Genomic DNA, 113,785 nt, shown 5'->3' with positions numbered 1-113,785 from the left:
GAGGTGCGTGGGCAGCTGCTGCGTGGCGACCGCGGCCTCGGCGGCGGTCTGGATCGCCGGGACCAGCGGGGTCTGCACCGGCTCGCCGGGCACCGGCGCCACGGCGTCGACCTCGCGGCCCTCGTCGCCGGTGCTCTCGTCGGTGCTGACCACGGTCACGGTGAAGCCCGGCGTGCCGCTGAGCTGCTCCTGGTAGGCGCGCTGCAGCCCGGACAGGCCGAGCTGGTCACCGGCGGCGTACAGCGGCCGGCCGTCGTCGTCGGTGCTCTCCTCGAGCACCTCGGCGGTGGCCGCGCCGACCCGGCCGAGCAGCGCGACGGCGAACCGGGACGTCGGCGCGAGCAGCCGGGTCTCGGTCGGGAAGACCGCGCCGGGCAGGTCGAACACCTGCGCGCGGATCGCCTCGAAGTCCGGCCGGCGGAGGTCGATCACGGGCACGAACTGCCCGGCCGGGGCGGCCTGGACGTCGGCGACGATCTCCTCCGCGGCGACGCCGGTGGCGGCCGAGAGGGCGGCCGCCAGCGCGGGCAGGTCCGTCACCTGGCCGGGGTCGACGCCGACCCGGACGACCTCGGTGGGGGTGAACAGCGGCGCCCCCGCCGCGTCGGTGATCGCCGCGCGCTCGGGCAGCTGCCGGGTGAGCTCCAGGTGCTGGCCCTCGCCGAGCTCGGGGTGCACGAGCGTGGGCGCGGCGACGACCTGCCAGTCGTCGTCGGCCTGGCGCAGGTCGAGGGTGGCCTCGTAGCTCCAGTCCGGGGCGGCGGCGAGGTCCCAGGTCGCGGTCCAGGCGGCGGTGGCTGTGCCGTCGTCGCCGACCCGCACGTCGCCCAGGTCGGCGGTGAGGGTGGCCTCGGGGAGGTCGGTCGCCGTCTGCTCCAGCAGCGCGGTCGCGGCGTCGGGGTCGTCGGTGGCCGCGGCGGCGGCCTCGGGATCGCCGTCGGCCCAGTCGGCCAGGAACGCCTCGGCGGCGTCGCGCACCTCGTCGTCGTCCGAGCCGCCCGAGCAGGCGGCCAGCACCGGCACCGCCAGCAGGGTCAGGGCCGAGCCCAGGACCGTTCCCCGTCGCATACCCACGGGGCCCAGCCTGCCACTGGGGGCCCGGCGGACCGGGCAGCGGCGCTCAGAACAGGACGCTGGCGTATCGGCCCACCTCGCGGAAGCCGACGCGGGTGTAGGCGGCCCGGGCGGGGGCGTTGAAGTCGTTGACGTAGAGGCTGACCACCGGGGCGATCACCGACCGCGCGTACTCCACGACCGCGGCGGTGCCGGCGGTGCCGATGCCGCGGCCGCGCACCGCGGGCGACACCCACACGCCCTGCACCTGGCAGACGGCCCGGGACACCGCGCCGATCTCGGCCTTGAACAGCACCTGGCCGTCCTCGATCCAGGCCAGGGACTGCCCGGCGCGGACCAGGTCGGTGACCCTCGCGCGGTAGCCGGCGCCGCCGTCGCCGCGCAGCGGGCTGACGCCGACCTCCTCGGTGAACATCGCCACGGCCGCCGGGAAGAGCACCTCGACCTCCCCGGGCTGGACCGGGCGCACCCGGGGTTCCGGGGCGATCGCCGGCGGGCCCTCAATGGCCATCAGCGGCTGGCGCGGCCGGTGGTCGCGGGCCGGGCCCCAGTGCGGGGCGAGCAACTGCCACAGCGGGTCCACCGCGCCCGCAGGGCCGACGATGGTCGAGCAGCGCCGGCCGGCCCGGCGGGCCCGCTCGGCGAAGGCGGCCGCGGCGGCCCGCTCGACGCCGGGCAGCGCGAAGGGGATGAGGTTGGCCCCGGCCAGGCAGACGGCGTCCAGGTCGCGCCCCGCACCGAAGCCCCACAGCGGCGCGCCCAGCGCCCCGGCGGCGGTGCCGGAGCGCTCGACCCGGCCGGCGATGACGCAGGCGGCGACGGGGTCGGTGTCCAGCAGCCGCCGGACGGCGGACTCGTCGGCCTCGTCGAGGACGCGGGCCGTCGGGGAGCGCAGCACGGGCCGGCCGCGCCGTCAGCCGACGGTGACGACCGGCGCGCCGGAGGGCGCGCCGTCGTCGACCTGCTCACCGGCCAGCCGCAGCGCCTCCTCGATGAGGGTCTCGACGATCTGCGACTCGGGGACGGTCTTGACGACCTCGCCCCGGACGAAGATCTGCCCCTTGCCGTTGCCGGAGGCCACCCCGAGGTCGGCCTCGCGGGCCTCGCCGGGGCCGTTGACGACGCAGCCCATGACGGCGACGCGCAGCGGCACCTGCAGGCCGTCGAGCCCGGCGGTGACCTCGTCGGCGAGCTTGTAGACGTCGACCTGGGCGCGGCCGCACGACGGGCAGCTGACGATCTCCAGGCCGCGCTGGCGCAGGTTCAGCGACTCCAGGATCTGGGTGCCGACCTTGACCTCCTCGACCGGCGGGGCCGAGAGGGAGACCCGGATGGTGTCGCCGATGCCCTTGCTGAGCAGCGCGCCGAAGGCGACGGCCGACTTGATCGTGCCCTGGAACGCCGGCCCGGCCTCGGTGACGCCGAGGTGCAGCGGGTAGTCGCACTGCGCGGCCAGCAGCTCGTAGGCGCGGACCATCACGACCGGGTCGTTGTGCTTGACCGAGATCTTGATGTCGCGGAAGTCGTGCTCCTCGAACAGCGAGCACTCCCACAGCGCGGACTCGACCAGCGCCTCCGGGGTGGCCTTGCCGTACTTGGCCAGCAGCCGCTTGTCCAGGGAGCCGGCGTTGACGCCGATCCGGATCGGGATGCCGGCGTCCTTGGCCGCCTTCGCGATGTCGCCGACCCGGTCGTCGAACTTCTTGATGTTGCCCGGGTTCACGCGCACCGCGGCGCAGCCGGCATCGATGGCGGCGAACACGTAGCGCGGCTGGAAGTGGATGTCGGCGATCACCGGGATCTGCGACTTCGCGGCGATCGCGGGCAGCGCCTCCGCGTCGTCGGTGTCGGGCACGGCGACCCGCACGATCTGGCAGCCGGCCGCGGTCAGCTCGGCGATCTGCTGCAGCGTGGCGTTGACGTCGGCGGTCTTCGTCGTCGTCATCGACTGCACGCTGACCGGCGAGTCGCTGCCCACCCCGACACCGCCCACCGACAGCTGCCGGGTCTTCCGGCGGGGGGCGAGCACGGGCGGGGGCGCTGCGGGCATGCCGAGACCGACGGGGATCGCCATGGCTCCCAGTATCCCTCGCAGGGCAGCCGGTGCTCCGGAGACGGCTGTGACGTGCGTCGACCGGTGGACCGGCGCCGCTACTGCAGCGTGATGGGGTTGACGATGTCGGCCACGAGCAGCAGGCCGGACAGCGCGATGAACAGCCCCGCGACCACGTAGGCCACCGGCATCAGCCTCGCGATGTCGAACGGGCCGGGGTCGGGCCGGCCGCGCCAGCGGGCCACCGTGGACCGGGCCTTCTCGTACAGCGCGCCGGCGACGTGCCCGCCGTCCAGCGGGTACATCGGCAGCAGGTTGAACAGGAACAGCACCAGGTTGACGCTGGCCAGGAGGCTGAGGAAGAAGCTGATCTTCTCGGCGGTGCTGAAGTCCTGGATGGCGAAGACCTCACCGGAGATCCGGCCCACGCCGACCACGCCGATCGGGCCGTTCTCGTCGCGCTCCTCGCCGAGGAACGCGGCGCGGAACAGCTGCGGGATGCGCTCGGGGATCTCGACCAGCCGCTCGACCGAGGCGGCCACCACGGTGCCGAAGTAGGAGGGCAGCTCGGTCACCGACTGGCGGGCGAAGCCGGGGACGGGGCTGATGCCCAGGTAGCCGGCGGTCATCGTGCCGTCGCCGTCGTCGTTGACGACCGTGTTCTCGATCGGGGTGACGGTGAGGTCGCGCCGCTCGCCGTCCCGCTCGATGGTGAGGGTGAGCTCCTCGCCGGGCGAGGTGCGGATGGCCTGCTGGACCGTCGTCCAGCTGTCGTGGGCGGTCGGGTCGACGCTCTGCCCGTCGACGGCGACGATCGTGTCGCCCGGCTGCAGCCCGGCGCGGGCGGCGGGGCTGGCGACGGGCAGCGCGCAGTTCGGGGTGCCCTCCTCGCAGACCTCGCCGGCGTTCGCGCCGCTGGTCACGATCGGGATGTCGCAGACGTCGCTGTCGTCGGCCGCGGCCCGGTCGATGCTCTGCGCGTCCGCGGGGACGACGCAGGCCGGCACCGAGCGCACCTGGGTGGTGATGACGCTGGTGCCGACCGCGGTCAGCGTGATCGCGAAGAACAGCACCGCGAGCACCAGGTTGTGCAGCGGGCCGGCCGACATCACGACGACCCGCTGCCACCACGGCTTGGCGTAGAACACCCGGCCCTCGTCGCCGGGGCGGACGTCGTTGAGCGCCTGGCCGCGCACCTCGGCGATGAACGAGCGCATCCGGGTGGCGCGCTTGCTCTCGCCCTCCTCGGCCGGCGGGATCATGCCGACGATGCGGATGTAGCCGCCCATCGGGATCGCCTTGATGCCGTACTCGGTCTCCCCGCGCCGGCGGGACCAGACGGTCGGGCCGAAGCCCACCATGAACTGCGGCACCCGCATGCCGAACTTCCGGGCCCAGAAGAAGTGGCCGAACTCGTGGAAGCCGATGGAGAACAGCAACCCGATCGCGAACGCGACGATCCCGAGGACCGTCAGGAGGATCCCGGTCAGTGCAGGCCCCCTTCGTGGGCGGAGACGAAGGCGCGGGCGTGCTGCCGGGCCCACCGCTCGGCGGCCAGGACGTCGTCCACGCAGGTGGGGGCGCCGAGGTCCGGAGCGTCGTCGAGGGTACGCGCGACGAGGTCGACGATGCCCCGGAACGGCAGCCGACCCGCGAGGAACGCCGCCACGGCCTCCTCGTTGGCCGCGTTGAACATCGCCGGCACCACGCCGCCGGCCTCTCCCGCGGCGCGGGCGAGCCCCACGGCGGGGAACGCCTCGCCGTCCAGCGGCGCGAACTCCCAGGAGCTGGCGGTGGACCAGTCCAGCGCCGGCTGCACGTGCGGCAGCCGGTCGGGCCAGGCCAGGGCCAGCGCGATGGGCAGCCGCATGTCCGGCGGGCTGGCCTGGGCGATGGTCGCGCCGTCGGCGAACGTGACCATCGAGTGCACGATCGACTGGGGGTGGACCACCACGTCGATGTCGGCGTAGGGGACGCCGAACAGCAGGTGCGCCTCGATCAGCTCCAGCCCCTTGTTCACCAGCGTGGCCGAGTTGATCGTGACGACGGGGCCCATGTCCCAGGTGGGGTGGGCCAGCGCCTGCTCGACGGTGACGTCGGCGAGCTCGGCGGCGCTGCGGCCGCGGAACGGGCCCCCGCTGGCGGTGAGCACCAGCCGGGCCACCTCGCTCGCGTTCCCGCCGCGCAGGCACTGCGCCAGCGCGGAGTGCTCGGAGTCGACCGGCACGAGCTGGCCGGGGGCGGCCGCGGCAGTGACCAGGTCGCCGCCGGCGACCAGCGACTCCTTGTTGGCCAGGGCGACGGTGCGGCCCGCCGCGAGCGCGGACAGGGTCGGGCCGAGCCCGATCGACCCGGTGATGCCGTTGAGGACGACGTCGGCCGGCCGGGCCGCGAGCTCCTCGGCCGCGCGGGGCCCGGCGAGGATCTCCGGCAGCGCGAACTCGCCGGCCGACCAGCCGCGCGCGGACGCGGCCGCGTAGAACGCCAGCTGCAGGTCCTGCGCCGCGGTGGCCCGGGCGACGGCGACCGTGCGCACGCCGAGGGCCAGCGCCTGCTCGGCCAGCTCGGCGACGTTGCCGCCGCCGGCCGCCAGCCCGGTGATGCGCAGCCGGTCGGGGTTCTGCTCGGCGACGGCGATCGCCTGCCGGCCGATCGACCCGGTCGAGCCGAGCACGGTGACCTCACGCATGCCCGCCATCCTCCCCGACGACGCGCCCTCCCTCGTGCGGTCCCGCCGCGCGGGGGCTGGCAGGATGGGGACCGTGAGTGAGCAGACCCACCGGGACCGGATCACGACCGACCACCCCGACACCTCGCGGGTGAACCAGCCCGGTCGCGAGGAAGGGGTCGTCCGGCACGACGCCCACCCGGTCGAGCACGAGCGCCCGGAGGACTGGGGGTGGCACGGCGAGACCGGCCGCGCCGGCCGCGTCGGCGCGTGGATCTCGGTGCTGGTCGTGCTCGCCTACCTCTTCGGCAACCACGAGGGCCGCGTCGAGGACCTGTGGGTCGTCAGCGTCGCGCTGGTGATGGTGCTGGTCCTGCTGTTCGACATGCGGCGCCGGAAGAACGCCTGGCGCGCGAAGTGAGCTGAGCCCCGAACGCGACGAGGCCCGCCCCCGACCTGGGGCGGGCCTCGTCGCGTTCGGGGCCGGCGGCCGGATCAGGTGGCGGTGACGCCGATCGCGAGGCCGATGAGGTAGGTGGCGCCGCTGGCGAGGGCGCCGAACAGCAGCTGCCGGCCCCCGGCGAACCACCACGGCCGGGGCGTGAACCGCGACGACAGCGCGCCGGCGACGGCCAGGCCGACGCCGCCGCACAGCAGCGCCACCCACAGCAGCGAGGAGCCGAGCAGGTAGGGCACCAGGGGCACGACCGCGCCGACGCCGAAGGTGACGAACGACGACAGCGCCGCCGTCCGCGGGGAGGGCTCGTCGTCCACGGTGACGCCCAGCTCGGCCACCACGTGCAGCCGCAGCGCCGTCTCCGGGTCGCGGGAGAGCTGGGCGGCCACCTGCTGCGCCAGGTCCTCCTCCACGCCGCGGATACGCAGCTGGTGGACGAGCTCGGCCAGTTCCCCGCGGGGGTTGCGCTGCAGCTCCCGGCGCTCCTTGGCGACCTCGAGGTCGAGCTGCTCGTTCTGCGTCTTGACCGACGTGTACTCGCCCAGGGCCATCGAGATCGCGCCCGCGACCAGGCTGGCGATGCCGGCCAGCACGATCGCCCGCGGGGCCGCTCCCCCGCCGCCGACACCGGCGACCAGGGCGGTGTTGGTCACCAGGCCGTCCATCGCGCCGAACACGGCGGGGCGCAGCCACCCACCGGAGACGTCGGCGTGGGTGTGCCCGTGGGACTCCGGGGCCGGCGCCTCGGAGGTGCTCACTCGTCGCTCTCTGCGCCCAGCTCGACCGGGGGCTCCACCGGGGCGGCCGGCACGGTCGCCACGGCCGGGACGCCGCCGTCGGCGAGGTCGGCCGCGGCGAGCTGGCCGCACGCGCCGTCGATGTCCTGGCCGCGGGTGTCGCGCACCGTCGTCGGCACGCCGGCGGCACGCAGCCGGGCGACGAACTCCCGCTGCGCCGGCGGCGGGCTGGCGTCCCAGGGGCTGCCGGGCGTCGGGTTGAGCGGGATGAGGTTGACGTGCGCCCGCCGCCGGGCCAGCAGCCGGCCGAGCAGGTCGGCGCGCTCGGGCTGGTCGTTCACGTCGCGGATCAGCGCGTACTCGATCGAGTAGCGGCGGCCGGTGCGCTCGGCGTAGTCGTCGGCGGCGGCGACGACCTCGGCCACCTTCCAGCGGGTGTTGATCGGCACCAGGGTGTCGCGCAGCTCGTCGTCGGGGGCGTGCAGGCTCACCGCGAGGGTGACCTGCAGCCCCTCCTCGGTGAGTTTCCGGATCCCGGGGACGACGCCCACGGTGGAGACGGTGATCGAGCGCTGCGACAGGCCCAGCCCGTGCGGCGCCGGCGTGTGCAGCGCCTGCAGCGTGCGGCGCACCCGGGCGTAGTTGGCCAGCGGCTCGCCCATCCCCATGAAGACGACGTTGGACAGCCGGCCCGGACCGCCGGGCAGCTCGCCGTCGGCCATCGCCCGCGCGGCGGCCACCGCCTGGCCGATGATCTCCGCCGCCGACAGGTTGCGGGTGAGCCCGCCCTGGCCGGTGGCGCAGAACGGGCAGGCCATGCCGCAGCCGGCCTGGCTGGAGATGCAGACGGTCGCGCGGTCGGGGTAGCGCATGAGGACGCTCTCGACCAGCGCCCCGTCGTGCAGCCGCCACAGCGTCTTGCGGGTGCGCCCGCCGTCGGCGGCGAGGTGCCGGACCGGGGTCAGCAGGCCGGGCAGCAGGGCGTCGGCCAGCGCCCCGCGGGCGGCGGCGGGGACGTCGGTCATCTGCGCCGGGTCCGTGGTGCCCCGGAAGAAGTGCCGGGACAGCTGGTCGGCGCGGAAGGCCGGCTGGCCGAGCTCCGCCACGGCGGCGCGCGCCTCCTCGCGGGTCAGGTCGGCGAGGTGGCGCGGCGGCTTGCCCCGGCGGGGGGCGTCGAAGACCAGAGGCAGGGCAGTCATGTCGCCGTCCATGGTCCCACCCCCGCTCCCCCGGCGTGCCCGGCCGCGGGTGACCTCCCTCGCTCGGGGGCGCTAGCCGACGGGCGGCGTCGTCGTGCCCGGGATCGTCACCGGGACCGTGACCGTGACCGTGGGCGTGGCCGTCGCCTCCCCGTCGGCCGGCGGCGTCGCCGGGCCGTCGGTCGGCGCCGGGCCGTCGGTCGGCGCCGGGCCGTCGGTCGGCGTCGGGACCTCGGGAGGCGTGGGGTCCCCGGTCGGGGTGGGCGCGCCCGTGGGCTCCGGCACGTCGGGGGGCGGGGTGGTGGGCACCGGCTCGGACGCGGGGCCCTCCGTCGGCGCGACGGGGGTGGCCTCCGGGCTGCGGGGGTCCGTCGCCGGTGGGACGGGGCCCGGGGCGGCGTCCGGCGCCGGGGCCGCCGCCGGCGGCACGGGCGCGGCCGACCCGGCCGGCAGGGCGCCGGGGAGCACGGCGGTTCCCGGCGACGCGGCGGCCGCGGCGGCGGACCCGGCCGGGGGCGCCACCGCCGCCGGGACCGCGGCAGGCGGGTCCGGGACGGGGGTGGTCGGCGCGGTCACCGTGCGGCCCCCAGCGGCGGAGGGGCGGGCCACCGCACCCGCGCGGGGGTGCTCGGAGGTCTCCACCGCCGCGGACTGCCGGTCCGCGGCCGGGACCGTGCCCGACGACGTGGCCAGGAGGACGGCGCCCGCGATGCCCCCGGCGACCAGCAGGCCGGCGGCCCCGGCGAGGCCGGCGCGGCGCCGCGGGCGCACCCGGGGACGGACGACGACCAGCGGCGCCGGGGCGACCGCCGTGGGCAGGGGTGCGGGGGCCGGCTCGGCGGGGTCGTCCGCTTCGACGTCGTCCTCCACGGCCTGGTCCTCCGCGACCTCGTCCTCCGCGACCTCGCCCCCGGCGACCACGTCCACGGCGACCTCGCCCTCCGCGACCTCGCCCTCCGCGACCTCGCCCTCCGCGACCTCGCCCCCGGCGACCTCGCCCTCCGCGACCTCGCCCTCCGCGACCACGTCCCCGGCGACCACGTCCTCGGTGACCTCGGCGTCCGCCGTTCCCGCGTCGGACCGGGCCTCGGGGCCGGTCCCGGGGTCGCCCGTCCCGTCGGCCGGGGGCACGCCGTCCTCCGGCGCGCCCTCGTCGACGTCCTCGTCGACCTGCTCGCCGACGTCCTCGCCGACGTCCTCGACGTCGGTCACCCAGTCGGGCAGCCAGGCGTCGTCCCAGTCCTCCGGGGTCGGCGTCGCGCGGTCCTGCTCTGTCGTCTCCGGGCCCTCAGTCGACACTCGATGTGATCCCTCACTTACAGACTGCAGTCGAATCATGGTGCCGGACGCGGGCCGCCACGGGCCGGAGGCGCGACGGTCGGCCGTCGGCGAGACCCGCTAGCGTCGCTGCGGTGAGCGAGGCCGAGAGCGAACTCGCCCTGCCGGACGACGTCGGGGTGGGGCCCTGGGACGGCCCGTGGCCGGAGGACCCGCGGTACGACCCGGAGCTGCTCGCGCACGGCGACCGGCGCAACGTCGTCGACCGCTACCGCTACTGGACGGTCGAGGCGATCGTCGCGGACCTCGACCCCCGCCGGCACCCCTTCCACGTGGCGATCGAGAACTGGAAGCACGACCTCAACATCGGGACGGTGGTGCGCACGGCGAACGCGTTCCTCGCCGCCGGCGTGCACGTGGTGGGACGGCGGCGCTGGAACCGGCGCGGCGCCATGGTCACCGACCGCTACCTGCACGTGCGGCACTCCCCCGACGTCGCCGCGCTGGCCGCCTGGGCCCGCAGCGAGGGGCTGCCGCTGCTGGCCGTCGACAACCTGCCCGGGGCCCGCCCGCTGGAGACCGAACCCCTCCCCCGCGCCTGCGTGCTGCTGTTCGGGCAGGAGGGCACCGGCCTGAGCGACGCCGCCCGGGAGCTGGCCGACGGCGTCCTGTCGATCGCCCAGTACGGCTCGACGCGGTCGATCAACGCCGGCGTCGCGGCGGGGATCGCGATGCACGCCTGGATCCGGCAGCACGGGGCCGCGCCGCCGCCGGGATGACACGCGCGGGCGCAGCCGCGAGGCTGCCCGCATGAGCCGCCTCGCCGACGTCGACCTGTCGCTGCAGCTGTCCAAGAAGGAGGGCAAGGACCAGCTCAGGGCCGCCCAACGGCGCCTGGTGCACCTGCGGCTGCTGCTCGGCGGGCAGCTGGGCTCCGGCGAGCTCGGCCCGCCGCTGTGCGTGCTGTTCGAGGGCTGGGACGCCTCCGGCAAGGGCGGGGCCATCAAGCGACTGGTCGAGGAGCTGGACCCGCGGCACGTGCGGGTCGCCCAGTTCGCCGCCCCGACCCACGACGAGAAGCGGCACCACTTCCTCTGGCGGTTCTGGCCGGTGCTGCCGGGCTGGGGCGGGATGGCCGTGCTGGACCGCACCTGGTACGGCCGGGTGCTCGTCGAGCGGGTGGAGGGCTTCGCGCCGGAGGCGGCCTGGCAGCGGGCCTACCAGGAGATCTCGGACCTGGAGACGACCCTGGCCGCCGAGGGGATGATCATCGTCAAGTTCTGGGTGCACGTCTCCCCGGAGGAGCAGCTGCGCCGGTTCGAGTCCCGCCGCGACGACCCGCTGCGCGCCTGGAAGCTGACCGACGAGGACTGGCGCAACCGCGACAAGCGCGGCGCGTACGAGGCCGCGGTCGAGGAGATGCTGCACCGCACCGACACCCCCGTCGCGCCCTGGCACGTGGTCGCCGGCGACGACAAGCGGTGGGCCCGGGTCTGCGTCGTGCGGACGGTGTGCGAGGCCGTCGAGGCGGCGCTGCGCGCCCGCGGCGTGGACCCGGACGCGGCGTGACGGTGCTGCTGCACCTCATCGAGCCGGCGGCCTGGCGGGCGGCGCTGGACGGGGGCGCCGTCCGGCCGCCCTCCCTGGCCGAGGCGGGGTTCGTGCACCTGTCCACGCCCGAGCAGGTGCACCTGCCGGCCGAGCGGCTGTTCCCCGGCCGCCGGGACCTCGCGCTGCTCGTGGTCGACCCGGCCCGGCTGACCGACCCGGTCCGGTTCGAGCCGGGGGTGCACGGCGACCCGGCGGCGATGCGCTTCCCGCACCTGTACGGCCCGCTGCCGGCCTCCGCCGTGGTCGCCGTCGTCCCGTACCGCCCGCCCGGCCTGCCGGCCCTGCCCGCCCCGGACGACGCGCTCGGCCGGGCGCTGGCGCTGTTCTCGTCGGTGCGGGTGCGGCGGGTCGCCGAGGTGCGGGACGTGCCCGGGGGCGTCGCCGTCCTGGATCCCGCGTACCGCCACTCGCGGGACGACAACCGCCTGCTGCTGTCCGAGCCCGTCGACGCCGGGACGATCGAGCGCACCGCCACGGCGGTCGGCCGCGAGGCCGGCCTGGCGCACCGCGCCGCCGGCCTGTCCTGGCCTGGCGCCGGCACCGCGGCGCGGGAGCTGGCCGCCCGCGGGTGGGACGCCGACGAGCTGGTGGTGATGGCCCGCGCCCCGGAGCCGCCGCTGCCCGGGCCGCGGGCGCAGCGGGTCGCCGAGCAGGAGGTGCACGACCTGTGGCGGCGGTCCTGGGAGCGGGAGCTGCCCGACCGGCCCGACCGCGACGAGGTGGTCGACCAGCTCGTCGGCCGCGAGCACCGCAACGACCGGGCGGTGGCCGTGACCCACCTCGCCGTCCTGGAGGCCGGGCGGCCGGTCGCCACCGCGCAGCTGCGGGTGGACGGCGCCACCGCCGCGGTCGAGTCGGTGCTCACCGACGCCGCGGCGCGCGGCCGCGGGCACGGCGACGCGGTGCTGGCCGCGGCGATGGACGAGGCGGCGGCGGCCGGGTGCGACCTGGTGGTGCTCGAGGCCGACGCCGCCGACTGGCCGCGCGCCTGGTACGCCCGGCGCGGGTTCACCGAGGTGGGCTCGGTGTGGGAGGTGGGCTCGCGGCTGGACGGCTAGGCGGGCACGACCCAGGTCAGCAGCAGCCAGGCCACCGCCGCCGAGGGCAGCAGCGAGTCCATCCGGTCCATCAGCCCGCCGTGGCCGGGCAGCAGGTCGCCCATGTCCTTGATGCCCAGGTCCCGCTTGATCAGCGACTCCCCCAGGTCGCCCAGGGTGGCGCTGGCCGCGAGGGCCGCGCCGAACAGGACGCCGCCCCACCACGGCCCGTCGAGCGCCAGGGTGATGATCGGCGTGGCGACGGCGACGCAGGCCAGCACCGACCCGGCCATGCCCTCCCAGGACTTCTTCGGGCTGACCGTCGGGGCCATCGGGTGCCGGCCGAACAGGACGCCGGCGGCGTAGCCGCCGACGTCGTTGCCGACGACCGTGGCGATGAAGACCAGCACCCGGGCGACGCCGTCGTCCGGCACGAGCAGCAGCACGGCGAACCCGGCCAGCAGCGGCACGTACAGGGCCACCAGCACCCCGGCCGCCGCGTCCCGGAGGTAGCCCTCCGGTCCGTCGCCGAGCCGCCACAGCAGGACCGCGAGGACGGTGAGCAGGAAGGCGACGACCAGGCCGTCGGCCCCACGCGTCCAGGCCAGCGCGATCATCGCGACCGCGCCGACCAGCACCGGGACGACCGGCGGCTCGGCGCGCCCGGCCCGCAGGGCGCGGCTCAGCTCGACGACCGACACCAGCACCGCGGCGCCGAGGACCAGCAGGAAGGCGGGCCGGTAGACCAGCAGCGAGGCCAGGATGACCGCGCCCAGGCCCAGCCCGACGCCGATGGCGGCGACGAGGTTGCGGCCGGCGCGGCTCGCCTTCGGCGGCGGCGCGGCCACCGCCGTCTCCCGGGTGGCCGGCTCGGCGGCCGGCGCGGCGGCCGGCGCGGCGGGCGACCCGGCGGGCGACCCGGCGGGGACGCCGGCCGGGCCCGGCCCGGTCGCGGGCGCGTCGTCCCGCGGGGTCTCCGTCGGCAGCTCAGCCGGCGGCGGCACCGTCCGGGTGGCGGGCACGGTGAGCTCCGCCGTCGGCGGACCGGCCGGCGGGGGCTGCACCGGCGGCCCGGGCCGGCGGACCACCGGCAGCGGGCCGGTGTCGGACTCGCGTCTCATGGTCGCGGGAGGGAGGGAGCTCAGACCTCGAGGAGCTCGGTCTCCTTGTTCTTGACCGCCTCGTCGACGTGGTGCACGTGCTGGGCGGTGAGGTCGTCGAGCTCCTTCTCCGCGCGGCGCACGTCGTCCTCGCCCGCCTCGCCGTCCTTGGCGATGCGGTCGAGCTCCTCCTTGCTGCGCCGGCGGATGTTGCGGATGGCGACCTTGGCGTCCTCGCCCTTGGACCGGGCCATCTTCACCAGGTCGCGGCGGCGCTCCTCGGTCAGCTGAGGGAACACCACGCGGATGATCTGGCCGTCGTTGGTCGGGTTGACGCCCAGGTCGCTGTCGCGGATGGCCTTCTCGATGGCCCCGAGCTGGCCGTTGTCGTAGGGCTTGATGACCGCCATCCGCGCCTCGGGCACGGTGATGGAGGACATCTGCGGCACCGGGGTGGGCGCGCCGTAGTAGTCGACCAGGATCTTGTTGAACATGGACGGCGCGGCCCGGCCGGTGCGCACGGAGCCGAGGTCCTCACGAGCGACCGACAGGGCCTTGTCCATCCGCTCCTCGGCGTCGAGCAGGGTGTCGTCGATCACGGTCTGTCCCTCCTGCGGGCGGCGCCCGTCGGGGGCCGCCTCTCCTCTGTGCTCCGGTCTGCCGTCAGCGCGCGGTCACGCCGCGGTGCTGATCAGCGTGCCGATCCTCTCACCTGCGACCGCCCGCGCGATGTTCCCGTCCTGCAGCAGGTTGAACACGACGATCGGCATCCGGTTCTCCATGGACAGGCTGATCGCGGTGGCGTCGGCGACCTTGAGCTCGTCGGCGAGGACGGTGGCGTAGTCCAGGTCGGTGTACATCGTCGCGGCGGGGTTGAGCCGCGGGTCGTCGTCGTAGACGCCGTCAACGCCGTTCTTGGCCATGAGCAGCACCTGGCAGCCGATCTCCAGCGCCCGCTGGGCGGCCACGGTGTCGGTGGAGAAGTAGGGCATGCCCGCGCCGGCGCCGAAGATGACCAGCCGCCCCTTCTCCAGGTGCCGCACGGCCTTGCGCGGGATGTAGGGCTCGGCGACCTGGCCCATGGTGATCGCCGTCTGCACCCGGGTCTCCAGGCCGACCTGCTCGCAGAACGCCTGCAGCGCCAGGCAGTTCATCACCGTGCCGAGCATGCCCATGTAGTCGGCGTGCCGGCGGTCCATCCCGGCCTGGGAGAGCTCGGCGCCGCGGAAGAAGTTGCCCCCGCCGACGACGACGGCGACCTGCGTGCCGCCGTGCACGACCTCGGCGAGCTGCGCGGCGATGCTGGCCACGATGCCGGAGTCGACGCCGACCTTGCCGCCGCCGAAGGCCTCACCGGACAGCTTCAGCAGCACCCGCTGGTAGCCGCCGCCGTCGGCGGGTCGGAAGGCGCTCGGGGCGGACACGGTGTCGGTCAACAGCTCATCCCTCGCTCGACTGCGGTTCGGATCGATCCTGCCTCATGCGCCCGGCCCCGACAGCCGGGGCCGGACACGCCACCGGCCCCGCCCCCAACGGAGGGGACGGCGAAAGGACCCCGCCACCCCCCACGCCTCGCGAGCTCGGCGCGGGCCCCTGTGGCGGGGCCGATGGGGGTGACGGGGTCCTGGTGGGGCGCTGTTCTACGCCTGGCCGACCTCGAAGCGGGCGAAGCGCTCCACGGTCAGCCCGGCCTCGTCGAGGATCTGCTTGACGGTGCGCTTGGGCTCCGTGATCGACGGCTGCTCGAGCAGGACGAAGTCCTTGTAGTAGGCGTTCACGCGCCCCTCGACGATCTTGGTGATCGCCTGCTCGGGCTTGCCCTCCTCCTTCGCCGTCTGCTCGGCGACCCGGCGCTCGGTCTCGACGGCCTCGGCCGGGACCTCGTCGCGGGTGAGGTAGCGCGGACGGGCGGCCGCGATGTGCATCGCCAGGCTGCGCGCCGCCTCCTCGGAGCCGCCGCTGTACTGCACGGCGACACCGATGCCCGGGGGCAGGTCGGTGGCCCGCTTGTGCAGGTAGGTGGCGGTGGTGCCCTCGAACACGGCGAAGCGGGAGAGGACCAGCTTCTCGCCGATGCGCGCCGACTCGGCCTCGATCAGCGAGGCGACCGTCTGGCCGTCGACCTCGGTGGCCAGCAGGGCCTCGACGTCGGCCGGCTTCTCGGCCAGGACGATGTCGAGCAGGCGCTCGCCGAGCTTGACGAAGTCGGCGTTCTTGGCGACGAAGTCGGTCTCGCAGTCGATCTCGAGCAGGGCGCCGTCCTTGCTGACGACGATGCCGTTGGTCGTCGAGCGCTCGAGGCGCTTGCCGACGTCCTTGGCGCCCTTGATGCGCAGCAGCTCGACGGCCTTGTCGTAGTCGCCGTCGGCCTCGGTGAGCGCCTTCTTGCAGTCCATCATGCCGGCGCCGGTGGCGTCGCGGAGACGCTTGACGTCGGCTGCGGTGAAGTCAGCCATGTCTCTCTTCCTGAGGTCTCGATTGGGGAGGTGACGGGCGGCGCCGCCCCGGGGGGCCCGGGGCGGCGCCGGCCGGATCAGCCGTTCTGCGCGCCCTGGGTGCCGGTCTCGGTGTCACCGCTGGCCGGCACGCCCTCGACCGGGGCGACCTCGTCGGCCGTGACGGTCGGCGCGGCGGCCGGGGTCTCGGGCAGCTCCGTGGCGGTCGCCTCGCCGGTCTGGCCGGTCAGCAGCTCGCGCTCCCAGTCGGCCAGCGGCTCGTCGCCACCGATGACCGGCTCGGCGCCGTCCTCGCGGCCGGCGTTGGCCTGCGCGGCCGAGCGGGCCATGAGGCCCTCGGCGACGGCGTCGGCGATGACCCGGGTCAGCACGGTGATGCTGCGGATCGCGTCGTCGTTGCCCGGGATCTTGTAGTCGACCTCGTCGGGGTCGCAGTTGGTGTCGAGGATCGCGACGACCGGGATGTTGAGCTTGCGCGCCTCGCCGACGGCGATGTGCTCCTTCTTGGTGTCCACGATCCAGATGGCGCTGGGCACCTTCTGCATGTCGCGGATACCGCCGAGGCTGCGCTCGAGCTTGGCCTTCTCGCGGGTGAGGCCCAGCTGCTCCTTCTTGGACAGGCCGGCCATCACGCCGGTCTGCTCCATGTCCTCGAGCTCCTTGAGCCGCTGCAGCCGCTTGTGGACGGTCGAGAAGTTGGTGAGCATGCCGCCCAGCCAGCGCTGGTTGACGTAGGGCATGCCGACGCGCTGCGCCTGCTCGGCCACGACCTCCTGCGCCTGGCGCTTGGTGCCGACGAACAGGATCGAGCCGCCGTGCGCGACCGTCTGCTTGACGAACTCGTAGGCGTTGTCGATGTACCCGAGCGTCTGCTGCAGGTCGATGATGTAGATGCCGTTGCGCTCGGTGAAGATGAACCGCTTCATCTTCGGGTTCCAGCGGCGGGTCTGGTGCCCGAAGTGGACGCCGCTGTCGAGCAGCTGCTTCATGCTGACGACTGCCATCGCAGCCTCTCTCTGTGCGCGCGGCCGCCCGGCGGCCGCGCTGTCTCGGTTGCCGCGGGCACCGGGTGGTGCACCGCCCTGGCGTCCGGGCGCCACACCACCCCGCGGAGGACCGCGGGGACCGAGGTGGCGACCACCCCGCCGCGCAGCGGCGGGGTGCGAGGACGCGCGAAGTCGACCCACCGGGGCGGGCCGCACCGGACAGCATACGCCCCGCCCGCGGGGCGCCCTCCCGGGCCGTCCACCGGGCCGGCGGCGTCCACAGCCTGCGCTCCACGGGGCCGGGCGGCCCGGCGCCGGGGCACGGTCGGCCGCGTGCCGCCCCGCCTGCTGCCCGCGCTGCTGCTCGTCGCCGGTCTCGTCGCGGCCGTCCCGGCGGCTGCCGCTCCGGCCCCGCCGGCTCCGGCGGCCGGCGCTCCGGCGGCCGCGGCAGCTGCGGCGCCTCCGGCCGGAGGCGCCCTCTGGGCGTCGCCGCTGCCCGGGGCCGAGGTGACGCGCCGGTTCGAGGCGCCGGCGTCGCCCTACGGGCCCGGCCACCGCGGCGTGGACCTCGCCGCCGGCCCGGGCGCGGCGGTGCTCGCCGTCGGCGACGGCGTCGTCGCGTTCGCCGGGTCGGTGGCCGGCCGGCCCGTGGTCAGCATCGACCACCCGGGCGGACTGCGGACGACGTACGAGCCCGTCGACCCCACCGTGGGCGCCGGGCAGGCGGTGGCCCGCGGATCCCCGATCGGCGTCCTGGCGCCGGGCCACGCAGGGTGTCCGGCCGCGGCGTGCCTGCACTGGGGTCTGCGCCGCGGGGAGACCTACCTCGATCCGCTGCTGCTGCTCGCGCCGCCGCGGGTGCGGCTGCTCCCGCCGGCCTGAGCGGGAGCGCCCCGGCCGTGCGGCGGCGCAGGGCTGTGCGTCTCTGGTCTCGGTCCGGGCTCGAGCCCAGCATCGTCCCGTCGTGCCCGGCAGCGAGGGAGGAGTCCGCCATGTCGACGCTGGAGGCCACTGCGGGGACCCTGATCGAGGACCACGACGCCATCCGGGCCACCGTGCAGCTGTGCCTCGACGGCGAGGCCAGGGGTGACGTGGCCAAGCTGCGCGAGGCATTCCACCCGGACGCCCGGTTGTTCGGCGAGCTCGCCGGCGTGCGGTACGACGTGGCCCTCGAGGAGTTCCTCGCGATGTCGGCCGAGGCGCCCGCCGACACCGGCAACTACCGGAGCAGGATCCTCTCGGTCACCCAGCTCGGCGACGTGGCCACCGCGACCGTCGCCGAGGAGGGCTACTGGGGCACGGTGTCCTTCGTCGACTTCCTGTCCCTGTGCCGCATCGAGGGCAGCTGGCGCATCGTCAACAAGACCTTCGCGCACGTGGGCGGCGAGCCCCCGTTCTAGCCGTCCGGACCGCGGGGACGTCAGGCGATGTCGGCGAGCTTCGTGCGCAGGTGCAGCACGGCCTTGGTGTGCAGCTGGCAGATGCGGCTCTCGGTGACGCCGAGGACGCGGCCGATGTCGGCCAGGGTCAGGCCCTCGAAGTAGTAGAGGCTGACCACGACCTTCTCCCGCTCGGGCAGCTGCTCGACGGCGCGGGCCAGCAGCTGGCGGGCCTCGCCGTGCTCGGCCATCGCCTGCGGGTCGAGGGCGCTGGTGTCCTGCAGCGTGTCCACCAGACGGGGCGCGCCGCCGTCGTCGTCGGTGAGCAGCTCGTCGAGGGCCACCACGTTGACCAGGGAGAGCTGGCCGAGGAACTTGCGGACGTCCTCGACGTCCATGTCCATCGCGGCGGCCACCTCCTCGTCGGTGGGGCTGCGCTGCAGCTGGCTCTCCAGGGCCGCGACCGTCTTCTCGAACTGGCGGGCCTTGCTGCGGACCGAGCGCGGGATCCAGTCGGTGGTGCGCAGCTCGTCGATGATCGCGCCGCGGATGCGGGCCATCGCGTAGCTCTCGAACTTGACCTCGCGCGAGGGCTGGTAGCGGGTGATCGCGTCGATCAGCCCGAACGTGCCGTAGGAGGCCAGGTCGGCCTGCTCGACGTGTGCGGGCAGGCCCGAGCCGACCCGGCCGGCGACGTACTTGACCAGCGGGGCGTAGTGCAGGATCAGCCGGTCGCGCAGCGCGGGGTCCCGGTCGGCGACGTAGTCGCGCCACAGGGCGGCGATGGCCGCGTCGGTGTCCTCGTTCGACTCGTCGATCGCGTCGATCGTCGCCTCGGGCACGGTGTGGCTCCCCCGCTCGCTCATGGGCCGCCGGGACGGGCCCGTGGTGGGCATCGCAGTCCAGTATCGGCAGCCGCCGGCGCCGTCACGCGCGTGGATGGGCCTGCGCGTGCACCGCGCGGAGCCGCTCCACCGTCACGTGCGTGTAGATCTGCGTGGTCGCGAGGCTAGCGTGCCCCAGCAGCTCCTGGACCGAGCGCAGGTTCGCGCCGCCCTCGAGCACGTGCGTGGCGGCCGAGTGGCGCAGCCCGTGCGGCCCGATGTCCGGTGCGCCGGGGGCCGCGGCGACCGCCGCGTGCACGACGCGCCGCGCCTCCCGCGGGTCGAGCCGGCCGCCGCGGGCGCCCAGCAGCAGCGCCGGGCCGGAGCGCTCCCCGGCCAGCGCCGGCCGGCCCCGGGTCAGCCAGGCGTCCAGCGCCCGCTCGGCGGGAGCGCCGTAGGGGACGCTGCGCTCCTTGCGGCCCTTGCCCAGCACCCGCAGGAGCCGGCGGCCGCGGTCCACGTCGTCGACGTCGAGGCCGACGAGCTCGCTGACGCGGATGCCGCTGGCGTACAGCAGCTCGAGGACGGCGGCGTCGCGGAGCGCGAGGGGGCCCTCGGCGCCGGCGGCCGACTCCACGACGGCGCGGGCCTGGTCGGGCGCCAGCACGTCGGGCAGCGTCCGGTGCGCCTTGGGGCTGACCAGCCGCAGCCCGACGTCCTCCGGGGTGAGTCCGGTGCGGCGCAGCCAGCGGGTGAACGCCCGGGCCGCCGCGGCGCGGCGGGCGGTCGTGGCGCGGCTGTCGCCGGTCGTGCGGCCCTTGGCCAGCCAGCTGCGCAGGGCCGACAGGTCGAGGTCGTCGACGCGGGTGCCGCTGCGGCGGGCGAGGTGGTCGAGCAGGGCGACCGTGTCGGCGAGGTAGGCCCGCACCGTGTGGGCGGACAGCTCGCGTGCGCCCCGCAGGTGGTCCTCGTAGTCGTCGAGGACGGCGGCGAGTGCGGGCGGGAGCGCGGCGCGCACCTCCGCCGTCGACCGGGTCACGGGAGCGACGGTCCGTCGGCGCCGGGACAGGGTCAAGCGGGCGCGCCGGTCCGCCGCCCACCGCGGTCGGCACCGGCTGCGGCCGCGGCGGTGGTAGGGATCCGCTGTGGCACACGACTTCGACGCGCTGCTCCGCCTCCACCCGCGGGGGGACGCCGCGTTCGAGAACGAGCCGGTGGTGGACGGTCACCTGTACGGCGGGTACACGCTGGCGCTCGCGGTGCGCGCGGCCGCCCGGACCGTCGCGCCGGGGCTCCTGCCGCACTGCGTGCAGGCCGCGTTCCCGTCCGGCGGCGAGCTCGGCACCCCGCTGCGCCTGGACGTGCGGGCGGTCCGCGACGGCCGGTCCAGCGCGGTCCGCCAGGTGACGGTGGAGCAGGGCCGGAACACGCCGCTGCTGCTCACCGCCCTCTTCCACGCCGGCGGGCCGGGACCCGACTGGCAGTCCCCGCAGCCGCCGGTGCCCACGCCCCCCGAGGACATCGCGCCCGACCAGGTGCGGCTGATGGGCATGGACCCGTTCGAGTTCCGCCCCGCGGGCGGCAATCGGGTGGACGCCGGGGCCGACGTGTACGCGGCGCTGCACCCGTACTGGGTGCGGCCGCACCTGCCGCTCCCCGACGACCCCGGCCTGCACGCCGCCGTGGTCGCGTTCGTGTCGGACTACATGGTGTTCGCCGCCTCGCAGGTGCCCGGGTCCCCGCCGCCGCCGGAGACCCGCGGCGTCACGATGGACCACACGCTGTGGTTCCACCGGCCGGTCGACGCCGGCGAGTGGCTGCTGTACTCGGCCGAGCCGGCGCGCGTCTGCGGCGACCGCGGGCTGGTGCACGGGACCGTCCGCACCCGCGACGGTTCCGTCGTGGCCTCCTTCGCGCAGGAGGTCATCACCTTCTCTCCCCGCTCCTGACCCGCCCGCCGTCGTCGGTCTTCGGGGGCGGCGTCAGCCGCCAGCCGGTGCCGGTCCACTCCACCAGGCCGGCCACCTCCAGCGCCGGCAGCACCTGCAGTGCCTCGAGCACCCCGCACCCGGCCACCGCCGCCAGCCGCTCCACGCTCACCCCACGGCGCACCGGACAGGCGTCGAGCACGCGCACCGCGAGGTCGGAGAGGTCGTCCCGGACGTCGGCGGGCACCACCGGCGCCGGGGCCAGGTCCTCCCCCAGCCGGCCCACCGCCTCGATCACGTGCGCCGCGCCGGAGACGAGCACGGCGCCCAGCGAGGCGTCCCGGACCAGCTCGTGGCAGCCCACGCTCATGGCCGAGGTGACGGGCCCGGGAACGGCCATCACCGGCCGGCCCAGCCGGCCGGCGCGGCGCGCCGTGGCCTGTGCCCCGGACCGGGCGGCCGCCTCCACGACCACCGTGCCCCGGGTGAGCGCGGCGATCAGCCGGTTGCGGACCAGGAACCGGTGCCGGTGGGGCGCCGCGCCCGGCGGCCACTCGCTGACCAGCAGCCCGTCCTGCGCGATGCGCTCCAGCAGCGCGCCGTTGCCGCTCGGGTAGACCCGGTCGACGCCGCAGGCGAGCACGGCGACCGTGGGCGCCCCGGCGGCCAGCGCTCCGCGGTGCGCGGCCGCGTCGATGCCGTAGGCGCCGCCGGAGACCGTGGTCCAGCCCCGCTCCCCCAGCCGGTACGCGAGGTCGCCGGCCACGTGCTCCCCGTACGCCGTGGACGCGCGGCTGCCGACCAGCGCGACCGACCGGTCGACGGTCTCGTCCAGCCGGCCGGGCCCGCGGACCCACAGCGCCACGGGCGGCACCGGCGCCTTGGTGCGGTCGCTCATCTCCCGGGAGCCGGCGGGCTGCTCGGCGCTGGCGACGGTGAGGGCGTGCAGGGCCAGGGCCGGCCACTCGTCGTCCTCCGGGACGACGAGGCGGGCACCGCAGCGCTCGGCGCGGCGTAGGTCGACGAGGCTGGCGTCCTGCTGCGCGCGGACGCCGACCAGGGCCTGCACCGCGTCCGGGGCCCGCCCGGCCCGTAGCCGGCGCACCGCGTCCACCGGACCGGCCTCCTCGACGAAGCGCCAGAAGCCGACGCTGCCGGGCTCGGCGGCCCGGCTGAGCCAGGCGCGCGCCCGGCGCACCACCGCGGTGGCCGCCGGCGACCCGCCCGCACCGGTCGCGAGGTCCGCGTCGAGGTCCGTGCCGGCGGTCACGCCGCCACCCGCTGCAGCCGCATCCCCAGTGCCTCGGCGACCTGGTCCCGCCCGGGCACGGCCAGGCCGGCCAGGTCGGTGAGGGTCCAGGCGACCCGCAGCACGCGGTCGAAGCCGCGCACCGACAGGACGCCGTGTTCCAGCGCCCGCTCGGCGAGCACCGAGGCCGACCGGGGCACCACCCACCGCTCGCGCAGCAGCCGCCCCGGGACCTGGGCGTTGAGCGTCAGGCCGCTGCCCCGCAACCGCTCGGCGGCCGCCGCGCGGGCCGCGGCGACCCGCGCGGCCACGGCCGCCGAGGACTCCGGAGGGTCCGTCCCGTCCAGCCAGGCCGCGCGGGTGACCGGCGGCAGGTCGACGCGCAGGTCGATGCGGTCCAGCAGCGGGCCCGACAGCCGCGACTGGTAGCGCCGCCGCTCCAGCGCGCTGCACGTGCAGGCGGAGTCCCCCGCCGCCGTCGCGCACGGGCAGGGGTTGGCGGCCAGCACCAGCTGGGCCCGGCAGGGGAACGTCGCGGCGCCCGAGGCGCGGGAGATCGTCACCGAGCCGCGCTCGAGCGGCTGCCGCAGCGTGTCCAGGACCGCCCGCGGGAACTCCGGGCTCTCGTCGAGGAAGAGGACCCCGCGATGGGCCCGGCAGAGCGCGCCCGGCCGGATGAGGCCCGACCCGCCGCCGACCAGCGCGGCCATGGTGGCCGAGTGGTGCGGCGCCTCGAACGGCGGCCGGGAGACCAGCGGCGCCCCCGGCGGCAGGGTCCCCGCCACGGAGTGGATCGCGGTCACCTCGAGCGCCGCCTGCTCGTCCAGCGGTGGCAGGACCCCGGGCAGCCGCTCCGCGAGCATCGTCTTGCCCGCGCCGGGCGGCCCCGCCAGGTACAGGTGGTGGCCGCCGGCGGCGGCGACCTCGACCGCACGCCGGCCGATCGCCTGGCCCACGACGTCGGCGAGGTCCGGGACCGGCGGCGGGGCCGGGAGCGGCCCCCGCACGTGCGGGCGCAGCGCCGAGCGGCCGGCGAGGTGGCCGAGCAGGTCGCGCAGCGACCCCACCGGCAGCACCGCGATCCCCTCGACCAGCGCCGCCTCGTCGGCGTTGCCCTCCGGCACGACGACCTGCCGGTGTCCCGCCCGTCGCGCGGCCAGCACCGCGGGCAGGACCCCGCGGATCGCCCGGACCGTGCCGTCGAGCCCCAGCTCGCCCAGGAGGACGAGGTCGGCCACCGCGGCCGCGGGCACGGCCTCGGCCGCCGCCAGCACCCCGGCGGCCAGGGCGAGGTCGAACCCGCTGCCCTGCTTGGGCATGGACGCCGGCGACAGGCCGATCGTCGTGCGGCGCATCGGCCATGCGGCGCCGGCGTTGACCACGGCCGCCCGGACGCGGTCGACCGACTGGCGGACGACCGCGTCGGGCAGGCCGACGAGGACGACGGTGGGCACGCCGGCCGACATGTCGACCTCCACCTCGACCATCGCGCCGGCCACGCCGGCCAGGCCGACCGACCAGGTGCGCGCCAGGCTCACGAGAACGCCCCCGGCAGGTGCGTCACGACCGCCGGGCCGGTGCGCGGCACCAGCACGCCGACCACGTCGAAGCGCAGGTCGGGGGCGTGCTCGTCGTGCGCGGCGAGCCAGCGGTGCGCGAGGAGGCGGAGCCGGCGCTGCTTGACCGGGGTGACCGCCTCGACGGGGTGGCCGAAGCCGACCTCGCGGCGGGTCTTGACCTCGCAGAAGACGATCGCGTCCCCGTCGCGGGCCACGATGTCGAGCTCGCCCTCCCGGCAGCGCCAGTTCCGGTCCAGCAGCCGCAGGCCGTGGTCGGTCAGGTAGCGGGCGGCGATCCGCTCACCGCGCTCGCCCAGTTCCGTCGTCGTTCGCACCCGGTGACGGTGCGGCGTCCGGCGACCCCGGCACCACCGGCCCGGCCCGGCTGTGGAGAGCCGGGAGCGCTGTGGACGGGGCGGCGGGAGCGGTCGGGGCCTCGCGACAGGCTGGGCGGTCAGCCCTCGATCGACGCGGTGATCTCGCAGCCCACGGCGGTGTCGGTGCCGCTGGCGCCGTTGCACACGTCGTTCCCCGGCGGAGGGACCGGGACCCCGGGCGGCGGCGGTGGGGAGTCCGGCGGGATGTCGCCGAACAGGGTGTCGTCGCCCGGGCCGCCGTTGACCACGTCGTTCCCGGGTCCACCCGCGGCGGTGTCTGCGCCGGCGCCGGCGTTGAGCACGTCGCGGCCGATGCCGCCCTGGACGGCGTCGTCTCCGGCACCCCCGTGGCCGATGTCGTCGCCGACGGCGAGGGCCAGGAAGTCGTCGCCCGCGTCGCCGCCCACGACGTCGTTGCCGGGACCGGACAGCACCTGGTCGTCCCCCGGCCCGGCCGAGATCACGTCGTTGCCACCGGCCGCCTGCACGTCGCCGAAGAACGTGGTCGTGTCGCCGAGGACGATGTCGTCCCCGCCCCGCGCCCGGATCACGTCGTTGCCGAGGCGCGCGCAGATCGCGTCGGGGCCGTCGGTGCCCACGAGCACCTCCGAGCGGTCCGTCCCGATGACCACGTTGAACTGCGTGAGGTCGACGTCCGGGGGGACCGCGCAGTCAGGTGGTACCTCGGGCGCGGCGGCCGCCGGGCCCGAGGTACCAGGACGACGGCCAGCAGGAGCGGCAGTCCGAGCAGGCCCCGCACGAGACGCACGACGTCCCCCTTCGTCAGCCCCCGGCGGGGGCGACGCTAGGGAGCGGGCGCGGGGCGCCCCAGGGTCGTTCGTCCCCCGCCCGGATCAGGGCAGGCGCGGCCCGTCCGGCAGCTCGAGGTCGGGCTTGTCCAGCTCCTCGACGTTGACGTCCTTGAACGTCAGCACGCGCACGTTCCGCACGAACCGCGCGGGCCGGTACATGTCCCACACCCACGCGTCGGACAGCTTCAGCTCGAAGAAGACCTCGCCGCCGGCCTCGCGCACCTGCAGGTCGACCGAGTTGGCCAGGTAGAACCGCCGCTCGGTCTCCACCACGTAGGTGAACTGGCGGACGATGTCCCGGTACTCGCGATAGAGCTGCAGCTCCATCTCGGTCTCGTACTTCTCCAGGTCCTCGGTGCTCATCGCGGCTCTCCGGAGACGGTGCGCATGGGCCCATCATCGACCATCGGCGCGCAACTGGTCAGCCGGGAGGCCCGACCGGCGTGTGCCTCGGCCGCCCGGGCCACGTTGACGAACCGCCGGCGGTGCTCCGGGCAGGGGCCGTGGCGCTCGAGGGCGGCGCTGTGCGCGTCGGTGATGTAGCCCTTGTGGACGGCGAAGTCGTACTCCGGCCACCGTTCGTGCAGGTCGAGCATGATCCGGTCCCGCGTCACCTTGGCCAGCACGGAGGCGGCGGCGACGCAGGCGGCGACCCGGTCGCCCTTCCACACCGCGAGCGTGGGCCGGGCCAGGCCGCTGACCGGGAAGCCGTCGGTGAGCACGTAGTCCGCGCCCGGGTCGAGCGGCCACACCGCCCGGCGCAGCGCCTCGATGTTGGTCACGTGCATGCCCCGGGCGTCGAGGTCGGGGACGGGCATCACCACGACCGACCAGGCGACGGCGCGGTCGACGACCTCCTCGTACACCCGCTCGCGCGCCGCCGCGGTCAGCAGCTTGGAGTCCGCGAGCCCGGGCACGCGGCCCCGGCGGCCCGCCGGCAGCACGCACGCGGCGGCCACCAGCGGCCCGGCACACGCGCCGCGGCCGGCCTCGTCGGCGCCGGCGACGGCGGAGAAGCCGCGGCGGCGCAGGCGGCGCTCCATGTCCCAGAGCGCGTCGTCGGCGACCGGGTCCGGGCCGGCCGGCGCGGGCGCGGGACGGGAGGGGGCGGTACGGAGGGCCATCGCGTCCCGACCCTACGACGGGCCGCCGACGGGCAGCCGTCGGCCGGACGCCGACGCGCCACGAGCCGGCCCCCTGGGTCGGAGGGGCCGGCTCGTGGACGGGTGCGACCGGTTGCCGGTCGCGGGCGCCGGGCCGGATCGCTGAGGAGGCGAACCGTCCGGACCGGCGCGGGTCCGTGTCAGACCTCGGCGGTCTCCGCGGGCACGACCGCGTGGGCGCCGCAGGTGCAGCCGCCCCCGGCCGCGCGGGAGGAGAGCACCAGCGAGACCGCGTGGGCGCGGTCGCGGGCGCCGAGCTTGCGCAGGATGGCCTTCACGTGGCTCTTGACCGTGTCCTCGCTGATGAACAGGTTGCGGCCGATCTGCCGGTTGGACTGGCCCTGCAGGAGCTCGTCGAGCACGTCGGACTCGCGACGGGTGAGGGGCACCTCCGGGGCGAAGGGCTTGGCGGCCGGCAGGGCGGAGGGCTCCACCCGGCGGATCTGGGGGTCGACCACGGTGCGGCCGGCGCGGGCGGCGAGGATCGCCCACCCGAGCAGGGTCGGGCTGGTGTTGATCATCAGGTACCCGCGGACGCCGGCGGCGACGGCCTCGTTGACCACGGCCGGGTCCTCGGAGGTGGCCAGGGCCACGATCGCGACCCGGGGGAAGCGGCGGCGCAGGTCCCGGCAGGCGGCCAGGGTGGCGGCGCGGCCCGAGCCCAGCTCGACGACGACGGCGTCGGGGCGGGCGGTCTCGACCAGGGTCAGGGCCCGGCGCAGCTCGCCCGGGGTGCCGACCGACTGCATCCCGGCGGTCTCGTTGATCATGCTGACCAGCCCGCGGCGCAGGACCGGGGCGTCGGCGAGGATGAGCACGCGGGTCACGCCGCGGGCGGTGCTCGCCATGGGTGCAGACACTGTCGACTCCGTTTCACACGTTCGGGGTGGTGCTTACACACCATCCATCGGACGGGTGAGAGAACTGCTTGACACCTTTCCCGACATTTTTTCCGCCATTGTCGGAAAGGTCCGGAACGGCTTCGTCGGAGCACATCCGTAACACCGCTCTCGATTGTCGACATGGCGATGCACCATTCCCCGGTCATTTTCCCGGCGGGCGCGCACGCGGGATCCCGGGCAGGGGTCGGGGACCCGCCGGGCGTCCGGAGGGCAGCCGCGGCGGGCGGACCCGCGCGCGGGGCGGGCGGGAGGGATGCGCAGCGGGTGCGGCGGCTCAGGCCGCCGGACGGCGGGCAGCCCGCCGCCGGGAGCGCCGGCGGCGCCAGGCCACGACCGGGACGGCGCCCACGAGGCCGAGGACGTGCGGCGCGGCCACGGCGGCAGCGCCGGTGACCGGGGCCGCGGCGGCCTCGGTGCCCTGGATGTCGGGCGAGTCGAGGGTGCCGAACCGGCTCAGCGGCCAGACGATCACCGCGGCCTTGCCGATGACGTCGTCCACGGCGATGGTGCCCGCGTACTGGTCGTCGCTGTGCGAGCGCGAGTCCGCCGACGCCGAGCGGTGGTCGCCCATCACCCACAGCCGGCCGTCGGGGACCGTGACCGGCCCGAAGGCCCGGGTCTCCGGCGGGGTGTTCTGGTAGATGTACGGCTCGTCGAGCGGCTGCCCGTCGACGACGACGTTGCCCTCGGGGTCGCAGCACTCGACGGTCTGCCCGCCGACGGCGATGACGCGCTTGACGTAGTCGTCCTCGCTGGGCGGGGCCACGCCGATCGCCCGGCCCAGCCACAGCAGGCCGCCGGAGAACCAGTTGCCCGGCTCGGCGACCTCGACCTCGGGCGACCAGGTCTCCGGCCCCTCGAAGACGACGATGTCGCCGGGCTCGGGCTCGCCGAACCAGTACGGCACCTTGTTCACCAGCACGCGGTCACCGGTGCACCCCGGGCAGCCGTGCAGCGTGGTCTCCATCGACCCGGAGGGGATGAAGAAGGCCTGCACCAGGAAGGTCTTGACCAGCAGCGCCAGCACGAACGCCACCAGCAGCAGCACGGGCAGCTCCCGCAGCAGGGAGGGCTTCCTGCCCGGCTCGGGGCGACGCCGGCCCCGGCGGCGGCCGTGTCTGCCCCCGGACGCGGCGGGGGTCTCCTGCCGGTCCTCTCCGTCGTCCCCCGGGACGACGTCGGCGGGTCCCCCGTGCCGGTCGCTGCTCATCGGGAGTCAGCGTACGGGCGCGGGAGACCCGCCGTGCCGAGGCAGGTCGAGCCGTCGCAGCGTGTCAGCGCGCGACCGTCTCGCGCTTCTCCTTGATCTTGGCGGCCTTGCCGCGCAGCTCGCGGAGGTAGTACAGCTTGGCGCGGCGCACGTCACCGCGGGTCAGCACCTCGATCTTCTCCACGACGGGGGTGTGCACCGGGAAGGTGCGCTCCACGCCGACGCCGAAGCTGACCTTGCGGACGGTGAAGGTCTCGCGGATCCCGCCACCCTGGCGCCGGATGACGACGCCCTGGAAGACCTGGATGCGCGAGCGGTTGCCCTCGACGACGCGGACGTGCACCTTGACGGTGTCGCCGGGGCGGAACTCGGGGATGTCGTCGCGCAACGAGTCGGCGTCGAGTGCGTCCAGGGTGTTCATCGCGGCGTTCCTCAGCTCTAGCGGTGGTCTCAGCGGTGTCGGACAGCGGGGCACCCCGGCTGTCCGTCCCGGGGAGCTGCGGCTCCGGCGTGCGCGGAGCCCCATCGGCCAGGCCGACGGTCATGCAGCAGCTAGCCATTCTGCCACGACTTCAGGCCACGAAGCGCGGCGGCCCCCGGTGCGGGCCGCGCAGCAGCTCGGCCAGGGCGTCGGCGAGGTCGCCGGGGGCGAAGGTCTCGTCGCCGGCGGCGATCTCCTCGACCGTCCACCAGCGGTGCGGCTCGTCGCCGAGCACCTCGAGCTCGGTGCGCCCGGAGGCGTCGACGGTGTGCTCGACGTCGCGGAGCACGAAGAACGTCTCGCGCGAGTCGATCTCGACGCCGCCGAACGCGCCGAGGTGGCGGCGGAACCAGACCGGCCCCTCGAGGTCGGCGGGGTCGGCGACCAGCCCGATCTCCTCGGCCAGCTCGCGGACGGCGGCCTCGCGGACCGTCTCGCCGTCCTCGACTCCCCCGCCGGGCGTGTACCAGAACAGCACGTCGCCGGGCACCTCGTCGGGGCCGGTCAGCCGGGCGCCGAGCAGCAGCACCCGCCCGGCCCGGTCCAGGACGACGACCCGCGCCGTCGGCCGCACCCAGGGCCGGTCCGGGGAGGACCCGGCGAGTTCCGTCACGGCCGCTCGAGCGCGGCGCGATCGGCGTCGGTCAGCGCGTCGGCGGGCAGCGCGGCGAGCAGGTCGGGACGGCGGGCGGCGGTGCGGCGCAGCGACTCCGCGCGCCGCCAGCGGGCGATCGCGGCGTGGTCGCCCGACAGCAGGACGGGCGGGACGTCGCGGCCGCGCCAGGACGCCGGCCGGGTGTACGAGGGTCCCTCGAGCAGCCCGTCGGCGTGCGAGTCGAACTCGACCGACTCCCGGTTGCCGACGACGCCGGGCAGCAGCCGGGTGACCGCCTCCACCATGACCAGCACCGCGGACTCGCCGCCGGCCAGGACGTAGTCGCCGATCGAGACCTCCGACACCGGCCCGGCGTCGGCGGCCCACTCGGCGACCCGCTGGTCGATCCCCTCGTAGCGGCCGCAGGCGAAGACCAGGCCGGGCTCGGCCGCCCACTCGGCGGCCACGGCCTGGGTGAACGGCCGGCCGGCCGGGGTGGGGACGACCAGCCGGGTGCCCGGCGGGCGGACCGCCTCCAGCGCCCGCGCCCACGGCTCGGGGCGCATGACCATGCCGGGCCCGCCGCCGTAGGGGGCGTCGTCCACGGTGCGGTGCACGTCGTCGGTCCAGGTCCGCAGGTCGTGCACGCCGATGGCGACCAGGCCGCGCTCGGCGGCCTTGCCGAGCAGGGACTGGCGCAGCGGCGCCAGGTACTCGGGGAAGATCGTGACGACGTCGATGCGGTACGGCGTCACAGGTCCAGCAGCCCCTCGGGCGGGTCCACGACGAGGAACCCGCCGGCGAGGTCGACGGTGGGCACGATCGCGGTCACGAAGGGGACCAGCGCGTCGCCGCGGTCGGGGCGGCGGACGACGAGCAGGTCGGCGCCCTCGTGGCGGACGGCGACGACCTCGCCCAGCGGGGACCCGTCGGCCAGCCGCGCGGCGAGGCCGACCAGCTGGTGGTCGTAGTAGGTGTCGGGGTCGTCGAGCTCGGGCAGCTCGGCCACCGGCACGTGCAGTTCGGTGTCGCGGAGGTCCTCGGCGTCCTCGCGGCTGTCCACCGGGCCGGCCGGGCCCTCCAGGCGCAGCAGCAGGACCTCGCGGTGCCAGCGCCGGCCGGCGACGGTCAGCGGCCCCCGGCCGGCGGGCTCGGTGCGCAGGACGGCGCCGGGGGCGAAGCGCAGCTCGGGGTCGTCGGTGCGGACCTCGACGGTGACCTCACCGCGGACACCGTGGGGCCGGCCGATGCGGCCGACCACCACGGTGTCGTCGGGGGTGGTGCTCAAGGGGAGGTGCGCTCAGCGCCCGTCGGTGTCGACGACGTCGACCCGCAGGCCCCGGCCGCCGACACCGGTCATGACGGTGCGCAGCGCCTTGGCGGTGCGTCCGCCGCGGCCGATGACCTTGCCGAGGTCGTCGGGGTGGACCCGGACCTCGAGGGTCTTGCCCCGGCGGCTGGTGAGCAGGTCGACCTGGACGTCCTCCGGGTGGTCGACGATGCCCTTGACCAGGTGCTCGAGCGCCTCTTCGACCACGTCTTACTCGGCAGGCGTCTCGGCGGCGGCGTCGGCCGGGGCCGCGTCGGCAGCGGGGGCGTCGGCCTTCGGGGCGGCCTTCTTCTTCGGGGTGGTCGCGCCGGCGGCCGGCTCGTCACCGGAGTTGCGGACGGCCTCCTCGTAGAGGGCCTTCTTGTCCGGCTTGGGGGCGGCGACCTTCATCGGCGCCGGGGCCGGCTCGCCCTTGAACTTCTGCCAGTCGCCGGTGACCCGGAGGATGGCGGCGACGGCCTCGGTCGGCTGCGCGCCGACGCCCAGCCAGTACTGCGCCCGCTCGCTGTCGACCTCGATGAAGGACGGGTCCTCCTTCGGGTGGTACTTGCCGATCGTCTCGATCGAGCGGCCGTCGCGCTTGGTGCGCGAGTCGGCGACGACGATCCGGTAGTACGGGGCGCGCATCTTGCCCAGGCGCATGAGCTTGATCTTGGTGGCCACGGTGGCTCGTGTTCTCCTCGAACGCTGTCTGTCGGTGCTCGCCGGACGGACGCGTGGGGTACGCCGGGGCGGAGCCAGGGACACGGGCGGGCACGGTGAGAGGGCCGCACACGGCCGTGTTCGACCGTCCATGATGCCAGACGTGACGACCGGGGATCGAGCCAGCCGGGGTCTGGTGCACCACGTCGAGCTGTGGGTGCCCGACCTGGCCCGCGCCGAGCGCTCGTGGGGGTGGCTGCTGACCCGCCTGGGGGCCCGGCCGCACCAGTCGTGGGAGCACGGCCGATCGTGGCGGCGGGGGGACGCCTACGTCGTCGTCGAGCAGTCCCCCGCGCTGGTCGGCGACCGGCACGACCGCCGCGCGCCGGGGCTCAACCACCTGGCCCTGCACGCCGGGACGGCCGCCGAGCTCGACGCGCTGGTCGCCGAGGCGCCGGCCCACGGGTGGCGGCTGCTGTTCGCCGACCGGCACCCGTTCGCCGGCGGTCCCGGGCACCGCGCCGCCTACCTGGAGGACGGCGACGGCTACGAGGTCGAACTGGTCGCCGACCCGGACTGACGGCGTCCTCCCTCACCGCAGCGCGTCCTCCCGCACGGTCCACGGTGAGGGAGGACACGCCACGATCAGGTCACCTGATCGTGGCCGGGGTCAGCCGCGGACGGCGGCGAGCACCCGGTCGGCCGCCTCGGCGACCGGGACCTCCTCGCGCTCGCCGGTCGCCCGGTCGCGCAGCTCGACCAGGCCCTCGGCCAGCCCGCGGCCCACGGTGACGATCGTCGGCATGCCGAGCAGCTCGGCGTCCTTGAACTTCACCCCGGGCGACACCTTCGGCCGGTCGTCGTAGAGGACGGTGAGGCCGGCGGCGACGAGCGCCTGGGCGAGCTCCTCGGCGGCGGTGAACACGGCGGCGTCCTTGCCGGTGGCGACCACGTGCACGTCGGCGGGCGCGATCTCGCGCGGCCAGACCAGGCCGAGCTCGTCGTGCGTGGACTCGGCGATCGCCGCCACCGCGCGGGAGACGCCGATGCCGTAGGAGCCCATCGTGACCGTGACGAGCTTGCCGTTCTCGTCCAGCACCTTGAGGTCGAGGGCCTCGGCGTACTTGCGGCCCAGCTGGAAGATGTGGCCCATCTCCACCCCGCGGGCCAGCTCCAGCGGCCCGGAGCCGTCCGGCGCCGGGTCGCCGGGCAGCACCTCGGCGGCCTCGACCACGCCGTCCCAGGTGAAGTCGCGGCCGGCGACGAGGTCGAACACGTGCTTGCCGGGCTCGTTGGCGCCGGTGATCCACCGCGTGCCGGACACCACCCGCGGGTCGACCAGGTAGCGGATGCCGGAGTCGCCGTCGGCGCCGAGGACCTGCGGGCCGATGTAGCCCTTGACCAGCGCCGGGTGCTGCTCGAACTCGGCGAACGGCTCGACCTCGGCCGGGGAGACCTGGGCCTCCAGCCGCTTGGCGTCGACCTCCCGGTCACCGGGGACGCCGATGGCGACCGGCTCCCGCGTGCCGTCGGGGTGCACCAGCGTCACGAGGACGTTCTTCAGCGTCGAGGCGGCGGTGTACCCGGCGTCGGGGAACAGCTGCTGCGCCACCGTGACCAGCGTCTCGATGGTCGGGGTGTCGGGGGTGTCCTCGACGTGCGCGGCCGGCAGCCCCTCCAGCGGGATCTCGTCGGGGACGACGGTCGTGACGGCCTCGACGTTGGCCGCGTAGCCGCCGGCCGAGCGGACGAAGGTGTCCTCGCCGATCTCGGTGGGGTGCAGGAACTCCTCACTCCGGGAGCCGCCCATCGCGCCGGACATCGCCGAGACGATCACGTAGTCCAGGCCGAGCCGGTCGAAGATCCGGATGTAGGCGTCGCGGTGCGCGGCGTAGGACTTGTCCAGCCCGGCGTCGTCGACGTCGAAGGAGTAGCTGTCCTTCATCGTGAACTCGCGGCCGCGGAACAGCCCCGCCCGCGGCCGCGCCTCGTCCCGGTACTTGGTCTGGATCTGGTACAGCGAGAGGGGCAGGTCCTTGTACGACGAGTACAGGTCCTTCACCAGCAGCGTGAACATCTCCTCGTGGGTGGGGCCGAGGAGGAAGTCGTTGCCGCGGCGGTCCTGCAACCGGAACAGGTTGGGGCCGTACTCGGTCCACCGGTTGGTCGCCTCGTAGGGCTCGCGCGGCAGCAGCGCCGGGAAGTGCACCTCCTGGGCGCCCATCGCGTCCATCTCCTCGCGGACGACGCGCTCGACGTTGCGGAACACCCGGTAGCCCAGCGGCAGCCAGGTGAAGCCGCCGGGCGCGGCGCGGCGGATGTACCCGGCGCGGACCAGCAGCCGGTGGCTGGGCACCTCCGCGTCGGCCGGGTCGTCGCGGAGTGTGCGCAGGAACAGGGAGGACATCCGGAGGAGCACGGCGCCGATCCTCCCAGGCGCCCCGCGCCGTCCGCCCCCGGGTTTCCCGCCGTCCGCCCGACCTCCTAGCGGTACACCCGCCCGCGCAGCACGGTCAGCGCCGGGCGGGCCAGGACGTCGAGGTCGGCCCGCGGGTCGGCGTCGTAGACCACGAGGTCGGCCGGGGCGCCGTCGGTGACGTTCGGCAGGCCGAGCCAGTCCCGCGCCGCCCAGGACCCGGCGGCCAGGGCGGCCTCGGCCGGCAGCCCCGCGGCGGCCAGCGCGCGGATCTCGTCGGCGACCCGGCCGTGGTCGATGCCGCCGCCGGCGTCGGTGCCGGCGAACACCGGGACGCCGGCCTCGAACGCCGCCCGGACGACGGCGCCGGAGCCCGCGTACAGCCGCCGCATCGTCGACGCGTAGGCCGGGAACCGCTTCTCCCCCGCCGCGGCGAAGCCGGGGAAGTTCTCGACGTTGACCAGCGTGGGGACGACGGCGGTGCCGCGCGCGGCCATCTCGCCGACCAGCTCCTCGGTCAGCCCGGTGCCGTGCTCGACGCAGTCGATGCCGGCCCGGATGAGGCCGGGCAGCGCGTCGGTGCCGAAGGTGTGCGCGGTGACCCGCGCCCCCTCCTCGTGCGCGGCCGCGATCGCCGCGGCGACCACGTCGGCCGGCCACTCCGGCGCGAGGTCGCCCACCGAGCGGTCGATCCAGTCGCCGATCAGCTTCACCCAGCCGTCGCCGCGGCGGGCCTGCACCCGCACCTCGGCGACCAGGTCCTCCGGCTCGAGCTCGATGCCCAGCCCGGGCAGGTAGCGGCGGGTGCGGGCCAGGTGCCGGCCGGCCCGGACGATGCGCGGCAGGTCCGGCTCGTCGTCCAGCGCGCGGGTGTCGACCGGCGAGCCGCAGTCGCGCAGCGCCAGGACCCCGGCGTCCCGCTCGGCCAGCGCCTGCGCGCGCAGGCCCTCGAGGGTCTCCACGGGCCCGCCGCCGCGGGCGATGCCCACGTGGCAGTGCGCGTCGACCAGCCCGGGCAGCACGAAGCCGCCGCGGGAGACGGTCTCGGCGCCGGGCACCGGCTCGGCGGTGATCCGCCCGTCGCGGACCCACAGGTCGCGGTGCTCGCCCTCGGGGAGGACGACGCCCGACAGGTGCAGCGCGGGCGGCGTCACCTGGTCAGCGCCCGCCGTCCTTGAACTGGTCGAAGTTCAGCTTGGACAGGTCCGGCAGCGCCTGGCCCGGGGGCAGGCTGGGCATGCCGCCCGGCATCCCGCCGCCGAAGGGGTTGCCGCCGGGCGGCAGGCCGGCGCCGCCCATCGGCCGGCGGGCGGGGGCCTTGCCCTTGCCCTTCTTCCCCTTGCCCTTCTTCGACTGCGCCTGCATCTGGCGGCCGCGGGCCTTCTTCGACATGGGCCCCATGCCGGGCAGGCCCATGCTGCCGGCCATCTGGCCCATCATCTTCTGGGCCTGCGCGAACCGCTCCAGCAGCTGGTTCACGTCGGTGACGCTGACGCCGGAGCCGTTGGCGATGCGCACCCGCCGCGAGGCGTTGATGATCTTGGAGTTGACCCGCTCCTCCGGCGTCATCGAGCGGATGATCGCCGCGGTCCGGTCGAGGTCGCGGTCGTCGATCTGCTTGAGCTGGTCCTTCATCGCCCCGGCGCCGGGCAGCATGCCCAGCAGGTTGGCGATGGGGCCCATCTTGCGGATGGCCATCATCTGCTCGAGGAAGTCCTCGAGGGTGAAGCCCTCGCGGGAGGCGAGCTTGCCGGCCATCCGCTCGGCCTGCTCGGCGTCGAACGCCTGCTCGGCCTGCTCGATGAGGGTGAGCACGTCGCCCATCCCGAGGATGCGCGAGGCCATCCGCTCGGGGTGGAAGACGTCGAAGTCGGTGAGCTTCTCGCCCGTGGAGGCGAACATGATCGGCTGGCCGGTCACGTAGCGGACCGACAGCGCGGCACCACCGCGGGCGTCGCCGTCGAGCTTGGTCAGCACGACACCGGTGAAGCCGACGCCGTCGCGGAAGGCCTCGGCGGTGGTCACCGCGTCCTGGCCGATCATCGCGTCGACGACGAAGAGGGTCTCGTCGGGGTGGACGACGTCCCGGATGCCGGCGGCCTGGGCCATCATCTCGGCGTCGATGCCCAGCCGGCCGGCGGTGTCGACGACGACGACGTCGTGCATCGTGCGGCGGGCGTGGTCGATCGAGTCCGCGGCCACCTTGATCGGGTCGCCGACGCCGTTGCCCGGCTCGGGCGCGTAGACGTCGACGCCCGCCTGGCCGGCCACGATGGCCAGCTGGTTGACCGCGTTCGGGCGCTGGAGGTCGGCGGCGACGAGCAGCGGCGTGTGGCCCTGGCTCTTCAGCCACGTGCCGAGCTTGCCGGCCAGCGTCGTCTTACCGGCGCCCTGGAGGCCGGCGAGCATGATCACCGTGGGCGACGTCTTGGCGTAGCGCAGCCGCCGGGTCTCGCCGCCGAGGACCTGAATGAGCTCCTCGTTGACGATCTTGATGACCTGCTGGGCCGGGTTGAGCGCCTGGGAGACGTCGGCACCGCGGGCCCGCTCCTTGACCGCGGTGATGAAGGCGCGCACCACCGGCAGCGCGACGTCGGCCTCCAGCAGCGCGATGCGGATCTCGCGCGCGGTGGCGTCGATGTCGGCGTCGGTCAGCCGGCCCTTGCCGCGCAGACCGGTGAAGACCTTGTCCAGGCGGTCGGAGAGGGTCTCGAACACAAGCCGTCCTCAGGGGAGAGTTCCGGGCGCGGGCACACCGCGCCTCCTGCCCCCAGGGTATCCGGGCCCGGCCGGCCTTCAGGGGCCCGCGCCGAGCGTGCGAGGCGCGGGGGGAAGGCCGGTCCTTACCTCAGGCGGCCCGGCGCACGGTCACGGCGACCGCGACCGGGGAGGGGCCGGCCAGCAGGGCCGCCCCGCAGTCGGCGCAGACCCACTCGGGGCACTCGCCGCCGTCGTCGGTGTGGCCGTCCGCGCACGGCGGCTGGACGAACGTCCGGACGTCGCCGCAGTCGGGGCAGGACCAGTCGCGGCTCTGCACATCCAGGGACGTGGACACGACGCACTCCTCTCGTACCAGACGGGACCGTTCCGTCCCGCTGCCCGAGGAGAACACGACCCTCCGACAGGACCGCGGACCTCAGCCCGGCGTGTCCCCGCTCCCCCGCCCGCTGGGCACCGGCTCCGGCGTCCCGCGCGCGGCGCTGACCAGGGCGGCCTCCACCCGGGCCCGCTGCGCGGCGTCGATCGGCTCGCGGGTGGCGTTGCACACGTAGAAGTAGTCGGCGGCGTCGGCGCCGAGGGTCTCCACGCGGGCGGAGGTGACGTCCAGCCCCTCCCCCGCCAGCGCCGCGGTGAGCCGGTGCAGCAGCCCGGCGCGGTCGCCGGCGCGGACCTCGACGATGCTGTTCTGCTCCCCGCTGGCCTCCGAGTCGTGCCAGGAGATCCGCGGCGGAGCGGCGCGGCCGGCGTCCTGCCGGTAGTCGGCCTCCCGCTGCCGCAGCCGCTCGGCCAGCGGCAGCGTCCCCTCCAGCGCGGCGCGGACGGCGTCGGCCAGGATCGTCGCGACCGGCACCCGCCCGAAGCGCGGCCGCACCGCGAAGACCGCCGTCGTCCGCCCGTCGAGCACGTTGACCTTGGCCGCGCGCACGTCGAGCTGGTTGAGCGCCATCACACCGGCCAGCACGCTGAACAGGCCCGGGCGGTCGGGGGCGCCGACGGTGATCTGCTGCCCGTCGGCGACGTCCTCGATGCCGACGGTGACCGCGTCGTCGGCGTCGGCCGCCGAGGCGGCGGTGACCTGCGGCCGGGTCGGGTGCAGCACCGGCTCCGGGTCGCGCGCCACACCGCCCAGGGAGGTCTGCACCCGCGCGACGAGGGCGGCGACCAGGTGGGCCTTCCACGGCGACCACGCCGACGTGCTCGTCGCCGCGCCGTCGGCCTGCGCCAGCGCGTGCAGCAGCTGCAGCAGCGCGGGGTCGCCGCCGAGGGTCTCCCCGACCCGCGAGATCGTGGCCGGGTCGTCGATGTCGCGCCGGGTGGCGGTGTCGGGCAGCAGCAGGTGGTGGCGCACCATCGCGGCGATGGTGGCCACGTCCGCCGGCGCGAACCCCATCCGCTCGGCGATCGCGGCGCCGATCGGCTCGCCGACCACGCTGTGGTCGCCGGGCCAGCCCTTGCCGATGTCGTGCAGCAGCGCGCCGACCAGCAGCAGGTCGGGCCGGTCGACGTCCCGGGTGAGCTCGGCGGCCGCCGCGGCCGCCTCCACCAGGTGCCGGTCCACGGTGAACCGGTGCCACGGGTGCCGCTGCGGCAGCGACCGGACGCGGTCCCACTCCGGCAGCAGCCGGACCAGCAGCCCCTCCTGGTCCAGCTGCTCGAGGACCGGCACCGCGCTGCGGCCGCTGGCCAGCAGCCGCAGGAACGACCACCGGACCTCGGCCGGCCAGGGCTCGGGCACCGGCGGGCTGTGCACCGCGAGCACCTTGAGCGTGTACGGGGAGAGCAGCAGGTCGGCGCGGGCCGCGGCGGCCGCGCCGCGCAGCACCAGGCCGGGGTCGGCGGCGGGCCGCGCGTCGCGGGCCAGCACGACCTCGTCGCCCTGCCGCACGACGCCCTCGGCCAGCGGCTCGCGGTGCACGCGGCGGTGGCGGCCGCGGGGCCGGCGGACCAGGCCGGCCTCCACCCGCCGCCAGGTCTCGTCGGCCACGAAGGCCAGCCGCCGCCCGGCGAGGCTCACCGCGCGCAGCAGGGCGTCCTCGTCGGCCATCCCGAGCGCGGCGGCGACCGGCCGCTGCTCCTGCCGGACGAGGACGTCGGAGGCCCGGCCCGACCGGTGGCGCAGCTCGTCGCGGACGTCGAGCAGCAGCGCGTAGGCCTCCTCGGCCTCGGCGGAGGGCTCGTCGGCGAGCTGGGCGGCGGCCACCGCCCGCAGCACCTGGCCCTCGCGCAGCCCGCCGTAGGCCTCCTTCAGGTCCGGCTCCAGCAGGAAGGCCAGCTCCCCCACCCGGCGCGCGCGGTCCCGGCGCAGGTCCCGCAGCTGCGGCAGCAGCCGGGACGCCGACTGGCGCCAGCTGCCGCGGGTGGCGGTGCGCAGCCGGGCGGCGAGGTCGGCGTCGCCGGCGACGAGCCGGACGTCGAGCAGCCCCAGCCCGGCTTTGACGTCGGAGGAGGCCACGGCGACCGCCTCGGCGACCGAGCGCACGGAGTGGTCCAGCTTGAGGCCGGCGTCCCAGACGGGGTACCAGACGGCGTCGGCCAGGGCGGCGATCTCGGGGCGGCCGTCGTGGACGAGGACCAGGTCGAGGTCGCCGTGCGGTGGCAGCTCGCGGCGGCCCAGGCTGCCGACCGCCACGAGGGCCAGCCCGTCGGTGCCGGTGCGCGGCGCGGCGCCGCCGCGGCGCGGGGACGGCGGGGGCGTGCCCGCGACCGCGTCGTCGAGCAGCCCGGCCAGCCAGGCGTCGATGGCCTGCACCCGCTGCGACCGTGGCAGTGCGGCCAGCGCGTCGGTGTCGAGCACGTCTCCCCCATCGGAGTCGGCGTCGGCGCCGCGGGCGCCGGAACGAGGGGCGCGCCGCGGCGCCGGGGGTGGGGACACGTCGGCCGGGGTGGCGGGGTCGCTCCCCACCGCCCCGGCCGACGTCCTGCTGTGCCTAGAGCGCGTCCGCGCCGCGCTCGCCGGTCCGGACCCGCACGATCTCGTCGATCGTGGTCACCCAGACCTTGCCGTCGCCGATCTGGCCGGTGGAGGCCGACTCGACGATGGCGTCGACCACGCGGGCCGCGTCGAGCTCGCTGACGACGATCTCGATGCGGACCTTGGGGACGAAGTCCACCTGGTACTCCGCCCCGCGGTAGACCTCCGTGTGGCCCCGCTGCCGGCCGAAGCCCTGGACCTCGCTGACGGTCAGCCCCGCGATGCCGATCAGCTCGAGGGCGTTCTTGACGTCGTCGAGCTTGAACGGCTTGACGATGGCGGTGACGAGCTTCACACCCGGCTCCCTTCGATGTTGCGGGCCTCGGCCCGGGCCTGCTCACGCAGCGTGGGTCCGCTGCCGCCGCCGAGCGAGTCGAGGTCGTAGCCGGACTCGGCGTGGATCGTGGTGTCGATGCCGGTGACCTCCTCCTCCTCGGTGATCCGGAAGCGCATGACCTTCGAGATGACGAACCCGATGACCAGCGTGAGCACGAAGGAGTACACCAGCACGACGAGCGCGCCGACGGCCTGCTTGCCCAGCTGCGACAGGCCGCCGCCGTAGAAGAGGCCGTCGATGCCGGCGGTGGAGGCCGCGGTCCCGAAGAGGCCGACGGCGAGGGTGCCCCACAGGCCGCCGACCAGGTGGACGCCGACCACGTCGAGCGAGTCGTCGTAGCCCAGCTTGTACTTCAGGCCGACCGCGAGGGCGCAGACGACGCCGGCGACCAGGCCGAGGATGAGCGCGCCGACCGGCGAGACCGCGGAGCAGGCCGGGGTGATGGCGACCAGGCCGGCGACGACGCCGGAGGCGGCGCCCAGCGACGTGGCGTGCCCGTCGCGGATCTTCTCGGTGGCGAGCCACCCCAGGGCCGCGGCGGCGGTGGCGGCGAGCGTCGTGACGGCGACCTCGGCGGCCTGCCCGTTGGCGGCCAGCGCCGAGCCCGCGTTGAACCCGAACCAGCCGAAGAACAGGATGCCGGAGCCGATCATGACCAGCGGCAGGTTGTGCGGACGCATCGGGTCGCGCCCGAAGCCGCGCCGCTTGCCGAGCACCAGGGCGAGCGCCAGGCCGGCCGCACCGGCGTTGATGTGCACCGCGGTGCCACCGGCGAAGTCGACGGCCAGCAGGTCGTTCGCGATCCACCCGCCGGTCTCGGACTCGGCGCCGTCGAAGGCGAAGACCCAGTGCGCGACCGGGAAGTACACGATCGTCGCCCACACGCCGGCGAAGACCATCCACGGGCCGAAGCGGGCCCGGTCGGCGATGGCCCCGGAGATCAGCGCGACGGTGAGGATCGCGAACATGCCCTGGAAGGCGACGAAGGCCATGGAGGGCACGGTGAAGACCAGCTCGGTCGCGGCGAAGCCGCCGTCGAGGCCGGCGGTCCCCATCAGGCCGTCGAGGCCGAAGAACTCGAAGGGGTCGCCGAGCAGGCCGCCGCCGATGTCGTCCCCGAAGGCCATCGAGTAGCCGTAGAGCACCCACAGCACGCCGATCAGCGCGAGCGCGCCGAAGCTCATCATCATCATGTTGAGGACGCTCTTCGCGCGGACCATGCCGCCGTAGAAGAGCGCGAGTCCTGGGGTCATGAACAGCACGAGCACGGCGCTGATCAGCACCCAGGCGGTGTCGCCGGTGTCCACGGCAACCTCCTGAGGGTGTCGGTGCGGCCCGGTTGCGGAGACGGGCCACGAGAGCGGACCCGGGGACCCGGGCGCGAGTGGAGAGGCGGGCTCCCGTCCCTGGGAGCGACCGGCGTTCACGGTGCCGGGAGCCTGTTTCGCCTGGCGGCGCGCGACTGTTTCCGGACGGTGAACTCCGCCCCGCGTGTCCGGCGGTCGTGTTTCGCCGCTGTTGCCGGCGCCTCCGGGGGTGACCGCCGGCACAGCGCGGGGCCCTGCTGCGACGCCGTCGCAGTTGCCAACGGCATGCAATAAGCTCGCCGCCGGGCCTCCGGGCCCGCCCATCCCCTGGACTCCCGTGGAGGCAGCGTGCACGTCCCGGACGGCTTCCTCGACGCCCCGACCTCGGTGGCCACGGGCGTGGTGGCGGCGGGCACCGTCGCCCTCGCGCTGCGCGGCGCCCGCCGCGAGCTCGACGAGCGCACCGCTCCCCTGGCCGGGCTGACGGCGGCCTTCGTCTTCGCCGTGCAGATGATGAACTTCCCGGTCGGCGCCGGCACCAGCGGTCACCTCATCGGCGGGGCCCTCACGGCGGTGCTGGTCGGGCCGTGGACGGCGGTGCTGTGCATGACCGTCGTCCTCGTGGTGCAGGCCGTGCTGTTCGCCGACGGCGGGCTGACCGCCCTGGGCACGAACGTCACGCTCATGGGCCTGGTCGCCGTCGCGCTGGGCTACGGGGTGTCCCGGCTCGTCGTCCGGCTGCTGCCGCGCACCCGGACCGGGGTGCTGGCCGGCGCGGCCGCGGGCGCCTTCGTCTCGGTGCCGGCCGCCGCGCTGGCCTTCGTCGGCCTGTTCGCCGTCGGCGGGGTCGCCGACGTGTCGCTGGGGGCGGTCGCCGCCACGATGGGCGGCATCCACCTGCTCATCGGCCTGGGCGAGGCCGCGATCACCGTCGCCGTGCTGAGCGCGGTGCTCACCGTCCGGCCCGACCTGGTCCACGGCGCCGCCCACCTGCGCCGGCCGGCAGACCTGGCCCCGAGGCCGCTGACTGCGCCGGCCGCCGGGAGCGTCCGGTGAGCCGCCGCAACCGGGGCTTCCTGCTCGTGGGCGTGCTCGTGGCCCTCCTGATCGCCGGCGTGGGCAGCTACTACGCCTCGTCCTCCCCCGACGGCCTGGAGTGGTCGGCCGAGGAGGAGGGCTTCGGGCACACGGCCGAGGACAGCGCCACCGCCGACTCGCCGCTGGCCGACTACGCCGTCAGCGGGGTGGACGACGGCCGGCTCTCCGGCGGCCTGGCCGGGGTCATCGGGGTGGCCGCGACGCTGGCGCTGGCCGGCGGGCTGACCCTGGTCCTGCGCCGCCGCGGCGGGAGCCGTGCCGCCGCGGGCGAGGCGACCGGGGACGCGGCCGGCGAGCCGGTCCCCGCCGACCGGGCGGGCTGAGTGGGCCGGTCCGGTGGGTAGCGGGCACGGCGGGGCGCTGGGCGCCGCCTACGTGCCGGGCTCCAGCGTCGTCCACCGGCTGCCGCCGCACGTCAAGCTCGTCGCCGTCCTCGCGTTCGCCCTCGTGGTCGTCGCGACGCCGGTGCACGCCGACTGGGCGTGGGTGGCCTACGCCGGGTTCGCCGTCCTGGTCCTCGGCGTCGCCGCGGTCGCCCGGCTGACCCCGCGGCGGCTGGTCCGCGGACTGGCGGTCGAGCTGCCGTTCGTCGTCTTCGCGCTGCTGCTGCCGTTCGTGTCCCGCGGCCCGCGGGTCGAGGTCGCCGGGCTGTCGCTGTCCGAGAGCGGCCTGGTCGCCGGCGGCGGCCTGCTGGCCAAGGCCACCCTGTCGGTGCTGGCGGCCACCGTGCTGGCGGCGACCACCGAGGCCCGGGAGCTGCTGCGCGGGCTGGAGCGGCTGCGGCTGCCGGCCGCGCTCGTGCAGATCCTGTCGTTCATGATCCGCTACGCCGACGTCGTCTCCGGCGAGCTGCGCCGGATGCGGGTGGCCCGCGAGTCGCGCGGCTTCCGCCCCCGCCACCTGGGCGCGCTGCGGGTGCTGGGCCCCGCCGCGGCCTCGCTGTTCGTCCGCTCCTACGAGCGCGGCGAGCGGGTGCACCTGGCGATGCTGTCGCGCGGCTACACCGGCCGGCTGGCCGGCGCACCGGCCGCCGCGGTCGCCCCGCGGCAGTGGGCCGTCGGGCTGAGCCTGCCCCTGGCCGCCGCCGCCGTCCTCGGGGCGGGGATGCTGGTCGGGTGAGCGCCGCCGTCCCCTCCCCCCTGGGCGACTCCGGGCCCGCACCCAGCCTGCTCGTGGAGGACGTGGCCTTCGCCTACCCCGACGGGCACCAGGCCCTCTACGGGGTGGACCTGCGGCTCGACCCCGGCGAGCGGGTGGCGCTGCTGGGCCCCAACGGCGCCGGCAAGACGACGCTGGTGCTGCACCTCAACGGGGTGCTGCGCGGCGGCCGCGGCCGGGTGGAGGTGGCGGGGCTGCCGGTCGAGAGGCGGACGCTGCAGGAGGTCCGCCGCCGGGTGGGCGTCGTCTTCCAGGACCCCGACGACCAGCTGTTCATGCCGACCGTGGGCGAGGACGTCGCGTTCGGCCCGCGCAACCTCGGCCTGCCCGAGGACGAGGTCACCGCCCGGGTCGCCGCGGCGCTGGACCAGGTGGGCATGGCCGGGGTCGCCGACCGGCCGCCGCACCACCTGTCCTTCGGCCAGCGCCGCCGCGTCGCCGTCGCCACGGTGCTGTCGATGCACCCGGAGGTGCTGGTGCTCGACGAGCCGTCGTCCAACCTCGACCCGGCCGGCCGCCGCGAGCTGGCGGAGGTCCTCACCCGGCTGCCGGTGACCATGCTGATGGTCACCCACGACCTGCCCTACGCCCTGCAACTGTGCCCGCGCTCGGTGGTGCTCGACGGCGGCGTGGTGGTCGCCGACGGCCCGACCCGCGAGCTGCTCGCCGACGCCGACCTGCTGGCCCGCCACCGGCTCGAGCTGCCCTACGGCTTCGACCCCACCCGCGTGCCGTAGCCGCGGCGGCCCCGGTGCGGGGGCCCGCCGCGAGCCTGCGAGCGGTGGGGGGCAGCGGGGTCCTTCTTCAGTCCGCGCCGCCGACCAGGGCCTCGGCGAACGCCTCCGGCTCGAACGGGGCCAGGTCGTCGGCGCCCTCGCCGAGGCCGACCAGCTTCACCGGGATGCCGAGCTCGCGCTGCACCGAGACGACGATGCCGCCCTTGGCCGTGCCGTCGAGCTTGGTGAGGACGACGCCGGTCACCTCCACCGCCTCGGTGAACACCCGCGCCTGGACGACGCCGTTCTGGCCGGTCGTCGCGTCGAGCACCAGCAGCACCTCGGTGACCGGGGCCTGCTTCTCGACCACCCGCTTGATCTTGCCCAGCTCGTCCATCAGGCCGGACTTGGTGTGCAGCCGCCCGGCGGTGTCCACGACGACGGTGTCGACCTCGCCCTCCATGCCGGTCCGCACCGCCTCGAACGCCACCGAGGCGGGGTCGCCGCCCTCCCGGCCGCGGACGGTCAGCACGCCGACCCGCTCGCCCCACGTCTCCAGCTGGTCGGCCGCGGCCGCGCGGAAGGTGTCGGCGGCGCCGAGGACGACGCTGCGGCCGTCGCCGACGAGCACGCGGGCGATCTTGCCGACCGTCGTCGTCTTGCCGGCGCCGTTGACGCCGACCACCAGGACGACGCCGGGCCGGCCCTCGTGCCGCTCCACGCCCAGCGACCGGTCGAGGTCTGGGCCGAGGACGGCGGTCAGCTCGCGCACCAGCAGCGCGCGCAGCTCGGCGCCGGAGGCGGTGGCCAGCACCATCGACTGGGTGCGCAGCCGGTCGACGATCTGGGTGGTCGCGGCGACGCCGACGTCGGCGGCCAGGAGGGTCTCCTCCAGCTCCTCCCAGTCGTCCTCGGTCAGCTTCTCCCGGGCCAGGACGGTGAGCAGGCCGCGGCCCAGGGAGGACTGCGAGCGGGCCAGCCGGGCCCGGAGCCGGACCAGCCGGCCGGCCGACGGCGGCGGGGTCTCGAAGGTCAGCTCCGGCTCGGGCTCGGCCGGCGGCAGCTCGACGGGCTCGGCCGGCCGCGTCTCCTCCGCGGGGGTCGTGCCCAGCCCGCTGGCGGTCGCCCCGGAGTCCGGGCGGGGCTGCGCCGGTGGGGCCTTCGGCGGGGCTTGCGGCGGGCGGGGACGGGTGAGCGTCGTGCCCGCCACGGCGTCGTCGTCCAGCCGGGTGGTGCGCCGCCCGCGGCTCACCAGCAGGCCGGCGCCGACCAGCAGGGCGACGACGAGGATCGCGATCGCGATCAGCACGAACTCCATGCCGTCAGTCTCCCAGGCGATCCACGGCAGGCACCGGCCGCGATGTCACGGCAGGCACCGGCCGCGATGTCACGGCAGGCACCGGCCGCGATGTCACGGCAGGCACCGGCCGCGATGTGACGGCCCGCACCGGGCACGACCCGAGCTCCGGGTGGGAGGCTCGCCCGCATGGCACCGTCCCCCGGCGATCCCCCCGCCCTGCTGATCGGCCCCCTGCTGCGGCACGTGGACCCCGTGTCGGCCACGGTGTGGGTGGAGACCGACCGCGCCTGCGAGGTCGAGGTGCTGGGTCGCCGGGCCCGCACGTTCTGCGTCGGCGGCCACCACTACGCGCTGGTCGTCGTCGAGGACCTCGAGCCGGGCAGCAGCACCCCCTACGAGGTGCGCCTGGACGGCGCCCGGGTGTGGCCGGACGCGGCGTCGCCGTTCCCGCCCAGCCGGATCCGCACCCCCGGGCGCCCCGGCCCGTTCACCATCGCCTTCGGCTCCTGCCGCTACGCCACCCCGAGCACCGTCGCCCTGTCGGAGGGGATCCCACCCGACGCGCTGGACGTCTACGGCGCGCGGGTCGCCGCGCTGCCCGAGGACCGGTGGCCCGACGCGCTGGTGCTGCTCGGCGACCAGGTGTACGCCGACGAGCTGACCGGGCCGACCCGCCAGTGGCTGTCGCTGCGCCGCGGCCGGACCCTGCCGGACGACGTCCAGGTCGCCGACTTCGAGGAGTACACCCGCCTCTACGCCGAGTCCTGGGCCGACCCGCAGGTCCGCTGGCTGCTGTCGACCATCCCGTCGTCGATGGTGTTCGACGACCACGAGATGATCGACGACTGGAACACCTCGGCCGCCTGGCGCCGCCGGGTGACCGGCACCGACTGGTGGGCCGAGCGCATCTCCGGCGGCCTGATCAGCTACTGGGTCTACCAGCACCTGGGCAACCTCAGCCCGCAGGAGCTGGCCGACAACGACGTCTGGCAGGCGATGCAGACGCGCACCGACGACAGCGACGACGCCGAGCCGATGCTGCGCCGGCTCGCGCTCGCGGCCGATCGCGACCCGCCGTCGATCCGGTGGAGCTACGTCCGCCACTGGGGCGACGTGCGGATGGTGATGGTCGACAGCCGCGCCGGGCGGGTCCTCGACGAGCAGGCCCGCCGCATGCTCGACGACGCCGAGTTCGACTGGGTGGAGGCGGCGATGCGCCGCGCCGTCGAGGAGGGCGTGCAGCACGTCGTCCTCGGGACGTCGCTGCCCTGGCTGCTCCCCCACGCGATCCACGAGGTGGAGCGGTGGAACGAGACGCTGAACGTGCGCCACGAGGGCCGGTGGCGCGGCCGGCTCGCCGAGGCGCTGCGGCAGGCCGCCGACCTGGAGCACTGGGCGGCGTTCGGGCACTCCTTCGAGCGGCTGGGCCGGGCGGTCACCGCGCTGGCCCGCGGCGAGGCCGGCCGGGCACCGGCGACCGTGCTCGTGCTCTCCGGCGACGTCCACCACGCCTACGTCGCCGAGCTCACCGAGCCCGGCGGCCTCACCTCGCGGGTGCACCAGCTGACCGTCTCGCCGCTGCACAACCAGGCGCCGCACCCGATCAAGGTCGGCTTCCGGATCGGCTGGAGCGGCTGGGCCCGCCGGCTGACGACCGGCCTGGCCAAGATCGCGCGGGTCGCGCCGTCGCCGCTGGCCTGGACCAAGGTCGCCGGTCCGTTCTTCGGCAACCAGGTCGGCGAGCTGGTCCTCGACGGCAGCAGCGCCCGGTTCCGGCTGCTGGTCGCCGACGAGCGCACCCGGAGCACCGAGGAGCTGCACCAGGTGCTGGACCTCCCGCTGACCGCCCTGGTCCCGGCGGAGGTGTCAGGCTGACCGGGTGAGCGACGCAGAGACCGACCCCGGACGACCGCGGCCGGCCCCCGGCCCGGACCAGCCGCCGATCCCCGTCCGCCTCGTCACCTTCAACACCCACCACGGGGTGGGCACCGACGAACGGCACGACCTGGCCCGCCTGGCCACGGTGCTCGCCGCGGTCGACGCCGACCTGATCTGCCTGCAGGAGGTCGACCGCCGGTTCGGCCCCCGCAGCGAGGACGTCGACCAGGCGCTGCTGCTGTCCCGGGCGCTGGACATGCAGCTGGCGTGGGGGCCGGCGATCGACGAGCCCGGACGGGACGGCGAGGACCGGCGGCAGTACGGCAACGCGCTGCTCTCCCGGCTGCCCGTGCTGGTGAGCGACGTCCACCCGCTGCCCGGCGACGGGGAGCCGCGCAGCGCGCTGCAGACGATGGTGGAGCTCGACGGCGGCGCGCTGTGGGTGACCGCCACGCACCTGACCACCACCTCGGCGGAGGAGCGGGCCCGGCAGGTGGAGGTCCTCGCGGGGCTGCACAGCGGGGCGATGGGCACCGGCGTGCTGGTCGGGGACTTCAACGCCTCCCCCGACGCCCCCGAGCTCGAGCCGCTGCGCGGGCGCTTCACCGACGCCTGGGAGCTGGCCGAGTCGACCGAGGACCGGGCCGGCTGGCGGTTCTGGCACAGCGGGCAGGGCATGACCCACCCGGCCGGCTCGCCCCGCCGGCGGATCGACCAGGTGTGGGTCTCCGGCGGCATCTCCGTCGTCGCCGCGCGGGTGCTCGACGCCGAGGGCGCCTCCGACCACCTGCCGCTCGTGGTCGACCTGCTGGTCCCTTCGGGAGTCTGAGCGGTCGCTCGGCCGGCACCGTGTGCATCCCCGCTGCAGGGGCCCTCCGCGAGCCTGCGAGCGGTGGGGCGCAGCGGGGTCCTTCCTCAGGCGGGTTCGGCCTCGCGCAGGCGCTGGCTGATCACGCCCGTGATGCCGTCGCCGCGCATGCTCACGCCGTAGAGGGCGTCGGCGATCTCCATCGTCCGCTTCTGGTGGGTGATGACGATGAGCTGCGACGTCGCACGCAGCTGCTCCACCAGCGTGAGCAGCCGGCCAAGGTTGACGTCGTCGAGGGCGGCCTCGACCTCGTCGAGCACGTAGAACGGCGAGGGCCGGGCGCGGAAGATCGCCACCAGCAGCGCGACCGCGGTGAGCGAGCGCTCGCCGCCGGACAGCAGCGACAGCCGCTTGACCTTCTTGCCGGGCGGGCGGGCCTCGATCTCGACGCCGGTGGTCAGCATGTCGTCGGGCTCGGTGAGGGTGAGCCGGCCCTGCCCGCCGGGGAACAGCACGGCGAAGACCTGCTCGAACTCCCGCTGCACGTCGGCGAACGCGGCGGCGAAGACGTCGTGGATGCGGTCGTCGACCTCGCGGACGACGGTGAGCAGGTCGCGGCGGGTGGCCTTGAGGTCCTCCAGCTGGGTGGCCAGGAACGTGTGCCGCTCCTCCAGCGCCGCGAACTCCTCCAGCGCCAGCGGGTTGACCTTGCCCAGCGTCGCGAGGTCGCGCTCGGCGCGGGCGGCCCGCCGCTCCTGGGCGGCCCGGTCGTAGGGCACCGGCTCGGGCTCGGGCTCCCCCGCCGCCTCCGCGGCGGCCACCTGCGCCGGGGACGGCGGCACCGGCGCCGCGGGCCCGTACTCGGCGACGAGGGTGGGCAGGTCGACGCCGAACTCCTCGGCCGCCCGCCCCTCCAGCGACTCGATCCGGTACCGCTGCTCGGCGCGGGCCACCTCGTCGCGGTGCACCTCGTCGGTGAGCCGCTCCAGCTCCGCGGTCGCCGTCCGCACCCGGCCGCGCACCTCCAGCAGCTCGGCCTCGGCGGCGCTGCGCCGGCGGGCCAGCTCGTCGCGCTCGGCGGCCGCCCGCGCCAGCGACCCGGCCAGCGCGGTGAGCGCGGCCTCGGCGTCGGCGCGCACCCGGCCGGCGACGGCGGCGCCGCGCTGGCGGGCGGCCCGCGCGGCCGCGGCCCGCTCCCGGGTGGCGCGCTCCTGGCGGGCCTGCCGGCGCAGCGACTCGGCCCGGCCGGACAGGGCGCGGGCCCGCTCCTCGGCCGTGCGGACGGCGAGCCGGGCCTCGGTCTCGGCGCGTCCCGCGGCGGCGGACTCCAGCCGCAGCCGGTCGCGCTCCTCCGACGAGGGCTCGTCCTCCAGCGGCACCGCCTCGGCCGCGGCCAGCCGCTCCTCCAGGCCGGCGAGGGCGGTCTCGGCCTGCTCCAGCGCCTGCTCCGCGCGGACCCGCGCCGCCGTCGACCGCTCCGCCTCGGCGGCGGCCGACCGGGCCGCGGCGCCGAGCTCGGCCAGCTCGGTGGCGACGGCCGACCGGCTGCGGTCGGCGGCCTGGCGGGCGGCCAGCGCGGCCTCCACGTCGGCGGAGCGCTCCCGCGCGGCCTCGCGGGCGGCGGCGAGCTCCTCGGCGAGGGCCGCGGCGCGGTCGGCGGCGACGGTCAGCTCCCGGCCTGCCTCCTCCACCCGCGCGCGGACCTCCAGGCCGGTCGGCGCGTCGGCCTGGCCGCCGGCCGCCCAGTCGGCGCCGACGAGGTCGCCCTCGGCGGTGACGGCGCGCACCCGCGGGTGGGTGGTGACCAGCGCCGCCGCCGCGTCGAGCGTCGGCACGACCGCGACCCGGTCCAGGGCCCGGGACAGCGCGGGGCCGGTCCCCTCGGGTGCCTGCACGAGGTCCAGCGCCCAGCGCGCGCCCTCGGGCAGCTCGGGCCAGCCCTCGCGCGGCAGCGGCGGCAACCCGGCGGTGACCAGGAGGGCGACCCGGCCGGCGGCGTCCTCCTTGAGGTGCGCCAGGGCGGCGGCGGCCTCGGCCACGCCCGTGACGACGACCGCGTCGGCCCGGCCCGCCAGCGCCGCGGCCAGCGCGGTCTCGGCGCCCGGTGCCACGGTCAGCAGGTCGGCGAGCGGGCCCAGCACCCCGGGCAGGCCCGCCGCCATCACCGCCGCGGCGCCATCGGCGGGCGCCAGGCCGGAGGCGAGGGCGTCGCGGCGGGCCTGCGCGCCGGCGCGGTCGCGCTCGGCGGCCCGCTCCGCGGCGACCAGCTCGGTGACCCGGCGCGCGGCGTCGGCGTGCGCGGCGACCGCGTCGGTGTGGGCGGTCACGAGGGCGACGTCGTCGTCCTCCTGCTCGGCGAGCGCGGCGCGGCGCTGCGCCAGCCGCTCGGCTGCGGCGTCGGCGCGCTCGACGGCCTCGCCGGCGGTCACGGCCAGCCGGTCGATCTCGGCCTGGCCCGCCGTCACCCGGGACCGGGCGGCGGCGACCTGGCCGGAGAGGCGAGCCAGCCCCTCGCGGCGGTCGGCGAGCGCCCGGGTGGCCGCGACCCAGGCCCTCTCCGCGGCGGCCAGGGCCTGCTCCGACTCCGCGCGGGTGGCCACGGCGGCGGCCAGCCGCCCCCGCTCGGCGGCCAGCCCCTCGGCGAGCTCGGCCTCGGTGGCGGCGATCCGGTCGGCCTCGGCCTCCAGCTGCTCGGGGTCGCGCCCGCCGGTCGCCGCGGCCTGCGGCGCGGACAGGTGGCGGTGCCGCTCGGCGGCCAGCGAGGCGAGCGCGCGGAACCGCTCGGTGAGCGCGGACAGCCGGTACCAGGTGTCCTGCGCCCCGCCGAGCAGCGGGGCGTTGGCCGCCAGGCCCGACTCCAGTGCCGACTCCCGGGCGGCGACGGCCGCCAGCTCCGCCTCCACGACGGCGCGCCGCTCCCGGGCGGCGGTCTCGTCGGCGACGTCCTTGTCCAGGGCCTCGCGCAGCCGCACCAGGTCGTCGGCGAGCAGCCGCAGGCGGGCGTCGCGCAGGTCGGCCTGGACGCCGGCGGCGCGGCGGGCCACCTCGGCCTGCCGGCCCAGCGGCTTGAGCTGGCGGCGCAGCTCCGCGGTGAGGTCCCCGAGCCGGTCGAGGTTGGCCTGCATCGCGTCGAGCTTGCGCAGGGCCTTCTCCTTGCGCCGGCGGTGCTTGAGCACGCCGGCCGCCTCCTCGATGAAGGCGCGGCGGTCCTCCGGCCGGCCGGAGAGGACGGCGTCGAGCTGGCCCTGGCCGACGATGACGTGCTGCTCCCGGCCGATGCCGGAGTCGCTGAGCAGCTCCTGCACGTCCAGCAGGCGCACCTTGTCGCCGTTGATCTCGTACTCGCTCTCCCCGGAGCGGTACATGCGGCGGGTGATCGACACCTCGGTGTAGTCGATCGGCAGCGCGCCGTCGGCGTTGTCGATCGTCAGGGTCACCTCGGCCCGGCCCAGCGGCGGGCGGCCGGCCGTGCCGGCGAAGATGACGTCCTCCATCTTGCCGCCGCGCAGGCTCTTGGCGCCCTGCTCGCCGAGGACCCAGGCGATCGCGTCGACGACGTTGGACTTGCCGGAGCCGTTGGGGCCGACGACGGCCGTGATCCCGGGCTCGAGCCGCAGGGTCGTCGGGGACGCGAAGGACTTGAAGCCCTTCAGCGTCAGGCTCGACAGGTGCACGGGATCAGGAGGTTAACCGAGGAGGGAGCCGGCGACCCGGCTCGCGGGGCGGGTGGGCCGGGTGGGGCCGGAGAGGCACGGACCGCCGGCCCGGCGGCACTAGGCTGCGCGCGTGGCGAGCTACAGGGTGGTGGCGGACTTCGACCTGTGCGAGTCGAACGCCGTCTGCATGGGCATCGCGCCCGAGGTGTTCGAGGTCCGCGACGACAACTTCCTCTACGTCCTGCAGGAGCGGCCGCCGGAGGCCCTGCTGGGCAGGGTCCGCGAGGCGGTGGACAGCTGCCCGAAGCGGGCGCTGAGCCTGCAGCCGGTGGAGGACTGAGACCTCACCCCTCACGGGGCGGGCCGGCCGGGGTGTGGGGTGCCGGCCCGGGACCGGGCCGGCGCTCGCAGGACGCGTCGTTCAGGCCAGCGCGGGCTCGGAGTTGTCGCCGGCCATGCTGAGCAGCTCGGAGGCGATGACGGCGTCGCGGGCGGCGTCGCGCTGGGCGCGCAGCTCCTCGAGCTCGGCCTCCAGACGGCGTACTCGGGCGCGCAGCGCTGCGTTCTCCTCGACGACCAGCTGCGCCGGGCTGACGACGTGACCGAACAGGGCCTTGGCCATGGTTGTGGCGGCCTTCCTGACAGCGAGAGGTGTGCCCGGCGCCCCGGATCGCGGTCGGCGCGGGCTGGATACCACAAGGGTGACAGGGAGGGACACGCAGGTCAACGGCACACTGCCGACGTCCCGTGTCAGGGGGATGTCGTCTTCGTCACGCCGTGGTGAAGCCCTGAACGCCCTGCACCAGGCCGTCCCGGGCGTCCACCGCGCGCACCGCGCCGGGCGCGCCGGGGCCGGCGAGGGCGGCCACCGCGGCGCGGACGGCGTCCTCGGGGCCCTCCAGGACCACCTCGACTCGGCCGTCCGGCAGGTTGCGCGCCGAGCCGGCCAGGCCGGCGTCGACCGCCAGCCCCCGGACGAACCAGCGGTAGCCCACGCCCTGCACCAGCCCGGAGACCAGGGCGACGACGCGGACCGGCGCGGTCACGGGCGGGCGCGCCGGGCGCGCGGGCGCGGCTGGCAGCGCGGGCAGCTGTAGCTGGACCGGTTCATGAACGACTCGCGGCGGATCGGCGTGCCGCACCGCGGGCAGGGGCGGTCGGCCTGGCCGTAGACGGCGAGGAAGCGGGAGAAGTACCCGCTCTGGCCGTTGACGTCGACGTACAGCGAGTCGAACGAGGTGCCGCCCTGCGCCAGGGCCTCGTCCAGGACGTCGCGCACGCCCTGCAGCAGGGCGGCGACCTGAGGCCGGGTGAGGGCGTCGGTGGGCCGGGCGCCGTGCAGCCCGGCGCGCCACAGCGACTCGTCGGCGTAGATGTTGCCGACGCCGCCGATCAGCGTCTGGTCGAGCAGCGCCCGCTTGACCTCGGTGCGCCGGCGCCGCAGCGCCGCGCTGAAGGCCGCCTCGTCGAAGGAGGCGTCGAGGGGGTCGATGGCGATGTGCGCCAGCCGGGACGGCAGGCCGGCGGGGTCGTCGGCCGGGGTGTCCTCCACGGCGAGCCCGCCGAAGGTGCGCTGGTCGACGAAGCGCAGCTCCCGCCCGCCGTCGGTGAAGGTGAACCGGGCCCGCAGGTGCACCTCGTCGGGCTGGGTGCGCTTCTCCACCAGCAGCTGGCCGCTCATGCCCAGGTGCGCGACGAGCGCGCGGCCCGACGGCGTCCCGTCCGGCTCGGCCATCGGCAGCCACAGGTACTTGCCGCGCCGGTGCGCCGCCGTGAGCGTCCGGCCGGTCAGCGCGGCGACGAAGTGCTCGGTGCCCTCGAGGTGCCGCCGCACCGCGCGCGGGTGGTGCACCTCGACGGCGGCGACGGTGCGGCCGGCGACCCACTGCGCCAGGCCGCGCCGGACCACCTCGACCTCGGGCAGCTCGGGCACGGGCGGCTCAGTCCTCTGGGGTCGCGGCCGGGTCCTCGGCCGGGGTCGGCGCCGGGCTCGCGGCGGGCGCCTCGGCGGACAGGGCCCGCCAGGCGGCCTCGGCCGCCTCCTGCTCGGCGGCCTTCTTCGTGCGGCCGCCGCCGCGCCCGTACTCGGTGCCCGACAGCAGGACGGCGGCGGTGAAGCTCTTGGCGTGGTCGGGGCCGGTGTCCTGCACCACGTAGGTCGGCGCCCCGAGCCCGCGCGCGGCGCCGAGCTCCTGCAGGCTGGTCTTCCAGTCCAGGCCGGCGCCGCGGGTGGCCGACTCGGCCAGCAGCGGGTCGAACAGCCGGTGCACGATCGCGGCGGCGACGTCCAGCCCGAGGCCGAGGTGGATCGCGCCGATCAGCGCCTCCATGGCGTCGGCGAGGATGGAGTCCTTGTCCCGGCCGCCGGTGGTCTCCTCACCGCGGCCGAGCAGCAGGTGCGGGCCGATGCCGCCCTCCCCCAGCCGGCGGGCGACGCCGGCCAGCGAGGTCATGTTGACCACCGAGGCGCGCAGCTTCGCCAGCTGCCCCTCGGGCAGGTCGGGCTGGCTGCGGTAGAGCTCGTCGGTGACGACGAGGCCGAGCACCGAGTCACCGAGGAACTCCAGGCGCTCGTTGGTCGGCAGCCCGCCGTTCTCGTAGGCGTAGGAGCGGTGGGTCAGCGCCAACGCCAGCAGGCCGCCGGGCAGCTCGACGCCGAGGGCGTCGCGCAGCCAGGCGGCCGCGGTGGCGGCGTGGGCAGCCCCGGCCGGCGACGGGCTCTGCCCGGCGCCGGTGCCGGTGGCCGGTGCGGCCGCGGCGGGGCTACCCACGGTCGCCGAGGGTCAGACCGCGAGGACCTGGCGGCCGTCGTACTGGCCGCAGTTCGGGCAGGCCTGGTGCGGGGGCTTGAGCTCGCCGCAGGCCCGGTTCGGGCACGGCGTCAGGGTGGGGGCGGTCGCCTTCCACTGCGAGCGGCGCGCGCGGGTGTTGCTGCGGGACATCTTCCGCTTCGGGACGGCCACGTCAGTTCTCCTTCGGGTTGGTACCGCCAGGAGCGCCCGGCGGAGGTGTGAGCTTGCCGGCGAGCCCGGCCCAGCGGGGGTCGACCACGTCGTGCGAGTGGTCGGCGGGGAGGTCGTCGAGGCGCTCGCCGCAGTCGACGCACAGCCCCGAGCAGTCGTCGGTGCAGGTCGGCGACAGGGGCAGGGCGAGGACGACGGCGTCGCGCACCATCGGCTCGAGGTCGAGGTGGTCGCCCTCGACCCGGCGGACCTCGTCCTCCTCGCTGGTGGCCTCGGTCGTGCTGCCGGAGTAGGCGAACAGCTCCTGCACGGAGAGGGTCAGGGTGTCCTCGACGTCCTCGAGGCAGCGCGCGCACTGGCCGACCAGCGGGGCCTCGACGTCGCCGGTGACCAGCACGCCCTCCATGACCGCCTCGAGCCGCAGGTGCAGCTGCACCGGCGCGCCCTCGGGGACGCCGATCAGCTCGACGCGGAAGCCCTCGGGCGCCGGCGCCGTGCGGTCCAGCTCGGTCATCGACCCGGCCCGGCGGCCCAGCTCGCGCAGGTCCACGCGCCAGGGGTCGCCGGCGGGACGCCGGGCGTCCGGGGACGCGGCGCCGGGACGGGGCAGCGGTGCGGCAGGCATGTCGGTACTCGCGGGGTCGGGAGAGGGAGGATGCCCGGCGGGAACGACCCGGAGCCGGAGCAGCTGCCAAGACTACCCGATCCCGCCGCGGCGCCGTCCGCCCGCCGGGGAGCGACCCTCGCCACGATCAGCTCCCCTGGTCGTGCGGTGTCCTCCCCCACCTCCTGCGGTGAGGGAGGACGCTCCACGATCAGGTCACCTGATCCCGGCGGGGGGCCGGCGGGTCAGGGCTCGCGGAGGTTCAGCCGCGCCTTCTCCACCGAGCGCAGCATGCGCTCCAGGGTGGTGCCGAAGTCGGCGAGCCGGGTGTCGACGTACTGCTCGACCTCGGCGCGCATCCGGGCGACGTCGGTCGCCGTCTGGGCGCCGAGCTCGTCGGCGCGGGCGACGGCGCCGCGGTAGACCTCGGTCTCGGTGACCAGCCGCTCGTGCTCCTCGGCGGCCGCGGCGAGCAGCTGCGCCCGCTGGGCCTGCGCGTCGACCAGGACGGCCTCGTGGTGCAGCCGGGCCTCCTCGACCAGCCGCGCGGCCTCGGCCTCGGCCTCGGCCAGCAGGTCCTCGGCCTCGGCCTGCGCCTGGGCGAGCAGCTCGTCGCGCTGCCGACGCGCGACGCCGAGGATCTCCTCCCGCTGCCGCCGCGCCGAGGAGACCAGCTGCTCGCTCTCCCCGCGGGTGCGGCCGGTCAGCCGCTCGGCCTCGGCCTGCGCCATCTCGAGGATCTCGGTGCGCTGCTCGACGATCCGGCCGGCCTGCTGCACCTCCTCCGGGAGGTTCTCCCGCAGCTCGTCGAGCAGGTCGAGCAGGTGGTCGCGGGGCACCATGCACGAGCCGGACATGGGCACGCTGCGCGCGTTCTCGATGACCTGGCTGAGCTCGTCGACGACGTCGTAGAGCCGGTAGACGACCTCCGTCATGACTCCTGCTCCCGCTTGGCCAGCAGCCGGTCGAGGACGGCCTTGGGCACCAGGCGGGAGACGTCCCCGCCGAAGGTGGCGATCTGCTTGACCAGGCTGGAGGACAGGTGCCCGACCTGCGGCGCGGTCGGCACGAACAGCGTCTCGATGCCGGCCAGCTCGCGGTTCATCTGGGCCATCTGCAGCTCGTACTCGAAGTCGCCGACCGCGCGCAGGCCCTTCACGATCACCGGGACGTCGTGCGCGCGGCAGTAGTCGACCAGCAGGCCGTGGAAGCTGTCGACGACGACGTTGGGCAGGTCGGCGCAGGCGTCGCGGAGCAGCTCCATGCGCTCCTCGACGGAGAACAGCCCCGCCTTGCCGGGGTTCACCAGCACCGCCACGACCAGCTCGTCGTAGAGGCCGGCGGCCCGGGAGATGACGTCGACGTGGCCGTTGGTGACCGGGTCGAACGAACCGGGGCAGACGGCGCGCCTCACGACAGCCGACCGTACCGGAGCAGGGCCTCCCCGTAGCGGCGATCGCGGATCCCGGTCAGCGGTGTCGGCCACTCCCACGGCTCCTCGCGGCTGGAGCGCTCGACGACCACGACGGCGTCCTCGGCGAGCCACCCGCCGCCGGCCAGCGCGCGCAGCACCCCGATCACGTCCTCGCTCGGTGTCGCGTACGGCGGGTCGGCCAGCACGAGGTCGAACCGGGCGGGCGGCGGGCCGGCGACGACGGTGGGCACCGACCCGGCGACCACCCGCGCCCCGGGCAGCCCGACCGCGGCCACGTTCGCCCGCAGCACCGGCAGCACCCGCGGGCCGGACTCGACGAGGACCACCGGGTCGGCGCCGCGCGACAGCGCCTCCAGGCCCAGCGCCCCGGAGCCGGCGTAGAGGTCGAGCACCGCGGCACCCTCGAGGTCGAGCAGGCCGCCCAGGCTGTTGAACAGCGCCTGGCGGGCCTTGTCGCCGGTGGGCCGCACCCCGGACGGGGGCACCGCGAGCCGCCGCCCGCCGGCCGCGCCGGCGATGAGGCGGGTCATGCCTGCTCCAGGGCCATCACGCTTTTTCGAGGTACGTGGCGCGCTCGTCGGTGGCGAGCGCGGCCACCTCCATCGCCAGGCCCGGGTGGTCGGCCAGCCCGCGCTCGGTGGCCAGCAGCGCCGTGGCCTCGGTGCGGGCCCGGGCGATGAGCTCCTCGTCCTCGAGCAGCGACAGCAGGCGGATGCCGGAGCGGCGGCCGGACTGCGCGGCCCCGAGGACGTCGCCCTCGCGGCGGGTCTCCAGGTCCAGCCGGGCCAGCTCGAACCCGTCGGAGGTGCCGGCCACGGCGGCCAGCCGCTGCCCGGTCGCCGAGTCCGGCGACGCCTCCGAGACCAGCAGGCACAGCCCCTTGTGCTTCCCCCGCGCGACCCGGCCGCGCAGCTGGTGCAGCTGGCTGACGCCGAAGCGGTCGGCGTCCATCACGACCATGACGGTGGCGTTCGGGACGTCCACGCCGACCTCGACGACGGTCGTGGCCACCAGCACGTCGGTCTCCCCCGCCGCGAACGCCCGCATCCGCGCGTCCTTGTCGTCCGGCGTCAGCCGGCCGTGCAGGACGTCGAGCCGCAGGCCGGCCAGCGGGCCGGTGCGCAGGTGCTCCGCGACGTCGAGGACCGCCAGCGGCGCCCGCCGCTCGCCGCCGTCGTCGGCCGGGGCGCCGTCGTCGTCCCCGGGCTCCTCCTCCTCGGTGCCCTTCTCCCCCTCGACCTCGCCGATCCGCGGGCAGACGACGTAGGCCTGCCGGCCGGCGGCGACCTCCTCGCGCAGCCGCTCCCAGGCCCGCTCGAGCCAGGCGGGCTTGTCCTTCGACGGCACCACGGAGCTGGCCACCCCGCCGCGGCCGCTGGGCACCTGGCGCAGCGTGGAGGTCTCGAGGTCGCCGTAGACGGTCATGGCGACGGTCCGCGGGATCGGGGTGGCGGTCATGACCAGCACGTGCGGCGGGCGGTTGCCCTTGGCCCGCAGCGCGTCGCGCTGCTCCACGCCGAAGCGGTGCTGCTCGTCGACGACGACCAGGCCGAGGTCGGCGAAGTCCACGCCCTCCTGCAGCAGGGCATGGGTGCCGATCACGATGCCGGCGCTGCCGTCGGCGACCGCGGCCCGCGCCTCCCGGCGGGCGGCGGCCCGCTGCGAGCCGGTGAGCAGCACGACCCGCGTGCCGGCCGGGTCGCCATCCAGCTCGCCCGCCCGGCCCAGCGGTCCGAGGAGCGCGGCGATGCCGCGGGCGTGCTGGGCGGCCAGCACCTCGGTGGGCGCCAGCAGCGCCGCCTGCCCGCCGGCGTCGACCACCTGCGCCATGGCCCGCAGCGCGACGACGGTCTTGCCCGCGCCGACCTCGCCCTGCAGCAGCCGGTGCATCGGCACGTCGCGGTCGAGCTCGGCCGCGAGCTCCTCGCCCACCGCGCGCTGGCCCTCGGTCAGCTCGAACGGCAGCGCGGCGTCGACCGCGTCCAGCAGCCCGCCGGCCCGCCGCGGCCGGGCGGTGCCCGGCTCGAGCGCGGCGGCCCGGCGGCGGGCGGCCAGCGTCAGCTGCAGGGTGAGCGCCTCGTCCCACTTCAGCCGCTCCTCGGCCCGCTCGACGTCGTCGGTCGACGTCGGCCGGTGGATGTCCAGCAGCGCGGCCGGGAGGCTGGGCAGCCCGTGCCGGGCGCGGATCTCCTCGGGCAGCGGGTCGGTCACGAACCCGAACCCGCCGCCGGAGTCGAGCAGCAGCTTCACCGACCGCTGGATCACCCAGCTGCTGACCTCCTTGCTCGCCGGGTAGATCGGGATGAGCGCCCGCGCCCACTCCTCGTCGTCGTCGCCGGTGATCAGGTGGAAGTCGGGGTGCGCGAACTGCTTGCTGTTGCGGTACTCGCCCACGGTGCCGGCGAACAGGCCCCACGCACCCTCGCGCAGGTGGCCGTGCCGGTGGTTGAAGAAGACGAGCTGCATGGTGCCGGCGCCGTCGCCGACGGTGACCTCGGTGAGCATCCCCCGGCGCTGGCGCATCGGCCGGGTGGCGACCTTGCGGACCTGCGCCAGCACGGTGACCCGGTCACCGACCTGCAGGTCGTCCAGCCGGGTCATCTCGCCGCGCCGGGCGTAGCGCCGCGGGTAGTGCCGCAGCAGGTCGCGCACCGTGTGCAGGCCCAGCGAGGTCGCCATGGCCTTGGCCGTCTTGGGCCCCAGCACCTTCGACAGGTCGGTGCTCAGCTCGAAGGCCACTCACTCCACCCCCACCAGCAGCGGCACCCCCGCCGCCCCGCCGTCGTACCGCACGACCTCCACGGTCGGGTGCACCACCGACAGGTGCCGGCAGGCGGCGTCGCCCAGCTCGGTGTCCTCCCCGACGACGAGCGTGGCCAGCTCCCCGCCGGCCGACAGCAGCCGGTCCAGCAGCTCGCAGGCGACCGCGACCCGGTCCGGCCCGACCACCACGACGTCCCCCTCGGCCGAGCCCAGCGTGTCGCCGGGGCGGCACCGGCCCGCGGAGGTCAGCGCCTCCTGGTCGGCGACGGTCACCTCGGCCCAGCGGGTGGCCGCGGCCGCCTCGGCCATCGTCACCACGTCGTCGCCGAAGTGCCTCGAGGGGTCGGCGACGGCGATCGCCGCGAGCCCCTGCACCGGGGACCGGGTGGGCAGGACGGCGACCTCGCGCCCCATCCCGCGGGCGCGGACGGCGGCGCGGGAGGCCAGCGCGGTCAGCCCCGCGTCGTTGGGCAGCACCACCACCGAGGCGGCGGTGGAACCGAGCACCTCGTCGAGCACGTCGTCCTCGGTGACGCCGTCCGGCCCGCAGGTGACCACGAACACGCCCTCGCCGGCGAACAGCGCGGCCAGGCCGTCGCTGGGGACCAGCGCGACCACCGCCCGGGTGCCCTGCACCGGCGCCGCGGGCGGCACGGGGGCCAGCGGGGTCACCGAGATCCGGTGCGGGCGCCCGGCCTCGATGCCGGCCTCGATCGCGGCGCCGACGTCGGCGACGTGCACGTGCACGTTCCACTCCCGGCCGGTCGGGGTGTCGACGCCGACGACGACGAGGCTGTCGCCGAGCTCGGCGAGCCGGGCCTGCAGCCGGGCGACCGCGGCCTCGTCGGTGTCGGCCAGCAGGTACTGCACCTCGCTGCCCGGGCCCGCGGGCGGCTGGTGCGGCACGTCCGGGTCGCCGGGGTGGGCGTGGCCGTGGTGCCGGTGCCCGGTCGCCGGGCCGGCGTCGCGGGCGGGGGTGCGGCGCACCAGCGGCGGGCGGGCCGGCTCGACGCCGGTGACCGTGGTGACCAGCGCGTCGAGCACCAGGCACAGGCCGGCGCCGCCGGCGTCGACCACCCCGGCGTCGCGCAGCGCCGCCAGCTGCGCGGGGGTGCCCTCCAGGGCGACCCGGGCGCCGTCGGCGGCGGCGCGCACCACCTCGGCCAGCGCGGCGCACCCGTCGGCGACGGCGGCGACGGCGGCCTCCCCGGCGGCGCGGGCGACGGTGAGGAAGGTCCCCTCCTCGGGCACCGCGACCGCGCCGTAGGCGGCCTCGGCCGCGCCCTGCAGCGCCGCGGCGAAGGCCGGCCCGTCGGCCGGCCCGGCACCGGCCAGCCGGTCGGCGAGGCCGCGCATCAGCTGGGCGAGGATGGTGCCGGAGTTGCCGCGGGCGCCCAGCACCGCGCCGCGGGCCAGGACCGCCCACGCCGACTCCGCCTCCCCCGCCTCCCCCGCCGCGTCGAGGGCGGCGAGCGCGGCCTCGCCGGTGAGCAGCAGGTTGGTGCCGGTGTCGCCGTCGGGCACCGGGAAGACGTTGAGCTCGTCGAGGCGGCCCCGGGCCTCGGACAACGCGGCGACCGCGGCCCGGCACCACCGGCCGGCCGCGGCGTCGTCCAGCACCGGCAGCACGGGCGGAGGGTACCCACGCGCACCGACGCCGCCGGGCCGCGCGACGTTCCCGGCTGGGAGCGGTTAGACTGGCCGACGGTCTGTACGCGGTCGCCGTTCCGAGCGCCGCCTGTGAAGTCGAAGATCTGGGAGTGATCCGCCGTGGCTGCCGTGTGCGATGTCTGTGGCAAGGGGCCCGGTTTCGGTATGTCGGTGTCGCACTCGCACCGCCGCACGCCGCGCCGTTGGAACCCGAACATCCAGTCCGTGAAGGCCCTCGTGGCCCCGGGCAACCGTCGCCGGATCAACGCGTGCACCTCGTGCATCCGCGCCGGCAAGGTGACCCGCGCCTGAGTGAGGACCCTCCTGCCCCCCACCGCTCGCGCGCTCGCGGTGGGCCCCTGCAGGAGGGCCTGACACCGAGGACCCCGTAGGTCACCGACCTGCGGGGTCCTTCGTCGTGCCCGGGCTCAGGAGGCGCCGATGCCCCGCGCCCGCGCGGCGAGGACGACGAGGTCCACGACGGAGTCCAGCGGCAGCGCCGTCCCGTCGACGACCAGGTGGTAGTGCCGCGCCGACGCCGGGTCGCAGCGGTAGAAGTGCCGCACGTAGGCCTCCCGCGCCCGGTCGTTGGCCTCCATCTCCCGGCGCAGCTCCTCCCGCGGCCGGCCGGAGCGGGCCACCACGGCCGCCAGCCGGCGGTCCGGCGGCCCGTCCAGGCGCACGTGCAGGGCGTCGGCGCGGTCGCGCAGCACCAGCGCGGCGGCGCGGCCGAGGACGACGCCCCCGCCGGTGTCGGCGATCTCGGTCAGCACCCGCTCGGTCTGCAGCCGGAAGGCGCCCTCGTCGGGGATGCCGGTCACCGGCAGCACCCCGCCCACCGGGTCGGGCACGCTGCCCAGCGAGGCGATCAGCCGCCACAGGCCGCGGGCGACGCGCTCGTCGTTCTCCTCGGCCTCGGCCACCGGCACGCCCAGCCGGCCGGCGACCTGGAACGGGATCGCCCGGTCGTGGAAGGGCAGCCCCAGCCGCTCGGCCACGGCGGGCGCCACCTCGGCGCCGCCGGCGCCGTAGGGGGCGGACACGGTCACGATGCCCACGACTGCTCCTCCTCCGCGGCCGGCGGGCCGGCCAGCTCCTTGCCGAGGAACACCGCGCCGGGCGAGTCGGCGTAGACGCCGTAGCCGGGCGCCGGGGTGTACCCGCGGCGCCGGTAGAGCTCGATCGCCTCGGGCTGGCGGTCCCCCGTGTTGAGCACGACCGCCGAGTGCCCGGCCGCCGCGGCGCTCGCCTCCATCGCGTCCATGAGCAGCGAGGCCAGGCCCAGCCGCCGGGCGCCCGCGGCGACGTACACCCGCTTGACCTCCACCACGCCCGGCGCGTGCACCCGCCACGCGGCGCAGCCGACCGGCTCGCCGTCCGCCTCGGCGACGAGGAACAGCCCGGCCGGCGGCCGGAACTCGGCGGGGTCGACGGCCGCCTCGTCGGGCCCGCCGTAGCGGGTCACGTACTCCCGCTGCACCGCCGCCACCAGGGCGCGGGCGACCGGCGAGTCGTAGCCGGCGGCCCGCAGCCGCACGACCCGGCCGTCGGCGAGCCGGTGCTCCCCCGACGGGGTCCCGTCACCCGAAGTGGACATGACCCGTTCCTCCTGCCCCCAGTGCCTCGGCGACCGCGGCCGCCGGCCGGCCGTCCACCCGCACACCCGGCCCGTCGCCGGCGCCGGACGAGGCGTCGAGCACGGCCCCGATCGCCGACCAGCCGGGGGGCAGGGTGGCAGACGCCGGGAAGGTGGCCAGCAGCGCGTGGTCCTCGCCCCCGGTGAGCACCCAGGCCATCGGGTCGACGCCGAGCGCCGCGCCGACCTGGGGCAGCGGGCCGGGCAGGTCCAGCGTGGCCGCCGCCAGCGCCGTCCCGTCGATCTCGATCGCCACCCCGCTCGCCTCGGCCAGGTGCGCGGCGTCGGCGAGCAGGCCGTCGCTGACGTCGCACATCGCGGTGGCGCCGGCGTCGGCCGCCGCGGGGCCGGCGGCGTAGGGCGGTTCGGGACGGCGATGCGCCCGCACCGCCGCCAGCGGGCTGCTGAAGCCCCGGCGCAGCACCGCCAGCCCGCACGCCGACCAGCCCAGCCGGCCCGCCAGCGCCAGGACGTCGCCGGGCGCGGCACCCGACCGCAGCACCGGCCGGCGGCCGCCGAGGTCGCCCAGCGCGGTGACGGAGAGGACGACGGCGCCACTGTCGGGGGCGGAGGCGACGGTGTCCCCGCCGACGACGGCCGCGCCCAGCGGGCCCGCCTCGGCGGCCAGCCCGTCGGCCACCTCCTCCAGCCAGGCGGTGGGCGTGTCGGGCGGGCAGGCCAGCCCCACCAGCAGCGCGGTGGGGACGGCGCCCATCGCGGCGACGTCGGCGAGGTTGGCCGCGGCCGCCTTGTGCCCCACGTCGGTGCCCGACGACCAGTCGCGCCGGAAGTGCCGGCCCTCGACGAGCACGTCGGTGGTGGCCACCACCCGCCCGTCCGGGGCTCGCAGCACGGCGGCGTCGTCGCCGGGGCCCACCTCGCTGACCCGCGCGACGCCGGCCCGGGCGACGACCCGGTCGATCAGACCGAACTCGCCCAGGGCCGCGACGGTCTCCGCCCGGCCGCCGGGTGCGGGAGGCCGCGTCACGGGGTGCCCCCGGTCACTGCGGTACGTTTCGGTCCGACCCGCCGGCCGGCGGTCGCACACCGGCGGCAGCGCTGCCCGAGGAAGGTTCTCCCGTGGTCCACGCCTACATCCTGATCCAGACCGAGGTCGGCAAGGCCGCGCAGGTCGCCACGACGATCGCCGAGATCGCGGGGGTCACCAAGGCCGAGGACGTGACGGGCCCCTACGACGTGATCGTGCGCGCCGAGGCCGAGACCGTCGACGAGCTCGGCCGCCTGGTGGTGGCGCGGGTGCAGTCGGTCGACGGCATCACCCGCACGCTGACCTGCCCCGTCGTCAACATCTGAGCCGCTGACCGAGCAGCCCCGCCCCGCGGGCGGCGCCGGCGACGAGCCCGACGCCCCCCGGCCCGACCCGCTGCGGCGCGCGGCCCTGCTCGTGACCGCCGTCGTCGTCCCGCTGCTGGCGGTCCTGCTCGTGCTGGTCAACGTGCGCGGGGACGACGCCGGCGACGACGACGGCTCCCCGGCGCGGGTCAGCGGCCCCACCAGCGCCCGCGACGAGCTGCCGGTGCTCGACGTGGCGGTGCCCCCGGTGACCCCCGAGGCCGACGCCGCGTGCCCCGCGTTCATGACCGACCTGCCCAACGAGCTGGCGGGGCTGGAGTCCCGGCGGGTGCGGTCGGACACCCCCTACGCCTACGCGTGGGGCGAGCCGCCGGTCGTGCTGCGCTGCGGCGTCGAGCGGCCCGCCGGGTTCGTCGTGGGCGGCCCCCAGCTGTTCGAGCTGAACGGGGTCGCCTGGTTCGTCGACGACACCGACCCCGACCAGGTCGTGTGGACCGCGGTCGACCGCTCGGTGTACGTCGAGCTGACCGTCCCCGCGGACGTCAGCAGCGGCCCGGCGATCGCCCTCGGCCCGCTGGTCACCGCCACGCTGCCCTACCGGGAGCCGCAGCCCGCCGGCTGATCAGCCGGCCAGCCGGTCCAGCTGCTCGGGGACCAGGGCGGTGACCTCGTCCGTGGCGGCCTGCACGGTGCCGGCCACCGCGCTGACGGCGACGCTGAAGACGCCGGAGGAGCACCAGGCGAAGGCCGCGGGGCCGGTCACCCGCGAGCCGGGGTCGGGGCGCTCCACGGTGAGCAGCCGGCAGCCCTCGGGCAGCTGCGCCGGGTCGTGCCGCAGCAGGCCGGCGTAGAAGTCGGCGCCGTCCGCGGCGAGGTCCCCGGCGTAGGCCGCGGCCCCGGCGGCGTCGGCGAACTGGTCGACGAACACGCTCGTCACGGTGCCGCCGGGGGTGCCCCAGAAGCGCTCCCAGCCGTAGCGGTAGCCGTAGTCCTCCAGCACGCCGCGCTCGTAGTCCGGGTCGTCGGCGTACCCGGCGACGTCCTCGATCGACTTCTCCCCCGCCGGCGGGTCGACGTCGGCGTCGGGCACCCGGGCCAGCCCGGAGGGCACCTCGGTGACCAGCAGGGCCGCCAGCTCCTCGGCGGTCTCCGGGGTGGCCGCGGCGGCGGCCGGCGCCGCGGCCCGCGCAGCGTCCCCGCCGTCCTCCGTGCCGCAGGCGGTGGCCGGGACGGCGAGCAGGGCGGCGAGCAGCGGGGCGACCGGCCGCGCGGGCCGCCGGCGGGTCACCGACCGGTCCGGGGACCGCCCGTGGGCGGGCCGGCGGCGCCGTCCAGCGCGCTGGCCACCAGCCGGTCGACGAGCTCGGGGTACGCCACCCCGCTGGCCGCCCACATCCGGGGGAACATCGAGATCGGGGTGAACCCCGGCATCGTGTTCACCTCGTTGATCACCAGCCGGTCGGCGCCGTCGGGGCCCGTGCCGAGGAAGAAGTCCACGCGCGCCAGGCCGCGGCAGTCCAGCGCCAGGAAGGCGCGGGTGGCCGTCCGCTGCACCAGCCGGGTCTGCTCGGGCGTGAGGTCGGCGGGCACGTCGAACTCGACGGCGTCCTCGAGGTACTTGGCGTCGAAGTCGTACCAGTCCGTGCCGGGCTTGAGCCGGATCTCGGCGGGCAGGCTCGCCTCCGGCGCGCCCCCCGCGGGGCCCGCGAGCACCCCGCACTCGATCTCCCGGCCCGGGACGGCGGCCTCGACGACGACCTTGCGGTCGACCGCGGCCGCGGTGGCCACCGCCTCGGGGAACTGCGCCCAGTCGGTGACTCGGGAGATGCCGATGCTCGACCCCGCGCGGGAGGGCTTGACGAACACCGGCAGGCCCAGCCGCTCGCGGGCGGCCTCGTCGAGCACCGCGGGGTCCGGGCAGAGCGCGCCCGAGGCGTCGCGCAGGACCACGTGGTCGCCCTGCGGGAGCCCGGCCGCGGCCAGCAGCTTCTTGGTGAACTCCTTGTCCATGGACGCGGCGCTGGCGAAGACGCCGGAGCCGACGTAGGGCAGGCCGCTCATCTCCAGCAGGCCCTGGACGGTGCCGTCCTCCCCGTAGGCGCCGTGCAGCACCGGGATCACGACGTCGACCTCGACCAGCTTCTCGGCGGCCGCCGCGTCCAGCGGCGCCAGCCCGCGGCCGGACGGGTCACCGACCAGCGACACCGGCGTCCCGCCGGTGACCTCGGGCAGCCGGCCGTCCTCGATCGCCAGGGCCTGGTCCGGGTCGGTCAGCACCCAGCGGCCGTCGCGGGCGATGCCCACGGGGACGACGTCGTACCGGTCGCGGTCCAGCGCGGCGAGGACGCTGCCCGCCGACACGCAGGAGATGGCGTGCTCGGCGCTGCGACCGCCGAACACCACCGCGACGCGCAGCTTCCGTGCCTGTCCGCTCATCGGGAGCGACCCTAACCGAGCGGTGCCCGGCCGCCCGGAGAGCCGCGGCGCGGGCGGTGTGGGAACCTCGTCGCCGATGTCCGAGGACCCCGCCACCGTGGCGCCCGTGGCACCCGAGGCCCAGCGGTCGCCGGGAGACGCCGGGGGTCCGCCGTTCTCCCGAGGGCTGCGGCTGGCCGGTGCCGCGGTGCACCTCTACACCGCGCTGGGCACCGTCCTCGGCTTCCTCATCGTCATCGCGGCCATCGACGGCGACGCCGAGGCGGCCCTGTGGCTGGGGCTGGCGGCGCTGTTCATCGACGGCACCGACGGGATGCTCGCCCGGCGCGCCCGGGTCAAGCAGACGATCCCCTGGTTCGACGGCGCCCTGCTGGACAACATCGTCGACTACCTGACCTACGTCTTCGCGCCCGTCGTCCTGCTGTGGACGACCGGCCACCTCCCCGACGGCCCGCTGGGGTGGGTCCTGGCGGCGCTGCCGCTGCTGGCCTCCAGCTACCAGTTCTGCCGGGTCGACGCGAAGACCGACGACCACACGTTCCTGGGCTTCCCCAGCTACTGGAACGTCGTGGCGTTCTACGCGATCGTGCTCGACGCCGGCGAGCCGGTCCTCGCGGCGTTCCTGGTCGCCTTCTCGATCCTGGTGTTCGTCCCCATCCGCTTCCTGTACCCCTCCCGCAGCGGAGCGCTGCGGACGCTGAGCCTGGTGCTGTCCGCGGTCTGGGCGGTCACCTACGCCGTGCTGCTCCTCCAGTACCCCGACCCCCACCCGCTGGTGGTCGCCGCGTCCCTGGCCTACGTCGTCTACTACTGGGCCGTCAGCTTCTACCTCACCGCGCTCGCCGCCCGGCGGCGCCGGCGCGCGGAGCGGGTCCCCGCCTGAGGGCCGCCGCCCGCGGTGTCGGCGGGCAGCTCCGCTGTCACGGTGCAGCGGAACAGGACCGCTGCGCGGTGACGGTCTGCGCGGTGACGGTCTGCGCGGTGGCGGGCTCCGCGGGCACGGCCCGAGGCGGGGTCAGTCGTGCCGGCGCGGGTCGCGCAGGACGAGCTCGACGTTGCGGTCCTGCGGGCCGCCGGCCAGGCCCGAGTGCAGGCCGGCCCAGGGCACGTTGGCCGACAGCTCCCGGTGCAGCGAGGCCAGCGCCCGCGGGTCGCGGGCGGCGGGGTCCAGCGGGTCCGGGGGCCGGGCGGGGCTGTCGTGGTCGACCATCGTGCAGACCAGCGACAGGGTGCCGTCGCCGTTGTCGAGGAACTCCACCAGCCGGGCCTGGCCGGGCCAGTCGACGACCGCGCAGGTCGTCACCTCCCAGAAGCCGCGGCCGGGCTCGGCCGGCGAGTGCCACGGCCGCACCTCGCTGACGTGGGTGTGCCCGTTGAGCCACAGGACGACGTTGGGGTGCCGGTGCAGCAGGTCGACCAGGTCGGGGCCGCCGAGCACGCCCGCCTCGCCGGCCGGGACGGCGCGGAAGGCCTCCGCCCGGGTCAGCGTGGTGGACCCGTGGTGGGACAGCAGCACCACGAGGCGGTCGGCGTTGCCGGTGACCACCCGGGTGCCGTCGGGCTCGAGGTAGGCCGAGGAGACCTCCCGCAGCCGCTCGGCCAGCCACCGGGCCTGGACGGCGTCGACCGAACCGGCGCTGCCGCCGGTCACCCGGGTGGTGTCCAGGCAGATGACGCGGACGCCGGGCAGGCCGTCCCAGGCGTAGTACGCCGTCCCGTCCCGGTAGTTGTCCGGGGTGAAGCCGTGCCCCTCCGGCGTGCCGGGGTCGGACAGGTGCGCGGCGACGAACGAGCGCCGGTCGACGATCCGCCGGTCGGCCAGCGGGGTGACCGTGCGCGACGGGGCGGTGGTGAAGACCTCCGAGGAGTGGGTGAACAGCCGGACGGCGTCCTCCAGCGGCAGGTCCGGGGCGATCTCGACCGGCTTCTGGTCGGCCAGCAGGTACTCCTGCAGGGCCGGGGTCGGCACGCCGACGCCCTGGATCAGCGCCTCGTGGTTGCCGTGGCAGCCCAGCCACGGCAGCCGCAACCCCTCGGCGGAGAAGCCGGCGAAGGCCGCCTCGAGCAGGCCCGGCCGGTGCGGGAAGCCGTGCCGGTCGCGGAACAGGTCGGGCTCGCCCTCGACGTCGGGCCGCCAGAACAGGTCGTGCGGCCAGCCCGCCGCCTGCACACCGTCGTACGCGGTCAGCCCCGCGCCGGGGTACACGACACCGCCGGCCAGCAGGTCCAGCCACAGCGACAGCTCGTTCCACTGGGCGTTGTCGATCGCGTCGCCGGTGGTGACCACCACCTGCAGCGGGTGCCCGGTGCGCGGCCCGCCGCGCACGGCGTTGAGCGTGCGCACCAGCGCGTCGATCGCGTGCGCGGTGAGCGCCTCCTGCGGCCGCTGCATCGGCACCAGCGCGGCCATCCGCGGGTCGGCGGCGAAGCGGTTGAAGAACTCGAACCGCGCCGGCGAGCAGACGTCGGCCAGCTGCATGTCGGTCACGTGCGCCAGGCAGGCGATCGCCTCCGTGCCGGTCCGCGGCGGCTCCCACGAGCCGCCGACCAGGTCGCGGCGCACCCGGTGCGGCTCGCCGGGCCGCCAGGCCAGCGCGTGGTACGGGCTGTCCCGGCCGACGCGCAGCACCTCGCCGGCCGCCAGGACCCGGTCGAGCGTCGTGCGGCTCAGCGGACACCGCCCACGGCGGCGTCGAGCGCGGTCGCGAGGTCGGCCACCACGTCGGCGGTGTCCTCGATGCCGCAGGAGAACCGCACGAACCCCGGCGGCACGGCGTCGCCGCCCCACTGGGCGCGTCGGTCGACCGTGCTGTGCAGCCCCCCGAAGCTGGTCGCCGCGGCCCACAGCCGGCCGGCCGCGACGAGCCGGGCCACCGCCGCCTCGTCGGGCAGCTCGGCCGAGACCACGCCGTTGGGCCGCAGCATCTGGCGGGCCGCGAGCGCCGCCGACGGGTCGCCCTCGAGCCACGGCCAGCGGACACCGGTGACGCCGGGGTGCGCGGCGAGCAGGCCGGCGACGGCCCGCGCGTTCTCCGCCTGCCGGGCCAGCCGCAGGTCCAGGGTCGCCATCGAGCGGTGCGCCAGCCACGCCTCGAACGGGCCGGGCGTGCCGCCGGTGCGGTCGCGCCAGCCCTTGAGCCGGTCGTGCAGGCCGTCGTCGGTCGTGCTGACGTGCCCGAGCAGCAGGTCGCTGTGCCCGGTGAGCGCCTTGGTGTCCGAGCCGACGGTGAGGTCGGCGCCCAGCGCCAGCGGCCGCTGGCCCAGCGGGGTGGCGGTGGTGTTGTCGACCGCCACCAGCGCCCCGGCGTCGCGGGCCGCCGTGGCCACCGCGGCGACGTCGCAGACGTCCAGCTGGGGGTTGCTCGGCGTCTCCAGCAGCACCAGCCGGGCGCCGCGCAGGCCGCCGCCGGCCGCGTACGCCTCGATCTCCGGCGTGGGCACGTACTCGACCCGCAGCCCGAAGCGGGTCAGCTCCTCCCGGCCCAGCACGCGGGTGGCGTAGTAGCCGTCCGACGGCAGCACGACCCGGTCCCCGGCCGCGGTGACCGCCAGGACGGCGGCGCTGATCGCCGCCATGCCGGTGGCGAAGGACAGGCAGCGGCCGCCGTCGAGCTCGCCGAGCGCCTCCTCGAGCACCCGCAGGGTCGGGTGCTCGGTCCGGGCGTAGGCGTCGGCGCCGCCGGCGCGCGGCGGCTGGTCGGCCAGGTGGAAGGGGGCGGCGAAGACCGGCGAGGGCCGCAGCGGGGCGCCCGGCACGGCCGACTCCTCCCCCGCGCGCACCGACCGGGTGCCGTCGCCCCACCCGGGGGGCAGTGCGCTCACTCCGGCTCCGTCCCGCTGGGCACGCCGGTCACTCCGGTTTCGCCTCCCTCGACATGATCTCCTTGACCATCTGCGCGGCGGTCACGCCCTCGTGGCACACCCGGACGACGGCCTCGGTGATCGGCATGTCGACGCCCTGCGCGCGGCCGAGGTCGAGCACCGGCCGGCAGCTCTTCACGCCCTCGGCGGTCTGGCGGGTGCTGCGCTGCACCTCCTCCAGCGACATGCCGCGGCCGAGCTTCTCCCCGAAGGTGCGGTTGCGCGACAGCGGCGAGCTGCAGGTCGCCACGAGGTCGCCCAGGCCGGCCAGCCCGGCGAAGGTGGTCAGCTCCGCGCCGAGCGCTGCCCCGAGCCGCGCGGTCTCGGCCAGCCCGCGGGTGATCAGCGAGGCGCGGGTGTTGTCGCCGAAGCCCATGCCCTCGGCGACGCCGCAGGCCAGCGCGATCACGTTCTTCACCGCGCCGCCGAGCTCGCAGCCGACCAGGTCGGTGTTGGTGTAGGGACGGAAGTACGGGGTCACGCACGCCGCCTGGATGGCCGCCGCCCGGTCGTGGTCCGGGCAGGCGATGACCGTGGCCGCCGGCTGCTCCTCGGCGATCTCCCGGGCCAGGTTGGGTCCCGACAGCGCGGCGACCCGGTCGGGGCCGGCGCCGGTCACCTCGCAGATCACCTCGCTCATCCGCTTGGTGCTGCCCAGCTCGATGCCCTTCATCAGCGACAGCAGGCTGGCGTCGGCCGGCAGCAGCGGCGCCCAGTCGGTGAGGTTGGCCCGCAGCGACTGCGACGGCACCGCCAGCACCACGACGTCGGCGTCGTCCAGCGCCTCGGCGGCGTCGGCGGTGGCGCGCAGCCCGTCGGGCAGCCGCACGCCGGGCAGGTAGTCGGCGTTCTCCCGGTCGGCCGTGATCGCCGTGGCCAGCTCCGGGCGGCGGGCGTGCAGGACGACGGTGCTGCCGGCGTCGGCGAGGACCTTCGCGAACGCCGTCCCCCAGGACCCGGCGCCGAGGACGGCGACGCGGGTGCCGGGCCCCGTCCGTGACCTCGCGAGCTCGGTCACGCGGCCGTCCCCGGCAGGTCGCCGGGCAGCTTCCTGCGCGGGCGCGGGGCGAAGCCGGCCGGCGCGGGCTCACCGCGCAGCTCGGCGAGCTGGTCGCGCACCCGGCCCATGACCAGGTCGGTGGTCTCGCGCAGCAGCTCGGGGCTGAGCGGGCGCCCGGCGCGGACCTCCGCCCGCAGCGCCGCCAGGTCGACCGGTTCGCCGACCAGGTAGTCCACCGGCGTCCGCGGGCGCAGGTGCAGCTTCTTCGCGTGGTAGTCGTGCACCCGCTGCGGCCCCCACTGGGCGACCGGGACCACGACGGCGTCGGTGGTCAGCGCCAGCCGGGCGACACCGGTGCGCGCCTGCATCGGCCACCAGTCCGGGTCGCGGGTGACCGACCCCTCCGGGTAGATCACCACGACGTTGCCGGCCGCGAGGTCGGCCCGGGCCTCCTCCAGCGACCGGGCCGCGTCCGAGGAGCCCCGGGCGACCGGCATCTGCCCGGCCTGGCGCAGCAGGGTGCCGAGCAGCCCCTTGAAGACGGCGTCCTTGATGAGGAAGTGCGGCACCCGGCCCTGGTCCCACACCAGCCGGGCGCAGGCCAGCGGGTCCACGACGGAGACGTGGTTGACGACCACCAGCACCGGGCCGGTGGCCGGCAGCCGCTCGCCGTGCCGGTACCGGAGCCGGTAGAGCAGGGACGCCGTCGGGTAGATGAGCACCACCGCCAGCCGCAGCGCCCACGGGATGTGGCCCCGCGTCCGCCGCTTGGGCGGCCGTTCCCCGGCCACCTCGGGGGACGTTCCCTGCGTCACCGGCACCCCTCTCGCTCGCTGTGACCCGGACCATGATCGACCCTGGCGCCCCGCCGACCGCCCACCGGGTCCTCCGTGCGCGCCGCCCCGACGGGCCGGTGTGCTCACATTGTGGCCGTGGAGTGGTCCGTCGTCGTCCCGGCCAAGCGGCTGGCGGTGGCCAAGACCCGGCTCGCCCCGCTCACCGGCGCCGCCGCGGAGCTGCACGCCGACCTCGTGCTCGCGCTGCTGGCCGACACCGTCACCGCCGCCCTGGCCGCCGCGTCGGGCGGCACGGCGGTGGCCGACGTCGTGGTGGTCACCGACGACCCCCGGGCGGCGGCGGTGGTCACCGGGCTCGGCGCCCGCACGGTGCCCGACGAGCCCGACCGCGGCCTGAACCCCGCCCTGGCCCACGGCGCCCGCGCCGCGCGGACGGCCGCCGTGGCGGCGCTGTCGTCGGACCTGCCCGCCCTGCGGCCGGCGGAGCTCGCCGCCGCGCTGGCGGCGGCCGAGGGCACCGCCCGGGGCCTGGTCGCCGACGCGGCGGGCACGGGCACCACCCTGCTCACCGCCCGCGCGGGCGACCTGGACCCGCGTTTCGGGGCGGGGTCGGCGGCCGCCCACGCGGCCGGGGGCGCGCGGCCGCTGACCGGCGACTGGCCGGGGCTGCGCCGCGACGTCGACACCGCCGCCGACCTGGCCGAGGCGGTGCGGCTCGGCGTCGGCCGGCACACCGCGGGGGTGCTGCCCCGCCTGCCGCTGCCGGCGCCCCCGCGCTGACCTGCGGGAGTCCCCCGCCATCGCTCGCCGTTCACCTTCCTGCGGCACGATGACGCCGTGGCCGAGACGACGACCGACACTCCCGCGCCCCGGGCCGAGCTGCCGCCCGACCGCTTCCTCAACCGGGAGCTGTCCTGGCTGGACTTCAACGCGCGGGTGCTCGAGCTGGCCGAGGACGGCTCGCTGCCGCTGCTGGAGCGGATGAAGTTCCTGGCCATCTTCGCCAGCAACCTCGACGAGTTCTTCATGGTCCGCATCGCCGGCCTCAAGCGGCGGCAGAGCACCGGCCTCACGGTCCGCTCCCCGGACGGGCTCACCATCCGCGAGCAGCTCGCCCGCGTCACCGAGCGCACCCAGGAGCTGGTGCACCGGCACGCCTCGTGCTTCGCCGGCGACGTCCGGCCGCTGCTGGAGGCCGAGGGCATCCGCATCGTGCACTGGGACGACCTCGCCGACTCCGACGCGCTGCGGCTTCGCGAGTACTTCCGCGACCAGGTGTTCCCGGTGCTCACCCCGCTGGCGGTGGACCCGGCCCACCCGTTCCCCTACATCAGCGGGCTGTCGCTCAACCTCGCCGTCTCCGTCCGCGACCCCGACACCGGCGCCCCGCGGTTCGCCCGGCTCAAGGTGCCCAACAACGTGCCGCGGTTCGTGCAGGTGGGGACGGCGGACGCGACGGCGACCTTCCTCCCGCTGGAGGACCTGATCGCCGCGCACCTGCCGCAGCTGTTCCCCGGCCTCGACGTGCTCGAGCACCACCTGTTCCGGGTCACCCGCAACGCCGACCTGGAGGTCGAGGAGGACCGCGACGAGGACCTGCTGCAGGCCCTGGAGCGCGAGCTGGCCCGCCGCCGGTTCGGCCCCGCGGTGCGGCTGGAGGTCCACGACACGATGGACCCGCGGATCCTCGACGTCCTGGTCTCCGAGCTGGAGGTCAGCCCGCAGGACGTCGTCACCGTGCCGGGCCTGCTGGACCTGGCCGCGCTGATGGCCCTCTACGACCTCGACCGGCCCGAGCTCAAGGACGAGCCGTTCGTGCCGGCCACCCACCCGCGGCTGTCGGAGGGCGAGACGCCCATGAGCGTCTTCGCCACCCTGCGCGAGGGTGACGTGCTGGTGCACCACCCGTACCACTCGTTCGCCACGAGCGTGCAGCGGTTCATCGAGCAGGCCGCCGCCGACCCCAACGTGCTGGCGATCAAGCAGACGCTGTACCGCACCTCGGGTGACTCTCCCATCGTCAACGCGCTGATCGACGCGGCCGTGGCCGGCAAGCAGGTCGTCGTCCTCGTGGAGATCAAGGCGCGCTTCGACGAGGAGGCCAACATCACGTGGGCCCGCGAGCTGGAGCGGGCCGGTTGTCACGTCGTGTACGGCCTGGTCGGGCTGAAGACCCACTGCAAGACCGCGCTCGTCGTCCGCCGCGAGGGCGGGGTCATCCGCCGGTACTGCCACATCGGCACCGGCAACTACAACCCGAAGACGGCGCGGATCTACGAGGACCTCGGCATCCTCACCGCCGACCCGCGGGTCGGCGCCGACCTCACCGACCTGTTCAACACGCTGACCGGCTACTCGCGGCAGACGACCTACCGGCAGCTGATGGTGGCTCCGCACGGCGTCCGGACCGGGCTGGTGGAGAAGATCCGGCGGGAGGCCCGGCACGCCGCGGAGGGCCGCCCGGCCCGCATCCGGTTCAAGGTCAACTCCCTGGTCGACGAGAGGGTCATCGACGCGCTCTACGACGCCTCCTGCGCCGGGGTGCCGGTGGAGCTGTTCATCCGCGGCATCTGCGCGCTGCGGCCCGGTGTGCCGGGCCTGTCGGAGAACGTCCGGGTGCACTCGATCGTGGGCCGGTTCCTGGAGCACTCCCGGGTCTTCCACTTCCGCAACGGCGGCGAGGGCGAGTGGTGGATCGGCAGCGCCGACCTCATGCACCGCAACCTCGACCGGCGGGTGGAGGTGCTGCTGCGGGTCTGCGAGGAGGGCGCGCAGCGGCAGCTGGTGGCGATGTTCGACTCCGCCATGGCCCCGGACGTGCGCTGCTGGGAGCTCGGCCCGGACGCGCGGTGGACGCGCCGGGAGGGCCGCGACCACCAGGCGGGCCTGATGGCCGCCGTCGTCGAGCAGGTGGGCTGAGCCGGTGGCCGACGAGGTGGTCGCGGCCGCCGGCGGCGCGGTCTGGCGGCGCACGGCCGACGGCGAGGTCGAGACCGCGGTGGTGCACCGGCCGCGCTACGACGACTGGTCGCTGCCCAAGGGCAAGCACGACGAGGGGGAGGCGCTGATCGAGACCGCGGTGCGCGAGGTCGGCGAGGAGACCGGCCTGGCCGTGGTCGTCGGCCGGCGCAGCCTGCGCACGGAGTACGCGGTCGAGGCCGGCACCAAGCGGGTGGACTACTGGCTGATGGAGGCCGTCGGCGGGGCGTTCGAGCCCGGGCACGAGACCGACGAGCTGCGCTGGCTGCCGGTCGACGCGGCCGCCGACCTGGTCACCCACGACCACGACCGCGCGGTGCTGGCCGACCTCGCGCGCGCCGACCTGCCGCGCTCGCCCACGCTGCTGCTGGTGCGGCACGCGCGGGCCGGCAGCCGGTCGGACTGGGACGGCGACGACGACCTGCGGCCCCTGGACGGCAAGGGCCGCCGGCAGGCGCGGCGGCTGGCCGAGGTGCTGCCGCTGTTCGCGCCCACGGCGGTGCTGTCGGCGGAGCGGACCCGCTGCCGGGAGACCGTGGAGCCGCTGGCCGAGGCGCTGGGCCTGCCCGTCCAGCCGCTGCCGGAGGTGGGCGAGGAGGAGTTCGCCGCCGACCCGCAGGCGGCGCTGGCCGCGATCGATCGTCTGCTGGAGCCGCGGCCGGGGCCCGGGGTCACCGTGGTGTGCAGCCAGGGCGGCGCGATCCCCTCGATGCTGATGAGCCTGGGGGTCCGCTGGGCCGGGGTGGCCGGGGCGCTGTGGCCGCCGGCGGCCAAGGGCAGCACCTGGGTGCTCGGCGGCCGCCACGGGGCGCTGCTCGCCGACTACTACCGCGACTTCGCCCCGGACCCGGACGCCACCGGCCCCGGCGTCCACGTCGGCGTCCTCTCGGATCAGGGGACCTGATCATCGAGCGTCCTCCCTCACCGCGGACGGTGAGGGAGGACGCTCTGCGATCAGGTCGGCTGATCGTGGCCGGACGGCGTCAGGCGGGGAGCGCGGGCAGCGCCCGGGGCTTCCAGGCGGGGCGGGCGGCCTCGTAGGCCTCGATGTCGGCCAGGTGGCGCTCGGTCAGGCCGACGTCGTCCAGGCCCTCCAGCAGCCGCCAGCGGGTGTAGTCGTCGATCGCGAACGGGACGACGCGATGCTCTCCCCCGCCCGCCCGGAAGCGGACCTCCTTGGCCTGCAGGTCGACGGTGACCTCGGTGGCCGGGTCGGCCTCCCCGGCGGCCCACAGCGCCTCGACCTCGTCCTGCGGCAGCAGCACGGTGAGCAGGCCCGCCTTGGTCGAGTTGTTGCGGAAGATGTCGGCGAACCGCGAGCTGATGACGACGCGGAAGCCGCCGTCCAGCAGGGCCCAGACCGCGTGCTCGCGGGAGGAACCGGTGCCGAAGTCCGGGCCGGCGACGAGCACCGAGGCGCCCTGGTACTGCGGCTGGTTGAGCACGAAGTCCGGCTCGTTGGTCCGCCAGGCCTCGAACAGCCCGTCCTCGAAGCCGGTGCGGGTGATCCGCTTCAGGTAGACGGCCGGGATGATCTGGTCGGTGTCGACGTTGCTGCGGCGCAGCGGCGCGACGGTGCCGGTGTGGGTCGTGAAGGCGTCCATGGGGGTCTCCGGTCGGTCAGACGGTCGCGGGGGCCGGCGCGTCGGCCAGGTCGGCGGGGGCGGCCAGGTGCCCGGCGAGGGCGGTCGCCGCGGCGACGGCCGGCGACACCAGGTGGGTGCGCCCGCCCTTGCCCTGCCGGCCCTGGAAGTTCCGGTTGCTGGTGGAGGCCGACCGCTCCCCCGGGGCCAGCTGGTCGGGGTTCATGCCCAGGCACATGGAGCACCCGGCCCCGCGCCACTCCGCGCCGGCCTCGACGAACACCGCGTCCAGGCCCTCGGCCTCGGCCTGCGCCTTGACGGCGACGGAGCCGGGGACGACGAGCATCCGGGTGTTGGCGTCGATCCGCTTCCCGCGCAGCAGCTCGGCGGCCACCCGCAGGTCCTCGATCCGGCCGTTGGTGCACGAGCCCAGGAACACCGTGTCGACCGAGATCTCGCGCAGCGGCGTGCCGGGGGTCAGCCCCATGTAGGCCAGCGCGCCCTCGACGTCGCGCCGCTCGTTCTCGTCGGCGATGTCGGCGGGGTCGGGCACCCGCTCGGCGATCGGCAGGCCCTGGCCCGGGTTGGTGCCCCACGTGACGAACGGGGTGAGCGACGCCGCGTCGATGTGCACCTCGCGGTCGAAGACGGCGCCCTCGTCGGTGCGCAGCGTCGACCAGTACTCCACCGCGGCGTCCCAGTCGGCGCCCTGCGGGGCGTGCGGCTTGCCCCTCAGGAACTCGAAGGTCGTCTCGTCCGGCGCGATCAGCCCGGCCTTGGCGCCGGCCTCGATCGACATGTTGCAGATGGTCATCCGGGCCTCCATCGACATCTTCTCGATGGCGCTGCCGCGGTACTCGATGACGTGGCCCTGGCCGCCGCCGGTCCCGATCTGGGCGATGACGGCGAGGATGACGTCCTTGGCGGAGACCCCGGGGGACAGCTCGCCGTCGACGGTGACCGCCATCTGCTTGGGCCGGTACTGCGGCAGCGTCTGCGTCGCCAGCACGTGCTCGACCTCGCTGGTGCCGATGCCGAAGGCCAGCGCGCCGAAGGCGCCGTGGGTCGAGGTGTGGCTGTCGCCGCAGACGATGGTCATGCCCGGCTGGGTGAGCCCCAACTGCGGGCCGATGACGTGCACGATGCCCTGGTCGCGGTCGCCCATGGGCGCCAGCCGGATGCCGAACTCGGCGGCGTTGCGGCGCAGCGCCTCCACCTGGGCGCGGCTGACCGGGTCGGCGATCGGCGCGAGGATGTCCAGGGTCGGGACGTTGTGGTCCTCGGTCGCCATCGTGAGGTCGGAACGGCGCACCGGGCGGCCGGCGGCCCGCAGCCCGTCGAAGGCCTGGGGGCTGGTGACCTCGTGCACCAGGTGCAGGTCGATGTAGAGCAGGTCCGGCTCGCCCTCGGTGCTGCGCACGACGTGGGCGTCGTAGACCTTCTCGGCCAGGGTCTTCGGCACGGCGGTGTCCCTCCGGGTGACACGTCCCGCTGGCTTCTCACCCAGTGGGATGCGAGTATTGCTGTGTGGGACAGCCTAACCCCGTGGCCGTGCTGGACAAAGCAGTGGCGATCCTGCGGGCCGTCGCCGAGCACCCGGCGACCCTCGCCGAGCTCGTCGCGCGCACCGGCCTGCCCCGCGCGACCGCGCACCGGCTGGCCGTGGCGCTCGAGGGCCACCGCCTGGTCCGGCGCACCGAGACCGGCGCCTGGGCGCCCGGCCCGGGCCTGGCCGAGCTGGGTCGCAGCGGCGCCGACCTCGGCGAGCTGGCCGGCCGGCACCTGGCGGCGCTGCGCGACGCGAGCGGGGAGAGCGCCCAGTTCTACGTGCGCGACGGCGGCTCGCGGGTGTGCATCGCCGCGGCCGAGCGGGCGTCGGGCCTGCGGGACACGGTGCCGGTGGGCGCGCGGCTGCCGATGACGGCGGGGTCGGCGGCGCACGCGCTGCTCGCCTTCGCCCCGGCCGAGGAGGTGACGCCGCTGCTGCCCTCGGCGAGCTTCACCGCGCGCACCCTGCTCGACGTCCGCCGGCGCGGCTGGGCGCACAGCATCGCCGAGCGCGAGCCCGGCGTGGCCTCGCTGTCGGCCCCCGTCCGCGACGCCACCGGCGGCGTCCTGGGCGCCGTGTCGATCAGCGGGCCGGTCGAGCGGCTGGGGCGGCGCCCCTCCCCCGAGGTCGTCACCGCCGTGCTCGAGGCGGCCGGCGCGATCGGCCGCGCCGCCCGCTGAGGCGGTTGACCCAAGCCCCTTCCCCCGGGCGCGGCCCTCGCGTACACACCCGGCATGACCGCCACCGACACCGGCACGGCTGCCGCGCCCGCCGGCCGGGCCCGCATCGCCGCGCCCGGCGAGGGCATCGGCCTCGACGAGCTCGCGCTGGCCGCGCGCAACCACGGGATGCCGCTGGAGGCGCTGCGCTACGACGTCACGCCGCCCGGCCTGCACTACGTCCTCACCCACTACGACATCCCCGCGCTCGACCCGCAGGACTGGCGGCTGGTGGTCACCGGGGCCGTCGACCGGCCGCTGGAGCTCGACCTGACCGCACTGCGCGCCCGGCCCGCGCAGACCGAGCGGGTGACCCTGGAGTGCGCGGGCAACGGCCGGGCGCGGTTCGAGCCGCGGCCGGTGAGCCAGCCCTGGCTGCTGGAGGCGGTCGGCACCGCGGAGTGGACCGGCACCTCCCTGGCCGCCCTGCTCGCCGAGGCCGGCGTCTCACCGCGGGCGGTCGACGTCGTGTTCACCGGCGCCGACCACGGGGTCGAGCGCGGCGTGGAGCAGGACTACGCGCGGGGCCTGCCGGTGGCCGAGGCGCTGCGCCCGGACGTGCTGCTGGCCTGGCAGATGAACGGCGCCGACCTCCCGCCCCAGCACGGGGCGCCGGTGCGGCTGGTCGTCCCCGGCTGGTACGGCATGGCGCACGTGAAGTGGCTGACCCGCGTCGAGGTGCTGGAGCGGCCCTTCGACGGGTTCCAGAACGCGACCGCCTACCGGCTGAAGGTGGACCGCGACGAGCCGGGCACCCCGGTCGACCGGATCCGCCCGCGGGCCCTGCTCGCCCCGCCCGGCCACCCCGACTTCATGACCCGCGAGCGGTTCGTCCGCTCGGGCCGCGTCGTCCTCACCGGGCGCGCCTGGTCCGGCCGCGCGCCGCTGACCCGGGTGGAGGTCAGCACCGACGGCGGGGCGACCTGGGCCGACGCGGACCTCGCCGCCCCCGACCCGGCGCACCCCTCCGCCTGGCGGGCGTGGTCCCTGGAGTGGACGGCGGCGCCGGGCCGCCACGAGCTCGTGGTGCGGGCCCGGGACGAGGCCGGCGCGCAGCCGCTGGAGCAGGAGTGGAACCGCCAGGGGATGGCGAACAACCTGGTGCAGCGGGTCCCGGTGACCGTGGCCTAGCGGGTTGCCGTCGGGCGGTCGGGCTGGTCGCGCCCGGCCGCGCCCACGGCCAGCGGGCGCACCAGCCCGGGGGCCTTCGGCAGCTCGGCCCGCCGGGCGTCGCCGACCGTGAAGCCGGCCCGCCGGAGGGCGGCCTCGGTGGCGCGGTTGGGGTGGCAGCCGTCGGCGAACCACCCCCACGGCCGCTCCAGGCGGTCCTGCCAGCGGACCAGCCGCCCGCCGTCGCCGCGGACGTGCTCGAGGTAGAGGAGCGTGCCCCCGGGGCGCAGGACGCGGTACAGCTCGGCGGCGGCGCGCGCGAGGTCCCCGACGCTGCACAGCACCAGGGTCGAGACGACCGTGTCGAAGCTCGCGTCGGCGAACGGCAGCGACTCGGCCGGCGCCTCCACGACCTCGGCCGCGCGGCCGGACCCCTCCGCGGCGAGGCGCGCGCGCAGCCGCCGGGCCATGTGCGGGCTCGGCTCGGTGAGCACCAGACGGGTCACCGCGTCCGGGTAGAGGACGACGTTGTGCCCGGTGCCCGCTCCGACCTCGAGCACCTCGCCGCGCGCCCGGGTCAGGAGCTCCGCGCGCATCGCCCGCAGGCCCGCGTCCTCGGTGCCCTGCAGCGCGCGGTCGTACAACGCCGCGAACAGCCGGCTGGCCACGGCGGGCAGGCTACGCCGGTCGTGGCCGTCCCGGTCCCCGCTCGAACGCGGGGCCCGGGCCGCGGCTCAGTGCCGCGGCGGCCCCGTGGTCGCGCCGGTGCCGTCGTCCACGCCCTCCCCCGGCGCGTGGGGCGGCTCGACGACGGCCGGCCGCCACCGCGTCCACAGGAAGAAGGCGAGGGCCACGACCACCATCGCGAGGCCGGCCCAGAGGTTGGCGTTGACGCCGCCGGTCTTCTCCCGGTCGCTGGCCGTCTCGCCGAACAGGCCGACGATCACCAGGACGACGCCGTAGAAGCCGATCAGCGCGGCGATCACGTTGCGGACGTCGAACGCCCCGGCGGCGTGCTTCCGGCCGGAGGGCTGCTCTGCGGGCGTGCTGCTCATCGAGGGCTCCTCAGCGGAAGATCAGGTTCAGGGCGATGACCATGACCAGCGAGATGCCCGCCAGCTTGGTCGGGGACTGGTACCAGGGCAGGCGGTGCGCCTCGGGGTCGGTGCGCTGTTCCTTCGGGGTCTCGGAGTAGACGAGGCCCACGAGCGCCTCCACCGGCTTCGGCCTGGTGACCTGGGTGACCGCGACGCTCACCACGATGTCGACGACGAACGCCGCGCCGGCGGCCACGAAGCTCGCGCCCTGGCCGCTGAGCGGCAGCACCCCCAGCGACGCCGAGCCGAAGGAGTCCTCGCTGAGCAGCGCCACCAGGACCGCCGCCAGGGTGCCGGACACCAGGCCGGTCCACCCGGCGGTCGCCGTCATCCGCTTCCAGAACATGCCGAGGATGAACGTGGCGAACAGCGGCGCGTTGAAGAAGCCGAACAGCGTCTGCAGGTAGTCCATCAGGTTGCTGTAGCCCGACGCGATCAGCGCCGTCCCGATGGCGACGACCGTGGCCCCGACGGTCGCCCAGCGGCCGATGTTCAGGTAGTAGCCGTCGGGCCGGTCCTTCTTCACGTACTGCTGCCAGATGTCGTAGCTGAACACCGTGTTGAAGGCCGAGATGTTGGCCGCCATGCCGGCCATGAACGCGGCGAGCAGGCCGGCGATCGCGACGCCGAGCAGGCCGTTGGGCAACACCTCCGCGATCAGCGCCAGGATCGAGTCGTTGTAGTCGAGGTCGCTCTCCTGACCGGCCTTGAGCGCCTCGATGCCCGGCACGAGGACGGCGGCGATCATGCCCGGGATCACCACGACGAACGGGACGAACATCTTCGGGAACGACCCGATGATGGGGGTGCTGCGCGCCGCGGACATCGACTTGGTCGCCATCGCCCGCTGCACCTCGACGAAGTTCGTCGTCCAGTAGCCGAAGGAGAGCACGAAGCCGAGGCCGAAGACGATGCCGACGACCGACCAGAAGGAGCTGGCGAAGCCGGTCAGCTCGGTGCCGGGCCAGGAGGACAGGTCGCCCTCGTTGCCCGCGTCGGTGATCGAGTCGATCAGCCCGCCGACGCCGCCGACCCGGTGCAGGCCGATCAGCGTCAGCGGCGTCAGCGCCGCGACGATCACGAAGAACTGCAGCACCTCGTTGTAGATCGCCGCCGACAGCCCGCCGAGGGTGATGTAGCTGAGCACCACGGCCGCCGCCACGATCAGCGACAGCCACAGCGGCCAGCCCAGCAGCGCCTCGACGATGCTGGCCAGCAGGTAGAGGTTGATGCCGGCGATGAGGATCTGCGCGACGGCGAAGCTGATCGCGTTCACCAGGTGGGCGCCGGTCCCGAACCGCCGGCGCATGAACTCCGGGACGCTGCGGACCTTCGACCCGTAGTAGAAGGGCATCATCACGACACCCAGGAAGAGCATCGCGGGGACGGCGCCGATCCAGAAGTAGTGCATGGTCGGCATGCCGTACTGGGCGCCGTTGGCCGACATGCCGACGATCTCGACGGCCCCGAGGTTGGCCGAGATGAAGGCCAGGCCGGTGACCCAGGCCGGCAGGGAACGGCCGGAGAGGAAGAAGTCGAGGCTGTCGGAGACCCGCCGCCGCGCGGCGAAGCCGATCATCAGCACGACGGCGAAGTAGACGATGACGAGCAGGTAGTCCACCGGCTCGGCGTCGAGACGCAGTTCGTCCACGCGGACCTCCAGGTGAGCGGGGTGTTCAGCCGATCCGGCGGGCCCCCCGTGACGGCACGGCGAGGGAGGTCCGGGGCGCGCTGTACCCCTCTTCCCGGAATCGACGCGTGATCACCTCGGTCACCTGATCGACGGACCCCGCCTCGACCAGCACGATCGCGCTGCCCCCGAACCCGCCGCCGACCATCCGGGCCCCGGCGGCGCCGGCCCCCACCGCGGCCTCCACGCACGCGTCCAGCTCCGGCGTGGAGATCGAGAAGTCGTCGCGCAGCGAGGCGTGCCCGGCGGTGAGCACCGGCCCGACCGCGCGCGGGTCGCCGGTGCCGCGCAGCAGGTCGACGACCTCCAGCACCCGGGCGTCCTCGGTGACCACGTGGCGGGCGCGGCGGAGCAGGACGGCGCCGTCGTCCGTGCCGTCGTCCAGCGGCGCCAGGGCGGCGGCGTCGGGGACGTCGCGCAGCGCGGGCACGCCCAGGCGCTCCGCGGCCCGCTCGCACTCCCGGCGCCGGTCGCCGTAGCCGCCGCCGGCGTGGCTGTGCGTCGTCCCGGTGTCGACGACGAGCAGCACGAGCCCGGCCGCCTCGAGGTCCAGCGGCACCTGCTCGCTGCTGCGGTCGCGGGTGTCGAGGAACAGCGCGTGCCCGGCGGTGCACAGCAGCGACGCGGACTGGTCGAGGATCCCGGTGGGCGCCCCGACGAAGTCGTTCTCCGCGGCGCGGGCGACGTCGACGAGGTCGGCGACGGCCAGCTCCGGGGCGGCCAGGTCGCGCAGCGCCAGCGCCACCGAGCACGACAGCGCCGCCGACGACGACAGCCCCATCCCGGCCGGGACGTCGCCGTCGACGAGGACGCTCACCCCGCCGGGCACCCGCTCCCGCAGCTCCTGGACCACCCCGGCCGCGTAGCCGGCCCAGCCGGCGGGGGAACCGGGCGCGAGGTCGGCCAGGGCGAGTTCCACCCGCTGGTCGGGGTGCTGGGCGGAGACGAGCGCGACGCGGCCGTCGGAGCGGCGGGCGGCCGCCGCCCGGGTCGTCTGCCCGAGCGCCACGGGCAGCACGAAGCCCTCGTTGTAGTCGGTGTGCTCGCCGATGACGTTGACCCGCCCGGGCGCTGCCCAGACCCCCTCGGGCCCGGCGTCGAAGGCGGCGGCGAACGCGGCCCGCGCGGCGGCCGACAGCTCGGCGTCGGGCCTCACCACGTCACGGTGCCCATGGCTCGGTCCCGGACCCGCTCCGCTCGTCGGTCGCCGGTGCTCCCTGCGATGCTCACTCGCCCATCACCTGCACGTTCCGCAGCTGCTCGGCGACGTCCTCGGGGGTGGTGTCGCTGATGAACGCGCCCATCCCGGACTCCGACCCCGCCAGGTACTTCAGCTTCCCGGGCGCCCGCCGGAAGCTGAACAGCTGCAGGTGCAGCCACCAGTCCTCGCGGCCGCGGCGCACCGGGGCCTGGTTCCAGGCGGCGATGTAGTTCATCGGCTCGTCGAAGCGGTGCGCGAAGCGGCCGAGCGCGTCGCGCAGCATGCCCGCGAGGGAGTCGCGCTCCGCCCCGGTCAGCGCGGGCAGGTCGGGCACCCGCCGGTTGGGGAACAGCTGCAGCTCGTAGGGCCAGCGGGCGGCGGCGGGCACGAACGCCGTCCAGTGCTCGTCGGCGGCGACCACCCGGGGGCCGCCGCGCTCGGCGGCGACGACGTCGGCGAACAGGTCGCCGCCGGTCTCCGCCCGGTGCCGCTCGACCGAGGCCAGCAGCCGCTCGGCGCGGGCCGGGAGGTAGGAGTAGGCGTAGACCTGCCCGTGCGGGTGGGCCAGGGTCACCCCGATCTCCTCGCCGTGGTTCTCGAACGGGAACACGTACTCGACGCCCTCGATCGCCGACAGGGCCTCGGTGCGGTCGGCCCAGACGTCGACGAGCAGCCGCAGGCGCTCCGGCGGGAGGTCGGCCGGCTCCCGGTCGTGGTCGCTGGTGAAGACCACCACCTCGCAGCGGCCGAAGCCCGGCCGCAGCGGCGCGTACGGGGCGCCGGGGGCGGTGGGCGGCACGTCGGGGTCGACCCCGGTGGCCAGCGACGGGAAGCGGTTCTCGAAGACGACCACCTGGTAGTCGGCCTCGGGCACCTCCGTGGGCGGGCGGCCCGGCCGGGTCGGGCACAGCGGGCACTCGTCGGCCGGCGGGAGGAAGGTGCGGGACTGCCGGTGCGCGGCGTAGGCCACCCACTCCCCCAATAGGGCGTCCCAGCGCAGCTGCGAGTGGGTGCTCACCGGGGGCAGGTCACGCGTGTCCTCGCCGTCGTGCACCGCCGGCGAGCCGTCGGCGTCGAAGTAGAGGATCTCCCGGCCGTCGGCCAGCCGACGACTCGTCCGGATCACCGCGAACCCGCCTCCCTGCTGCCCCGGCGGGGCGGCGCCGTGCACCGACGCTAGTCGCGCCCCCTCCCGGCCGCCGCGCGCGGGGGCTCGGGGACGGCGAGAGCCCCCGGCCGGGGAGGCCGGGGGCTCTCGAGCGCGTAGCCCCGAAGGGATTCGAACCCTCGCTACCGCCGTGAGAGGGCGGCGTCCTGGGCCGCTAGACGACGGGGCCGTGCACCGCCATGCTGCCACGCCGCGGCCGAACGTCCGCAGGCGGGGGTGGCGGGCCCGGGAACGGCGAGAGCCCCCGGCCGGGGAGGCCGGGGGCTCTCGGACGCGTAGCCCCGAAGGGATTCGAACCCTCGCTACCGCCGTGAGAGGGCGGCGTCCTGGGCCGCTAGACGACGGGGCCGTGCGGTACTGCGGTGGTGCTGAGGAGATGGCGCTTCCTCGCTGGGGTACCAGGACTCGAACCTAGACTAACGGAACCAGAAACCGTCGGGCTGCCAATTACCCCATACCCCAAGGGTCGTGCACGCCTCGCGGCGCAGGGACAACCATACCCGACGGCCACGGAGCCGCCGCGCACCCCCCTCCCTCAGCGGGCCGCGACCGCCGGCCGCAGGTCCTGGGCGGGGGTCCGGGTGGCGGGCGGGCGGCGGGCGGCCGAGCGCCGGACCAGCAGCACGTAGGCGGCCATGGCGAGCACGTCGAGGACGACGACGAGCAGGCCGGCCCAGCCGCTGACCACCGCCTCGGTCTCCACCCCCTCCCCCAGCGCGCCGGCGAGCACGAACACCAGGACGTTGTTGACCGCGTGCAGCACGATCGCCGCCTCCAGCCCCCCGGTCAGCCACACCACCGCCGAGGCGGCCAGGCCGAACGCGAACCGGTCGAGGAAGAGCAGCACGTCGCCGGGCACGTGCGCCAGCGAGAACAGCGCGGCGGTGAGCACCGCAGCGACCAGCGCCCCGGCCCGCTCCCGGCCGATCCACGCCGCGACCGCCTGGCTCAGGTAGCCGCGGAACACGTACTCCTCGGCGGCCGACTGCAGCGGCGTGGTGAGGACGACGAGGACCAGCAGCCAGGCGAACGAGCGGATCGGCCCGGTGACCTCGGCGCCGTCGTCGAACGCGAACCCGAGCACGACCTGCACGCCGATGCCCAGCCCCAGGGCCAGCAGCGCCAGGGGCACGTAGGCGCGGAACAGCCCCCAGCGCAGCCGGCCGAGCACGGACGACGAGGAGCCGATGCCCATCTGGTGGGCCGCCACCCAGCACAGCCACACGACCGGGATCGCGACGATCAGGCTGAGGTTGGTGATCAGCAGCGTCCACGGGTCGGTGAGGTCGTCGAACTCCAGGTCGACGGTGCCGCGCGCGACGACCGCCAGCGCCCCGACGAAGATCACCACCACCGCGGCGACCGTGTAGACGACGGCGAACAGCAGCAGCCCGAGCAGCGGCCGCCACCACCGCCAGGTGCGCGAGCGCATCACGAGCACGTAGGGCGTCGGGACGTCGTGCGGCAGCGGCGGCGGCAGCGCCCACGGCGGCGGCCCGTACGGCGGGTGGCCGGGCGGCGGCCCGTAGAACGGCGGGTGGCCGGCGAGGGGGCCGCCGGGCGGGACGGCGCCGCCGGGCAGCACCCAGGGCGGCGGCGGGCCGGCCGTGGGCGTGTGCGGGCCGGCGGGCATCGGGACGGGCCCCAGCGGCCACGGGACCGGGCCGGGCGCCCCGGGGGGCGCGGGCTGGTGCCGGCCGGGCAGCGCGCCGGGGACCCGGGGCGGGGCGGCGTAGGGGGCCGTGGGCGGCGGACCGGCGTAGGGCTCGTCGTCGTCCCCGCCGGCCCACGGCCCGCCCACCCCGGTCATCCCGCCCCCCTCACCCCGTGCTGGCGCGGGCCGCGGCGAGCCGGGCGAGCGTCCGCTCGCGGCCGAGGAGCTCGATGGACTCGTAGAGCGGCGGCGACACCGTCCGGCCGCTGACGGCGACCCGGACCGGCCCGAACGCCTGCCGCGGCTTGCGGCCCAGCCCGTCGACGAGGGCGGCCTTCAGCGCCTCCTCGATGGCCGCGGTCGACCAGTCGCCGAGGTCGGTCAGCGCCGCGGTGGCCGCGTCGAGGACCTCGGCGGCGTCGGCGCCGCTCAGCTGCTTGGCCGCGGCGGCCGGGTCGACTTCCACGTCGTCGGTGAACAGGAAGCCGAGCAGCCCGACGGCGTCGGAGAGGGTGATCATCCGCTCCTGCGCCAGCGGGGCGATCGCGGCCAGCACCCGCTCCTGCTCGGCCGTCGGCGGATCGGCCAGCAGCCCGGCGCCGACGAGGAACGGGCGGACCCGGTCGAGGAACTCCTCGAGCGGCAGCGCGCGCAGGTGGGTGGCGTTGATCGCCTCGGCCTTCTTCAGGTCGAAGCGGGCCGGGTTGGCGCTGACCCGGGTGACGTCGAAGGCCTCGACCATCTCGGCCACCGAGAACACGTCCCGGTCGTCGGCGATCGCCCAGCCGAGCAGGGCCAGGTAGTTGGTCAGCCCCTCGGGCAGGAAGCCGCGCTCGCGGTAGACGTCGAAGTTCGACTGCGGGTCGCGCTTGGACAGCTTCTTGTTGCCCTCCCCGAACACCAGCGGCAGGTGCCCGAAGCGCGGGGTGCCCTGCGCGACGCCGATGTCGGTGAGGGCCTGGTAGAGCGCGATCTGCCGCGGGGTGGAGGGCAGCAGGTCCTCGCCGCGCAGCACGTCGGTGATGCCCATCAGGGCGTCGTCCACCGGGTTGGTGAACGGGTACAGCGGGGCGCCGGTGCCGCGGAGCAGGACGAAGTCGGGCACCGAGCCCGCCGCGAACGTGATCTCCCCACGCACCAGGTCGGTCCAGGTCAGGTCGGTGTCGGGCATCCGCAGGCGCAGCACCGGCAGCCGGCCCTCGTCGCGGAAGGCCGCCTTCTGCGCCTCGGTGAGCTCGCGGTCGGCGTTGTCGTAGCCGAGCTTGGGGTCCTGGCCGGCCGCGCGGCGCCGGGCGTCGACCTCCTCGTTGGTGGAGAACGACTCGTAGGCGTGCCCGGAGGCCAGCAGCTTGGCGGCCACCTCCCGGTAGACGTCGGAGCGCTCGGACTGCCGGTAGGGGCCGTTCGGGCCGCCGACCTCGGGGCCCTCGTCCCAGTCCAGGCCCAGCCAGCGCATGCAGTCCAGCAGGTGCCGGTAGGACTCCTCGGTGTCCCGGGCGGCGTCGGTGTCCTCGATGCGGAAGACGAAGGTGCCGCCGGTGTGCCGGGCGTGCGCCCAGTTGAACAGCGCCGTCCGCATCGCGCCGACGTGCACCAGGCCCGTCGGGGACGGGCAGAAGCGGGTCTTCACGGTCACCGGGCGCCCCCGGCGGTGGAGACGGTGTCGGCGCCGGAGACGGTGTTGGTCAGCGTGCCCAGGCCCTCGATCGACACCTCGACGCGCTGGCCCGGCGCGATCGGCCCGACCCCGGACGGGGTGCCGGTGAGGACGACGTCGCCGGGCAGCAGCGTCATCACGCGGGAGATGTGGGAGACCAGCGTGGGCACGTCGAACAGCAGCTGGCTGGTGCGCCCCTGCTGGCGCAGCTCGCCGTCGACGGTGCAGGTGACCTCGATGTCGGCCGGGTCCTTGCCGATGCCGGGCAGGTCGGTCTCGATCCACGGGCCCAGCGGGCAGAAGGAGTCGAAGCCCTTGGCCCGGGTCCACTGCCCGTCGCTGCGCTGCATGTCCCGCTCGGTGACGTCGTTGCCGATCGTGTAGCCGAAGATGCTGGCCGGGACCTGCTCCGGGGTGACGTTGCGCGCGCCGCGGGCCCCGATGACGACGGCCAGCTCGGCCTCGTGGTGCACGTTGGTGCTGCCCGGCGGGATGCGGATGGCGTCGCCGGGGCCGATGACCGAGGTGGAGGGCTTGAGGAACAGCAGCGGCTCCTTCGGCGCGTCGCCGGTCTTCATCTCCGCCACGTGCGCGGCGTAGTTCTTCCCGACGCAGACCACCTTGCTCGGCAGGATCGGCGACAGCAGCCGGATGTCGGCCTGCGGGAAGCGCTGGCCGGTGAAGGAGATGGGGCCGAACGGGTGGCCGTCGATCTGGGCGACCTGGCCGTCGCCGTCGAGGACTCCGAAGGACATGCCCGAGGGCGAGGCGAAGCGGACGATGCGCACGCGTCGAGGCTACTGACCCCCGTCCCTGGGCCGCGCCGCCGCCGGACCCCTACGGTCTCCGGTGTGGCCTGCCGCCTGTCCGAGATCGTCGTCGACTCGCGCGACCCCGAGGCCCTCGCGGCCTGGTGGGCGCAGGTGCTCGGCTACCGCGTCCTGTCCCGCGACGACGACGGCGCGGTCGAGATCGGCCCGGAGGCCGGCTTCGGCGGTCCGGCGCCGACGCTGGTGTTCGCGCCGGTGGCCGACCCGGCCCCGGCCAAGCCGCGCCTGCACCTGGACGTCAACCCGACCGACCGCGACCAGGAGGCCGAGCTGCAGCGTCTGCTGGCCCTCGGCGCCGTCCCGGCCGACGTCGGGCAGACCGGCGACGAGAGCTGGCACGTGCTGGCCGACCCCGAGGGCAACCCGTTCTGCCTGCTCCGCAAGAGACTGGAGGAGATCTGAGTGATCGTCATCGTCGTGAAGTTCCCCGTCCGCCCCGAGCGCACCGAGGAGTGGACGGCCCTCGCCCGCGACTACGCGGCCGCCGTGAACGCCGAGGAGGGCAGCGTCTTCTTCGAGTGGTCGCGCAGCCTCGACGACCCGGACACCTTCGTCTGCATCGAGGGCTTCACGGACGCCGACGCGGGCGGCGCCCACGTCGGCACCGACCACTTCAAGCGCTTCGTCGACGTGGCCCCCGACCTGGTCAGCGCGCAGCCGCAGATCATCTACATCGACGCCCCCGAGGTCAGCGGCTTCGGCCCGATGGGCGAGATCCAGCCCCGCGGCTGAGCGCCGGCCAAGATCAGCCTCCCTGATCGTGGAGCGTCCTCCCTCACCGTGTGACGTGCGGGAGGACGCTCGATGATCAGGTGAGCTGATCCTGGCGCGGGCCGCGGTGGCGGACGGCGTAGGTGAGGGCGTCGACCAGCGCGTGCCAGCTGGCCTCGACGACGTTGTCGTGCACGCCGACGGTGGTCCACTCCCCCGTGCCGTCGGTGGTGTCGATCAGCACGCGCGTGCGGGCGCTGGTGCCGCCCTTCCAGCCGAGGATGCGGACCTTGTAGTCGGCCAGCTCCACCCCGGCCAGCTGCGGGTAGCGGCCGACCAGCGCCTGCCGCAGCGCGCGGTCCAGGGCGTTGACCGGGCCGTTGCCCTCGGCGGTGGAGATGATCCGCTCCGTCGTCCCGTCGGCGTTGGGCACGTGCACCTTGACCGTCGCCTCGCCGACCACCAGTCCGTTGCCCCAGTGCTCGACGGTGGCGCGGTAGCTCTCCAGCTCGAACAGCGGCGGCGGGGCGTCGGGCAGCTGGGCGCGCAGCAGCAGCTCGAAGCTGGCGTCGGCGGCCTCGAAGGACCAGCCGTCGGCCTCCAGCACCTTCACCTGGTCGACGACCCGGCCGATGGCGTCGCCGTGCCCGGCCAGGTCGACGCCGAGCTCGCGGCCCTTGAGCTCGACCGAGGCCCGGCCGGCCATCTCGGTGACCAGGATGCGCATGTCGTTGCCGACGACCGCGGGGTCCAGGTGGTTGTACAGCTCGGGGCTGACCTTGATCGCGCTGGCGTGCAGCCCGGCCTTGTGCGCGAACGCCGACGCCCCGACGAAGGGCTGGTGGTCGTCGGGGGCGATGTTGGCCAGCTCCGCGATCGCGTGGCTGACCCGCTGCAGCTCCGGCAGGCACTGCGCCGGGACGACGGGCAGGCCCAGCTTCGTGACCAGGTTGGCGATCAGCTGGAAGGTGTCGGCGTTGCCGGCGCGCTCCCCGTAGCCGTTGGCGGTGCCCTGCACGTGGGTGACGCCGGCCTCCACGGCGGCGAGGGTGTTGGCGACCGCGCAGCCGGTGTCGTTCTGGCAGTGGATGCCGAGCGTGCCGGTGGTGCGGGACCGGACGTCGGCCACCACCCGGCCGACGGTCATCGGCAGCATCCCGCCGTTGGTGTCGCACAGGACGCCGACCTCCGCGCCGGCGGCGAACGCCGACTCCAGCACCCGCACCCCGTAGTCGGGGTCGGCGGCGTACCCGTCGAAGAAGTGCTCGCAGTCGACGAACACCCGCCGGCCGTGCGCCACCAGGTGGGCGACGGTGTCGGCGACCATCGCCAGGTTCTCCTCCAGCGTCGTCCGCAGCGCCTCGCGGACGTGCCGGACGTCGGACTTGGCGACCAGGCACACCACCGGCGTCTCGGCGGCCAGCAGCGCGGCGACCTGCGGGTCGTCCTCCACCCGGACGCCGGCCTTGCGGGTGCTGCCGAAGGCGACCAGCACCGCGTGCCGCAGCTCCAGCTCGGTGCGGGCGCGGGCGAAGAACTCGGTGTCCTTGGGCAGCGCCCCGGGCCAGCCGCCCTCGATGTAGCCGACGCCGATCTCGTCGAGCAGCCGCGCGACGGCGAGCTTGTCGGCGACCGAGTAGCTCACGCCCTCGCGCTGCGCCCCGTCGCGCAGGGTGGTGTCGAAGACGTGGAAGTCGAGATCGGTGGACATCGGATCTCCTGCGGGGGTGGATTCGGCCCGGACACGAAAAAGACCCCCCGGGTACGGGAGGTCTGCGCGCAGTCGGGGAACGGACTGCGCGCTAGCGAATGACGATCGTGCCGGTGCGGTACATCGCCGCCGAGTAAAGCACACGGCGCCCGCCTCCCCGGAGGGCCGCGGGCGCCGGGGCCGCCGGGCTGTCGGCGCCGGGAGCGTCAGCCGGAGGCGAGCGCCGCCAGGCGGTCGCCGACCTCCTGCGTGCGGATCTGCGCCTGCGGGTCGCGGGTCGACAGGTCGAAGGCGACCGCCGCGTTGACCTTCTTCGCCTGGTCGGCGCGGCCGAGGTGCTCCAGGAGCAGCCCGACCGACAGGACGGTGGCGGTCGGGTCGGCGATCCCCTTGCCGGCGATGTCGGGCGCGGAGCCGTGCACCGGCTCGAACATGCTCGGGTTGGTGCCCGAGGCGTCGAGGTTGCCGCTGGCGGCCAGCCCGATGCCCCCGGTCACGGCGGCGGCCAGGTCGGTGACGATGTCGCCGAAGAGGTTGTCGGTGACGATGACGTCGAACCGGCCGGGGTCGGTCACGAAGAACATCGTCGCGGCGTCCACGTGCTGGTAGGCGACGGTGACCTCGGGGAACTCGGCCGAGACCTCCTCGACCGTGCGCGACCACAGCGAGCCGGCGTGGGTCAGCACGTTGGTCTTGTGGATCAGCGTCAGGTGCTTGCGGGGCCGGGCGACGGCCCGCTCGAAGGCGTACCGGACGACGCGCTCGACACCGAAGGCGGTGTTGAGGCTGACCTCGGTCGCGATCTCCTGCGGGGTGTCCTTGCGCAGCACGCCGCCGTTGCCGACGTAGGGGCCCTCGGTGCCCTCGCGGACGCACAGCATGTCGATCTCGCCGGGCGCGGCCAGCGGGCTGCGCACGCCGTCGAACAGCCGGGCCGGGCGCAGGTTGACGTGGTGGTCGAGCTCGAAGCGCAGCCGCAGCAGCAGCCCGCGCTCGAGGATCCCCGGCGGCACACCCGGGTCGCCGATGGCGCCGAGCAGGATCGCGTCGTGCTGGCGCAGCTCGTCGAGCACGCTGTCGGGCAGCAGCTCGCCGGTGCGCTGCCAGCGCGCCGCCCCCAGGTCGTAGGGGGTGGTCTCGACGTCGGGGACGACCTCCCCGAGGACCTTCAACCCCTCGGCCACGACCTCGGGGCCGATGCCGTCTCCCGCGATGACTGCCAGGCGCATGGGGCCCGACCCTAGCCGGGCCACCGCTGCGTCCTGCGTCACACGTCCGCGGCGCGCACCTGCCGGGCGCCGATGGAGGCGGCGATGTCGGCGAGCAGGTCGGCCGGCACCGGGCTGTCGACGGTGACGACCATGAGGGCCTCGCCGCCCCGGGTGGTCCGGCTGACCTGGGCGCCGGCGATGTTGATGCCGGCCGCCCCGAGCGCGGCGCCGACGGTGCCCACCACGCCGGGCCGGTCGGTGTAGACGAAGAACAGCAGGTGGCCCGACAGGTCCAGGTCGATGTCGAAGCCGTCGATCTCGGTCAGCTTGGGCAGCTGGTTCTTGCCGAACAGCGTGCCGGAGACCGTGACCTCGGTGCCGTCGGCCATCGCGCCGCAGACCCGGACCAGGTTGCGGAAGTCCGGGCTCTCGACGTCGCTGGTCAGGGCCACCGCGAGCCCGCGCTGCTCGGCGAGCAGCGGGGCGTTGACGTAGGTGACCTGGTCCTCGACGACGTCGGCGAAGACGCCCTTGAGGACGGCGAGCTGCACGACCGACACGTCGTACTCGGCCAGCTTGCCGCGCACGTCCACGGTGACCGACTGCGCCAGCCCGCCGGCGACCGCGGTGAACACGGTGCCCAGCCGCTCGGCCAGCGGCAGCCCGGGCCGCACGTCCTCGGCGACGACCCCGCCGGCCTGCACGTTGACCGCGTCGGGCACGAACTCGCCCTGCAGCGCCAGCCGCACCGAGTGGGCCACGGCCGCCCCGGCCTTGTCCTGCGCCTCGGTGGTGGAGGCGCCCAGGTGCGGGGTGACGACGGTGTTCCGCAGCTCGAACAGCGGGCTGTCGGTGGTGGGCTCCCGGGCGAACACGTCGATGCCCGCCGCGCCCACCTGGCCCGACTTGAGGGCGTCGGCGAGGGCCGCCTCGTCGACGAGCCCGCCGCGCGCGGCGTTGACCAGGACGACGCCGCGCTTGGTGGTGGCCAGCTCGGCCGCGCCGATCAGCCCGACCGTCTCGGGGGTCCTGGGCAGGTGGACGGTGATGAAGTCCGACTCCCGGAGCAGTTCCTCCAGCGAGACGAGCCGGACGCCGAGCGCGGCCGCGCGGCCGGGCTGGATGTAGGGGTCGTGGGCGATGAGCGTCGTCCCGAAGGCGGCCAGCCGCTGGGCCACGAGGACGCCGATGCGGCCCAGCCCGATCACCCCGACGGTCTTGCCGGCGACCTCGACGCCCATGAACGCCGATCGCTCCCAGGCGCCCGCGCGCAGGGAGGCGTCGGCGGCCGGGAGCTGCCGGGCGGCCGCCAGCAGCAGCGCGACGGCGTGCTCGGCGGCGCTGACGATGTTGGACGTCGGCGCGTTGACCACCAGGACGCCGCGCGCGGTGGCCGCGGCGACGTCCACGTTGTCCAGGCCGACCCCGGCGCGGGCGACCACCTGCAGCCGCGGCGCGGCGTCCAGCGCCTCGGCGTCGATCCGGGTGGCGCTGCGGATGAGCACCGCCGAGGCGTCGGCGAGGGCCGGCAGCAGGGCCGCCCGGTCGGCGCCGTCGACGTGGCGGACCTCGACGTCCCCGCCGAGGACCTCCAGCACGCTGGGGGCGAGCTCCTCGGCGATGAGGACGACGGGCGCGGTCCCGGGGGACGAGGCGGTCACGGGGTCAGAGCCTAGGTCGCATCCGGCCCCTGCTCGCCGCCGTCGGGCGAGATCGCCGGGCGGTGGTTGCCCGCGCCACCCGGCGGGGAGATCCTGGCGACCGATCGTCGGCGCGGCCGGCGCCGAACGGAGGACCGATGAGCACGCACGGCGAGGACCGGCCGGCCGACGGGCCCGAGGGCCAGTCCCCCCAGGGCCAGTCCCCCCAGGGCCAGTCCCCCCAGGGCCAGTCCCCCCAGGGCCGGCCGCAGTACGGCCAGCCCGGGTACGGTCAGCCGCTGTACGGGCAGCCCGGGTACGGCGAGCAGCCGTACGGCGAGCAGCAGTACGGGCAGCCCCCGTACGGCCAGCAGCAGGGGTACGGGCAGCCGGAGTACGGCCAGCAGGGGTACGGGCAGCCGGAGTACGGCCAGCAGCAGGGACACGGCCAGCAGCCCGCCGGCGCCCAGCCGTACGGGCAGTACGCCGCCTCCTCCTACGGGCAGGGGTACGCCGCGTCCCCCTACGGCACGTACGGGCAGTACGGCGCCGGGTCCACCCGGCCCGGCGGCGTGGTCACCGCCGCGGTCCTCGGCTTCATCTGGGGCGCGCTCGGCGTCCTGGTCACGATCAGCCTGTTCGCCGGCGGGGCGTTCCTCGGTGGCAACACCGACGAGGCGGAGGACGCGCTGCCCGGCCTCGGCGACGCGGTGGGCACCGCCGCGGGGGTGCTGGTCTTCCTCGGCGTCCTCGCCCTGGCCTGGACCGTCGTCACCATCTGGGGCTCGGTGTGGGCGCTGACCGGCCGCAGCCGGGTGATGCTGATCGTGGCCGGGTCGATCGCCATCGCGGCCACCGGGCTGATGTTCGTCGGGGGCATCGGCTCCGCGCAGGACGAGGGGGCCGGCGGGCTCGTCCTCGGCCTGATCGGGCTCGTCGTCTCGATCCTCATCGTGGTGCTGCTGTCGAACCGGCAGGCCGGCGCCTGGTTCGCGAGCGAGCGCGCCCGCCGCCCCCGCTGACGCGACGGAGCACCCCGCCGGCGGCCTCCGCCCCCTAGGCTGCGCCGCTGACCCCGGGCAGCCGGGGGCCCCCGCGTACCAGGAGGAAGCCCTTCCATGTCCAGCCCCGACCCGAACTCCCCGCCGTACGGCGCCCCCCAGGGCCAGCCGGGCTACGGCGCACCCCAGCCGGGGTACGGCGCGCCGCAGCCCGGATACGGCCCCCCTCAGGGGTACGGCGGCTACGGCGGCCCGGCCGGTCAGCGCCCCGGCATGGCGACCGCCGCGGCGATCATCGGCATCGTGTGGGGCGGCCTCGGCACCCTCTTCGGCCTGCTGGTGATGCTCGCGGCCTTCGGGCTCGGCGCGGCGTTCGTCGGCCTCATCGCCCTGGTCTCGCTGGCGTTCTCCGCGCTGCTGCTGTGGGCGGGCATCCAGGTGCTGCAGGGCCGGTCCCCGCGCCTGCTGCTGCTGATCAGCTACGTCGCGATCGGCCTGGCCGTGCTCTCGCTCGTCGCGTCGCTTATCCAGGACGGCGGCTCGGCCGCCTCGTCGGTGCTCGGGTTCGTCATCCCCGGCGTGATCATCGGGCTGCTGTTCCAGCAGCCGGTCAAGCAGTACTACGCCGCGCGCGGCCAGTCCTACTGACGACGTGACGAGGCCCCCGCTGCGCGGAGCAGCGGGGGCCTCGTCGCGTCCGCCTCAGTTGCGGGCGGCCGTGCCGGTGTAGTCGTCGGACGCCGACACCCAGCTCATCAGGCCGCGGAGCTTGCGCCCGGTCTCCTCGATCGGGTGCGCCTCGGCCTCGGCGCGGCGGCGCTGGAAGTCCGGCGCGCCGGCGTCCTGGTCGGCGATGAAGGCGGCGGCCCAGGAGCCGTCCTTGATCGCGGCCAGGACCTCGCCCATCGACTCCTTCACGCGGGCGTCGATGACCTTCGGGCCGGAGGTGTAGTCGCCGTACTCGGCGGTGTCCGACACCGACCAGCGCTGCTTGGCGATGCCGCCCTCGTACATGAGGTCGACGATCAGCTTCAGCTCGTGCAGGCACTCGAAGTAGGCGACCTCGGGCTGGTAGCCGGCCTCGGTCAGGGTCTCGAACCCGGCGGTGATCAGCGCGCTCGCGCCACCGCAGAGCACGGCCTGCTCGCCGAACAGGTCGGTCTCGGTCTCCTCGGCGAACGTCGTCTTGATGACGCCGGCGCGGGTGCCGCCGATGCCCTTGGCGTAGGACAGCGCCAGCTGCAGCGCGTTGCCGCTGGCGTCCTGCTCGACGGCGACCAGGCAGGGCACGCCCTTGCCGTCGGTGAACTCGCGGCGCACCAGGTGGCCGGGACCCTTGGGGGCGACCATCGCGACGTCGACGCCGGCCGGGGGCTTGATGTAGCCGAACCGGATGTTGAAGCCGTGGCCGAAGAACAGCGCGTCGCCGTCCTGCAGGTTCGGCTCGACCGACTCCGTGTAGAGGTGCCGCTGCACGTGGTCGGGCGCGAGGATCATGATCAGGTCGGCCTCGGCGGCCGCCTCGGCCGGCGTGACCACCCGCAGGCCCTCGGCCTCGGCCTTGGCCCGGCTCTTGCTGCCCTCGGGCAGGCCGACGCGCACGTCGACCCCGGAGTCGCGCAGCGACAGCGCGTGGGCGTGACCCTGGCTGCCGTACCCGAGGACGGCGACGGTGCGCCCCTGGATGATCGACAGGTCGGCGTCGTCGTCGTAGAAGATCTCGGCGGCCATGCGGTGCGGTTCCCTTCGGGTTGCGGTACTCGGTGGAGCGGATCAGGCGGTGCGGTCGACCGGGCGCAAGGTACCGGCGCCCGACATCGACCGCGGACCCCGGCCCAGGGCGACGGTGCCCGACTGGGCCATCTCCTTGATCCCCAGCGGGGTGAGGACGGCGAGCAGCGCCTGCAGCTTGTCCGGCGTGCCGGTCGCCTCGAGGGTGACGGTGTCGGTGTTGACGTCGATCACGCGGGCCCGGAAGAGGTCCGCGGTCTGCAGCACCTGGGTGCGGTCGGCCATCGGCGCGCGGACCTTGACCAGGAGCAGCTCGCGCTGGACGGCGGCGCCGCCCTCCAGCTCCACGATCTTGATGACCTCGATCAGCTTGTTCAGCTGCTTGGTGATCTGCTCCAGCGGCGCGGACTCGGCGTCGACCACGATCGTCATGCGGGACAGGTCCGGGTTCTCGGTCGGCCCGACGGCCAGCGACTCGATGTTGAAGCCGCGCCGGCTGAACAGCGCGGAGACGCGGGCCAGGACGCCGGACTTGTTCTCGACGAGGACCGACAGGGTGTGGCGGGTCATGACTCTCCTCAGACCTGGTCGTCGCCGAAGACCGGGCGCAGGTCGCGCGCGGCCAGGATGTCGTCGTTGCTGGCGCCGGCGGCGACCATCGGCCACACCTGGGCGTCGGCGCCGACGACGAAGTCGATGACCACGGGCGCGTCGGTGATGGCCATGGCCTTCTCGATGACGGCGTCGACGTCGTCCTTGGACTCGCAGCGCAGCCCCACGCAGCCCAGCGCCTCGGCGAGCGCGACGAAGTCGGGGATGCGGACCGGCTTGCGGGACCCGTCCTCGGCCACCGGGTGCAGCTTGGTGTTGGAGTAGCGGCCCTCGTAGAACAGCGTCTGCCACTGCCGGACCATGCCGAGGTTGCCGTTGTTGATGACGGCGACCTTGACCGGGATGCCCTCGATGGCGCAGGTGGCCAGCTCCTGGTTGGTCATCTGGAAGCAGCCGTCGCCGTCGATCGCCCACACCGTCGTCTCCGGGCGGCCGTACTTGGCGCCCATCGCCGCGGGGACGGCGTAGCCCATCGTGCCGAGGCCGCCGCTGTTGAGCCAGGTGCCGGGCTTCTCGTACCGGATGAACTGCGCGGCCCACATCTGGTGCTGGCCGACGCCGGAGGTGTAGATCGCGTCCGGCCCGGCGATGGCGCCCAGCCGCTCGATGACGTACTGCGGGGACAGCGAGCCGTCCTCGGGCCAGTCGTAGCCGAGCGGGTAGCGGGTGCGCCAGTCGTCCAGCTGCGCCCACCAGGCGTCCAGGTCGGGCGTGTGGCCGGCCTCGTGCTCGGCGCGGACGGCGGCCACGAGCTCCTCGATCGTCGCCTTCGCGTCCCCGACGATCGGCACGTCGGCCCGGCGGTTCTTGCCGATCTCGGCCGGGTCGATGTCGGCGTGGACCACCTTGGCCTCGGGGGCGAAGGAGGCGAGGTTGCCGGTGACCCGGTCGTCGAAGCGGGCGCCCAGGGCCACGATCAGGTCGGCCTTCTGCAGCGAGGTGACCGCCGCGACGGTGCCGTGCATGCCGGGCATGCCCAGGTGCTGGCGGTCACTGTCGGGGAAGGCGCCGCGGGCCATCAGGGTGGTGACCACCGGCGCGCCGGTGAGGTGGGCCAGCTCGGCCAGCTCCTCGGTCGCGCCGGCCTTGATGACGCCGCCGCCGACGTAGAGCACCGGCCGGCGGGCCGCGGCGATGAGCGCGGCGGCCTCGCGGACCTGCTTGCCGTGCGGGCGGGTGGTCGGCTTGTAGCCGGGCAGGTCCAGCCGCGGCGGCCAGGAGAAGTCGGTGGTCGCCTGCAGGACGTCCTTGGGGACGTCGACCAGCACCGGCCCCGGCCGCCCGGTCGAGGCCAGGTGGAAGGCCTCGGCGATCCGCTGCGGGATCTCGTCGGCCGAGGTGACCAGGAAGTTGTGCTTGGTGACCGGCATCGTGATGCCGCGGATGTCGGCCTCCTGGAAGGCGTCGGTCCCGATGGCGCCGCTGGGCACCTGGCCGGTGATCGCCACGACCGGGACCGAGTCCATGTAGGCGTCGGCCAGCGGGGTGACCAGGTTGGTGGCGCCGGGCCCGGACGTCGCCATGCACACCCCGACCCGCCCGGTCGCCTGCGCGTAGCCGGTGGCCGCGTGCCCGGCGCCCTGTTCGTGGCGGACCAGCACGTGGCGGATGCGGGAGTCGAACAGCGGGTCGTAGAGCGGCAGGATCGCCCCGCCGGGGATGCCGAACGCCACCTCGACGCCGACCGCCTCGAGGGACCGCACCAGGCTCTGCGCGCCGGTGATGCCCTGGAGCGGGGCGTGGGCTGCCTCGGTGACCGAGCGCGCGCCGGTCTCCACGCCGGCCAGGGCTGCGGCGGCGTCACGGGTCGGCTGCTCGCTCGGGGTGGTGCTGCTCATGTCGGCGATCTCCTGGCGGCCTGGGTGAGGGCGATGGCGCGCCGCCTGCTCGGGGCGCAAAAAAACCCCTCGTGCCGCGGGCACGGAGGGGTGAGCGCGTCGGTCGAGGACCGACGCGCTAGGCGACTACGAGCTGCGGGCAGGCGGTTCGCACGCGCCCACTGTGCGCCTCCGCCGCCCTGCTCGTCAACCGAGCTGTCCCGCCAGGTGGACGGTGTCGTGCGTGTCGTGGGACACGTCCGGGTCCGGCCGGCCCAACGCCGCCGGGTCGAACCCGTCGACCAGGGCGGCCACCGCGCCGGCGTCCACCGGCCGGCCGAGCAGGAAGCCCTGCAGGAACCGGCAGCCCAGCGCGGCGAGCTCGCCGAGCTGCGCCGGGGTCTCCACGCCCTCGGCGACGATGTCCAGGCCCAGGGTGCGGCCGAGGTCGACCACGCCGGCCACCAGCGCGGCGCGGCGCGGGTCGGTGTCGATGCCGGTGACGAAGCCGCGGTCCATCTTCAGCACGTCGACCGGCAGGCCGGCGAGCTGGGTGAGCGAGGACGCGCCCCGGCCGAAGTCGTCCAGGGAGATGACGCAGCCGAGGTCGGACAGCTCGGCCAGGGTGCTGCGCAGCAGGTCGGCGTCGTCGGTGAACACCGACTCGGTGAGCTCGATCATCAGCCGGTCGGCGGGCAGCCCGGCGCGCTCGAGCGCCACCGTCACGTCCTCGACCAGGCAGCGGGCCTGGACGTGCAGCGCGGACACGTTCACGCCCAGCCGCAGGTCGCGGCCGCCGGCCACCAGCCGGGCGTGGTCGGCCGTCGCCGTCCGGATCACCCAGCGCTGCAGCGGCACGATGAGGCCGTCCTCCTCGGCGAGGGCGACGAACTCCTCCGGCGAGACCGGCCCGAGCTCGGGGTGGTCCCAGCGGACCAGCGCCTCCAGGCCCAGGACGCGGCGCTCGGCGACGCCGACGACGGGCTGGTAGACGACCCGCAGCTCCTCGCGCTCGAGGGCCAGCGGAAGGTCGCGGGCGAGCCGGCTGCGCCGGCCGGTCTCCTCGACGATCGCCTGGCCGCAGGCGCGCACGCCGTTCTTGCCGTTCGCCTTCGCCGTCCGCAGCGCCAGGTCGGCGTGGCGCATGGTGGCCGAGGCGTCCCCGTGCCGGCCGATCTCGGCGACGCCGATGCTGGCGGAGACGTGCAGCGGGGGCCCGTCGGCCGGCCCGCCGCCGGGGCCGGACGGCCCGGCCGGGAAGCGGTGGGTGCGGTCCAGGACCGCGACCAGCCGCTCGGCCAGCGCCAGCGCCTCGTCGGGGCCGGAGTCGACGACGAGGGCGAACTCGTCCCCGCCGAGACGGGCGACCAGGTCGCCGTCCCGGGCGGCGCCGGAGAGGTGGCCGGCCACCTCCTGCAGCAGCGCGTCGCCGGCGTCGTGCCCGGCCACGTCGTTGACCGACTTGAAGCCGTCGAGGTCCAGCAGCAGCAGGCAGGCGCGGGAGCCGGCCGCGGTGCGGGCGACCGCGGCCTCGAGCGCCGCCATGAGCCGGGCCCGGTTGGGCAGGCCGGTGAGGAAGTCGGTGTAGGCCAGCCGCTCGAGCTCGCGCTGGGTGGTGCTGCGCTCGGTGACGTCGCGCAGGTGCAGCACCAGGCTGCCGGCGTCGCGGTCCGGGGCGGCGCCGAGCACCTCGACGTCGTGCCACGCGCCGGACCGGGCGCCCAGCCGCACGGTGACCGGCAGCTCCACGGCCGCCCCCGAGCCCACGGCCGCGGCCAGCCGCGCCAGCGCGCTGCGGTGCGAGACGTGCAGCAGCGCGCCCAGGGAGCGCCCGGCCAGCTCGTCGGCGTGCCAGCCGAGCTGCTCGGCCACCGGTCCCGACGCCCAGCGGACCCGGCCGGAGGCGTCGAGGACGACGGTGACGGCGTCGCCGCTGTGCACCAGCGCGCGGAACCGGCGCTCGGTGTTCTGCAGCCGCCGGGTGAGCCGGTGGGCGTCCAGCGCCCACAGCAGGGTGCGCACCGACATCAGGCCGACCACGACCAGCCCGCCGGCGCCCTCGGCGGCGGTCAGCGGGCGGCCGAGGGCCGCCCCGCCGGTGAGGACGGCGAGCAGGACGCCGGCCGTGGCCAGCGCGGCCAGCCCGCCGCGCAGCGGGAGGGTGCGGTGCGCCGGCGGACCGGCGGGCTCGCCGGAGTCGGCGGCCGCGCCGCGGACCGCGGCGGCGAGCATGGCCATCCACGCCAGCTCGCTGAGCAGGTTGGGCAGCACCGCGCCGGTGGTCCGGCCCAGCGCTCCCCCGACGGCCACGAGCGCCATCGCGGAGAAGGCCACCAGCAGCCAGGTGGCGGCCGCGCGCCGCGGCTCGGCCACGGCGGTCACGGGGACCAGGCCGATGCCGCAGAGCACGGCGCCGACGAGCGGGTAGCCGAAGGAGATCAGCTGCTGCGCCGGGGTGCCGCCGGAGCCGAACAGGCTCCCGAGGACGACGTCGCCGAGCACCGCCAGCGACACGGTGACGACCACGCCGTCGACGAGGACCCGGGAGCCGACGCGGCGGCCGGCGCGCGGCGGCAGCAGCCAGAACGCGCCGAGGACCGCGACGGGCACCGCGGCCAGCATCGGCAGGTCCTCCGGTCCGCCGGCCGCCCCCGGGGCGCCGGTCCGGACGGCCGCCAGCACCTGGCCCACGGCGAGCAGCGCCGCCGCGACGGCCAGCGCCCGCCACGGCCGGCCCGAGCGGCCGGGCCGGCCCACCCCGAGGACGAACAGCCGGGCCGAGCCCGCGGCCGAGGCGACGGCGAGGCAGACGGACACCAGCCGGGGGCCGGCCGGCGCACCGGAGAGCTCCAGGACGGCGCAGGCGGCCCCGAGCAGGGCCAGCAGCGCACCGAGGGCCACCGTGCCCCGGGAGCGGGCGGGGGCGGCGGTCACCGGGAGCCGACCAGGCCCGGCCAGAGCGTGCCGGCGCCGGTCTCCAGCAGCTGGGTGAGCTCGGACAGCCGCAGCGGGCGGGCCAGCAGGAAGCCCTGCGCGAAGCCGCAGCCCAGGGCCCGCAGCGCGCCGAGCTGGGCCGGGGTCTCCACGCCCTCGGCGACCACGTCGAGGCCCAGCGCCCGGCCGATGGCCACCACGGACTCGACCAGCGCGCGGCTGCGCGGGTGCCGGTCGACGCGGGCCACGAAGTCGCGGTCGAGCTTGAGCACGTCGATGGGCAGGGCGCCGAGGTGGGCGAGCGAGGAGTGCCCGGAGCCGAAGTCGTCCAGGGCGACGTGCACGCCCATGAGCCGCAGCGCCTCGACGTCGACGGCGATGTCGTCGGTGTCGGCCAGCAGCGTGGCCTCGGTGATCTCCAGGATGAGGCGTTCGGGGGCCAGCCCGGTCGCCTGCAGGACGGCGGCGACGTCGCCGACCAGGGTGCGGGCGGCCACGTGCGAGGCGGAGATGTTGACGCCCAGCCGCAGCGGCGCGTGCAGGGCCGGCAGGCCGACCGCGACCCGCGCGGCGTGCTCCAGCGCCCACCGCTGCAGGTCGCCGATCACGCCGGCGCGCTCGGCGATCGGCACGAACTCCCGCGGCGGGACCTCGCCGAGCTCCGGGTGCCGCCAGCGCAGCAGCGCCTCCACCCCGACGATCCGCTGCTCCGTCAGGGACACGACCGGCTGGAACGCCACGGTGAGCTCGTCGCGGGCGCAGGCCCCGGGGAGGTCCTCGCGCAGCCGCGCGCGCCGCTCGGCGGCCGCGCCCAGCGCGGGCTCGAACCGGCGGGCGCTGCCGCGGCCGGCCCGGCGGGCGGCGCGGACGGCGATCTCGGCCCGCGTCCAGACCTCGCCCAGCGGCGTGCCGGCCTCGAGCGGGACGAGGCCGATGTCGGCGGTGAGGTCGTAGACGCCGGCGGCGGTGGTGATCGGCTGCTCGACCGCCGACAGGCAGCGGTCGGCGAGCAGGTCGCCGGTGCGCGGGTCCCCGGCGGCCAGGACGGCGAACGCGTCGCCGCCCAGGCGGGCGACGGGCTCGTCGCCGCGGACCGTGGCCCGCAGCCGGCGGCCGAGCTCGACCAGCACGGAGGAGGCCAGGTCGCGCCCGGCGTCCTCGCGCACCTCGGCCAGGCCGTCGACCTCGACCAGCAGCAGCGTGGCCGGCTCGCCGGCCGGCCCCGCCGCGGCGGCCAGCCGCTGCTCGATCAGCCGGTCGCAGCCGGCCCGGTTGGGCAGCCCGGTGGTGGGGTCGGTGAAGGCGAGGTCCTCGAGCGCCCGCTCGCGGGCGTGCCGCTCGGTGGTGTCCCGGCAGTGCAGGACGATGCCGCCGACGACGGCGTCGGTGCGCAGGTCGGAGACGCCGGCCTCGACGCGCCGCCAGCTGCCGTCGGCGTGCGGGAGCCGGAGGGTCACCAGCTCGTCGGCGCCGACCTCGGGCTCGCCGGGGCGCAGCGCGCGGGCGACCGGCAGCACGTCGGCGGGGTGGGTGACGGTGAGCAGGTCGCGGCCGGTCAGCGCGGCGCCGGGGCCGAGCAGCCGCTCGACGCTCGGCGAGGACCAGGTGACGCGCAGCGCGCCGTCCAGGATCAGCACGGCGTCGCCGTTGGCCCGGACCAGCGAGCGGAAATAGGCCTCGCTGCGCAGGATCCGGGTGCTCTGCCGGGCCTCGTCGGCGGCGGAGACCCAGCGGTGCACGCCGGCGAGCGCGACGCAGACGACGGCGCCGACGACGGTCGCCGGCGACGGCTGCAGGCCGCACAGCCAGGTGACCCCCACGCCGAGGACGGCGACGAGCATCGCCAGGTGCGGCAGGACGGAGCCGAGCCGCAGGGACCGGGCGGTGCGCGGGGGCGTCCCGGCGGTCGCCGGCCCGGGGTCGGTGGTGGCCGCCAGGGCGAGCAGGGCCAGCCCGGCGACGACGAGGAAGCGGCTGACCGTGACGGCGCCGTCCAGGCCGTTGAGCGTGCCCGACGTGGCCAGTCCCCGGCCGGCGGTGAGGGACATCGATGCGGCCAGCAGCACCAGCGCCATGGGCTGGCGGTGGCTCTCCACGGCGGCCAGCAGCACCAGCGCCGCCACGAGCATCGCCGAGGTGGCGAGCACGGCGGCGGTGAGGACGAGCCGGCCGGGCAGCGGGGTGGCCGCCCAGGTGCCCTGCGGGCCGAAGACGAGCAGCTGCATGCCGGTCAGGCAGGCGGCGCCGAACAGCGCCGTCTCCACCACGGCGCGGGAACCGCTGCGCAGCCGGTCGCGCGGGACGAGGGTCAGCAGGCCGGCCACGGCCAGCACGTAGCCGGGCACGGTCGGCACCCAGCGCAGCAGGACCGTGTCCAGCGCGCCGGTGGGCCGGACCGCGAGGTAGGCGCTGTAGGCGGCGACGGGGAACAGCGTCGCCGCCACCATCAGCCGCCAGCCGCGGGCGCCGTGCTGGTGGCGCCAGGCGACGCGGGCGATCCAGGCGGCGGCGCCGACGCCGGCGAGGGCCACCGCCACGTCGCCGACCGGTCCGAGACCGGGTACCGCCGCGGCGAGGAGGCAGCCCAGGAGGGCCACGCCGGCGCCCCCGAGCAGGGCCCACCTCTGGCTGTCCACACCGCAGACCTCGGCGGCGGGCGCGGCGGGCTGGAGCCCGGCACGGGCGGGCTCACCCCTTGGAGGGGCGGCCCGCCCGGCCGGGCGGCGCGCTCAGCCGCAGATGGCGCCGGTGGCCGCGGAGCCGACCAGCTTGGCGTACTTGCCCAGGACGCCGGTGGTGTAGCGCGGGGGCAGCGGCTGCCAGCCCTCCTTGCGGCGGGCCAGCTCCTCGTCGTCCACCAGCAGGTCGAGGGTCCGGGTGGTGAGGTCCAGCCGGATCCGGTCGCCGTCGCGGACGAAGGCGATGGGCCCGCCGTCGGTGGCCTCCGGGGCGATGTGCCCGACGCACAGGCCGGTGGTGCCGCCGGAGAACCGGCCGTCGGTGAGCAGCAGCACGTCCTTGCCCAGGCCCGCGCCCTTGATCGCGCCGGTGACGGCGAGCATCTCGCGCATGCCGGGGCCGCCGCGGGGGCCCTCGTAGCGGATGACGACGACGTCGTCGGGCTTCAGCGTGCCCTCGGTGACCGCGTCCATGGCGCCCTGCTCGCCGTCGAAGACCCGTGCGGTGCCCTCGAAGACCTCGGCGTCGAAGCCGGCGGACTTCACCACCGCGCCGTCCGGGGACAGCGAGCCGCGCAGGATGGTCAGGCCGCCGGTCTTGTGGATCGGGTTGCTCATCGCGTGCACGATCGTGCCGTCGAGGTCCGGCGGGGCGATCTCGGCGAGGTTCTCGGCCATGGTCCTGCCGGTCACGGTGAGCGCGTCGCCGTGCAGCAGGCCGGCGTCCAGCAGCGCCCGCAGGACGACGGGCACGCCGCCGACCCGGTCGATGTCGGTCATCACGAACCGGCCGAAGGGCTTCACGTCGGCCAGGTGCGGCGTCCGGTCGCCGATCCGGTTGAAGTCCTCGAGGGTCAGCTCGACCTGGGCCTCGTGCGCCATCGCCAGCAGGTGCAGGACGGCGTTGGTCGAGCCGCCGAGCGCCATGACCACGGTGATCGCGTTCTCGAACGCCTCGCGGGTCATGATCTGCCGGGCGGTGATGCCCTTGCGCAGCAGGTTGACCACGGCCTCGCCGGAGGCGACGGCGAACGCGTCGCGGCGGCTGTCGGGGGCCGGCGGGGCGGCGCTGCCGGGCAGGCTCATGCCCAGGGCCTCGGCGACGCTGGCCATGGTGTTGGCGGTGTACATGCCGCCGCAGGAGCCCATGCCGGGGCAGGCGGCCTTCTCGATCGCCGTCAGCTCGTCCCGGCTGATCTTCCCGGCCGCGCAGGCCCCCACGCCCTCGAAGACGTCGATCAGCGTCAGGTCGCGGTCGCCGAGCTTCCCGGGCAGCGTGGAGCCGGAGTAGAGGAAGACCGCGGCGAGGTCCAGGCGCGCGGCGGCCATGAGCATGCCGGGCAGCGACTTGTCGCAGCCGGCCAGCAGCACCGAGCCGTCGAGCCGCTCGGCGAACATGACCGTCTCGACCGAGTCGGCGATGACCTCGCGGGAGACCAGCGAGGCGCGCATGCCCTCGTGGCCCATCGAGATGCCGTCGGAGACGGAGATGGTGCCGAACTCCAGCGGGTAGCCGCCGGCGGCGTGCACGCCCTCCTTGGCCCGCTTGGCCAGCCGGTCCAGGGAGAGGTTGCACGGGGTGATCTCGTTCCAGGACGAGGCGACGCCGATCTGCGGCTTCTCCCAGTCGTCGTCGCCCATGCCGACCGCGCGCAGCATCGCGCGGGCGGGCGCCTTGGTGATCCCGTCGGTCACCTCGCGGCTGCGGGGCTTGATGTCGGCGATGGCTGTGCGGGGTTCCTCGACGGTCGTCACGACACGTGAGGGTAGGCGCGCGGGCAGGTCCTGCCGAGACAGCGCTGATACTGGTACTGCCACCACCACCCAGCTGTGAGGTCCCGTGACCAGCCCCGCCCGCCGCGAGCTCGGCGAGTTCCTGCGCTCCCGCCGCCACCAGGTCGACCCGGCCACGGTCGGGCTGCCGGTCGTCGGCGCCCGGCGCCGCGCGGGGCTGCGGCGCGAGGAGGTCGCGCTGCTCTCCGGGGTCAGCCACACCTGGTACACGTGGCTGGAGCAGGGCCGCGACATCAACCCGTCGCGGCAGGTCGTCGACGCCCTGGCCCGCACCCTGCGGCTGTCGGCCGCCGAGCACGAGTACGTGCTGCGGCTGACCGGGCACGGCGCGCCCGCCCCCTCGGCCGCGCCTGAGCGGCTGCCCGCCCACCTGCAGCGGCTGCTCGACGCGCTGGGCCCCTCCCCCGCCTACGCCATCACCGCGAGCTGGGCGATCGTCGGCTGGAACGCCGCCTACGCGCGCTTCTACCCGGGCGTCGCGAGCGCCGGCCCGGGCGAGCGCAACCTGCTGTGGCTGGTCTTCACCGACCCGGCGGTCCGGGCGCTGCTCGGGGACTGGGAGACCGACAGCCGGCGCTTCCTCACCCAGTTCCGCGCCGAGGCCGGCGCCCGGCTCAGCGATCCCGAGGTGGTGGCCCTGGTGGCCCGGCTGGAGGCGGCCAGCGAGCACTTCCGCACCGGCTGGGCCAGCCGCGACGTCGACCGGTTCAGCGCCGGCGAGCGGCGGTTCGAGCACCCCGGGGTCGGCACCCTGCTGCTCGAGCACCACCAGCTCACGCCCGCCGACGCCCCCGGCGTGCAGCTGGTCGTCTACACCGCCGAGCCCGGCAGCGAGACCGAGCGGCGGCTGCACCGACTGGCCGGGTGAGTCGTCTGGGAGCATCGGGAGACGTGGCCGCCCCTGCCCGCATGCGCATGAGCCGCACCGCGCTGCTCCCCGTCCTCGTGCTGTTCGTCTGCACGCTCCCGCTGGCCGCCGCCGCGTGGTGGGGCCCGGTGGTGCTGCTCATCCCGCTGCTCGCCGCCGCCTGGGTGCTGCGCGTCGGGGTCGACGTCGACGACGACGCCGTCACCGCGCGCTCGCTGGTCGGCGCGCACCGGGTGCCCTGGGCGGAGCTGGCCGGCATCCGCGTCGGGCAGCGGCGCGGGCTGTGGCTGGTCACCACCGCCGGGACCGAGGTCCGCCTGCCCGTGCTGCGGGCCCGCGACCTGCCCCGGCTCGCCGCGTTGTCGGGCGGCCGGATCGACGTCCCGGCGCCGCCGCGCCGCTGACCGGCGGCGCCCCCTGCGCGCGGCTCGCACGTACTGTCAGAGGGGTGAGGCGCGAGCGCGGACGTCGGGCGTCCCGGCTGGCGTGCGCGCTGCTGCTGACCGCCGTCGTGGCCGGCTGCGGGGACGACGGCGGCTACGAGTCGACCGGTGAGTGGCGGCCGCTGCCCGAGGGCGCGCCGCCCCAGGTCGCCCCGCCGACCGAGGGGCAGGTGCCGGCGCCGCCGTCCGCCCCGCCGTCCGGCCAGCCCGGCGAGGACGCCGACGACCCGAACGTCGTCGCGACCGGCCTGACCGTGCCCACCGGCCTGGCCCTGCTGCCCGACGGCACGGCGCTGGTCGGCGAGCGGGAGACCGGCCGCATCCTGCAGGTGTTCCCCGACCGGTCCCCGGCGCGGGAGCTGATGGTGGTGCCCGGCATCGACACCGCCGGCGACGGCGGCCTCCACGGGCTGGCCCTCTCCCCCACCTTCGACGAGGACGGGCTGGTCTACGCCTACCTGTCGACCGCCACCGACAACCGCGTGGTCCGCTTCCCGCTCGGCGGCACCCCGAACCCGGTGCTCGTCGGCATCCCCCGCGGCGAGGTGCGCAACGGCGGCGCGCTGCTGTTCGGTCTCGACGGCTCGCTGTACGTGGGCACCGGCGACACGGGCAACCCGGCGCTGGCCCAGGACCCGGCGTCGCTGGCCGGCAAGGTGCTGCGCGTCGACGTGTTCGGCCAGCCGGTGGGCGGCGGGCCGGTGTACGGCAGCGGCTTCAGCAACGTGACCGCGCTGTGCCTGGGCGGCGACGAGGCGCTGTACGCCACCGACGACGCCGGCGACCGCGCCGACGAGGTGACCGAGGTGGTCGAGGGCGGCGACGCCGGCTTCCCCGCCGAGCGCCCCGATTCCACCGAGCCGGTGCAGGAGATCGACGGCGCCGCCGGCGGGCTGGCCGGCTGCGCGGTGTCCGGGCCGACCATCCACCTGGGTGCGCTGGAGGGCCGGCGCCTCTACTCGGTCACCCTCGACGGCAGCGGCGCGCCCGTGGCCGAGCCCGAGGAGCTCATCGCCGACCGGTACGGCCGGCTGCGCACCGTCGTCCTCGAGCCGCAGACCGGGGCGCTGTGGATCACGACGTCCAACCGCGACGGCCTCGGCCAGCCCACCGAGGACGACGACCGGGTGCTGCGCATCCTCCCGCCCGGCGCGAGCGGCGAGGAGTCCCCGCTCTGACACCGGACCCGGCGTCCGCCCGGGTCGCGCCGACGGGCGCCCGCCGGTAGGAATCGAGCGGGGCACCGCCCGGGGCCACCCGTCCGAGCCGGACGACGCGCGCGAGGAGGCACGTGACCGCCCCGGTCCTCGACATCGCCCCGTGGGCGGTCCGCGAGCCGCACGTCGACCCCGAGGCGCTCGAGGTCGCCGAGTCCGTCTTCAGCCTGTCGAACGGCTACCTCGGGGTCCGGGGGACGCTCGACGAGGTCGAGCCCCACGGCAGCCGCGGCGTCTACCTCTCGGGGGTCTACGAGACCCATCCGCTCTCCTATCCCGAGGGCGGCTACGGGCATCCCGAGGAGGGGCAGGCGATGCTCACCGTCACCGACGGCACGCCGCTGCGCCTGCTCGTCGACGGGATCCCGTTCGACGTGCGCGAGGCCCGGCCGCAGGTCCACGAGCGCACGCTGGACCTGCGCGCCGGGACCCTGGTGCGCCGGGTGCGCTGGACGGCGCCGTCGGGCACGGCGCTGGAGGTGTCCTCCGAGCGCGTCGTCTCCCTGGCGGAGCGCTCGGTGTGTGCCGTGCGGTACCGGGTCACCGCCCTGGACGGGCCGGCGCACGTCGTGCTGCGCTCGGAGCTCGCCGACGGGGGGACGACGTCCACCGGTGTGGACAACGACGACCCGCGGGTGGCCGAGGCGCTGGACCACGCCTTCGAGCCGCTCGCCCGGGCCTGCACGGACAGCGGTGGCGTCCTCGCGTCCCGGACGCGGCGGTCGGGCATCACGGTCGCGGCCGCGGTGGACCACGTCCTCGAGGGCGGCGCGGTCGGGGACGGGGCGGCCGACGGCGCACGGATGGGCACCCACCTCGACCCGGACCACGTCGTCACCACGGTGGCCGCCGACCTCCGGCCCGGCGAGCACCTCACGCTCGTCAAGGTCGTCGGCTACAGCTGGTCGCACGACCACGCCGCCGACTCCCTCCTGGCCGAGGCGTCGGCGGCGGTCGCCTCGGCGCTCGACCGCGGCTTCGAGGGGCTGCTCGCCGGTCAGCGCGCCGTGCTCGACGACCTGTGGGCGACGGCCGACGTCGAGGTCGACGGCGACCCCGAGCTCCAGCAGGCGCTGCGCTACACCGTCTTCCAGCTGTTCTGCTCCGCGGCCTGCATCTCGGCCGCCCCGGTCGGCGCCAAGGGCCTGACCGGCAGGGGGTACAGCGGCCACACCTTCTGGGACGTCGAGGGCTTCGTCGTGCCCGCGCTGACCCTGCTGCGGCCGAACGCGGCGGCCCGGCTGCTGCGGTGGCGCTCGGCCACGCTCGACCTCGCCCGGGAGCGCGCCCGGACCCTCGGGCTCGCGGGGGCGGCGTTCCCCTGGCGCACGATCAGCGGGCGGGAGGTCTCGGCGTACTGGCCGGCCAGCACGGCGGCGGTGCACCTCGACGCCGACGTCGCCCGCGCCTTCTGGCTGTACCAGAACGTCACCGGCGAGGACCTCGACTCCGTCGGTGGCCTCCCGGTGCTCGTCGAGACGGCACGGCTGTGGATGTCGGTGGGCCACGAGGACGCGCTCGGGGCGTGGCACCTCTTCGGCGTGACGGGCCCGGACGAGTACACCGGCGTCGTCGACGACAACGTGTTCACCAACGTGATGGCCCGGCGCAACCTGCGGCGGGCCGCCGAGGCGTGCCGGCGGCTGCAGGCGCGGGCGGCGGAACTGGGCGTCGACTCCGCCGAGACCTCCGCCTGGTGCGCCGCCGCCGACGCCGTGCACGTGCCGTGGGACGCCGGTCTGGGCGTGCACCCCCTGAACACGAACTTCACCTCCTACCGGGAGTGGCCCTTCGCCGCCGAGCGCGACTCCTACCCGGTCCAGGAGCACCAGCACTACGCGCGCATCTACCGGCACCAGGTGCTCAAGCAGGCCGACCTCGTGCTCGCCCTGTGGTGGTGCCGCGAGGACTTCACCGCCGACGAGGTCGCCCGGGACCTGGACTACTACGAGGCCCGGACGGTCCGCGACTCCTCGCTGTCGGCCGCCGTCCAGGCGGTCGTGTGCGCCCAGGCGCAGCACCCCGACCTCGCCCTGCGGTACCTGCGGGAGTGCGCGCTGGTGGACCTGCGGGACGTGCAGGGCGACACCGCCAAGGGCCTGCACATGGCGGCCGCGGCAGGGGCGTGGCTGGCGCTCGCCGCGGGGCTCGGTGGGCTCCGCGAGGACGGCGAGGAGCTGGAGCTCGCGCCCCTGCTGCCCTCGTCGCTGTCCCGGACCGCGTACTCCGTCACCTGGCGGGGCAGGCAGCTCCGCGTCGAGACGACGCGGGAGGGCACCACGGTCACGCTGGTCCGCGGCGAGGAGCCGCTGACCGTCGTCGTGGACGGGACCCGGCTGCCGGTCACGGCCGCCGGCCCCGTGCGGGTGCCGCTGCGCAGCCCCGCGCCGCTCCTCGACGAGCCGCGGCAGCCGCCCGGCCGCGAGCCGCGCACGTGAGGCCGTGCCCCGGCCCCGGTGACGCCCCCTCGGGCGGCGTCACCGGGGCTCGAGGTCCTCAGCTGCCGACGACGCGCTCCTCGAGCATCCGCCTGACGGTGGCCGCGTCGGCCTTGCCGCGGGTGGCCTTCATGACCGCGCCGACCAGCGCGCCCAGCGCCTGGACCTTGCCGCCGCGGACCTTCTCCACGACGTCGGGCGCCCCGGCGATCGCCGCCTCCACGGCGGCCACCAGCTCGTCGGACTCGCCCATGACGGCCAGCCCGCGGGCCTCGACGACCTGCCGCGGGTCGCCCTCGCCGGCCAGCACGCCGTCGAGGGTCTGCCGCGCGAGCTGGTCGTTGATCGTGCCCTCGGCCACCAGCGCGGTCAGCTCCGCGACCTGCGCCGGGGTGACCGCCAGCTCGCCGAGCTCCACGCCGGCGTCGTTCGCGCGGCGGGCGAGCTCGCCCAGCCACCACTTGCGCGCGTCGGCCGGCGAGGCGCCGGCGGCCACGGTGTCGGAGACCAGGCCGAGCGCGCCGGCGTTGACCAGCCACGCCATCTCCGTCGCCGACAGGCCCCACTCGGCCTGCAGCCGCGTCCGGCGGGCGGCGGGCAGCTCCGGCAGCTCGGCGGCGAGCTTCTCCACCCACTCCGCGTCGGGGGCCAGCGGCACGAGGTCGGGCTCGGGGAAGTACCGGTAGTCGGTCGCCTCCTCCTTGCTGCGCCCCGGCGAGGTGCTGCCGGTGTCCTCGTGGAAGTGCCGGGTCTCCTGCAGCACCCGCCCGCCGTCGTCGAGGACGGCGGCCTGCCGGCGCATCTCGTAGCGCACCGCCCGCTCCACCGAGCGCAGCGAGTTGACGTTCTTGGTCTCTGTGCGGGTGCCCCACTCGAGGCTGCCGATCGGCGCGAGCGAGGTGTTCACGTCGCAGCGCAGGCTGCCCTGCTCCATCCGGACGTCGGAGGCGCCGAGCGTCTGGATGATCTCGCGCAGCTCGGTGACGTAGGCGCGGGCCACCTCGGGGGCCTTCGCGCCGGTGCCGGGGATCGGCCGGGTGACGATCTCGACCAGCGGGATGCCCGCGCGGTTGAAGTCGACCAGCGAGTAGTCGGCCCCGTGGATGCGCCCGGTGGCGCCGCCCACGTGCAGGTTCTTGCCGGTGTCCTCCTCGAGGTGCACCCGCTCGATCTCCACCCGGTACGTCTCGCCGTCCACCTCGACGTCCAGGTGACCCGCGGTGCACAGCGGCTCGTCGTACTGGCTGGTCTGGAAGCCCTTGGGGATGTCCGGGTAGAAGTAGTTCTTCCGCGCGAACCGCGACCAGCTCGCGATGCGGCAGCCCAGCGCGAGGCCGATGCGGATGGTCGCCTCGATCGCCGCGGCGTTGGCCACCGGCAGCGAGCCGGGCAGGCCGAGGCACACCGGGCAGGTCTGGGTGTTGGGCTCGGCGCCGAAGGTGGTGGCGCAGCCGCAGAACATCTTCGACTCGGTGCCGAGCTCGACGTGGGTCTCCAGGCCGATGACCGGCTCGTAGCGGGTCAGCAGCTCGTCGAACTCGACCAGCCGGTCGGTTCCCTGGGTGGTGGTCACGGTGTGGTGTCCCCCTTCGGGAGGGACCGCCCGGTCAGCCATGCACCGGCTCCGGTGAGCAGTCCGAGGACGATGAAGACGGCGAACACGGCCTTGCCGCTGATGATCCAGAGCACGGCGCCGGCGACGACGACGAAGGCGGTCAGCGCCCACGCCGCCTTGAGCGGCCCGTTCACGACGCCTCCTCGCTGGCGCTCGTCGGCCTCGTGCACGGGCCCGTTGCTCCGCCTCCGCATG

111 protein-coding genes and 3 tRNA genes (1 of these 114 running past the window's edge) are annotated in these 113,785 nt (G+C 75.8%); 32 read left to right on the top strand and 82 right to left on the bottom strand.

The features are described from left to right. From ACI79F_RS01095 to dxr, 5 genes are all read right to left on the bottom strand, one after another. Window positions 1-1,068 carry the 5' portion of a penicillin-binding transpeptidase domain-containing protein gene (locus ACI79F_RS01095; protein WP_456543845.1) on the bottom strand. It extends 831 nt beyond the left edge of the window, so only the first 1,068 of its 1,899 coding nucleotides appear in the window; the start codon lies at window positions 1,066-1,068; its stop codon lies off the left edge, out of view. Between the two features lie 52 nt (window positions 1,069-1,120). Beyond that, entirely contained in the window at window positions 1,121-1,972 is an 852-nt protein-coding gene (locus tag ACI79F_RS01090; protein WP_456543641.1) for a GNAT family N-acetyltransferase, read from the bottom strand. Between the two features lie 15 nt (window positions 1,973-1,987). After that, window positions 1,988-3,148 (bottom strand): flavodoxin-dependent (E)-4-hydroxy-3-methylbut-2-enyl-diphosphate synthase, encoded by a 1,161-nt coding sequence (gene ispG / locus ACI79F_RS01085; protein WP_456543642.1) that lies wholly within the window; start codon window positions 3,146-3,148, stop codon window positions 1,988-1,990. 77 nt (window positions 3,149-3,225) lie between these two features. Beyond that, window positions 3,226-4,587 (bottom strand): M50 family metallopeptidase, encoded by a 1,362-nt coding sequence (locus ACI79F_RS01080; RefSeq protein ID WP_456578863.1) that lies wholly within the window; start codon window positions 4,585-4,587, stop codon window positions 3,226-3,228. Between the two features lie 26 nt (window positions 4,588-4,613). Further along, window positions 4,614-5,816: a 1-deoxy-D-xylulose-5-phosphate reductoisomerase gene (dxr, locus tag ACI79F_RS01075; protein WP_456543644.1), complete on the bottom strand. Its 1,203-nt coding sequence runs from the start codon at window positions 5,814-5,816 to the stop codon at window positions 4,614-4,616. A 73-nt stretch (window positions 5,817-5,889) separates the two neighbouring features. Here dxr and ACI79F_RS01070 point away from each other — a divergent pair, with 73 nt between their 5' ends. Beyond that, complete coding sequence (locus ACI79F_RS01070; protein WP_456578858.1) at window positions 5,890-6,216, top strand: DUF2631 domain-containing protein; 327 nt, start codon at window positions 5,890-5,892, stop codon at window positions 6,214-6,216. Between the two features lie 74 nt (window positions 6,217-6,290). Here ACI79F_RS01070 and ACI79F_RS01065 read toward each other — a convergent pair whose 3' ends face one another. The 3 genes from ACI79F_RS01065 to ACI79F_RS01055 all read right to left on the bottom strand — a co-directional run bounded on the left by ACI79F_RS01065 (window position 6,291) and on the right by ACI79F_RS01055 (window position 9,487). Beyond that, window positions 6,291-7,010 carry a VIT1/CCC1 transporter family protein gene (locus ACI79F_RS01065; protein WP_456543646.1) on the bottom strand — a complete coding sequence of 240 codons (720 nt, stop codon included), beginning with the start codon at window positions 7,008-7,010 and terminating at the stop codon, window positions 6,291-6,293. Continuing rightward, window positions 7,007-8,188 carry a 23S rRNA (adenine(2503)-C(2))-methyltransferase RlmN gene (gene rlmN, locus ACI79F_RS01060; RefSeq protein ID WP_456543647.1) on the bottom strand — a complete coding sequence of 394 codons (1,182 nt, stop codon included), beginning with the start codon at window positions 8,186-8,188 and terminating at the stop codon, window positions 7,007-7,009. Before rlmN ends, ACI79F_RS01065 begins: the two co-directional genes overlap by 4 nt. A 72-nt stretch (window positions 8,189-8,260) precedes the next feature. Further along, entirely contained in the window at window positions 8,261-9,487 is a 1,227-nt protein-coding gene (locus ACI79F_RS01055) for a hypothetical protein (RefSeq protein WP_456543648.1), read from the bottom strand. Between the two features lie 113 nt (window positions 9,488-9,600). Between ACI79F_RS01055 and ACI79F_RS01050 the strand changes: the two genes are divergently transcribed. Genes ACI79F_RS01050 through ACI79F_RS01040 form a run of 3 tightly spaced genes read left to right on the top strand, consistent with a single transcriptional unit; the run spans window position 9,601 to window position 12,135 of the window. Continuing rightward, the gene (locus ACI79F_RS01050) at window positions 9,601-10,245 is read left to right on the top strand and encodes a TrmH family RNA methyltransferase (protein ID WP_456543649.1); all 645 of its coding nucleotides are present in this window, start codon (window positions 9,601-9,603) and stop codon (window positions 10,243-10,245) included. Window positions 10,246-10,276: 31 nt separating this feature from the next. Continuing rightward, on the top strand, window positions 10,277-11,035 hold the full coding sequence (locus ACI79F_RS01045) for a polyphosphate kinase 2 family protein (RefSeq protein ID WP_456543650.1): 759 nt from the start codon (window positions 10,277-10,279) through the stop codon (window positions 11,033-11,035). After that, window positions 11,032-12,135 carry a GNAT family N-acetyltransferase gene (locus ACI79F_RS01040; protein WP_456543651.1) on the top strand — a complete coding sequence of 368 codons (1,104 nt, stop codon included), beginning with the start codon at window positions 11,032-11,034 and terminating at the stop codon, window positions 12,133-12,135. Before ACI79F_RS01045 ends, ACI79F_RS01040 begins: the two co-directional genes overlap by 4 nt. Here ACI79F_RS01040 and ACI79F_RS01035 read toward each other — a convergent pair. The 5 genes from ACI79F_RS01035 to rpsB all read right to left on the bottom strand — a co-directional run bounded on the left by ACI79F_RS01035 (window position 12,132) and on the right by rpsB (window position 16,674). Next, complete coding sequence (locus ACI79F_RS01035; RefSeq protein WP_456543652.1) at window positions 12,132-13,235, bottom strand: phosphatidate cytidylyltransferase; 1,104 nt, start codon at window positions 13,233-13,235, stop codon at window positions 12,132-12,134. The genes ACI79F_RS01040 and ACI79F_RS01035 overlap by 4 nt on opposite strands. A 20-nt stretch (window positions 13,236-13,255) precedes the next feature. After that, a complete protein-coding gene (frr, locus tag ACI79F_RS01030) occupies window positions 13,256-13,813 on the bottom strand; it encodes a ribosome recycling factor (RefSeq protein ID WP_456543653.1) in 558 nt (185 codons plus the stop codon). Window positions 13,814-13,888: 75 nt separating this feature from the next. After that, window positions 13,889-14,650 (bottom strand): UMP kinase, encoded by a 762-nt coding sequence (pyrH, locus tag ACI79F_RS01025; RefSeq protein ID WP_456543654.1) that lies wholly within the window; start codon window positions 14,648-14,650, stop codon window positions 13,889-13,891. A gap of 204 nt (window positions 14,651-14,854) precedes the next feature. Continuing rightward, window positions 14,855-15,670, bottom strand: coding sequence for a translation elongation factor Ts (gene tsf, locus ACI79F_RS01020; RefSeq protein WP_456543655.1), 816 nt, complete (start codon window positions 15,668-15,670; stop codon window positions 14,855-14,857). Window positions 15,671-15,747: 77 nt separating this feature from the next. After that, window positions 15,748-16,674, bottom strand: a complete 927-nt coding sequence (rpsB, locus tag ACI79F_RS01015) for a 30S ribosomal protein S2 (protein WP_456543656.1) — start codon at window positions 16,672-16,674, stop codon at window positions 15,748-15,750. A gap of 315 nt (window positions 16,675-16,989) precedes the next feature. Between rpsB and ACI79F_RS01010 the strand changes: the two genes are divergently transcribed. Then, window positions 16,990-17,538 (top strand): murein hydrolase activator EnvC family protein, encoded by a 549-nt coding sequence (locus ACI79F_RS01010; RefSeq protein ID WP_456543657.1) that lies wholly within the window; start codon window positions 16,990-16,992, stop codon window positions 17,536-17,538. A gap of 110 nt (window positions 17,539-17,648) precedes the next feature. Continuing rightward, window positions 17,649-18,056 carry a nuclear transport factor 2 family protein gene (locus ACI79F_RS01005; RefSeq protein WP_456543658.1) on the top strand — a complete coding sequence of 136 codons (408 nt, stop codon included), beginning with the start codon at window positions 17,649-17,651 and terminating at the stop codon, window positions 18,054-18,056. 20 nt (window positions 18,057-18,076) lie between these two features. On the opposite strand, the gene whiG is transcribed toward ACI79F_RS01005, so the two are convergent. Next, window positions 18,077-18,931 (bottom strand): RNA polymerase sigma factor WhiG, encoded by an 855-nt coding sequence (gene whiG, locus ACI79F_RS01000; RefSeq protein ID WP_456543659.1) that lies wholly within the window; start codon window positions 18,929-18,931, stop codon window positions 18,077-18,079. A 31-nt stretch (window positions 18,932-18,962) separates the two neighbouring features. After that, a complete protein-coding gene (locus tag ACI79F_RS00995; RefSeq protein WP_456543660.1) occupies window positions 18,963-19,898 on the bottom strand; it encodes a tyrosine recombinase XerC in 936 nt (311 codons plus the stop codon). A gap of 106 nt (window positions 19,899-20,004) precedes the next feature. Here ACI79F_RS00995 and ACI79F_RS00990 point away from each other — a divergent pair, with 106 nt between their 5' ends. Beyond that, window positions 20,005-20,808, top strand: a complete 804-nt coding sequence (locus ACI79F_RS00990) for an acyl-CoA thioesterase (protein WP_456543661.1) — start codon at window positions 20,005-20,007, stop codon at window positions 20,806-20,808. Here ACI79F_RS00990 and dprA read toward each other — a convergent pair. From dprA to rpsP, 14 genes are all read right to left on the bottom strand, one after another. Then, complete coding sequence (gene dprA, locus ACI79F_RS00985) at window positions 20,786-22,057, bottom strand: DNA-processing protein DprA (RefSeq protein ID WP_456543662.1); 1,272 nt, start codon at window positions 22,055-22,057, stop codon at window positions 20,786-20,788. The genes ACI79F_RS00990 and dprA overlap by 23 nt on opposite strands. Then, window positions 22,054-23,574, bottom strand: coding sequence for a YifB family Mg chelatase-like AAA ATPase (locus ACI79F_RS00980; RefSeq protein WP_456543663.1), 1,521 nt, complete (start codon window positions 23,572-23,574; stop codon window positions 22,054-22,056). Before ACI79F_RS00980 ends, dprA begins: the two co-directional genes overlap by 4 nt. Further along, on the bottom strand, window positions 23,571-23,930 hold the full coding sequence (locus tag ACI79F_RS00975) for a YraN family protein (protein WP_456543664.1): 360 nt from the start codon (window positions 23,928-23,930) through the stop codon (window positions 23,571-23,573). Before ACI79F_RS00975 ends, ACI79F_RS00980 begins: the two co-directional genes overlap by 4 nt. A 119-nt stretch (window positions 23,931-24,049) precedes the next feature. Beyond that, window positions 24,050-24,604: a calcium-binding protein gene (locus ACI79F_RS00970; RefSeq protein ID WP_456543665.1), complete on the bottom strand. Its 555-nt coding sequence runs from the start codon at window positions 24,602-24,604 to the stop codon at window positions 24,050-24,052. A 222-nt stretch (window positions 24,605-24,826) separates the two neighbouring features. Next, complete coding sequence (locus tag ACI79F_RS00965) at window positions 24,827-25,147, bottom strand: DUF2469 domain-containing protein (RefSeq protein WP_029432918.1); 321 nt, start codon at window positions 25,145-25,147, stop codon at window positions 24,827-24,829. Further along, complete coding sequence (locus ACI79F_RS00960; RefSeq protein WP_456543666.1) at window positions 25,144-25,908, bottom strand: ribonuclease HII; 765 nt, start codon at window positions 25,906-25,908, stop codon at window positions 25,144-25,146. Before ACI79F_RS00960 ends, ACI79F_RS00965 begins: the two co-directional genes overlap by 4 nt. A 179-nt stretch (window positions 25,909-26,087) precedes the next feature. Continuing rightward, complete coding sequence (locus tag ACI79F_RS00955) at window positions 26,088-26,795, bottom strand: LuxR C-terminal-related transcriptional regulator (RefSeq protein WP_456543667.1); 708 nt, start codon at window positions 26,793-26,795, stop codon at window positions 26,088-26,090. Window positions 26,796-27,123: 328 nt separating this feature from the next. Further along, a complete protein-coding gene (lepB, locus tag ACI79F_RS00950; protein ID WP_456543668.1) occupies window positions 27,124-28,059 on the bottom strand; it encodes a signal peptidase I in 936 nt (311 codons plus the stop codon). A 64-nt stretch (window positions 28,060-28,123) separates the two neighbouring features. Then, window positions 28,124-28,480 (bottom strand): 50S ribosomal protein L19, encoded by a 357-nt coding sequence (gene rplS / locus ACI79F_RS00945; RefSeq protein ID WP_456543669.1) that lies wholly within the window; start codon window positions 28,478-28,480, stop codon window positions 28,124-28,126. 151 nt (window positions 28,481-28,631) lie between these two features. Next, complete coding sequence (locus ACI79F_RS00940) at window positions 28,632-29,153, bottom strand: NUDIX hydrolase (RefSeq protein ID WP_456543670.1); 522 nt, start codon at window positions 29,151-29,153, stop codon at window positions 28,632-28,634. Further along, window positions 29,150-29,890, bottom strand: coding sequence for a tRNA (guanosine(37)-N1)-methyltransferase TrmD (gene trmD / locus ACI79F_RS00935; protein WP_456543671.1), 741 nt, complete (start codon window positions 29,888-29,890; stop codon window positions 29,150-29,152). Before trmD ends, ACI79F_RS00940 begins: the two co-directional genes overlap by 4 nt. Beyond that, entirely contained in the window at window positions 29,887-30,423 is a 537-nt protein-coding gene (gene rimM / locus ACI79F_RS00930; protein ID WP_456543672.1) for a ribosome maturation factor RimM, read from the bottom strand. The genes trmD and rimM overlap by 4 nt, the downstream gene beginning before the upstream one ends. A 12-nt stretch (window positions 30,424-30,435) precedes the next feature. Beyond that, the gene (locus ACI79F_RS00925; RefSeq protein ID WP_456543673.1) at window positions 30,436-30,672 is read right to left on the bottom strand and encodes an RNA-binding protein; all 237 of its coding nucleotides are present in this window, start codon (window positions 30,670-30,672) and stop codon (window positions 30,436-30,438) included. A gap of 3 nt (window positions 30,673-30,675) precedes the next feature. Beyond that, a complete protein-coding gene (gene rpsP / locus ACI79F_RS00920) occupies window positions 30,676-31,128 on the bottom strand; it encodes a 30S ribosomal protein S16 (RefSeq protein ID WP_456543674.1) in 453 nt (150 codons plus the stop codon). Window positions 31,129-31,270: 142 nt separating this feature from the next. Between rpsP and ACI79F_RS00915 the strand changes: the two genes are divergently transcribed. After that, entirely contained in the window at window positions 31,271-31,687 is a 417-nt protein-coding gene (locus tag ACI79F_RS00915) for a VOC family protein (protein ID WP_456543675.1), read from the top strand. Between the two features lie 90 nt (window positions 31,688-31,777). Here the strand turns inward: ACI79F_RS00915 and ACI79F_RS00910 are convergent, their stop codons facing one another. The 7 genes from ACI79F_RS00910 to ACI79F_RS00880 form a co-directional block, all read right to left on the bottom strand. Next, on the bottom strand, window positions 31,778-33,526 hold the full coding sequence (locus tag ACI79F_RS00910) for a proline--tRNA ligase (RefSeq protein ID WP_456543676.1): 1,749 nt from the start codon (window positions 33,524-33,526) through the stop codon (window positions 31,778-31,780). Window positions 33,527-33,591: 65 nt separating this feature from the next. Then, window positions 33,592-34,677 carry an amidohydrolase family protein gene (locus ACI79F_RS00905; RefSeq protein WP_456543677.1) on the bottom strand — a complete coding sequence of 362 codons (1,086 nt, stop codon included), beginning with the start codon at window positions 34,675-34,677 and terminating at the stop codon, window positions 33,592-33,594. Window positions 34,678-34,681: 4 nt separating this feature from the next. Then, window positions 34,682-36,241, bottom strand: coding sequence for a signal recognition particle protein (ffh, locus tag ACI79F_RS00900; RefSeq protein ID WP_456543678.1), 1,560 nt, complete (start codon window positions 36,239-36,241; stop codon window positions 34,682-34,684). Window positions 36,242-36,371: 130 nt separating this feature from the next. After that, complete coding sequence (locus ACI79F_RS00895; protein WP_456543679.1) at window positions 36,372-36,578, bottom strand: hypothetical protein; 207 nt, start codon at window positions 36,576-36,578, stop codon at window positions 36,372-36,374. A gap of 81 nt (window positions 36,579-36,659) precedes the next feature. Further along, entirely contained in the window at window positions 36,660-39,038 is a 2,379-nt protein-coding gene (locus ACI79F_RS00890; RefSeq protein ID WP_456543680.1) for a [protein-PII] uridylyltransferase, read from the bottom strand. A 133-nt stretch (window positions 39,039-39,171) separates the two neighbouring features. Beyond that, window positions 39,172-39,510, bottom strand: a complete 339-nt coding sequence (locus ACI79F_RS00885) for a P-II family nitrogen regulator (RefSeq protein ID WP_456543681.1) — start codon at window positions 39,508-39,510, stop codon at window positions 39,172-39,174. Further along, window positions 39,507-40,859, bottom strand: a complete 1,353-nt coding sequence (locus ACI79F_RS00880) for an ammonium transporter (protein WP_456543682.1) — start codon at window positions 40,857-40,859, stop codon at window positions 39,507-39,509. Before ACI79F_RS00880 ends, ACI79F_RS00885 begins: the two co-directional genes overlap by 4 nt. 348 nt (window positions 40,860-41,207) lie before the next feature. On the opposite strand from ACI79F_RS00880, the gene ACI79F_RS00875 reads away from it, so the two are divergent. From ACI79F_RS00875 to ACI79F_RS00860, 4 genes are read left to right on the top strand one after another with little or no spacing between them, the layout of a single operon-like run. After that, window positions 41,208-41,915, top strand: coding sequence for an energy-coupling factor ABC transporter permease (locus ACI79F_RS00875; protein ID WP_456543683.1), 708 nt, complete (start codon window positions 41,208-41,210; stop codon window positions 41,913-41,915). Then, on the top strand, window positions 41,912-42,280 hold the full coding sequence (locus tag ACI79F_RS00870) for a PDGLE domain-containing protein (protein ID WP_456543684.1): 369 nt from the start codon (window positions 41,912-41,914) through the stop codon (window positions 42,278-42,280). Before ACI79F_RS00875 ends, ACI79F_RS00870 begins: the two co-directional genes overlap by 4 nt. 13 nt (window positions 42,281-42,293) lie before the next feature. Then, complete coding sequence (gene cbiQ, locus ACI79F_RS00865; protein ID WP_456543685.1) at window positions 42,294-43,076, top strand: cobalt ECF transporter T component CbiQ; 783 nt, start codon at window positions 42,294-42,296, stop codon at window positions 43,074-43,076. Next, entirely contained in the window at window positions 43,073-43,852 is a 780-nt protein-coding gene (locus ACI79F_RS00860) for an energy-coupling factor ABC transporter ATP-binding protein (protein WP_456543686.1), read from the top strand. The genes cbiQ and ACI79F_RS00860 overlap by 4 nt, the downstream gene beginning before the upstream one ends. A 67-nt stretch (window positions 43,853-43,919) precedes the next feature. Here the strand turns inward: ACI79F_RS00860 and ftsY are convergent, their stop codons facing one another. Continuing rightward, entirely contained in the window at window positions 43,920-45,149 is a 1,230-nt protein-coding gene (gene ftsY, locus ACI79F_RS00855) for a signal recognition particle-docking protein FtsY (RefSeq protein WP_456543687.1), read from the bottom strand. A gap of 168 nt (window positions 45,150-45,317) precedes the next feature. On the opposite strand from ftsY, the gene ACI79F_RS00850 reads away from it, so the two are divergent. After that, entirely contained in the window at window positions 45,318-47,006 is a 1,689-nt protein-coding gene (locus tag ACI79F_RS00850; protein WP_456543688.1) for an alkaline phosphatase D family protein, read from the top strand. Between the two features lie 4 nt (window positions 47,007-47,010). Beyond that, window positions 47,011-47,838 (top strand): endonuclease/exonuclease/phosphatase family protein, encoded by an 828-nt coding sequence (locus tag ACI79F_RS00845; RefSeq protein WP_456543689.1) that lies wholly within the window; start codon window positions 47,011-47,013, stop codon window positions 47,836-47,838. A gap of 86 nt (window positions 47,839-47,924) precedes the next feature. On the opposite strand, the gene smc is transcribed toward ACI79F_RS00845, so the two are convergent. After that, a complete protein-coding gene (smc, locus tag ACI79F_RS00840; RefSeq protein WP_456543690.1) occupies window positions 47,925-51,491 on the bottom strand; it encodes a chromosome segregation protein SMC in 3,567 nt (1,188 codons plus the stop codon). Between the two features lie 112 nt (window positions 51,492-51,603). Here smc and ACI79F_RS00835 point away from each other — a divergent pair, with 112 nt between their 5' ends. Beyond that, entirely contained in the window at window positions 51,604-51,813 is a 210-nt protein-coding gene (locus ACI79F_RS00835; RefSeq protein ID WP_456543691.1) for a ferredoxin, read from the top strand. Window positions 51,814-51,894: 81 nt separating this feature from the next. Here ACI79F_RS00835 and ACI79F_RS00830 read toward each other — a convergent pair whose 3' ends face one another. The 11 genes from ACI79F_RS00830 to ACI79F_RS00780 all read right to left on the bottom strand — a co-directional run bounded on the left by ACI79F_RS00830 (window position 51,895) and on the right by ACI79F_RS00780 (window position 60,867). Further along, a complete protein-coding gene (locus tag ACI79F_RS00830) occupies window positions 51,895-52,095 on the bottom strand; it encodes a hypothetical protein (RefSeq protein WP_456543692.1) in 201 nt (66 codons plus the stop codon). 148 nt (window positions 52,096-52,243) lie between these two features. Beyond that, window positions 52,244-52,519 (bottom strand): acylphosphatase, encoded by a 276-nt coding sequence (locus ACI79F_RS00825; protein ID WP_456543693.1) that lies wholly within the window; start codon window positions 52,517-52,519, stop codon window positions 52,244-52,246. Next, entirely contained in the window at window positions 52,516-53,406 is an 891-nt protein-coding gene (gene mutM / locus ACI79F_RS00820; protein WP_456543694.1) for a bifunctional DNA-formamidopyrimidine glycosylase/DNA-(apurinic or apyrimidinic site) lyase, read from the bottom strand. Before mutM ends, ACI79F_RS00825 begins: the two co-directional genes overlap by 4 nt. Window positions 53,407-53,413: 7 nt before the next feature. After that, window positions 53,414-54,244, bottom strand: coding sequence for a ribonuclease III (rnc, locus tag ACI79F_RS00815; protein WP_456543695.1), 831 nt, complete (start codon window positions 54,242-54,244; stop codon window positions 53,414-53,416). Between the two features lie 12 nt (window positions 54,245-54,256). Beyond that, window positions 54,257-54,436 carry a 50S ribosomal protein L32 gene (gene rpmF / locus ACI79F_RS00810; RefSeq protein ID WP_456543696.1) on the bottom strand — a complete coding sequence of 60 codons (180 nt, stop codon included), beginning with the start codon at window positions 54,434-54,436 and terminating at the stop codon, window positions 54,257-54,259. 1 nt (window position 54,437) lies between these two features. After that, window positions 54,438-55,061, bottom strand: coding sequence for a YceD family protein (locus ACI79F_RS00805; protein WP_456543697.1), 624 nt, complete (start codon window positions 55,059-55,061; stop codon window positions 54,438-54,440). 224 nt (window positions 55,062-55,285) lie between these two features. Further along, window positions 55,286-55,975: a hypothetical protein gene (locus tag ACI79F_RS00800; protein ID WP_456543698.1), complete on the bottom strand. Its 690-nt coding sequence runs from the start codon at window positions 55,973-55,975 to the stop codon at window positions 55,286-55,288. Then, window positions 55,972-56,454: a pantetheine-phosphate adenylyltransferase gene (gene coaD, locus ACI79F_RS00795; RefSeq protein ID WP_456543699.1), complete on the bottom strand. Its 483-nt coding sequence runs from the start codon at window positions 56,452-56,454 to the stop codon at window positions 55,972-55,974. Before coaD ends, ACI79F_RS00800 begins: the two co-directional genes overlap by 4 nt. Continuing rightward, the gene (gene rsmD / locus ACI79F_RS00790; protein WP_456543700.1) at window positions 56,451-57,005 is read right to left on the bottom strand and encodes a 16S rRNA (guanine(966)-N(2))-methyltransferase RsmD; all 555 of its coding nucleotides are present in this window, start codon (window positions 57,003-57,005) and stop codon (window positions 56,451-56,453) included. The genes coaD and rsmD overlap by 4 nt, the downstream gene beginning before the upstream one ends. Before the next feature lie 16 nt (window positions 57,006-57,021). After that, window positions 57,022-59,214 (bottom strand): ATP-dependent DNA helicase RecG, encoded by a 2,193-nt coding sequence (recG, locus tag ACI79F_RS00785; protein WP_456543701.1) that lies wholly within the window; start codon window positions 59,212-59,214, stop codon window positions 57,022-57,024. Beyond that, entirely contained in the window at window positions 59,215-60,867 is a 1,653-nt protein-coding gene (locus ACI79F_RS00780) for a DAK2 domain-containing protein (RefSeq protein WP_456543702.1), read from the bottom strand. It lies immediately after the preceding gene. A 141-nt stretch (window positions 60,868-61,008) separates the two neighbouring features. Between ACI79F_RS00780 and rpmB the strand changes: the two genes are divergently transcribed. Further along, the gene (gene rpmB, locus ACI79F_RS00775) at window positions 61,009-61,200 is read left to right on the top strand and encodes a 50S ribosomal protein L28 (protein ID WP_456578857.1); all 192 of its coding nucleotides are present in this window, start codon (window positions 61,009-61,011) and stop codon (window positions 61,198-61,200) included. A gap of 116 nt (window positions 61,201-61,316) precedes the next feature. Here the strand turns inward: rpmB and ACI79F_RS00770 are convergent, their stop codons facing one another. From ACI79F_RS00770 to ACI79F_RS00760, 3 genes are read right to left on the bottom strand one after another with little or no spacing between them, the layout of a single operon-like run. After that, complete coding sequence (locus tag ACI79F_RS00770) at window positions 61,317-61,946, bottom strand: cytidylate kinase-like family protein (RefSeq protein WP_456543703.1); 630 nt, start codon at window positions 61,944-61,946, stop codon at window positions 61,317-61,319. Further along, window positions 61,934-62,485 carry a GNAT family N-acetyltransferase gene (locus ACI79F_RS00765; protein WP_456543704.1) on the bottom strand — a complete coding sequence of 184 codons (552 nt, stop codon included), beginning with the start codon at window positions 62,483-62,485 and terminating at the stop codon, window positions 61,934-61,936. Before ACI79F_RS00765 ends, ACI79F_RS00770 begins: the two co-directional genes overlap by 13 nt. Next, a complete protein-coding gene (locus tag ACI79F_RS00760; protein ID WP_456543705.1) occupies window positions 62,469-63,512 on the bottom strand; it encodes a thiamine-phosphate kinase in 1,044 nt (347 codons plus the stop codon). Before ACI79F_RS00760 ends, ACI79F_RS00765 begins: the two co-directional genes overlap by 17 nt. 92 nt (window positions 63,513-63,604) lie before the next feature. On the opposite strand from ACI79F_RS00760, the gene ACI79F_RS00755 reads away from it, so the two are divergent. Continuing rightward, window positions 63,605-63,838 carry an Lrp/AsnC ligand binding domain-containing protein gene (locus ACI79F_RS00755; RefSeq protein ID WP_409329754.1) on the top strand — a complete coding sequence of 78 codons (234 nt, stop codon included), beginning with the start codon at window positions 63,605-63,607 and terminating at the stop codon, window positions 63,836-63,838. A 91-nt stretch (window positions 63,839-63,929) separates the two neighbouring features. Next, window positions 63,930-64,460, top strand: a complete 531-nt coding sequence (locus tag ACI79F_RS00750; RefSeq protein ID WP_456543706.1) for a DUF3515 domain-containing protein — start codon at window positions 63,930-63,932, stop codon at window positions 64,458-64,460. Here the strand turns inward: ACI79F_RS00750 and ACI79F_RS00745 are convergent, their stop codons facing one another. Both ACI79F_RS00745 and ACI79F_RS00740 read right to left on the bottom strand, forming a co-directional pair. Further along, entirely contained in the window at window positions 64,461-65,126 is a 666-nt protein-coding gene (locus ACI79F_RS00745; RefSeq protein ID WP_456543707.1) for a hypothetical protein, read from the bottom strand. After that, a complete protein-coding gene (locus ACI79F_RS00740; protein WP_456543708.1) occupies window positions 65,123-66,274 on the bottom strand; it encodes a D-alanine--D-alanine ligase family protein in 1,152 nt (383 codons plus the stop codon). The genes ACI79F_RS00745 and ACI79F_RS00740 overlap by 4 nt, the downstream gene beginning before the upstream one ends. 106 nt (window positions 66,275-66,380) lie before the next feature. On the opposite strand from ACI79F_RS00740, the gene ACI79F_RS00735 reads away from it, so the two are divergent. Then, window positions 66,381-67,157, top strand: coding sequence for a CDP-alcohol phosphatidyltransferase family protein (locus tag ACI79F_RS00735; protein WP_456543709.1), 777 nt, complete (start codon window positions 66,381-66,383; stop codon window positions 67,155-67,157). 132 nt (window positions 67,158-67,289) lie between these two features. On the opposite strand, the gene ACI79F_RS00730 is transcribed toward ACI79F_RS00735, so the two are convergent. The 4 genes from ACI79F_RS00730 to ACI79F_RS00715 are packed head-to-tail and all read right to left on the bottom strand — an operon-like array spanning window position 67,290 to window position 71,950. Further along, window positions 67,290-68,903 (bottom strand): TIGR03767 family metallophosphoesterase, encoded by a 1,614-nt coding sequence (locus tag ACI79F_RS00730; protein WP_456543710.1) that lies wholly within the window; start codon window positions 68,901-68,903, stop codon window positions 67,290-67,292. A 38-nt stretch (window positions 68,904-68,941) separates the two neighbouring features. Beyond that, entirely contained in the window at window positions 68,942-70,096 is a 1,155-nt protein-coding gene (locus ACI79F_RS00725) for a cystathionine gamma-lyase (protein ID WP_456543711.1), read from the bottom strand. Between the two features lie 28 nt (window positions 70,097-70,124). Further along, entirely contained in the window at window positions 70,125-71,153 is a 1,029-nt protein-coding gene (locus tag ACI79F_RS00720; RefSeq protein ID WP_456543712.1) for an NAD(P)H-dependent glycerol-3-phosphate dehydrogenase, read from the bottom strand. Further along, on the bottom strand, window positions 71,150-71,950 hold the full coding sequence (locus tag ACI79F_RS00715) for a lysophospholipid acyltransferase family protein (RefSeq protein ID WP_456543713.1): 801 nt from the start codon (window positions 71,948-71,950) through the stop codon (window positions 71,150-71,152). Before ACI79F_RS00715 ends, ACI79F_RS00720 begins: the two co-directional genes overlap by 4 nt. 117 nt (window positions 71,951-72,067) lie before the next feature. On the opposite strand from ACI79F_RS00715, the gene cofC reads away from it, so the two are divergent. Genes cofC through ACI79F_RS00700 form a run of 3 tightly spaced genes read left to right on the top strand, consistent with a single transcriptional unit; the run spans window position 72,068 to window position 75,815 of the window. Beyond that, window positions 72,068-72,712, top strand: coding sequence for a 2-phospho-L-lactate guanylyltransferase (gene cofC, locus ACI79F_RS00710; protein ID WP_456543714.1), 645 nt, complete (start codon window positions 72,068-72,070; stop codon window positions 72,710-72,712). Between the two features lie 57 nt (window positions 72,713-72,769). Then, entirely contained in the window at window positions 72,770-74,851 is a 2,082-nt protein-coding gene (locus ACI79F_RS00705) for an RNA degradosome polyphosphate kinase (RefSeq protein ID WP_456543715.1), read from the top strand. A gap of 4 nt (window positions 74,852-74,855) precedes the next feature. Beyond that, the gene (locus tag ACI79F_RS00700; protein WP_456543716.1) at window positions 74,856-75,815 is read left to right on the top strand and encodes an NUDIX hydrolase; all 960 of its coding nucleotides are present in this window, start codon (window positions 74,856-74,858) and stop codon (window positions 75,813-75,815) included. A gap of 79 nt (window positions 75,816-75,894) precedes the next feature. Here the strand turns inward: ACI79F_RS00700 and leuD are convergent, their stop codons facing one another. Both leuD and leuC read right to left on the bottom strand, forming a co-directional pair. Further along, window positions 75,895-76,515, bottom strand: coding sequence for a 3-isopropylmalate dehydratase small subunit (leuD, locus tag ACI79F_RS00695; protein WP_456543717.1), 621 nt, complete (start codon window positions 76,513-76,515; stop codon window positions 75,895-75,897). A 16-nt stretch (window positions 76,516-76,531) separates the two neighbouring features. Further along, a complete protein-coding gene (leuC, locus tag ACI79F_RS00690) occupies window positions 76,532-77,956 on the bottom strand; it encodes a 3-isopropylmalate dehydratase large subunit (RefSeq protein ID WP_456543718.1) in 1,425 nt (474 codons plus the stop codon). Between the two features lie 83 nt (window positions 77,957-78,039). Between leuC and ACI79F_RS00685 the strand changes: the two genes are divergently transcribed. Both ACI79F_RS00685 and ACI79F_RS00680 read left to right on the top strand, forming a co-directional pair. After that, entirely contained in the window at window positions 78,040-78,723 is a 684-nt protein-coding gene (locus tag ACI79F_RS00685; RefSeq protein WP_456543719.1) for an IclR family transcriptional regulator, read from the top strand. 54 nt (window positions 78,724-78,777) lie between these two features. Then, a complete protein-coding gene (locus tag ACI79F_RS00680; protein ID WP_456543720.1) occupies window positions 78,778-79,893 on the top strand; it encodes a sulfite oxidase in 1,116 nt (371 codons plus the stop codon). Here ACI79F_RS00680 and ACI79F_RS00675 read toward each other — a convergent pair. The 11 genes from ACI79F_RS00675 to ACI79F_RS00625 form a co-directional block, all read right to left on the bottom strand. Continuing rightward, on the bottom strand, window positions 79,890-80,540 hold the full coding sequence (locus ACI79F_RS00675) for a class I SAM-dependent methyltransferase (RefSeq protein WP_456543721.1): 651 nt from the start codon (window positions 80,538-80,540) through the stop codon (window positions 79,890-79,892). The two genes, ACI79F_RS00680 and ACI79F_RS00675, sit on opposite strands and share 4 nt — an antisense overlap. Window positions 80,541-80,606: 66 nt before the next feature. Then, window positions 80,607-80,927, bottom strand: a complete 321-nt coding sequence (locus tag ACI79F_RS00670) for a hypothetical protein (RefSeq protein ID WP_456543722.1) — start codon at window positions 80,925-80,927, stop codon at window positions 80,607-80,609. 10 nt (window positions 80,928-80,937) lie between these two features. Further along, window positions 80,938-82,620 (bottom strand): sodium:solute symporter family protein, encoded by a 1,683-nt coding sequence (locus ACI79F_RS00665; RefSeq protein WP_456543723.1) that lies wholly within the window; start codon window positions 82,618-82,620, stop codon window positions 80,938-80,940. Window positions 82,621-82,645: 25 nt separating this feature from the next. Next, window positions 82,646-83,815 (bottom strand): galactokinase, encoded by a 1,170-nt coding sequence (gene galK / locus ACI79F_RS00660; protein ID WP_456543724.1) that lies wholly within the window; start codon window positions 83,813-83,815, stop codon window positions 82,646-82,648. A gap of 70 nt (window positions 83,816-83,885) precedes the next feature. Further along, window positions 83,886-84,986: a galactose-1-phosphate uridylyltransferase gene (gene galT / locus ACI79F_RS00655; RefSeq protein WP_456543725.1), complete on the bottom strand. Its 1,101-nt coding sequence runs from the start codon at window positions 84,984-84,986 to the stop codon at window positions 83,886-83,888. A 138-nt stretch (window positions 84,987-85,124) separates the two neighbouring features. Continuing rightward, window positions 85,125-85,197, bottom strand: a tRNA-Glu gene (locus ACI79F_RS00650). Between the two features lie 107 nt (window positions 85,198-85,304). Continuing rightward, window positions 85,305-85,377 (bottom strand) — tRNA-Glu (locus ACI79F_RS00645). 41 nt (window positions 85,378-85,418) lie between these two features. Continuing rightward, a tRNA-Gln gene (locus ACI79F_RS00640) sits at window positions 85,419-85,490 on the bottom strand. 73 nt (window positions 85,491-85,563) lie between these two features. Then, window positions 85,564-86,838: a CPBP family intramembrane glutamic endopeptidase gene (locus ACI79F_RS00635; RefSeq protein ID WP_456543726.1), complete on the bottom strand. Its 1,275-nt coding sequence runs from the start codon at window positions 86,836-86,838 to the stop codon at window positions 85,564-85,566. A 10-nt stretch (window positions 86,839-86,848) separates the two neighbouring features. Beyond that, window positions 86,849-88,318: a glutamate--tRNA ligase gene (gene gltX / locus ACI79F_RS00630; protein WP_456543727.1), complete on the bottom strand. Its 1,470-nt coding sequence runs from the start codon at window positions 88,316-88,318 to the stop codon at window positions 86,849-86,851. Continuing rightward, complete coding sequence (locus tag ACI79F_RS00625) at window positions 88,315-89,127, bottom strand: fumarylacetoacetate hydrolase family protein (protein ID WP_456543728.1); 813 nt, start codon at window positions 89,125-89,127, stop codon at window positions 88,315-88,317. The genes gltX and ACI79F_RS00625 overlap by 4 nt, the downstream gene beginning before the upstream one ends. Before the next feature lie 63 nt (window positions 89,128-89,190). Here ACI79F_RS00625 and ACI79F_RS00620 point away from each other — a divergent pair, with 63 nt between their 5' ends. Further along, entirely contained in the window at window positions 89,191-89,571 is a 381-nt protein-coding gene (locus ACI79F_RS00620) for a VOC family protein (RefSeq protein ID WP_456543729.1), read from the top strand. Beyond that, window positions 89,572-89,901 carry a putative quinol monooxygenase gene (locus ACI79F_RS00615; RefSeq protein WP_456543730.1) on the top strand — a complete coding sequence of 110 codons (330 nt, stop codon included), beginning with the start codon at window positions 89,572-89,574 and terminating at the stop codon, window positions 89,899-89,901. Between the two features lie 76 nt (window positions 89,902-89,977). Here ACI79F_RS00615 and cimA read toward each other — a convergent pair whose 3' ends face one another. The 3 genes from cimA to serA form a co-directional block, all read right to left on the bottom strand. Then, window positions 89,978-91,591 carry a citramalate synthase gene (cimA, locus tag ACI79F_RS00610; protein WP_456543731.1) on the bottom strand — a complete coding sequence of 538 codons (1,614 nt, stop codon included), beginning with the start codon at window positions 91,589-91,591 and terminating at the stop codon, window positions 89,978-89,980. Window positions 91,592-91,797: 206 nt separating this feature from the next. Further along, window positions 91,798-92,820, bottom strand: a complete 1,023-nt coding sequence (locus ACI79F_RS00605) for a 3-isopropylmalate dehydrogenase (RefSeq protein ID WP_456543732.1) — start codon at window positions 92,818-92,820, stop codon at window positions 91,798-91,800. Between the two features lie 38 nt (window positions 92,821-92,858). Beyond that, window positions 92,859-94,463, bottom strand: coding sequence for a phosphoglycerate dehydrogenase (gene serA / locus ACI79F_RS00600; protein ID WP_456543733.1), 1,605 nt, complete (start codon window positions 94,461-94,463; stop codon window positions 92,859-92,861). A 137-nt stretch (window positions 94,464-94,600) separates the two neighbouring features. On the opposite strand from serA, the gene ACI79F_RS00595 reads away from it, so the two are divergent. Next, window positions 94,601-95,464 (top strand): hypothetical protein, encoded by an 864-nt coding sequence (locus ACI79F_RS00595; protein ID WP_456543734.1) that lies wholly within the window; start codon window positions 94,601-94,603, stop codon window positions 95,462-95,464. 96 nt (window positions 95,465-95,560) lie between these two features. Next, window positions 95,561-96,091 (top strand): hypothetical protein, encoded by a 531-nt coding sequence (locus tag ACI79F_RS00590; RefSeq protein WP_456543735.1) that lies wholly within the window; start codon window positions 95,561-95,563, stop codon window positions 96,089-96,091. 54 nt (window positions 96,092-96,145) lie between these two features. On the opposite strand, the gene ilvC is transcribed toward ACI79F_RS00590, so the two are convergent. From ilvC to ilvD, 6 genes are all read right to left on the bottom strand, one after another. Next, window positions 96,146-97,174: a ketol-acid reductoisomerase gene (ilvC, locus tag ACI79F_RS00585; protein ID WP_456543736.1), complete on the bottom strand. Its 1,029-nt coding sequence runs from the start codon at window positions 97,172-97,174 to the stop codon at window positions 96,146-96,148. A 42-nt stretch (window positions 97,175-97,216) separates the two neighbouring features. Continuing rightward, a complete protein-coding gene (ilvN, locus tag ACI79F_RS00580) occupies window positions 97,217-97,744 on the bottom strand; it encodes an acetolactate synthase small subunit (protein ID WP_456543737.1) in 528 nt (175 codons plus the stop codon). An 8-nt stretch (window positions 97,745-97,752) separates the two neighbouring features. Next, the gene (locus ACI79F_RS00575; RefSeq protein ID WP_456543738.1) at window positions 97,753-99,624 is read right to left on the bottom strand and encodes an acetolactate synthase large subunit; all 1,872 of its coding nucleotides are present in this window, start codon (window positions 99,622-99,624) and stop codon (window positions 97,753-97,755) included. A gap of 186 nt (window positions 99,625-99,810) precedes the next feature. Further along, a complete protein-coding gene (locus tag ACI79F_RS00570) occupies window positions 99,811-102,537 on the bottom strand; it encodes a putative bifunctional diguanylate cyclase/phosphodiesterase (RefSeq protein ID WP_456543739.1) in 2,727 nt (908 codons plus the stop codon). After that, window positions 102,534-105,173, bottom strand: a complete 2,640-nt coding sequence (locus tag ACI79F_RS00565) for a putative bifunctional diguanylate cyclase/phosphodiesterase (RefSeq protein WP_456543740.1) — start codon at window positions 105,171-105,173, stop codon at window positions 102,534-102,536. Before ACI79F_RS00565 ends, ACI79F_RS00570 begins: the two co-directional genes overlap by 4 nt. A 93-nt stretch (window positions 105,174-105,266) precedes the next feature. Next, window positions 105,267-106,970: a dihydroxy-acid dehydratase gene (gene ilvD / locus ACI79F_RS00560; RefSeq protein WP_456543741.1), complete on the bottom strand. Its 1,704-nt coding sequence runs from the start codon at window positions 106,968-106,970 to the stop codon at window positions 105,267-105,269. An 85-nt stretch (window positions 106,971-107,055) separates the two neighbouring features. Here ilvD and ACI79F_RS00555 point away from each other — a divergent pair, with 85 nt between their 5' ends. The 4 genes from ACI79F_RS00555 (at window position 107,056) to ACI79F_RS00540 (ending at window position 111,975) form a co-directional block, all read left to right on the top strand. Further along, a complete protein-coding gene (locus tag ACI79F_RS00555) occupies window positions 107,056-107,877 on the top strand; it encodes a helix-turn-helix transcriptional regulator (protein WP_456543742.1) in 822 nt (273 codons plus the stop codon). Between the two features lie 23 nt (window positions 107,878-107,900). After that, window positions 107,901-108,281, top strand: coding sequence for a PH domain-containing protein (locus ACI79F_RS00550; RefSeq protein ID WP_456543743.1), 381 nt, complete (start codon window positions 107,901-107,903; stop codon window positions 108,279-108,281). A gap of 44 nt (window positions 108,282-108,325) precedes the next feature. Then, the gene (locus ACI79F_RS00545; protein WP_456543744.1) at window positions 108,326-109,498 is read left to right on the top strand and encodes a PQQ-dependent sugar dehydrogenase; all 1,173 of its coding nucleotides are present in this window, start codon (window positions 108,326-108,328) and stop codon (window positions 109,496-109,498) included. 113 nt (window positions 109,499-109,611) lie between these two features. After that, complete coding sequence (locus tag ACI79F_RS00540; RefSeq protein ID WP_456543745.1) at window positions 109,612-111,975, top strand: glycoside hydrolase family 65 protein; 2,364 nt, start codon at window positions 109,612-109,614, stop codon at window positions 111,973-111,975. 58 nt (window positions 111,976-112,033) lie between these two features. On the opposite strand, the gene gatB is transcribed toward ACI79F_RS00540, so the two are convergent. Together gatB and ACI79F_RS00530 are read right to left on the bottom strand one after the other, a co-directional pair. Beyond that, complete coding sequence (gene gatB / locus ACI79F_RS00535) at window positions 112,034-113,548, bottom strand: Asp-tRNA(Asn)/Glu-tRNA(Gln) amidotransferase subunit GatB (protein WP_456543746.1); 1,515 nt, start codon at window positions 113,546-113,548, stop codon at window positions 112,034-112,036. After that, entirely contained in the window at window positions 113,545-113,724 is a 180-nt protein-coding gene (locus tag ACI79F_RS00530) for a hypothetical protein (RefSeq protein ID WP_456543747.1), read from the bottom strand. Before ACI79F_RS00530 ends, gatB begins: the two co-directional genes overlap by 4 nt. Window positions 113,725-113,785 lie beyond the last annotated feature (61 nt).

Source organism: Blastococcus sp. SYSU D00868, assembly GCF_054050575.1.
The sequence above is the reverse complement of the archived record's forward strand: the minus strand, read 5'-3'. Positions and strand labels throughout refer to the sequence as shown.

What these genes read in the sequence shown, in the direction of transcription:
- dxr (WP_456543644.1), bottom strand. Translation starts at nt 5,816, where the DNA reads ATGCGTGAGGTCACCGTGCTCGGCTCGACCGGGTCGATCGGCCGGCAG.
- ACI79F_RS00605 (WP_456543732.1), bottom strand. Translation starts at nt 92,820, where the DNA reads ATGCGCCTGGCAGTCATCGCGGGAGACGGCATCGGCCCCGAGGTCGTG.
- ACI79F_RS00955 (WP_456543667.1), bottom strand. Translation starts at nt 26,795, where the DNA reads ATGGCGAGCACCGCCCGCGGCGTGACCCGCGTGCTCATCCTCGCCGAC.
- rlmN (WP_456543647.1), bottom strand. Translation starts at nt 8,188, where the DNA reads ATGACTGCCCTGCCTCTGGTCTTCGACGCCCCCCGCCGGGGCAAGCCG.
- ACI79F_RS00680 (WP_456543720.1), top strand. Translation starts at nt 78,778, where the DNA reads ATGACCGCCACCGACACCGGCACGGCTGCCGCGCCCGCCGGCCGGGCC.
- ftsY (WP_456543687.1), bottom strand. Translation starts at nt 45,149, where the DNA reads ATGGAGTTCGTGCTGATCGCGATCGCGATCCTCGTCGTCGCCCTGCTG.
- leuD (WP_456543717.1), bottom strand. Translation starts at nt 76,515, where the DNA reads ATGGACGCCTTCACGACCCACACCGGCACCGTCGCGCCGCTGCGCCGC.
- ACI79F_RS00575 (WP_456543738.1), bottom strand. Translation starts at nt 99,624, where the DNA reads ATGAGCAGCACCACCCCGAGCGAGCAGCCGACCCGTGACGCCGCCGCA.
- tsf (WP_456543655.1), bottom strand. Translation starts at nt 15,670, where the DNA reads ATGGCTGACTTCACCGCAGCCGACGTCAAGCGTCTCCGCGACGCCACC.
- ACI79F_RS00800 (WP_456543698.1), bottom strand. Translation starts at nt 55,975, where the DNA reads ATGACGGAGGTCGTCTACCGGCTCTACGACGTCGTCGACGAGCTCAGC.
- ACI79F_RS00850 (WP_456543688.1), top strand. Translation starts at nt 45,318, where the DNA reads ATGGCACCGTCCCCCGGCGATCCCCCCGCCCTGCTGATCGGCCCCCTG.
- ACI79F_RS00740 (WP_456543708.1), bottom strand. Translation starts at nt 66,274, where the DNA reads ATGAGCGGACAGGCACGGAAGCTGCGCGTCGCGGTGGTGTTCGGCGGT.
- lepB (WP_456543668.1), bottom strand. Translation starts at nt 28,059, where the DNA reads ATGAGCAGCGACCGGCACGGGGGACCCGCCGACGTCGTCCCGGGGGAC.
- rsmD (WP_456543700.1), bottom strand. Translation starts at nt 57,005, where the DNA reads ATGACCCGCCTCATCGCCGGCGCGGCCGGCGGGCGGCGGCTCGCGGTG.
- whiG (WP_456543659.1), bottom strand. Translation starts at nt 18,931, where the DNA reads ATGCCCACCACGGGCCCGTCCCGGCGGCCCATGAGCGAGCGGGGGAGC.
- ACI79F_RS00960 (WP_456543666.1), bottom strand. Translation starts at nt 25,908, where the DNA reads ATGGCCCTCCGTACCGCCCCCTCCCGTCCCGCGCCCGCGCCGGCCGGC.
- ispG (WP_456543642.1), bottom strand. Translation starts at nt 3,148, where the DNA reads ATGGCGATCCCCGTCGGTCTCGGCATGCCCGCAGCGCCCCCGCCCGTG.
- ACI79F_RS01035 (WP_456543652.1), bottom strand. Translation starts at nt 13,235, where the DNA reads ATGAGACGCGAGTCCGACACCGGCCCGCTGCCGGTGGTCCGCCGGCCC.
- ACI79F_RS00765 (WP_456543704.1), bottom strand. Translation starts at nt 62,485, where the DNA reads ATGTCCACTTCGGGTGACGGGACCCCGTCGGGGGAGCACCGGCTCGCC.
- rplS (WP_456543669.1), bottom strand. Translation starts at nt 28,480, where the DNA reads ATGAACACCCTGGACGCACTCGACGCCGACTCGTTGCGCGACGACATC.
- rpsB (WP_456543656.1), bottom strand. Translation starts at nt 16,674, where the DNA reads ATGGCAGTCGTCAGCATGAAGCAGCTGCTCGACAGCGGCGTCCACTTC.
- ACI79F_RS00595 (WP_456543734.1), top strand. Translation starts at nt 94,601, where the DNA reads ATGAGCACGCACGGCGAGGACCGGCCGGCCGACGGGCCCGAGGGCCAG.
- ACI79F_RS00590 (WP_456543735.1), top strand. Translation starts at nt 95,561, where the DNA reads ATGTCCAGCCCCGACCCGAACTCCCCGCCGTACGGCGCCCCCCAGGGC.
- cimA (WP_456543731.1), bottom strand. Translation starts at nt 91,591, where the DNA reads ATGTCCACCGATCTCGACTTCCACGTCTTCGACACCACCCTGCGCGAC.
- ACI79F_RS00965 (WP_029432918.1), bottom strand. Translation starts at nt 25,147, where the DNA reads ATGAGCACCGAGGACCTGGAGAAGTACGAGACCGAGATGGAGCTGCAG.
- ilvC (WP_456543736.1), bottom strand. Translation starts at nt 97,174, where the DNA reads ATGGCCGCCGAGATCTTCTACGACGACGACGCCGACCTGTCGATCATC.
- ACI79F_RS00670 (WP_456543722.1), bottom strand. Translation starts at nt 80,927, where the DNA reads ATGAGCAGCACGCCCGCAGAGCAGCCCTCCGGCCGGAAGCACGCCGCC.
- ACI79F_RS01005 (WP_456543658.1), top strand. Translation starts at nt 17,649, where the DNA reads ATGTCGACGCTGGAGGCCACTGCGGGGACCCTGATCGAGGACCACGAC.
- ACI79F_RS00635 (WP_456543726.1), bottom strand. Translation starts at nt 86,838, where the DNA reads ATGACCGGGGTGGGCGGGCCGTGGGCCGGCGGGGACGACGACGAGCCC.
- ACI79F_RS01045 (WP_456543650.1), top strand. Translation starts at nt 10,277, where the DNA reads ATGAGCCGCCTCGCCGACGTCGACCTGTCGCTGCAGCTGTCCAAGAAG.
- ilvN (WP_456543737.1), bottom strand. Translation starts at nt 97,744, where the DNA reads ATGACCCGCCACACCCTGTCGGTCCTCGTCGAGAACAAGTCCGGCGTC.
- ACI79F_RS00805 (WP_456543697.1), bottom strand. Translation starts at nt 55,061, where the DNA reads ATGCCTGCCGCACCGCTGCCCCGTCCCGGCGCCGCGTCCCCGGACGCC.
- ACI79F_RS00830 (WP_456543692.1), bottom strand. Translation starts at nt 52,095, where the DNA reads ATGGCCAAGGCCCTGTTCGGTCACGTCGTCAGCCCGGCGCAGCTGGTC.